The 113,542-nt window shown below is 57.5% G+C and carries 110 protein-coding genes and 2 tRNA genes (2 of these 112 only partly in view); 50 read left to right on the plus strand and 62 right to left on the minus strand.

The window, feature by feature from the left end; translation table 11 throughout:
- Together LARV_RS05005 and LARV_RS05010 are read right to left on the minus strand one after the other, a co-directional pair.
- Window positions 1-4,506, minus strand: partial view of a DEAD/DEAH box helicase gene (locus tag LARV_RS05005; protein WP_075072598.1) — the 5' portion only. The gene continues 681 nt to the left of window position 1, outside the view; the window shows 4,506 of its 5,187 coding nt (coding positions 1-4,506); its start codon is at window positions 4,504-4,506; the stop codon falls past the left edge of the window.
- Window positions 4,507-4,547: 41 nt separating this feature from the next.
- A complete protein-coding gene (locus LARV_RS05010; RefSeq protein ID WP_075072599.1) occupies window positions 4,548-4,754 on the minus strand; it encodes a helix-turn-helix domain-containing protein in 207 nt (68 codons plus the stop codon).
- A 199-nt stretch (window positions 4,755-4,953) separates the two neighbouring features.
- Between LARV_RS05010 and LARV_RS05015 the strand changes: the two genes are divergently transcribed.
- From LARV_RS05015 to LARV_RS05040, 8 genes are all read left to right on the plus strand, one after another.
- Entirely contained in the window at window positions 4,954-5,292 is a 339-nt protein-coding gene (locus tag LARV_RS05015) for a hypothetical protein (protein WP_075072600.1), read from the plus strand.
- A 110-nt stretch (window positions 5,293-5,402) separates the two neighbouring features.
- Window positions 5,403-5,756, plus strand: coding sequence for a hypothetical protein (locus tag LARV_RS20115; protein WP_152031706.1), 354 nt, complete (start codon window positions 5,403-5,405; stop codon window positions 5,754-5,756).
- Window positions 5,749-6,714 (plus strand): polyprenyl synthetase family protein, encoded by a 966-nt coding sequence (locus LARV_RS05020; protein WP_152031707.1) that lies wholly within the window; start codon window positions 5,749-5,751, stop codon window positions 6,712-6,714. Before LARV_RS20115 ends, LARV_RS05020 begins: the two co-directional genes overlap by 8 nt.
- Window positions 6,715-6,839: 125 nt before the next feature.
- Entirely contained in the window at window positions 6,840-9,062 is a 2,223-nt protein-coding gene (locus LARV_RS05025; RefSeq protein ID WP_152031708.1) for a sensor histidine kinase, read from the plus strand.
- Window positions 9,063-9,090: 28 nt separating this feature from the next.
- Window positions 9,091-9,723, plus strand: a complete 633-nt coding sequence (locus LARV_RS05030; protein WP_172797782.1) for a response regulator transcription factor — start codon at window positions 9,091-9,093, stop codon at window positions 9,721-9,723.
- 225 nt (window positions 9,724-9,948) lie between these two features.
- Window positions 9,949-10,380: a hypothetical protein gene (locus tag LARV_RS05035; RefSeq protein WP_152031710.1), complete on the plus strand. Its 432-nt coding sequence runs from the start codon at window positions 9,949-9,951 to the stop codon at window positions 10,378-10,380.
- Window positions 10,355-10,555 (plus strand): hypothetical protein, encoded by a 201-nt coding sequence (locus LARV_RS20120; RefSeq protein ID WP_152031711.1) that lies wholly within the window; start codon window positions 10,355-10,357, stop codon window positions 10,553-10,555. Before LARV_RS05035 ends, LARV_RS20120 begins: the two co-directional genes overlap by 26 nt.
- Window positions 10,556-10,605: 50 nt before the next feature.
- On the plus strand, window positions 10,606-12,399 hold the full coding sequence (locus LARV_RS05040; RefSeq protein ID WP_075072605.1) for a recombinase family protein: 1,794 nt from the start codon (window positions 10,606-10,608) through the stop codon (window positions 12,397-12,399).
- Window positions 12,400-12,405: 6 nt separating this feature from the next.
- On the opposite strand, the gene LARV_RS05045 is transcribed toward LARV_RS05040, so the two are convergent.
- Window positions 12,406-12,819, minus strand: a complete 414-nt coding sequence (locus LARV_RS05045) for a helix-turn-helix domain-containing protein (protein ID WP_075072606.1) — start codon at window positions 12,817-12,819, stop codon at window positions 12,406-12,408.
- 107 nt (window positions 12,820-12,926) lie between these two features.
- Between LARV_RS05045 and LARV_RS05050 the strand changes: the two genes are divergently transcribed.
- Window positions 12,927-14,504, plus strand: a complete 1,578-nt coding sequence (locus LARV_RS05050) for a recombinase family protein (RefSeq protein ID WP_075072607.1) — start codon at window positions 12,927-12,929, stop codon at window positions 14,502-14,504.
- Here LARV_RS05050 and LARV_RS05055 read toward each other — a convergent pair.
- Window positions 14,474-14,561 (minus strand) — tRNA-Ser (locus LARV_RS05055). The two genes, LARV_RS05050 and LARV_RS05055, sit on opposite strands and share 31 nt — an antisense overlap.
- A gap of 21 nt (window positions 14,562-14,582) precedes the next feature.
- Window positions 14,583-14,667 (minus strand) — tRNA-Ser (locus LARV_RS05060).
- Window positions 14,668-14,852: 185 nt separating this feature from the next.
- On the opposite strand from LARV_RS05060, the gene LARV_RS05065 reads away from it, so the two are divergent.
- The 3 genes from LARV_RS05065 to LARV_RS05075 all read left to right on the plus strand — a co-directional run bounded on the left by LARV_RS05065 (window position 14,853) and on the right by LARV_RS05075 (window position 16,645).
- Window positions 14,853-15,242, plus strand: a complete 390-nt coding sequence (locus tag LARV_RS05065) for a response regulator (protein WP_075072608.1) — start codon at window positions 14,853-14,855, stop codon at window positions 15,240-15,242.
- Between the two features lie 186 nt (window positions 15,243-15,428).
- Window positions 15,429-15,908, plus strand: a complete 480-nt coding sequence (locus LARV_RS05070) for an NUDIX hydrolase (RefSeq protein WP_075072609.1) — start codon at window positions 15,429-15,431, stop codon at window positions 15,906-15,908.
- Window positions 15,905-16,645: a M48 family metallopeptidase gene (locus LARV_RS05075; protein WP_083522330.1), complete on the plus strand. Its 741-nt coding sequence runs from the start codon at window positions 15,905-15,907 to the stop codon at window positions 16,643-16,645. Before LARV_RS05070 ends, LARV_RS05075 begins: the two co-directional genes overlap by 4 nt.
- Here the strand turns inward: LARV_RS05075 and LARV_RS20325 are convergent.
- From LARV_RS20325 to LARV_RS05090, 3 genes are read right to left on the minus strand one after another with little or no spacing between them, the layout of a single operon-like run.
- Window positions 16,627-17,247: a DUF3267 domain-containing protein gene (locus tag LARV_RS20325; RefSeq protein ID WP_172797783.1), complete on the minus strand. Its 621-nt coding sequence runs from the start codon at window positions 17,245-17,247 to the stop codon at window positions 16,627-16,629. The two genes, LARV_RS05075 and LARV_RS20325, sit on opposite strands and share 19 nt — an antisense overlap.
- A 38-nt stretch (window positions 17,248-17,285) precedes the next feature.
- Window positions 17,286-18,539, minus strand: a complete 1,254-nt coding sequence (locus tag LARV_RS05085; RefSeq protein ID WP_075072611.1) for a PP2C family protein-serine/threonine phosphatase — start codon at window positions 18,537-18,539, stop codon at window positions 17,286-17,288.
- A complete protein-coding gene (locus LARV_RS05090; RefSeq protein WP_075072612.1) occupies window positions 18,536-20,464 on the minus strand; it encodes an FHA domain-containing protein in 1,929 nt (642 codons plus the stop codon). The genes LARV_RS05085 and LARV_RS05090 overlap by 4 nt, the downstream gene beginning before the upstream one ends.
- A gap of 131 nt (window positions 20,465-20,595) precedes the next feature.
- Here LARV_RS05090 and LARV_RS05095 point away from each other — a divergent pair, with 131 nt between their 5' ends.
- The 4 genes from LARV_RS05095 (at window position 20,596) to LARV_RS05110 (ending at window position 23,364) form a co-directional block, all read left to right on the plus strand.
- Window positions 20,596-21,540 carry a CAP domain-containing protein gene (locus tag LARV_RS05095; RefSeq protein WP_075072613.1) on the plus strand — a complete coding sequence of 315 codons (945 nt, stop codon included), beginning with the start codon at window positions 20,596-20,598 and terminating at the stop codon, window positions 21,538-21,540.
- 210 nt (window positions 21,541-21,750) lie between these two features.
- Window positions 21,751-22,011, plus strand: a complete 261-nt coding sequence (locus LARV_RS05100) for a hypothetical protein (RefSeq protein ID WP_075072614.1) — start codon at window positions 21,751-21,753, stop codon at window positions 22,009-22,011.
- Window positions 22,012-22,167: 156 nt separating this feature from the next.
- The gene (locus tag LARV_RS05105) at window positions 22,168-22,629 is read left to right on the plus strand and encodes a GNAT family N-acetyltransferase (protein ID WP_075072615.1); all 462 of its coding nucleotides are present in this window, start codon (window positions 22,168-22,170) and stop codon (window positions 22,627-22,629) included.
- Window positions 22,630-22,722: 93 nt separating this feature from the next.
- A complete protein-coding gene (locus LARV_RS05110) occupies window positions 22,723-23,364 on the plus strand; it encodes a response regulator (protein WP_075072616.1) in 642 nt (213 codons plus the stop codon).
- Window positions 23,365-23,688: 324 nt separating this feature from the next.
- Here LARV_RS05110 and LARV_RS05120 read toward each other — a convergent pair whose 3' ends face one another.
- Window positions 23,689-25,317 carry a hypothetical protein gene (locus tag LARV_RS05120; protein ID WP_075072618.1) on the minus strand — a complete coding sequence of 543 codons (1,629 nt, stop codon included), beginning with the start codon at window positions 25,315-25,317 and terminating at the stop codon, window positions 23,689-23,691.
- An 826-nt stretch (window positions 25,318-26,143) separates the two neighbouring features.
- On the opposite strand from LARV_RS05120, the gene LARV_RS05125 reads away from it, so the two are divergent.
- On the plus strand, window positions 26,144-26,347 hold the full coding sequence (locus LARV_RS05125) for a hypothetical protein (RefSeq protein WP_075072619.1): 204 nt from the start codon (window positions 26,144-26,146) through the stop codon (window positions 26,345-26,347).
- 82 nt (window positions 26,348-26,429) lie between these two features.
- On the opposite strand, the gene LARV_RS05130 is transcribed toward LARV_RS05125, so the two are convergent.
- From LARV_RS05130 to LARV_RS05140, 3 genes are all read right to left on the minus strand, one after another.
- A complete protein-coding gene (locus LARV_RS05130; protein WP_075072620.1) occupies window positions 26,430-26,777 on the minus strand; it encodes a hypothetical protein in 348 nt (115 codons plus the stop codon).
- 300 nt (window positions 26,778-27,077) lie between these two features.
- A complete protein-coding gene (locus LARV_RS05135) occupies window positions 27,078-27,629 on the minus strand; it encodes a helix-turn-helix domain-containing protein (RefSeq protein WP_075072621.1) in 552 nt (183 codons plus the stop codon).
- Window positions 27,630-27,802: 173 nt separating this feature from the next.
- On the minus strand, window positions 27,803-28,663 hold the full coding sequence (locus LARV_RS05140; protein WP_075072622.1) for a head GIN domain-containing protein: 861 nt from the start codon (window positions 28,661-28,663) through the stop codon (window positions 27,803-27,805).
- A 172-nt stretch (window positions 28,664-28,835) separates the two neighbouring features.
- Between LARV_RS05140 and LARV_RS05145 the strand changes: the two genes are divergently transcribed.
- The 3 genes from LARV_RS05145 to LARV_RS05155 all read left to right on the plus strand — a co-directional run bounded on the left by LARV_RS05145 (window position 28,836) and on the right by LARV_RS05155 (window position 32,373).
- Window positions 28,836-30,143, plus strand: a complete 1,308-nt coding sequence (locus LARV_RS05145) for an adenylosuccinate synthase (RefSeq protein WP_075072623.1) — start codon at window positions 28,836-28,838, stop codon at window positions 30,141-30,143.
- The gene (locus LARV_RS05150) at window positions 30,140-30,964 is read left to right on the plus strand and encodes a hypothetical protein (protein WP_152031712.1); all 825 of its coding nucleotides are present in this window, start codon (window positions 30,140-30,142) and stop codon (window positions 30,962-30,964) included. The genes LARV_RS05145 and LARV_RS05150 overlap by 4 nt, the downstream gene beginning before the upstream one ends.
- A gap of 122 nt (window positions 30,965-31,086) precedes the next feature.
- On the plus strand, window positions 31,087-32,373 hold the full coding sequence (locus tag LARV_RS05155) for an ATP-binding protein (RefSeq protein WP_075075118.1): 1,287 nt from the start codon (window positions 31,087-31,089) through the stop codon (window positions 32,371-32,373).
- Between the two features lie 62 nt (window positions 32,374-32,435).
- Here the strand turns inward: LARV_RS05155 and LARV_RS05160 are convergent, their stop codons facing one another.
- The 4 genes from LARV_RS05160 to LARV_RS05180 all read right to left on the minus strand — a co-directional run bounded on the left by LARV_RS05160 (window position 32,436) and on the right by LARV_RS05180 (window position 37,136).
- Entirely contained in the window at window positions 32,436-32,894 is a 459-nt protein-coding gene (locus LARV_RS05160; RefSeq protein WP_075072625.1) for an HIT family protein, read from the minus strand.
- A gap of 18 nt (window positions 32,895-32,912) precedes the next feature.
- Window positions 32,913-33,182, minus strand: a complete 270-nt coding sequence (locus tag LARV_RS05165; protein WP_075072626.1) for a YbeD family protein — start codon at window positions 33,180-33,182, stop codon at window positions 32,913-32,915.
- Between the two features lie 27 nt (window positions 33,183-33,209).
- A complete protein-coding gene (locus tag LARV_RS05170) occupies window positions 33,210-34,493 on the minus strand; it encodes an NAD(P)/FAD-dependent oxidoreductase (protein ID WP_152031713.1) in 1,284 nt (427 codons plus the stop codon).
- 258 nt (window positions 34,494-34,751) lie between these two features.
- Window positions 34,752-37,136 carry an ATP-dependent helicase gene (locus LARV_RS05180; protein WP_075072628.1) on the minus strand — a complete coding sequence of 795 codons (2,385 nt, stop codon included), beginning with the start codon at window positions 37,134-37,136 and terminating at the stop codon, window positions 34,752-34,754.
- A 209-nt stretch (window positions 37,137-37,345) separates the two neighbouring features.
- Between LARV_RS05180 and LARV_RS05185 the strand changes: the two genes are divergently transcribed.
- Window positions 37,346-37,879: a hypothetical protein gene (locus LARV_RS05185; RefSeq protein WP_075072629.1), complete on the plus strand. Its 534-nt coding sequence runs from the start codon at window positions 37,346-37,348 to the stop codon at window positions 37,877-37,879.
- Between the two features lie 141 nt (window positions 37,880-38,020).
- Here LARV_RS05185 and LARV_RS05190 read toward each other — a convergent pair whose 3' ends face one another.
- The 5 genes from LARV_RS05190 to LARV_RS05210 form a co-directional block, all read right to left on the minus strand.
- Complete coding sequence (locus LARV_RS05190) at window positions 38,021-38,419, minus strand: hypothetical protein (RefSeq protein WP_075072630.1); 399 nt, start codon at window positions 38,417-38,419, stop codon at window positions 38,021-38,023.
- A 126-nt stretch (window positions 38,420-38,545) separates the two neighbouring features.
- On the minus strand, window positions 38,546-38,962 hold the full coding sequence (locus LARV_RS05195; protein ID WP_075072631.1) for a hypothetical protein: 417 nt from the start codon (window positions 38,960-38,962) through the stop codon (window positions 38,546-38,548).
- A gap of 51 nt (window positions 38,963-39,013) precedes the next feature.
- Window positions 39,014-39,412 (minus strand): hypothetical protein, encoded by a 399-nt coding sequence (locus LARV_RS05200; RefSeq protein WP_075072632.1) that lies wholly within the window; start codon window positions 39,410-39,412, stop codon window positions 39,014-39,016.
- A gap of 1 nt (window position 39,413) precedes the next feature.
- Window positions 39,414-40,424 carry a UDP-glucose 4-epimerase GalE gene (gene galE, locus LARV_RS05205; RefSeq protein WP_075072633.1) on the minus strand — a complete coding sequence of 337 codons (1,011 nt, stop codon included), beginning with the start codon at window positions 40,422-40,424 and terminating at the stop codon, window positions 39,414-39,416.
- Window positions 40,425-40,682: 258 nt separating this feature from the next.
- Entirely contained in the window at window positions 40,683-41,324 is a 642-nt protein-coding gene (locus LARV_RS05210; RefSeq protein WP_075072634.1) for a transaldolase family protein, read from the minus strand.
- Here LARV_RS05210 and LARV_RS05215 point away from each other — a divergent pair.
- Genes LARV_RS05215 through hutI form a run of 3 tightly spaced genes read left to right on the plus strand, consistent with a single transcriptional unit; the run spans window position 41,323 to window position 43,365 of the window.
- Window positions 41,323-41,829: a hypothetical protein gene (locus LARV_RS05215; protein WP_075072635.1), complete on the plus strand. Its 507-nt coding sequence runs from the start codon at window positions 41,323-41,325 to the stop codon at window positions 41,827-41,829. The genes LARV_RS05210 and LARV_RS05215 overlap by 2 nt on opposite strands.
- Window positions 41,793-42,059 (plus strand): hypothetical protein, encoded by a 267-nt coding sequence (locus tag LARV_RS05220; protein ID WP_152031714.1) that lies wholly within the window; start codon window positions 41,793-41,795, stop codon window positions 42,057-42,059. Before LARV_RS05215 ends, LARV_RS05220 begins: the two co-directional genes overlap by 37 nt.
- Window positions 42,060-42,108: 49 nt before the next feature.
- Entirely contained in the window at window positions 42,109-43,365 is a 1,257-nt protein-coding gene (gene hutI / locus LARV_RS05225) for an imidazolonepropionase (RefSeq protein WP_083522334.1), read from the plus strand.
- Window positions 43,366-43,399: 34 nt separating this feature from the next.
- On the opposite strand, the gene LARV_RS05230 is transcribed toward hutI, so the two are convergent.
- From LARV_RS05230 to LARV_RS05260, 6 genes are all read right to left on the minus strand, one after another.
- Window positions 43,400-44,023 (minus strand): hypothetical protein, encoded by a 624-nt coding sequence (locus tag LARV_RS05230; protein ID WP_075072638.1) that lies wholly within the window; start codon window positions 44,021-44,023, stop codon window positions 43,400-43,402.
- A gap of 42 nt (window positions 44,024-44,065) precedes the next feature.
- Window positions 44,066-44,788 carry an L-2-amino-thiazoline-4-carboxylic acid hydrolase gene (locus LARV_RS05235; protein WP_075072639.1) on the minus strand — a complete coding sequence of 241 codons (723 nt, stop codon included), beginning with the start codon at window positions 44,786-44,788 and terminating at the stop codon, window positions 44,066-44,068.
- Between the two features lie 5 nt (window positions 44,789-44,793).
- Window positions 44,794-45,474, minus strand: coding sequence for a methyltransferase family protein (locus tag LARV_RS05240; protein WP_075072640.1), 681 nt, complete (start codon window positions 45,472-45,474; stop codon window positions 44,794-44,796).
- Window positions 45,475-45,926: 452 nt separating this feature from the next.
- Window positions 45,927-46,748, minus strand: a complete 822-nt coding sequence (locus LARV_RS05250) for a polyphosphate kinase 2 family protein (RefSeq protein WP_075072642.1) — start codon at window positions 46,746-46,748, stop codon at window positions 45,927-45,929.
- Window positions 46,749-46,792: 44 nt separating this feature from the next.
- Complete coding sequence (locus tag LARV_RS05255) at window positions 46,793-47,509, minus strand: response regulator (protein WP_075072643.1); 717 nt, start codon at window positions 47,507-47,509, stop codon at window positions 46,793-46,795.
- 9 nt (window positions 47,510-47,518) lie between these two features.
- Window positions 47,519-50,125, minus strand: coding sequence for a sensor histidine kinase (locus LARV_RS05260; protein WP_075072644.1), 2,607 nt, complete (start codon window positions 50,123-50,125; stop codon window positions 47,519-47,521).
- 93 nt (window positions 50,126-50,218) lie between these two features.
- On the opposite strand from LARV_RS05260, the gene LARV_RS05265 reads away from it, so the two are divergent.
- Window positions 50,219-50,758 carry a DNA-3-methyladenine glycosylase I gene (locus LARV_RS05265; protein WP_407936367.1) on the plus strand — a complete coding sequence of 180 codons (540 nt, stop codon included), beginning with the start codon at window positions 50,219-50,221 and terminating at the stop codon, window positions 50,756-50,758.
- A 162-nt stretch (window positions 50,759-50,920) separates the two neighbouring features.
- Complete coding sequence (locus LARV_RS05270; RefSeq protein ID WP_075072645.1) at window positions 50,921-51,361, plus strand: GNAT family N-acetyltransferase; 441 nt, start codon at window positions 50,921-50,923, stop codon at window positions 51,359-51,361.
- A 161-nt stretch (window positions 51,362-51,522) separates the two neighbouring features.
- On the opposite strand, the gene LARV_RS05275 is transcribed toward LARV_RS05270, so the two are convergent.
- From LARV_RS05275 to LARV_RS05290, 4 genes are all read right to left on the minus strand, one after another.
- A complete protein-coding gene (locus LARV_RS05275; protein WP_075072646.1) occupies window positions 51,523-52,329 on the minus strand; it encodes an AAA family ATPase in 807 nt (268 codons plus the stop codon).
- Complete coding sequence (locus tag LARV_RS05280; protein ID WP_075072647.1) at window positions 52,326-52,808, minus strand: NUDIX hydrolase; 483 nt, start codon at window positions 52,806-52,808, stop codon at window positions 52,326-52,328. The genes LARV_RS05275 and LARV_RS05280 overlap by 4 nt, the downstream gene beginning before the upstream one ends.
- 20 nt (window positions 52,809-52,828) lie before the next feature.
- Window positions 52,829-53,518: a methyltransferase family protein gene (locus LARV_RS05285; RefSeq protein ID WP_172797785.1), complete on the minus strand. Its 690-nt coding sequence runs from the start codon at window positions 53,516-53,518 to the stop codon at window positions 52,829-52,831.
- Between the two features lie 108 nt (window positions 53,519-53,626).
- Window positions 53,627-54,391: an SDR family NAD(P)-dependent oxidoreductase gene (locus tag LARV_RS05290; protein WP_075072648.1), complete on the minus strand. Its 765-nt coding sequence runs from the start codon at window positions 54,389-54,391 to the stop codon at window positions 53,627-53,629.
- 215 nt (window positions 54,392-54,606) lie between these two features.
- On the opposite strand from LARV_RS05290, the gene LARV_RS05295 reads away from it, so the two are divergent.
- The 6 genes from LARV_RS05295 to LARV_RS05320 all read left to right on the plus strand — a co-directional run bounded on the left by LARV_RS05295 (window position 54,607) and on the right by LARV_RS05320 (window position 61,224).
- Window positions 54,607-55,380, plus strand: coding sequence for a hypothetical protein (locus LARV_RS05295; protein WP_075072649.1), 774 nt, complete (start codon window positions 54,607-54,609; stop codon window positions 55,378-55,380).
- Window positions 55,381-55,781: 401 nt separating this feature from the next.
- Window positions 55,782-57,305 carry an NB-ARC domain-containing protein gene (locus tag LARV_RS05300; protein WP_075072650.1) on the plus strand — a complete coding sequence of 508 codons (1,524 nt, stop codon included), beginning with the start codon at window positions 55,782-55,784 and terminating at the stop codon, window positions 57,303-57,305.
- Window positions 57,298-58,845: a tetratricopeptide repeat protein gene (locus tag LARV_RS05305; protein WP_075072651.1), complete on the plus strand. Its 1,548-nt coding sequence runs from the start codon at window positions 57,298-57,300 to the stop codon at window positions 58,843-58,845. The genes LARV_RS05300 and LARV_RS05305 overlap by 8 nt, the downstream gene beginning before the upstream one ends.
- Window positions 58,846-59,048: 203 nt before the next feature.
- Window positions 59,049-59,696 (plus strand): TetR/AcrR family transcriptional regulator, encoded by a 648-nt coding sequence (locus LARV_RS05310; protein WP_075072652.1) that lies wholly within the window; start codon window positions 59,049-59,051, stop codon window positions 59,694-59,696.
- 30 nt (window positions 59,697-59,726) lie between these two features.
- Entirely contained in the window at window positions 59,727-60,599 is an 873-nt protein-coding gene (locus tag LARV_RS05315) for a hypothetical protein (protein ID WP_075072653.1), read from the plus strand.
- On the plus strand, window positions 60,592-61,224 hold the full coding sequence (locus tag LARV_RS05320; RefSeq protein ID WP_083522336.1) for a flavodoxin domain-containing protein: 633 nt from the start codon (window positions 60,592-60,594) through the stop codon (window positions 61,222-61,224). The genes LARV_RS05315 and LARV_RS05320 overlap by 8 nt, the downstream gene beginning before the upstream one ends.
- 77 nt (window positions 61,225-61,301) lie before the next feature.
- Here LARV_RS05320 and ygiD read toward each other — a convergent pair whose 3' ends face one another.
- The 4 genes from ygiD to LARV_RS05340 all read right to left on the minus strand — a co-directional run bounded on the left by ygiD (window position 61,302) and on the right by LARV_RS05340 (window position 65,966).
- A complete protein-coding gene (gene ygiD / locus LARV_RS05325) occupies window positions 61,302-62,075 on the minus strand; it encodes a 4,5-DOPA-extradiol-dioxygenase (protein ID WP_075072654.1) in 774 nt (257 codons plus the stop codon).
- A 163-nt stretch (window positions 62,076-62,238) separates the two neighbouring features.
- Window positions 62,239-64,851, minus strand: a complete 2,613-nt coding sequence (locus LARV_RS05330; RefSeq protein ID WP_075072655.1) for a TolB-like translocation protein — start codon at window positions 64,849-64,851, stop codon at window positions 62,239-62,241.
- Window positions 64,844-65,359 carry an RNA polymerase sigma factor gene (locus LARV_RS05335; protein WP_075072656.1) on the minus strand — a complete coding sequence of 172 codons (516 nt, stop codon included), beginning with the start codon at window positions 65,357-65,359 and terminating at the stop codon, window positions 64,844-64,846. Before LARV_RS05335 ends, LARV_RS05330 begins: the two co-directional genes overlap by 8 nt.
- A gap of 136 nt (window positions 65,360-65,495) precedes the next feature.
- On the minus strand, window positions 65,496-65,966 hold the full coding sequence (locus tag LARV_RS05340) for a hypothetical protein (protein WP_075072657.1): 471 nt from the start codon (window positions 65,964-65,966) through the stop codon (window positions 65,496-65,498).
- A 454-nt stretch (window positions 65,967-66,420) separates the two neighbouring features.
- On the opposite strand from LARV_RS05340, the gene LARV_RS05345 reads away from it, so the two are divergent.
- Window positions 66,421-69,549, plus strand: coding sequence for a hypothetical protein (locus LARV_RS05345; protein WP_075072658.1), 3,129 nt, complete (start codon window positions 66,421-66,423; stop codon window positions 69,547-69,549).
- Window positions 69,550-69,637: 88 nt separating this feature from the next.
- Here LARV_RS05345 and LARV_RS05350 read toward each other — a convergent pair whose 3' ends face one another.
- On the minus strand, window positions 69,638-70,822 hold the full coding sequence (locus tag LARV_RS05350; protein ID WP_075072659.1) for a S1C family serine protease: 1,185 nt from the start codon (window positions 70,820-70,822) through the stop codon (window positions 69,638-69,640).
- Window positions 70,823-70,857: 35 nt separating this feature from the next.
- Entirely contained in the window at window positions 70,858-71,388 is a 531-nt protein-coding gene (locus LARV_RS05355; protein WP_075072660.1) for a response regulator transcription factor, read from the minus strand.
- A 215-nt stretch (window positions 71,389-71,603) separates the two neighbouring features.
- Here LARV_RS05355 and LARV_RS05360 point away from each other — a divergent pair, with 215 nt between their 5' ends.
- Genes LARV_RS05360 through LARV_RS05370 form a run of 3 tightly spaced genes read left to right on the plus strand, consistent with a single transcriptional unit; the run spans window position 71,604 to window position 73,412 of the window.
- Window positions 71,604-72,149 (plus strand): PadR family transcriptional regulator, encoded by a 546-nt coding sequence (locus LARV_RS05360; RefSeq protein ID WP_075072661.1) that lies wholly within the window; start codon window positions 71,604-71,606, stop codon window positions 72,147-72,149.
- Window positions 72,146-72,523, plus strand: a complete 378-nt coding sequence (locus LARV_RS05365; protein WP_075072662.1) for a DUF4180 domain-containing protein — start codon at window positions 72,146-72,148, stop codon at window positions 72,521-72,523. Before LARV_RS05360 ends, LARV_RS05365 begins: the two co-directional genes overlap by 4 nt.
- A 1-nt stretch (window position 72,524) precedes the next feature.
- Entirely contained in the window at window positions 72,525-73,412 is an 888-nt protein-coding gene (locus LARV_RS05370; protein WP_075072663.1) for an alpha/beta fold hydrolase, read from the plus strand.
- On the opposite strand, the gene pdxR is transcribed toward LARV_RS05370, so the two are convergent.
- The gene (gene pdxR, locus LARV_RS05375) at window positions 73,391-74,851 is read right to left on the minus strand and encodes a MocR-like pyridoxine biosynthesis transcription factor PdxR (protein ID WP_075072664.1); all 1,461 of its coding nucleotides are present in this window, start codon (window positions 74,849-74,851) and stop codon (window positions 73,391-73,393) included. The genes LARV_RS05370 and pdxR overlap by 22 nt on opposite strands.
- 175 nt (window positions 74,852-75,026) lie before the next feature.
- Here pdxR and LARV_RS05380 point away from each other — a divergent pair, with 175 nt between their 5' ends.
- The 5 genes from LARV_RS05380 (at window position 75,027) to LARV_RS05400 (ending at window position 80,891) form a co-directional block, all read left to right on the plus strand.
- Complete coding sequence (locus LARV_RS05380; RefSeq protein ID WP_075072665.1) at window positions 75,027-76,022, plus strand: DMT family transporter; 996 nt, start codon at window positions 75,027-75,029, stop codon at window positions 76,020-76,022.
- 101 nt (window positions 76,023-76,123) lie between these two features.
- Entirely contained in the window at window positions 76,124-76,858 is a 735-nt protein-coding gene (locus LARV_RS05385) for a hypothetical protein (protein ID WP_152031716.1), read from the plus strand.
- Window positions 76,859-77,036: 178 nt separating this feature from the next.
- Window positions 77,037-78,284 carry an MDR family MFS transporter gene (locus tag LARV_RS05390; RefSeq protein WP_075072667.1) on the plus strand — a complete coding sequence of 416 codons (1,248 nt, stop codon included), beginning with the start codon at window positions 77,037-77,039 and terminating at the stop codon, window positions 78,282-78,284.
- Window positions 78,285-78,380: 96 nt separating this feature from the next.
- Window positions 78,381-79,376 carry a lipoate--protein ligase gene (locus tag LARV_RS05395; RefSeq protein WP_075072668.1) on the plus strand — a complete coding sequence of 332 codons (996 nt, stop codon included), beginning with the start codon at window positions 78,381-78,383 and terminating at the stop codon, window positions 79,374-79,376.
- A gap of 654 nt (window positions 79,377-80,030) precedes the next feature.
- A complete protein-coding gene (locus LARV_RS05400) occupies window positions 80,031-80,891 on the plus strand; it encodes a type II CAAX endopeptidase family protein (RefSeq protein WP_075072669.1) in 861 nt (286 codons plus the stop codon).
- Between the two features lie 254 nt (window positions 80,892-81,145).
- Here the strand turns inward: LARV_RS05400 and LARV_RS05405 are convergent, their stop codons facing one another.
- The 8 genes from LARV_RS05405 to LARV_RS05440 all read right to left on the minus strand — a co-directional run bounded on the left by LARV_RS05405 (window position 81,146) and on the right by LARV_RS05440 (window position 88,192).
- Window positions 81,146-81,802 (minus strand): methionine ABC transporter permease, encoded by a 657-nt coding sequence (locus LARV_RS05405; RefSeq protein WP_075072670.1) that lies wholly within the window; start codon window positions 81,800-81,802, stop codon window positions 81,146-81,148.
- Entirely contained in the window at window positions 81,802-82,779 is a 978-nt protein-coding gene (locus LARV_RS05410; RefSeq protein WP_075072671.1) for a methionine ABC transporter ATP-binding protein, read from the minus strand. The genes LARV_RS05405 and LARV_RS05410 overlap by 1 nt, the downstream gene beginning before the upstream one ends.
- Before the next feature lie 230 nt (window positions 82,780-83,009).
- Window positions 83,010-83,942: a MetQ/NlpA family ABC transporter substrate-binding protein gene (locus LARV_RS05415; protein WP_083522340.1), complete on the minus strand. Its 933-nt coding sequence runs from the start codon at window positions 83,940-83,942 to the stop codon at window positions 83,010-83,012.
- Window positions 83,943-84,272: 330 nt separating this feature from the next.
- The gene (locus LARV_RS05420; RefSeq protein ID WP_083522341.1) at window positions 84,273-85,052 is read right to left on the minus strand and encodes a MerR family transcriptional regulator; all 780 of its coding nucleotides are present in this window, start codon (window positions 85,050-85,052) and stop codon (window positions 84,273-84,275) included.
- Between the two features lie 141 nt (window positions 85,053-85,193).
- Complete coding sequence (locus LARV_RS05425) at window positions 85,194-85,697, minus strand: DsrE/DsrF/DrsH-like family protein (protein WP_075072672.1); 504 nt, start codon at window positions 85,695-85,697, stop codon at window positions 85,194-85,196.
- Window positions 85,698-85,727: 30 nt separating this feature from the next.
- Window positions 85,728-86,036, minus strand: a complete 309-nt coding sequence (locus LARV_RS05430) for a TusE/DsrC/DsvC family sulfur relay protein (RefSeq protein WP_075072673.1) — start codon at window positions 86,034-86,036, stop codon at window positions 85,728-85,730.
- Window positions 86,037-86,072: 36 nt separating this feature from the next.
- Window positions 86,073-87,311, minus strand: coding sequence for a type III sulfide quinone reductase, selenoprotein subtype (gene sqr, locus LARV_RS05435; RefSeq protein ID WP_075072674.1), 1,239 nt, complete (start codon window positions 87,309-87,311; stop codon window positions 86,073-86,075).
- Window positions 87,312-87,481: 170 nt separating this feature from the next.
- Window positions 87,482-88,192 (minus strand): PocR ligand-binding domain-containing protein, encoded by a 711-nt coding sequence (locus LARV_RS05440; protein WP_075072675.1) that lies wholly within the window; start codon window positions 88,190-88,192, stop codon window positions 87,482-87,484.
- A gap of 394 nt (window positions 88,193-88,586) precedes the next feature.
- On the opposite strand from LARV_RS05440, the gene LARV_RS05445 reads away from it, so the two are divergent.
- From LARV_RS05445 to LARV_RS05460, 4 genes are all read left to right on the plus strand, one after another.
- Window positions 88,587-89,168 carry an RNA polymerase sigma factor gene (locus tag LARV_RS05445; protein WP_075072676.1) on the plus strand — a complete coding sequence of 194 codons (582 nt, stop codon included), beginning with the start codon at window positions 88,587-88,589 and terminating at the stop codon, window positions 89,166-89,168.
- A 151-nt stretch (window positions 89,169-89,319) separates the two neighbouring features.
- The gene (locus LARV_RS05450; protein ID WP_152031717.1) at window positions 89,320-90,600 is read left to right on the plus strand and encodes a hypothetical protein; all 1,281 of its coding nucleotides are present in this window, start codon (window positions 89,320-89,322) and stop codon (window positions 90,598-90,600) included.
- A 141-nt stretch (window positions 90,601-90,741) separates the two neighbouring features.
- Entirely contained in the window at window positions 90,742-91,371 is a 630-nt protein-coding gene (locus LARV_RS05455) for an RNA polymerase sigma factor (RefSeq protein ID WP_075072678.1), read from the plus strand.
- Entirely contained in the window at window positions 91,364-92,170 is an 807-nt protein-coding gene (locus LARV_RS05460; protein ID WP_152031718.1) for a hypothetical protein, read from the plus strand. Before LARV_RS05455 ends, LARV_RS05460 begins: the two co-directional genes overlap by 8 nt.
- Window positions 92,171-92,224: 54 nt before the next feature.
- On the opposite strand, the gene LARV_RS05465 is transcribed toward LARV_RS05460, so the two are convergent.
- The 4 genes from LARV_RS05465 to LARV_RS05480 all read right to left on the minus strand — a co-directional run bounded on the left by LARV_RS05465 (window position 92,225) and on the right by LARV_RS05480 (window position 98,833).
- A complete protein-coding gene (locus LARV_RS05465; protein WP_075072680.1) occupies window positions 92,225-93,403 on the minus strand; it encodes an amidohydrolase family protein in 1,179 nt (392 codons plus the stop codon).
- 236 nt (window positions 93,404-93,639) lie between these two features.
- Complete coding sequence (locus LARV_RS05470) at window positions 93,640-94,053, minus strand: hypothetical protein (RefSeq protein ID WP_075072681.1); 414 nt, start codon at window positions 94,051-94,053, stop codon at window positions 93,640-93,642.
- Between the two features lie 209 nt (window positions 94,054-94,262).
- Window positions 94,263-95,027, minus strand: coding sequence for a class I SAM-dependent methyltransferase (locus tag LARV_RS05475; RefSeq protein WP_075072682.1), 765 nt, complete (start codon window positions 95,025-95,027; stop codon window positions 94,263-94,265).
- A gap of 59 nt (window positions 95,028-95,086) precedes the next feature.
- Window positions 95,087-98,833 (minus strand): ExeM/NucH family extracellular endonuclease, encoded by a 3,747-nt coding sequence (locus LARV_RS05480; protein WP_075072683.1) that lies wholly within the window; start codon window positions 98,831-98,833, stop codon window positions 95,087-95,089.
- 315 nt (window positions 98,834-99,148) lie between these two features.
- Here LARV_RS05480 and LARV_RS05485 point away from each other — a divergent pair, with 315 nt between their 5' ends.
- On the plus strand, window positions 99,149-99,511 hold the full coding sequence (locus LARV_RS05485) for an RNA recognition motif domain-containing protein (protein WP_075072684.1): 363 nt from the start codon (window positions 99,149-99,151) through the stop codon (window positions 99,509-99,511).
- 34 nt (window positions 99,512-99,545) lie between these two features.
- Entirely contained in the window at window positions 99,546-99,755 is a 210-nt protein-coding gene (locus LARV_RS05490) for a cold-shock protein (RefSeq protein ID WP_075072685.1), read from the plus strand.
- Window positions 99,756-99,841: 86 nt separating this feature from the next.
- Here the strand turns inward: LARV_RS05490 and LARV_RS05495 are convergent, their stop codons facing one another.
- From LARV_RS05495 to LARV_RS05505, 3 genes are all read right to left on the minus strand, one after another.
- Window positions 99,842-100,540 (minus strand): lysophospholipid acyltransferase family protein, encoded by a 699-nt coding sequence (locus LARV_RS05495; protein ID WP_075072686.1) that lies wholly within the window; start codon window positions 100,538-100,540, stop codon window positions 99,842-99,844.
- 255 nt (window positions 100,541-100,795) lie between these two features.
- Window positions 100,796-101,449: a GDSL-type esterase/lipase family protein gene (locus LARV_RS05500; protein ID WP_075072687.1), complete on the minus strand. Its 654-nt coding sequence runs from the start codon at window positions 101,447-101,449 to the stop codon at window positions 100,796-100,798.
- A 167-nt stretch (window positions 101,450-101,616) separates the two neighbouring features.
- Window positions 101,617-103,203, minus strand: coding sequence for a histidine kinase N-terminal 7TM domain-containing diguanylate cyclase (locus LARV_RS05505; protein WP_075072688.1), 1,587 nt, complete (start codon window positions 103,201-103,203; stop codon window positions 101,617-101,619).
- A 264-nt stretch (window positions 103,204-103,467) separates the two neighbouring features.
- Between LARV_RS05505 and LARV_RS05510 the strand changes: the two genes are divergently transcribed.
- On the plus strand, window positions 103,468-103,836 hold the full coding sequence (locus tag LARV_RS05510; protein ID WP_075072689.1) for an ArsR/SmtB family transcription factor: 369 nt from the start codon (window positions 103,468-103,470) through the stop codon (window positions 103,834-103,836).
- 49 nt (window positions 103,837-103,885) lie between these two features.
- Entirely contained in the window at window positions 103,886-105,304 is a 1,419-nt protein-coding gene (gene arsM / locus LARV_RS05515; protein ID WP_075072690.1) for a class I SAM-dependent methyltransferase, read from the plus strand.
- 212 nt (window positions 105,305-105,516) lie between these two features.
- On the opposite strand, the gene LARV_RS05520 is transcribed toward arsM, so the two are convergent.
- The 9 genes from LARV_RS05520 to LARV_RS05560 form a co-directional block, all read right to left on the minus strand.
- Complete coding sequence (locus LARV_RS05520; protein ID WP_075072691.1) at window positions 105,517-106,845, minus strand: permease; 1,329 nt, start codon at window positions 106,843-106,845, stop codon at window positions 105,517-105,519.
- A 136-nt stretch (window positions 106,846-106,981) separates the two neighbouring features.
- Window positions 106,982-107,218: a thioredoxin family protein gene (locus tag LARV_RS05525; RefSeq protein WP_075072692.1), complete on the minus strand. Its 237-nt coding sequence runs from the start codon at window positions 107,216-107,218 to the stop codon at window positions 106,982-106,984.
- A gap of 22 nt (window positions 107,219-107,240) precedes the next feature.
- Window positions 107,241-108,332 carry an ACR3 family arsenite efflux transporter gene (gene arsB, locus LARV_RS05530; protein WP_075072693.1) on the minus strand — a complete coding sequence of 364 codons (1,092 nt, stop codon included), beginning with the start codon at window positions 108,330-108,332 and terminating at the stop codon, window positions 107,241-107,243.
- A gap of 25 nt (window positions 108,333-108,357) precedes the next feature.
- Window positions 108,358-109,605: a radical SAM protein gene (locus LARV_RS05535; protein ID WP_075072694.1), complete on the minus strand. Its 1,248-nt coding sequence runs from the start codon at window positions 109,603-109,605 to the stop codon at window positions 108,358-108,360.
- The gene (locus tag LARV_RS05540) at window positions 109,602-110,009 is read right to left on the minus strand and encodes an ArsR/SmtB family transcription factor (protein ID WP_083522345.1); all 408 of its coding nucleotides are present in this window, start codon (window positions 110,007-110,009) and stop codon (window positions 109,602-109,604) included. The genes LARV_RS05535 and LARV_RS05540 overlap by 4 nt, the downstream gene beginning before the upstream one ends.
- 285 nt (window positions 110,010-110,294) lie before the next feature.
- Window positions 110,295-110,654, minus strand: coding sequence for a hypothetical protein (locus tag LARV_RS05545; RefSeq protein WP_075072695.1), 360 nt, complete (start codon window positions 110,652-110,654; stop codon window positions 110,295-110,297).
- A 92-nt stretch (window positions 110,655-110,746) separates the two neighbouring features.
- Window positions 110,747-111,196 carry an arsenate reductase ArsC gene (locus LARV_RS05550; RefSeq protein WP_407936368.1) on the minus strand — a complete coding sequence of 150 codons (450 nt, stop codon included), beginning with the start codon at window positions 111,194-111,196 and terminating at the stop codon, window positions 110,747-110,749.
- Window positions 111,172-111,741: a class I SAM-dependent methyltransferase gene (locus LARV_RS05555; protein WP_075072697.1), complete on the minus strand. Its 570-nt coding sequence runs from the start codon at window positions 111,739-111,741 to the stop codon at window positions 111,172-111,174. The genes LARV_RS05550 and LARV_RS05555 overlap by 25 nt, the downstream gene beginning before the upstream one ends.
- A 116-nt stretch (window positions 111,742-111,857) precedes the next feature.
- Window positions 111,858-112,262, minus strand: coding sequence for a hypothetical protein (locus LARV_RS05560; protein ID WP_075072698.1), 405 nt, complete (start codon window positions 112,260-112,262; stop codon window positions 111,858-111,860).
- A 216-nt stretch (window positions 112,263-112,478) separates the two neighbouring features.
- On the opposite strand from LARV_RS05560, the gene LARV_RS05565 reads away from it, so the two are divergent.
- Window positions 112,479-113,542, plus strand: partial view of an aspartate kinase gene (locus LARV_RS05565; protein WP_075072699.1) — the 5' portion only. It continues 433 nt past the right edge of the window; the window shows 1,064 of its 1,497 coding nt (coding positions 1-1,064); it begins with the start codon at window positions 112,479-112,481; the stop codon falls past the right edge of the window.

Consider the following 113,542-nt stretch of genomic DNA (forward strand, 5'->3'; position numbering starts at 1 on the left):
CTCATTATCCTCAAGCTGATATTTGACTTGAATGGCTGATTTCAGCGCCGCCTGCAAGGAGGCCATCTGGGCCGGGGTCAGGTTCTGGGCCGGCTCGAACAACAGGCTGTTTTTGGTATCTTCCACAAAGGGGATCACGCGCTGGGTGCGCGGTGAGGTTGGGTCGTCCGGATCATCCTGGTTGTCATTTTCCTTGGCCCAGTAACCGCGCTCGACATCCAAAACGAACCCTGTTTCATTGGGATTGGCGCGCCGTTTCCACCCCATGTTGATACGCCACAAGGTGGCCGCTCCGGCATAAGTTAGACTGGCCATCAGCGTCCCATCCTGGGCTACGAGCCGGGCCGACTGCGCCGATAACTCACCCGTCTGGGTTTCCTGGAAACGTAGAGCGGTGCGTAGCTCAAAGCCCTGGCGCATACGTTCTTCTTCATCGGAACTGATCCGGTCGCGGCGCTTGGTAGACACATTTTGTAGTTTGAAGAGGAAAGGAAGTGGATTATCCAGCATCTTGTTGCAGCGTTCGCACAGGTCCGGGCCCATGCCTCCCACAATGGGATGGAAATAGCCACAATTCGGGCACTGCTTGGCCGAACTGGTGACCAATCCTTCTCCGCTATCCGCGACAGGCAGGTTGACTTTATTGATCACGTAGCGCGAGCCTTCGTGATATATAATCGAACGCGGCCCAAACTCCGATATGGCCAGGAAGCGCGAACGCGATAAGAATTCGTCTTTGTCGCCGTGCAGCCGCCGACCTGGAATGAAGGCTGAGATGGGCAGACGCGGGAAACTGTAACCGGGTAAAAAGCCTTCCGAGGCAAAATAACGGTAGGAGTAAAAGTCGGACTGGATCACGTTCTCACTGTCTGTCAATAGATCGATCTGGCTCTCTGCCTCCTGACGCAAGCGCCGAGCCTGGTCGCGATCTCGTGACGAACGCGAAACATCATCAATAACGCGCTGTTGGGTTTTCTGCTGGCCCTTGGCGGCGTGGTAAAGCGTGCGCCAGCGTTCGCAAGCACGGTTGAAATCCAGTGGGATATTGTTGATCACTCCCTCCAACCAGGTGTCGCTATACCAGTCAGCGTTTTGCAGTTCGCTTTCAATGGAGCTAAGTACCACTCTAGCCCGGATCAATGCCCGTTGGCGAGCGCTGGGCGAATCAAGGGCATCACGAACCGAGTCAAGCACTTCCAGGTTTGGTTCTTCACCGGATAGGTCGAGTAAGTCTTTCAAGGAGATCCCCAGGCTCAAGCCGGTTTCCGCCAGCCATATGGAGTGGACATGTGCTTTTAATAAATCTTGATTGGTCAAATCGATGCGCGGCGGCGTCACTGCACCAGCCACCATCAGGTTAGGGCGTTTGAAATAATACTGATCGTGCGGGCTGCCCATCGTGCAGTACGTAAAGACCAGCGCCGGTTGTCCACTGCGCCCTGCGCGCCCGCTGCGCTGTGCATAATTGGCTGGCGTCGGGGGAACATTGCGCATGTTCACGGCATTCAGTTCAGAGATGTCCACGCCCAATTCCATGGTTGGCGAACAGTAAAGAATGGGGAGTTTGCCCTCGCGGAAATCCTTCTCACGTTCTTCTCGCACTTCGCCTGGCACCTGAGCGGTGTGTTCATGCGCTTCCAGGCCATGCATGTCACTGGTTACTTGCTGATAGAAATCAATGAAATACCGGTTGGCATGTGTACCACCTTCGGGCTCGCGTGGCACACGGATAGGGTCGTGAAACGCGTGAGCTCCATTGCCAGCTTTCCAGACCATCACATCAGCCGGTATCTGGTATCCGTTTACTTCTCCTGTCTGGCTAGCCTCCGGGACAATTTGAACCAGGCCACCAACTCGCAAAGCTTCGAGTATTTGGCGAATAATTTCTTGTGTTTCATCAGTCTTTAGGTTGTTCGGGTATTCGGGGAAATTGTTCCGTCGTCGCAGATACTGACCGTAGCCGCCTCGCGCTGAAAGGAAGACATTTCCCAGATATTCATCCGCATTGTTATGTGTTTGCCTGGAACGGGGGAACAGCACCGCTGCATGATCCAATCTCTCGTTTTCATCTAATGCCCAGGGTGCTCTGAGCCGCTGGCTGCTCAACTGCTTAAGGGTTTCTTGGTGGGTTGGGTTCAGGTAATCCACTTTGATGGCTAACTCGCGGCGCATAAAGTCTAGCAGGGTCTTGCAAATTTGGAACCGTGTTTCGGGCGATGCCATCACCAGAGCGGGGTGCATATTCTGCCAGACATCTTCAGCCGTACAGACATCATCGAGTGAACGATAGGAGATCTCTAAAAGTCCAACCTGTTCAAGATTTGGAGAAGTGATTCGCCAGCCGCGCTTCAAATCACGGTATATTCGGTAGCCCAAAACTTCTCTTAGGGCGCGTTCGGTTTCGAATTTCTGAGCAAAGCGCACACCCGGATCAATGGCGTACAGGCTGAAATCCAAACCCAGCGCTTCGAACACGCGTTGAGGAAGCACTTCATGGGCAATACCGTTTGTTCCAGCCTGTTGAACAGCACGATAAATCGCCGAACGCAATAGGGCCACCTCGGTAAAATCGTTGAAATGGCCAGCCTGGAGTGAAGCATCCTGTCGGTTATCCGTGAAACTGAGCATCTTCCGGGCCTTCTCGACCAGGTCACGGTTTCGACGTAACTGGCGGATCAACGAGAGACTCAGGATGGTGGTATCCGTGCTCCGCCCGCCGGAACTAAGTTGGGTCAGCTTGGCGTATTCACTGCCCTGACGTGGATTGTAGGAAACGCCGCAGTGTAAACAAAATCGGAATTTGCCTGGCAGGAACTGCACAGTAGCACCGGCCATGCCCACTTGCCCGGCAGGATTGACGGTAAATTCTTCGGGGAGATTTCTTCGTTGGGTATAGCGGATACGCAAATCGCCGTTGTGTTCCTCCAGCCAATCCTCAGGCACACGATCAAGCACCCTTTCCGGCAGCCAGGGATCGTCATCGCTTAAGTAAAGATAACCAACCTCGCCATTTTCATCATCGGATCGGTTTTCAAACTCACGCGGGACGAATAAATCGACCGAGGCTTCGGGGTCATGGTATTTACGTACTACATAGTACGCTTGACCACATTCCCGGCAGAAAACCAATGGATATAATGTTTTGGAGCGATCTCTGGCAACATACCTCTGCCCGCTGATAGTTAGATGGCGGGTAACCTCAGCCTCTAGTGACGTATAGACCGTATCACCACGGCTGATGAATTGATGAAGGCGAAAGGCAAACACAGGAAATCCGGTTTCAGGGTTGCGAGTTTTATAGCCAGTCATCAACACATCGATCAGAGCAGCGAGACAGATATCCTCAGATAATCCAGTTTCCTGGCTCAACTGCCTCGCTGCGCCATCTGCACCTTGTAAACTTCGTGGTCTGGCGCGCCGGATAGTTCCTGTTTCGTCCGTCCTCAAACCAAGGGTAGTTTCGACCCAGGATGCCAGCGGATCACTGACCAATTCTGCATAATTGCTGGGAGATTGGCCGGTAAGTACTCTTTCTCGTAATGCGGTTTGAGAGATACCATCGCCGGGATCGAGTTGTTGCGTCGAGCGACGAAGCGTTTCACCAATAACATTTTCTGGCAAGACCGTGTCGCCAAAGAGTTTTCCAGCCACATCGGCAACATCTTGCTGCTGTTGGGAAATCCGGCCTGTGCTTGATATGGTAGCTGATGTACCAATGCACTGTAGATTCGTGGCATTGAGGGTTGTGCGAACCCGCCGAACGAGCATGGACACATCTGCGCCTTGCCGTCCGCGGTAGGTGTGTAGTTCATCCAAAACCAGGAAGCGCAGTCCCTGAGCAGCATTGACCAGCGTTCTCCGCTCTTCTGGCCGAGTCAGGATGAGTTCAAGCATGACATAGTTCGTCAGAAGAATATCTGGCGGGTTGGACATGATCCGACGTTTCTCATCGTCGTTTTCTTGTCCAGTATATCGTTCAAAGGTAACTGGGCCACGACCGTCCGGGAATCCCAGACTGAGAAACTTTTTCAACTCACCTAGCTGGCTGTTGGCCAGGGCATTCATCGGATAAACAATGATAGCTTGCACACCATGACCGCTGCCATGACGCAGGACATAATCAACAATTGGAACGATGTAAGCAAGGGATTTTCCCGAACCAGTGCCGGTGGTCAATACATAATTCTGTTCTGTGCGCGCGACCCGGATCGCTTCTTCCTGGTGCCGGTGAAACCGAAAGCGTTCACCAACCGGGTTGGCTTCGCTTTTGCGTCGAAATACAGCATTGCAGGTTGAATAGAGAACACCTTGAGCCACAAGTTCGTCCACCCAATGGCCAGGTTCAAAGGCTGGATTGATTTGAATCAAAGGATCGGGCCAGAGCAGGCCGCCATTAAGCTTTTCATCTATGTATGCACGTATACGGGGATCTCGTATGTTTATAAAGCTGTTGATATAAGAAGAATAATCCTTAACTAATTGCTCGCGCAGATCAAAAACGTTCATGATTTCCCCCTCAGTTGATTTGAGGATGTGTCACGTTAATGCTATTTATTTTCATCGGATTTCGTTCTAACCTGGACGCGTTCCTCAAGCCAACGGTCAATGGCTTCTTTACGAAAGCGCCAATGTCGACCGACCTTTTGGCAAGGTATTTTTCCTTCTTGAGCAAGTTTATAAAGTGATGAAAGAGGAATTCGCAAATAATTAGATGCTTCATCTATAGTCAAAACTTGAGGAAAGTCTTCAGCCATGTTTTACTCTCTGAAGAAGGGTGGGGAACTTAAAAATTATATATCAGATACTGCTTATTGTTATCAGAAAATGGGGCCATGCCTGAATTGTAGAATTCCAATTGTTTGTTTTAATCAATGTCCGTCTATCACAAGACGTTAATTGACCCGCATTAGTCATTCTTGAATGTCATAATTCGGTCTCACCAGGGACGATTTTATGACTAAAGAAAGAACGGAAGCTTTCATAAAGTGGTTGGATTATGAGCTCGCCAGGAATCACCTGACGGATCACCAACTGGCTAAATTGGCGGGGATGTCGCATTCTGTGTTCAGTAGAGCGCGGAAGGGTTTTCTGCCAAAATGGCAGGCATGCGCAAAGATAGCCAGCACATTGCATGTGAATCCAGTTGTGGTTTTTATGGCAGCCGGCTTAATTCCACCATCTCCTGACCTGGACACGGAATTTGAGCGGTTGAAATATATTTATGGCTTAACTTCAGCCGGCAACCGACACAAGATCGTGAAGGTAGCAGAGATTATTGTTGATGAGGACTAACTGTACTTGATATTGGCTCATTCTTTTAGTCCAGAAAACAACAAAATTCAGCCACAAAAATACCTCGGGTCCAGCATTCAGTTCGACCTCCTTTTCCTGAGGAGGTTTATTTGTTACATTATCAAATTTGCGCAATCGAAGATCCAATTGCGGGAATCCGCAAGAAAAAATGCGGAAAGAACTGGTTACAGGTTCGAATGGGTTTGGATAAAATCTGCGCGTTATTCAAATCCATATATCGAGGTGCTCCAATGTCCCTGGCAACAATTGCCTATCGTGTTTCTTCAGATCCTTCATTTGCTAGCTTGCTCCAACAATCCCCTGACGAAGTATTGCAATCCATTGGAATTGTCTTGACCGAAGAAGAACGAACTGCTCTGCAAAAAATTCTCGATATGCCCGGCATGATCAATGATTCACTCAACCACATTTTGAAAGCTGAACCTTGGGTCTACAGTGCGTAACGAGACCTTCTCATCGCAACTCTTGGATCGCCTGGCTTATGCGTTTGGCAAGATAGATATCGCAGTTGATTATCGGGAACGAATGTTTATCCTCGTATCAGAGAACTTATCGGCTCAATTTGATCATGCAGATGCCCGTTCGCCGTTTGTACTGCTTCCATCTCTTTGCTGCCAGGCATGTGGAGAACCTGCTGAACGAACCATCGGCGTTTCGTTAGCCTGGTTCCTTTTGCAGGTTTCTGCCAGCCTGTTGGATAAAGTCGAGGATCACGAATTGATGTCCATTCAATCTGCGCCGAGTGATGCAAGCATCATAACGAACCTGACTACCGGAATGATCCTGGTTGCTCAATGGATCTTGAACCATTTAGAACTGGATCGTGTGGATAGTGGGACTGCATGGGATATTCAACGTGCATTCCACGAAACGACCCTGTCAGTCTGTTCTGGCCAGCATCTCGATCTGTCGGCAAACTCGCCCGATTTGTCCACTTGCTGGCAGATTGCTGAAGCGAAATCAGGAGCAGCGTTTGCGCTGGCCTGTTACGCCGGCGCGCGATTAGCGACAAACCGCTCCGATGTGCTGGATGCCTTCTTTCAATTCGGCCGGGGGTTTGGAACGATTGTCCAAATTGACGATGATCTCGAAGATCTTGCAAATATCGGCGATCACTGTTCATCCTGGCGGATGAAGAAGACCCTGGTGAACGCATATTTGAAATTCGCAGAGAACTCTACTTCAGAGACAAGACAAAATGACCGGGTTATTACAACAAAACAATTTGCTACACATGAACCGATTAGCAGTGGCTCGGTCTTGTATCTTCAGCTCGAAAAGCTAAAGTACGCTACGCTGGCTGAGAACGCCTTGAAGCGGCTAAATCTGGCTGGTGAATTTCAGGATCGTTTGATTTCCATTATTCATCACGAATCGAGGTTAAGAAATTACGTAAATTGAAAGTCTTCAGAAACACAATTATCCACCTACTATCCTTACCGGTTGTTCTCCTCATTTTGTGGTCAGGCACAATTCTCACTTCGCGACTAAGCACAGGTATCTTTTGGGATTCTTCAAGTGGGATTGTGTATCAAGTTGACGTGGCCCGTGTCATATCGGAAAAAGTGCGCCAGGGGGATCGAATCATTTCGGGGAATGGTCTTTCCCCCGCGCAAGTTTACAATCTGGATGGAAAGGCTGTTGGGGATCGTATTCTTTTCGAGATCGAACGCGATGGGGATACCTTTCTCATGCCTATTGAGATTAGCCGGCCAAGCTTATGGCTAAGTATTGAACGGCTGATCCCTCTCGTCATTGCCTTCGGGTTTCTACTGGCGGGCAATTTAGCCTTTGCTTATTATCGCCATGGTCATCTTGCAACGTTGTTCCATCTACTTTGCTTAGGTGCTGCTATTTCAATGGCCAGCGGTGCCTTAGCGGCATTCGGACCAATCTGGACACGAGCGACTTTTCAAGTCGCATCCTTATGCACTATGGCGTTCTTCATTCACCTTCATCTGTACTTTCCCATGCCATTTCATCACCGCAAAGCCAGATTCGTAGGTTTTATTCTCATGGCTGCAACCTTGTTGGTTGCCACCTTCTTTGGCATTGGCAATTTGGCGCACCCTGACATTCTTAAACTGTCATTTTTTCGGTGGCTTCCGCTGGCACTGCTTTTTATGGACGTTCTTTTTATCATTATCGCTTTGGCAAGGGCGTATCGAAAACCAGACACAGCAGCCAGCCGATATCAAACCGGTGTAATCGTCTTTGCCGGGCTGATCGGATTTCTCCCGCCGCTATTATTCTCGTTGATCCCGCATCTTATTTCAGGCTATCCGTTAATTGCATATGGAACATCATTCTTTAGCCTACTGTTTATCCCTGCTGGTTATGGATATGCCATTCTACATTTTCGCCTCCTGGGGGTTGAGAAAACGGTTCACCGCGGTGCAACGAATGCATTGCTTGTGATCTTGTTAGGCGCAGTTTTCTCAATTTGGTACATCCTCTCCGCTCGACTCCTATCACCGGAGATTGCGCATTCGCCATTCTGGTTGTTGTGTACAGTAATCTTGCTCTCCATTTTGACGAATAAGGTGTATCAGGTGCTGGCAACATTCGTCCACCGCGTGCTTTATGGCGGTTGGTACGATTACCGCTCCGTTGTTGATACTGTCAGCCTATCTCTCAACTTGAAAGATATAGACGAGGAGACAATTGGCGGGACACTGTGCCAGGTAATTGGCAAATCGATGCACTTAGAGTCCGTCAGTTTATTGCTCCCCGATCAGAATATGTTTATGTATCTTAGTGGGCAAGATATTCAAACAAGCCAGATCAATCCTGATCTTTGGCCGGCATTGCTTGAATATTTGGAATCTATCGACATCCAAAAGCGGTTTATTGTTCCAATCAGGCATAACTTGAGAAACAGCCCGGGTTACCGTTCCTGCGATGGGGACCTGCGGGCAAAACACCTGATCCCTCTACACGGAAAGGGTGATCAGATGTTAGGGATGTTCTTATTGGGAGTAAAGCTCGATGGACAGGAATTAGGTAAAAGTGATGTTGAAATTCTGAAGGTCATTGTCCAGCAAAGCCAGATGACCCTGGAAAATACCCGGCTCCTACGCGAAAGCCAGAATCAAGTAAGCATGATCAGCCGGCTGCACATGCAAGTCATCCGGTCAAGGGAAGGGGAGCGCAAGCGCCTCGCCAGGGATTTACACGATCTGATCATCCAGATGCTGATTGCGATCAATCTCAGAATTCACAACATGACGCAGAACAGGGTAAACATTCAAGAAGAGGATATGGTTTCCAGGCAGGAGGAGATCCGCCAGGTCATCAAAGATTTGCGGCAAATCTGTACGGAGTTACGCCCCGCGAACTTGGAAATTTCCGGATTGGTTTCAGCAATTCAATCCAAGGCTGCGGAGATTGAACAGAAAGCAGGGTTTAGAATATCTTTCTTATTTGAAGGGAATGAAGATCAGGAAATATGTGAAGAGTCAAAATTATGTGTATATCGGTTTGTTCAAGAAAGCTTGCTCAATGTTCAAAAACATGCGCGAGCAGATATTGTCCAATTGTGGGTGCATATCACCTCAGAGACGGTCACAGTGAATGTTGTGGATGATGGAGTAGGTTTTATTGTGCCAACAAACTTGAACTTCCTGGCTGAAGATAAGCATTTTGGGTTGGTTGGGTTAAAGGAATTAGTTGAAGCGGCGAAAGGAACCATGCAAGTGATCTCAAAGCCGGGCGAGGGCTGTGCAGTATCCGCGCATATCCCTGTTTGATTCTATTGGTAAATTAATGGAGGTTACGTTGAAAACACGCATTCTCATCGCGGATGATCACCCTTTCATTCGCGCTGGAATTAGAAGTGAATTTGTTCGTCACGATGACTTTGAAGTAGTGGCCGAGGCTGAAACAACAAACAAGGTTTTGGAATATGTTGGTAAACTGCCGGTGGACGTGGTTTTGCTGGATATCAATATGCCCGGTGTGAAATCCATCGAAGTGGTCAAAACCATCAGGAAGAATTATCCTCAGGTAAAAACCATTATCCTTACTGTCCATTCGGACAAGGGCATGGTACTTTCTATGCTGAAGGCCGGAGCGGATGGGTATGCGTTGAAGGACGAAAACCCCAATAACGTCCTTGAAGCAGTTCGTGCGGTAATGAATGGCAAAAATTGGATAAGCCCGACGGTGGCATCGTACTTGATTGGGCAGATCGGCGGCAAGTCCGCTTCGATCAGCGACAATTTGCTTTCGGATAGAGAAAGTACAGTCGTGCGGCTAATATGTGATGGTATGACCACCCGTCAGATTGCCGAACAGATCAAAATGTCCGAAAGAACTGTCGAAACGCACATCACCAATATCTATGCCAAGTTAGGAGTGAATTCGCGCCAGAAAGTCGTTTGTTGGGCGAAGGAAAATGGCGTGGCTTAGCCAGTGACTGGCGATCCAAGGATCGAGGAGCCGTTCTGGTTGTGGAACGGCTCTTTTGTTTTCTGGCTCTATTTGCGGGAATCCGCAGCGATAATTGCGGATAGAGCGGAGAGACAGGAGAATCGAACCTCCGTATAATCCCCTCTCGTTGAACAGCACCAACGAAACGAGAGAGGGTTTTTTATTCTCACGGGCTGTTCACTATATCCTACGGTAGAGGGTAATATGCCATCACAACCGATTGCTTCAACTGATCCGGTATATAGCCTATCTCTCCCTGTCGCCCAGGCGATGCGGGAGCTGGCAGATCGCCTGTCTGCTCTTTGTAGCAAATCCGATCAAGAGCAGATTTATATGCTGAGTTCTGATTTAAAAAGAATAGGCTGGAACTCGCTGTTTGTCAGTTCCTCGATAGATAGCTCTCTCCAGTTCACCAGGCGTAAGAGAGGAGCCGCCGGGGAAGAAACCAGGAACGAGTTTTCGCGCCAGCTTGATAGCCTGCTGGTTGCAGCTAAATATCTCGCCCGCAGCGTTAAGAATTTGAAGGAAGTAGAGTTGGCAATGCCAGATCGTTCGAAAGATTATCAGGACGTGTATGCATGTCTGGCAGAAAAATTGGGGGAAATCGTCCGTGAGTGCCAACGATCCGAAAACTGAAGTGCCCATCGAGGCTTTGGACCCTGCTACGCAAGAGAAGATCCGCGAATTCTGTTATGAGCTGGCACTGGCTTTGCGGCGGATTACAGGGCGCGTGGTGGAAGATGCAGAGCTAGATCTGCCTGAGGATCTCGGAAGTAGTGAACAGGCGAAAAAAGATTCACAGGAGAAATGAAATCATTCTGAGATGCCGGTTTCCCCGGCATCTTTTTTCGAGGTGAGGTGATGGATATCTTTCCCAACAGCATTGATGATTTGAATAAAAAAATCCAGGGATTTGTACGCGATATTACCAGACCGGAAAGCGAGGAAAAGGCAGCCATCTACACGCGCGTCTCCCGAATTGATCCGCGGCATCATGGCTATTCGATGGACATCCAACCTGATCGGTCCGAAGAATACGCCCGCTCAAAGGGTTGGGATATTTACGAAATATATGCTGATCCAGCGAAAACCGGCAGGAATAGCCGGCGCCCATCATTGCAAAAGATGATTGGAGATATCCGCGCCGGTAGAGTGACTGTGGTAGTCGTTCATCGTCTTGATCGCCTTTACCGCAACCTGGAATCCTTACTCAAATTCATTCGGATGATCAAGGGGTATAAAGTGCGCCTGGTGTCCGTTACTGAGCAGATTGATACGGACAATTGGTGGGGACGTCTGGTGCTTTATGTTCTTGGTGCTTTAGCTGAAATGTATATTTGGCAGGCAAGTGCCCGGACACGCGAAGCCAAATTAGAGCGCGTGATGAATGGCCTATCTAATGCTTCATTCCGGTTTGGCTACTGTAATGGGTTATGCTCCACCTGCAAAGACCCAAATGGGAAAGATTATTGCCCGTTAAACGGTGGTATTGATCGAGTGGAAAGCCAGCGCGGACGGATACCCGTTCCGCATCCGATTGAGATGCACGCTGTTAGCCTGGCTGCGCACCTGTATGGCAAGGGTAAGAGCGATCTGGAGATAGCCAGCGATCTCAACAGCCACGTGTTTCGGTTACCAGGCGGTTCAGAGGTTACCTTCCGAACAAAGGGATTACCAGGCCAGACACTGCCCGGGCCATTTAGTCGGGATAACGTTCGTGATATCATCCGCAGCCCTTTCTATGTGGGATTGGTTGCCCATTATCCTACCCGGCCACTAAATATGGATGATGATGTGGAAAATCCTAAACGGAAAGGGCTCCAGCAACCGTTGAGAAATAAACGCCAACCGCAAATTCTACAGAAAGGCCAGCATCAGGCGATTTACCCTTATGAGTTGTGGGAACAGAATATGCAGCTGCGCCAATCCAAGGGAATCGCACCGGCAACAAAGAATCGCCCAAAACGAGATTATCTGTTGACTGGCGTGGGAAGGTGTTGGGTCTGCATGGAGCAGGCAGGTACTCAAGCCAGTTTACGCGGATCTACGGGGAATACAGGCACACAGTATTACCGGTGCGCGACGATCCATGATAAAGGCAAGAAGGGTGCACAACAAGATGTGTTTTTGGAAATTGGCGGTGAAACAGTACTTGCAAGTAGTCAATCCAATGCATGGAATAAGCTAATCGAAAGTCACTCATCGACACTGCGGGCAGATAAACTGGAAGCGCAAATCTACAATTCAGTCGGCAGCCTGGAAGTACCCTCAACGTGGCATGAGATGATCATGGCGTATTATCTGAGTGATCATGGCATGGCAGAATTTGAGCGCGAGAACTACAATCTGCGCCAGGAGTTGAAAAGGTTGCAGGATATGTACACCAGCGGATTTTTGACGCAAGCTCAATTCAAGGACCGGGCCACAGCCATCACCAGCGAGTTGCAGAAAATGCAGCCATCCGCCAATGCGGAGGTGCGAGAGATTATCCCATTCCTCAACGAATTTGCCTTAACATGGGGGAAGATGACTTCCAGAGAACAGCGGATTCTGCTGAAAGTTATGTATGAAGCGATTTATTTCGATGAACAGGGAACTGTGCGGCCGGTACTGGTAAATGCTCCCTTTGACAAACTATTAGGTGTTGCTGCATGATCCCAATCACTCAAAATGCTTTTGCAGCAGCGTAATCACTGCGGTGGCTAGCTGCTTTCGAACACCAGGATCGGGAACCCGGCTCAAAGCCAGTGCAACATCAACAGCTTCAGGGGGAAGACGGTCCGTTTCTAACCCACGAACATCAAACACCTTTAGAGTTGGCCATCCAGCCAACTCTAAAAATTCATTCGGGTTCACACCGTAATGATCTGCCAATAATATGCAATTCACCATCGCCGGACGCTGGCCAGATAAGATTCGACGAATCGCTTGATGATCCAGGCCGGCGCTCATCCCCGCCTCTCGATAGCTTTCATTATGCTTTTCCATTAACTCGTTGAGCCTGGCAATAAACGGTCCGAGATCAAAAGGCTTGTTTTTTGCTTCTCGTTGTGCTTGAGCGATCGGTTTATCCATGATTTTTCACCTGGGCATTCGCGGCGTATAAATATTGGTAGGTTGACGGTTCGTATCGAGATAAAACAGAACCGCACTCCAATCCTATTATAGCATTCGGAGGAGTCATGGAAAAACCAAGGTTAAAAGCAGTGGGTTATAACCGCGTATCCATGCGTGAGCAAATCGATGGGCACAGCCTGGATGCACAGGAGAAGAATATCCGCGATTATGCCGCTTCCCAGGGCTGGGATTTGATAGAGATTTATACCGATGCAGGCATCTCAGCCAAAAAAGATAGCCATCGGCCGCAATTGGAACGTCTGATGAGCGACGCGGAAGCCAAGAAGTTTGATGTGATTGTGGTTGACAAAATTGACCGGTTCTATCGCCATCTGGCAGGTCTGCTCACTGCTTTAGATCAACTCCGATCAATGGATATTTCCTTCGCTTCCGTTCAAGAGCGCCTGGATTTTACCTCGCCATGGGGGAAGCTGATGCTCACTGTTCTGGGCATCCTTGCGGAAATTTATCTTGATAACCTCCGCCAGGAAACACTAAAAGGGAAACACCAGAGAGCCAGAGAGGGGTTATGGAATGGGCTGCCACCTTATGGATATTGCAAGGGATTGTGTTCTACTTGCGAAGATCCGAATGGGAAAGGCTATTGCCCGGATTTTGGAAAACCGAATAAATCGGATGGTAAGCACCTGGTATTACATCCTGTGGATAGCGAAGTCGTCAAGCTTGTATTTAACTGGTATCTAAGTGGAAAGCATTCGGATGCCAGCATCGCAGAGAAATTGAATTCCTTCCAAATGACAATTCCTGATGGATTCGCCATTCAGGTACGGCAAAAAGGTCATCCTGGTGTATCGGTTGCCGGACCGTTTAAAAAGGATTTGATCCGTGATTTGCTCAACCGGGTCTTTTATACTGGAAAGCTTCCATACAAGGCCTCACGCGAGATTGGCGCACGAAAAACAAAACGTAGTGAGTTGGATGAAGTGACTTTGTATGAAGGGAAACATCCTGCCTTGATCAGCGAGGAGGATTTCCAAAAGGTGCAGGAGATGCGTGTTACATTGGGTAGTAATTGGCGAGCCGAAAGACCAACAGCTCAGCTTTATCCACTTACCGGCATTTTACGCTGCGGGTATTGTGGGAATGCCATGAGAGGCGTGTCCAGTTCTGGCCGCCGTTACTATCGGGATGCGTCGAGGATTGAGCGATCCACCAATTGTCAGCAGGACACTGTCAGGGCAGAAGGCGCGGAACGTCAAATTGCGGATATTCTGTTGGAGATGTTGAAAGATTGGACAGCTGATCAGGCTTTGGAGCGATCAAAGGCAGTAGTTACGGAAGCTGAAGCGCGCTACGACCGTGCGAAAGAGCTGTATCTTTTAGGCGAACTTGATCGCGACGAGTTCAGAAAAGAGTCGGATCGATATGAGCATATTCAAAGTACCTTGTCTTATTCCAATCCGAATGCTATAATGACATTGGTTAATTCAATCCGGCCTGCGCTGGAAGATTGGGACCGCACATTACCAATCGAAAAGAAAAAGCTGCTCCGGATGGCAATCCAGGCAGCTTATCTCCGAGGCAACGTAATCGTGGCCATTCAACTAACTGATTCGTTTATGCCCCTTGTTACGCAAAAAAGTTGTAGTAGCGGGGAGGGTGGGATTCGAACCCACGGCTGAGTCAACCCCAGCACTCACTTAGCAGGCGAGCCCAATCGTCCACTCTGGCACCTCCCCAATATTCGACTGTTCTTGCAGCGGAGGGAGAGGGATTCGAACCCCCGGTGGGTTGCCCCACACCTGTTTTCAAGACAGGCACCTTAAGCCGCTCGGTCATCCCTCCGGACGAGCATGGTCTCCCAACGCGCAACGATTTTATCATACATCCGTATCCCTTACAAGGAATTGAATTTTCCGGGGTTGGAGTGCTTCTTGCAATTGTCAGGCGATTGTAAGGATTCAACCGGATTGGATATTTGACGATTTGAATGCTTGCGGCGATAATCTATACTAGATTGCGAGCCAGAAATGTCCCAAGAAAAAATCCTCGTCATCGAAGATAATTCCGATAATCTTGAACTGGTGCGCTTCATTCTGAGCCAGGCTGGTTACACGGTGCTGACGGCTTCGGACGGCCTGACCGGCTTGAACCTGGCGCGCCAGGAATTGCCCGATATGCTGCTGCTGGATCTGACCATCCCGGAACTGGACGGCTGGCAGGTGGCAACCGAGATCAAAAACGACCCGGCCACGGCGAACATGTGCGTGGTGGCACTGACGGCGCACACCCTGCCGGGCGACCGCAAGCGCGCGCTCGACTCCGGTTGCGACGGATATATCTCGAAGCCGCTGGATTTGCCCAACTTCGTCAGCGAGGTTGCAGCGCTGCTCGAAAAAACTCATGCCCGCCGGAACTAACGGCGGGTTTTTTGTTAAGGGGATTCACCACAGAGACATTATGCCCGTCAGGGTACGGGGTACACGGAGAAGAAAGAAGAAGAGAAGAAAGAAGAAAAATAGAAGAGAAAAAAAGAGAGACATTTCGGGCAGTAATAAATTGGTACAATTCGCTCCATATTTACAAAAAAAACAGGAGATGCAAATTTGGTCACTCTTGGGGCTTTTGCAATTATCTTTACTGGTCAGGGCGAGGTATTGCTTTCGCATCGCGTCGATATGGACGCCTGGAACTTGCCGGGCGGTGGGGTCGAGAAGGGCGAACTGCCCAACGCAGCCGTGGTCCGGGAGGTGAAAGAAGAGACCGACCTGGATGTGGCGGTCGAACGCCTGGTGGGCGTTTATACGCATACCAACAAGGACGAATTGATCTTTACTTTCCTGTGCCGGATAGTGGACGGCCGGTTGCAGCTCTCGAACGAGGCCGACCGGCATGCCTATTTTGCACCGGAGCAAATACCGGTCAATACCATCCCGACTCAGGTCGAGCAGGTCAGGGACGCTCTGCTGCCGGGCGTTCAACCGATCTTCCGGCGCATCACCGCGCCATCGATCCGCGAGATCCTTGGGGTGGAGAAGGGACGCGGAGTTGGGACCAGAAATTCCGCTGAGAAGGAAGGCCGATGAAGGACTCGCCGATCCTTTTGGGGCCGGAGCAGTCTCCTCAGTCTTCTGACCGCATCACTCCGAACGCTTCGCCCATTCGCATCGATCGCCTGATCCGCTCGAAGCGGCGCACGCTCGCCCTGCAAATCGACGCCGGCGGGCGGTTGACCGTGCGCGCGCCGTTACGCCTGCCGCGCGCCGAAATCGAGCGTTTCGTGCAATCCCGCGCGGGTTGGATTCGCAGGCACCAGCAGCGTTCATTGGCCGCGCAACCGCCGGAGCACCATTACCAGGCCGGCGAGCGCTTTCTCTACCTGGGTGAAGAGTACCCGCTCGCAATCGTGGACGCCGTCCGGCCGGCGTTGGAACTCCGGGAAGGCCAGTTTCGGCTGTCGCGGGCGGCCCTTCCCCGGGCCGAACAGCTCTTCACGCGCTGGTATCGAAACCAGGCCCGTCAGGTGTTCGCGCACCGCGCCGATTTTCACGCCCGGCGGGTGGGTGAACATTTCGATCGGTTACGCGTCAGCTCGGCGCGCACGCGCTGGGGATCGTGCAGCAGCCGGCGCACGCTCAGCTTCACCTGGCGGCTGGTGATGGCGCCGCCCGCGGCCATCGATTATGTGATCATCCATGAACTGGCCCACCTGCAGGTGCACGCGCACTCCCACTCCTTCTGGGGATTGGTGGAGGCGTGGCTGCCCGAATGGAAAACCGCAGCCGACTGGCTCAAGGAAAACGGCTACCGGCTCGCGATTTGACCAGGGTCGGGCACATACAGGCAGGTCACGTCGCCGCTGTCTGAACAAAGCGCGTCCGTTGGGCAGCGCAGCAGCCACCAGGCCACCCACATATCTCCGACGGCGCCGGCGGCGTTGAGCGTGATGACCAGGAACAGCGCCGGGACCCAATTCACCGGCAGGATGACCAGCAGCAAAATGCCGATCAGGCTGATTCCAACCAACGGCGCCAGGCTGGTGATGAGATAGGACGTGCGCGGAATGTACCAATCCGGCGCGGCGGCGAAGGCATAGGTACCGCGAAAACCGAATCGAGGGCGGGCGCCTGTAAAATACCAGAAGCAAATCCCGTGAAAGGCTTCGTGAATCACCATCATCACGGCGGATAGACCCACCACAATCAAAATATCGACGATGAAATTGCTGGCGTTTTCGACGGTGAAGGTGAACGTGGTGGCCATATCCTGCGGCCGCAGCCATTGCAACAGCAGAAGCAGGATCACCGAGGTGAGGCCGAGCGCGGCCAGGCTGACGATGTTGAGCAGCAGCATGGGCGCATTTTCTTTGATGGAGAGTCGTTTGAACAGACGATATTGCTGGGGTAGTGTCTTTGTAGGTGACATCGAACCAACTTTTACGGATGGATTTTGGCGATAATTCTTCAGGGTTGGGTTGTGTTGGTAGGCCAGGGGGTTAGTGTGACCGCGCCGGGCCGGGCCGTGAGAGCGGTCGGCTGGGTAGGCCCTGCAACCGTTGGCGAAGCACCCGTGGGTGCGGTCGTCGTCGGCGAAACGGCGGAAGGTTGGAGGGTGGCGTTGATTCCGGGAACCGGTTGCGTGAAGGGCAGGGTGACAGCCGGCGCCGGGGTGCGGGGTGTGGGCGTAGGCAGGCGCCGTCCACCCAGGAATATGGAGCCAATTTGCAACACGATGACCAGCGCCGCCACCAGAACCAATCCGATGACCAACAGCAGCCATTTTCGCAGTCGCCGTAAGGCGCGATTGGCTCGCCGGGGCTCCGCCGGCCTTCCGCTTTCGGTCGCCAACGGACGGGTGGAACTGGATTGGGCCGCGCTGCGCGGTTCGGTCAACTGTTGGGGTTCGTAGTTTTCTGGAATTTGAATGGCGATGACGGTGATGTTGTCACTGGCGTTTCGGCTGCACGCCAGATCGATCAACGTCTGAACCGCGCGTTCGATGGGCAGTGTCCGCAGGGTGGAGTAGATGTCCGCAGCGGCCACCACATCGGTGAGACCGTCCGTGCATAACAGCAGCGTATCGCCAGACATCAACGGCAGTCCCTGATTGGCTTCTGCCTGGGTATCGGTTTCGCCGCCCAGTAAACGCATGCGCATGTCTACATCGGGTGGGGTGGGTGAGCCCAGAAAACGCCGGATGACGTGCGCGTTGGGATGATTGTGGACCTGTTCGGGCTTGAGAATGCCGCTTTCGAGCGCTTCCTGAACCCAGGTATGGTCGGTGGAGAGCTGTAAGATATTCTGGCCGCGCACCAGATAAATCCGCGAGTCGCCGACCGTGGCGGTATACAGGCGGCGGCCAATGATCCAGGTCACGGCGCAGGTGGCGCCCATGCCATACAGTTGCGGATCCTTTTTCGAATAGGTCAGAATACCCTGACTGGCGGCCTGAATGCTTTCACGCAGTGAAGCCAGCGGCAGGCTGCCGTCGCTGGCGGCCAGGTTTTCACTGATCTGGTTGACGGCAATCTCGGCCGCAACTTCGCCGGCGCGGTGGCCGCCGATGCCGTCGCTCAATACCGCCACCAGCGCCGGGGTGGCGTTCTCGACGCCCAGGTGGTAAGCCGAAATGGCGTAGCGGTCTTCATTTTTCTTGCCTGCCATGCCGGGATGAGTCAACGCCGACACAGGCAGATGGGATTGATCAACGCGTATCATGAGCGTTCCTCTTCGTAAGGCACCACCTGAGGCCGGGATTGCTGACCGGGATGGGTAAGTTCGAAGCGGAAGGCGGCCCGACCGATGTGGACCAGGTCGCCGTGCTCCAGGCGGGTGCCGCGCGCCGAAACCGGCGCAAAATTGACCCAGGTGCCGGCTATCGAACCGGCGTCAGCCAGGTAGAAACTGCCGTCGGGAGCCCGGTAGATGCGAGCGTGCAGCGGGTCGACGCTGGGTAGATCGATCACGATTATAGCCTGCTTGCTGTCGCTGCCCAGGGTGATTTCGCGCCGCGCCAGGGCGATCTGGCTGCCCGGGATGGGCGTGGCATGCAGCGCGGCTGTCAGGTCGTCGTTTTCGGGCAGGCGGTGCAGAATGGCCGGCGGGCCGGAAGAAGCGACTTTGTGCGCAGCGACCCTGGGCAGAGGTTCGTTGCGAATGGGCACAGGTTGGGTGAGCGGATCGCGTTCCAGGCGCCGTTTCTGCACCCGGTTGATGGACGGAGCTTGCCGGCGGCGGTGCAGGACGGTGACCAGTACCAGCAGAGCGACCGCGCAGGCGCCGGCGATTAGCCATTGATCACGGCTCAACCATTCGAAGAAGGACAGGTTGGGTTTGGGGGCGACGCTGATTTCCACCGGGAGCTGGATGCTCTTGCGGCTCAAACCGAGCTGATCGATGGCTTCAAGCTGTAAAACCACGGTACCGCTTTGTTGGAAAGCTGACAGCGGCAGGGTCAGGCGGTCGAAGGGCTCAGTCTGGTTTTCAGCCACCAGCTCACCGTTGGCGTACAGCCGGGTGGCCTGGAGCGTGCGCGGATGGCCGTCGCTAAATTCGATCAGGGCGCGGATGACCATGCTCGCGGGTACGATTTGCGCAGCCTGTTCGCGAGATGGGTGCGTCCAGCTCAATTCCATGGATTGCGGCGGAGCCAGGAAGATCGGATTGGGGGGTTGCACATCCAACACAAAGCTTTGCGGGGCGCTGATGAATTCGGCGCCGCCCAGTTCCAGCTTTACGGCCAGCTTTTGCGTGCCGCTTTCCGCGATCTGCGAGGTCCATTGGGCCTGGTAAACCTGGCGCAGCGGAGCGATGGACTGTTCGAGATCCGGCAGGGTCTCGCTGCCGCTGAAAATGATCAACTTCCCGCCGCTTTGTTCAGCCATGCTTTTCAGCGGCGCCACCAGCTCGGGCGAGCGGTCCGCCGCCGTGGCCGGCGCCAGCAACCAGACATCCACGCGCACGCCCAACTGGCCGGCGCGTTTGCTTAAGTTCTTGAGCGCGTCCAATGAACCGGCCTGGGGCAGCGGGGTGATGTACAACAAATAACGCTTCATCAACGCGGACGGATTGGGGTCTGTGGCCAGATCCAGCGCTTCGGACAGGCTCAGCAGCGACGATTGCTGTTTGGCCAGATCGGGCTGGAAGGATTCCAGCGTCTGTCCCCAATCGTCCGAGCCGCGCAGGCGGATGGTTTGCAGGCCGGTGTTGGACGCCAGGCTGAGGTCGTCGTTGGAGCCGGGCGGATTGGCCGCTGCCCAATCCAGCAGCGCGGTCTGGATGGCAGCGAAACGCGAGATCCCCTGGCTGCGGTTGGCAAAGGTGGGATTCAGGTTGTAGGCCAGGATCATCTGCACGCCCGGTTCCACCTGTTTCAGGTCGTCCAGCGCCAGGGAAACGTTGTTTTCGAGAATGCTGATCTGATCCATCGTCAGGCCATTGCGGAACTGGCCCTGCTCATCGAAGGATTCAAAATAGAGCGTCATCTGCGGGAAGGACTCGGCTTCCAGCGTGGTGATGCGCACTGAACCGGCGCTGTCTTGCGCCGCCACGGGCGCAGGCCAGATTAAGAGGACGGCGACGAGCAGAGAGACGCACAGCCGCCGCGCGGTCGATAGAAATCCGCGCTGCCGGGGAAAAGCCATGTTCAAATTGTACACGATTTGAGCGCGAGGACAACCAAAAAAGGAGAGGCGCGTTAGGCAGAGCCGCGGCCTTTTTGATCCTTAATGAATTCAGGGTTTCATTTTCTATAAAATTATCTATAATTTGATCTATGAAATCAATAATATTTCCTCGCTTCCTGCTGACTCTGGCTTTTGCGTTGGCTCTGTTTGCGCTCCCGGACGGCGTGGTGCGTGCAGCCGATCCATCCGCGCAGGATTTGATCTCCGCGGTGAATGGCCTGCGCTCCGGGAAGGGGCTGTCCGCCTACGCGATCGACGCCAGCCTGAGCGGTTATGCCCAGGCACAGGCCGATTACATGGCTTCGACCGGTACGCTTACCCACACCCGGCCGGACGGCTCGGTGCCGTGGGACAGCGGCCTCAAGGAAGACATCGCCTACGGACAGATGCTGACGCCGGACATCGCCATCAACCAGATCTGGACGGACGCTCTGCACTACGACCCAATGGTGCTGCCGGACGGCGTGGTTGGCGCCGGCGTTGCGCGGAATGGAGATTCGCTTTACTTCAGCCTGGTAATCCGGCCTTCCGGCGCGAATGTGGCGGCCACCCTGCCGGCGCAACCGCAGCCCAGGCAGGCGCTGGCAGCCGTTTTGGCGGCTACTCCGACCACCTCCATCACGGTCAACGCGGATGGCTCAATTTCCTACCTGGTGCGAAGCGGCGATACCTTGACCGGCATCGCGGCCCAATTTGGCGTCACGGTCATCGAACTCAAAGCCTGGAATCGAATCGGCGATGACAACATCGTCTTTTCGAACACCTGGCTGGTCATCCACCCGGCCAGCACAGCCACCCCCACACCAGAACCCAGCACAACTCCGGCACCCGAAACGCCGACGCCGATTGTCTCAATCACGGTCGAAGCCCCGACTCTTACACCCCAGCCCTCTGCAACACCGATCCCCACACCGGCGGGTTTCTTTGCCGGCGTACCGGGCTTTTTCTCGAAGAATGTGGGCGGTTTGATCGTTGGAGTGGCGCTGGGGTTGGTGTTGGGATTGTTCTTCGCGCAGTTCGGGAGAAGAAGATAAGAAAAGACTGCCACAGAAATCACAGAGTGAGGATTTGAAAAAAAAGAAGAAAAAAGAGCAAAGAAAAGGGGAGTTTCAAGAAATAAACCTCAAATTCCCCTCTTCTCCGCATACCCAATACCGTAGTCCCAATACCGGTCGACCTTTCACGCTTCACCCTTCACTTCTTTTACTGGTACAATTGTCCTATTCCACGAGTCGGAGGTTTGCATGAAGCAATTCTGGGTGGAAGGTTTGGTGCAGCCGCGTGGACGCGGAAAAAAGCCCGCCCCGGTCGAGGCGTTCAGCCGCGCCTACTGGGCCGAAACCGCCGCCGAAGCGCTGCGCAGCGCCGAAGCGGAGTTGAACGGCGGCGCCTGGGTGGAACAGCCGCGAGTCTCGCTGACTTCAGAAGCCGAGCGCATGCGTTCCATGGGCGCGCCCGAACTGCCGGGCATGCCCCCGCCCAGGAAAACCGGTAAGAAGAAGTAAACCGCCGCCGGATCGCCGGGGTGGGCGTCGCAGGCAGCGGCAAGACCCGCTGGGCTGCCAGGCAGGATTACCAGTAAACGAAAGTAATTCATCTTTCCAACCCGCGTGAAGCCGGTCGCTGACCGGAGGGGTTGAGGTTGCAAAACAGGAGCGAAAATGGAAACGGTCACGCTGCGTAAAATCACACGCGAAAACTGGGAAAGGATCATCGACCTGAAGGTTCGCGACGAGCAGAAGCGTTTCGTCGCCAGCAACCTGTATTCCCTGGCCGAGGCCAAAGTTTTCCCGGACTGCGTGCCGCTGGCGATTTACGCAGCCGAACAGCCGGTGGGTTTCTTGATGTACGCCTATGAAAACGACCGCCGCGAATGGTGGATCTTTCGCCTGATGATCGCGGAAGAAGAGCAAGGCAAAGGCTACGGACGGGCTGCCATGCGCCTGGGCATCGAGCGCATGCGCGCGAACCCCGACTGCGACCGGATTTTCATCAGTTTCGAGCCCGAAAACAGCGTCGCCGAGCAGCTTTATCGCAGCCTGGGATTTGTGCCCAACCATGAAATTCTCGGGGGTGAAGTGGTCTACCGGCTGGATCCACCGCAAAAATCCGAAACGGCCTAGCAACCCACTGGCAACCTACTTGCCAAGTCGGCTCCCTTCATGTACACTAAGAAAGTTGAATTTTGCGGTTTTAACACCTTAAGGAATCTCATCATGCTCGACGTAAAACCAATTCGGGTCCTGTTGGTGGACGACCACGCCGTTGTGCGCAGCGGTTTGAGTGCTTTTTTGACCATATACGATGATCTGGAACTGGCCGGCGAAGCCCGGGACGGCGCCGAAGCTGTGCGGCTGTGCCGCCAACTGCAGCCGGATGTGGTGCTGATGGATTTGGTCATGCCGGAAATGGATGGGGCCACAGCGACCCGCCAGATTCGCCAGTTTTGCCCGCATACCCAGGTGATCGTATTGACCAGCTTTCGCGAGGACGAGCTGGTGCAGGGCGCGCTGCAGGCTGGAGCAATTGGTTATCTGTTGAAGAATGTAGCCGCGGATGAACTGGCGCGGGCCATCCGCGCAGCCGCGGCGGGGCGACCCACCCTGGCGCCAGAGGCGGCGCAGGCTTTGATTCACGCCGCCACCCAGCCGCCGGCGCCGGGTTTCGACCTGACCGAGCGCGAGCGCGAGGTGTTGGGACTGATGTCGCGTGGGCTTAGCAATAACGAAATTGCCGATAAGCTGGTCATCAGCCGCTCGACGGTGAAATTTCACGTCTCGAGCATCCTTTCCAAACTGGGCGTCGCCAGCCGCACTGAGGCGGTGGCCATGGCTCTGCAGAACAAACTGGTGAAGTAAGTCATTTTATTTGAGCTTTTGAAAAGCGATTTGAAACCAGCCTGCCAGGGAATCATCCCTGGCGGATTGTTTTTTCTTCCAAAAACAATGGATCTTCGTTTGTATAATCTGACGAACACCGGCACTAACACCAGCATATTGCTCAAAATGAACACCTGGCCCGGCATGAAGTCGGTTAACGGGGTTCGCATGCAGGGTAACCTGCCGGTTCGGCCATCGGATCGAAGAGAAATCGCAATCCACTCGCTGGGCGTTTCAGGCCAATAAGCGGCCTCCCTGTTCTTCAGTCCAGCTACGGTTCCCTGATACCGGATATGGGCTCTCTTATGGCTTCGCAGTGTTCAGATCATATCGATAGATTGTCCCATCCGACGTAACCACAATGGGGATGGATTGGCTGAAAAATATATTGCGGCTGGCAATCCAATTCTCCGGCAGGCAATCGATGAACAAACGGGCCACGTCATCGTTGAACATTGCCAAGAGTAGGCCATCTCGATAACGACGGTCATCCGCTGTTTCACCGGACCCAAATGGGATCCCTTTCCTAGCCCTGATACTCTCGCAATTGAATTCAGGGAACCCATAGGGATATTTATTTGTGTGAAGCAGGATGACTGCATCCTGGTTGGAGATCAACCGGCTTTCACTGGGTAAATTCCGGATCACTTCAAGCAATTCGGAATGGACGTATTTCGCCTGCAAATAACCTTCTTCCATGTTATGACGGTTGGTCGCCCAATCGAAGGTGTTTTTTGCAGAGGCAGGCAGGTATCCGGCCACGAATGCCAGCAGAATTGCAAAAGTAAAAACCGATCTCCTGTTTCCAAAGCCATCGAATGATATCCCCAGCAAGATGGCCAGGATCAATAAGAAGCCGGGCAATAGTGGGAGCAGCGTCCTGCCATAGATGTCAGGCGGGATTGATGAGAAAACGGACGAAGCAAAAAGGATAAATGTGTAACTTATGACGAACAACAGCAGGACGAGCAGGACGACGAGACGAGAATCGTGTTTGACCCATAATGCCCGGTAGTGTTTGAAATTCAGGGCAATGAAAAAACCAAGAATGACGGAACAGATTACCAGGACGACTACCCTGCGTGGGCGGATGTCTGGAATGAGGTTTGCCGGGGGGATCCATTTCAAGATCGTGTCGTATATGCCATAAAGGAAAACAGCGCAACGGTGGATGAAGTCTTCCGGTATCACGAACGATCGGTTCACATCGGTGGAATAGGACCTGCTCTTGATGAAGAACCAGTAACTGAGGGGGATGGCGCCGATTGCGCCATAAAGAAATGAATAGAGCCACTTTTTTAGAGGGCGAATATGCATAAAGATCAAAATTGCAGCGCATCCCAAGAGGATACTCGATACGCCGATGAAGCGTGTAAAAGCGGCCAGTCCGGCAAGGATGGCCGAGAAGATCAACCAGGGCATTCCACCTTGCCTGGCAGCGATACCCTTAAGCAGTGTAACCAGGGAAGCCAGCATCAACAGCAGGTACAGCGGCTCAGACATGGCACCGGTGAAGGCGGTAAAGAAATCGAGGTTTAGAAACAAGCAAAGGGGAACCAGAAGGCTGGCCAACCAATTATGGGTCAATCTTCCGGCCCAAATACTACAACCAATCAGAATCACGGAGCATATAAGGACGTTTCCGACGATCACCCCTTCGATGAGTGAAAGGTTCAGGAGATCCAGCCCAGCCAGGCTCATTGAATAGAACGGCGGATTAAGACCCGCAAACGACAAGCGCCCTGAGGGATAATTGGTTACAAAGCCATTTCCTTCGGCGATATTGTGCGCAAGGTTGAAATACAAGGCCGTGTCGCTGTTCGCCCAGGGATCCATCTGCATGCAATAAATTAAAGAAAGGGTACTTAAAACGGCTAACAGGAGGTATATAAATACATTTCTATCAAGCTTGGATTTTTCAAAAAAATGCATTATTTTTCACCCTCGCAGTGAATATAACAATTCGAATCTGCTTGAAAAAAATTGTCGAAACTTATACCTTATCTACTATTATGACCTAAAGCAGCACATTGGGGTGTTGAGAAATGTCATTGTGGAAAATGTGTTTTGTCCTTCTTTTCCTTTCCAGTCATGCGCTTCCTAAACACGAAAGAAATTTAGGACGTGAGACCCGTGCCGGATTGTAAAAATAAGCGCTGGCGTTTCTTCGATCCGGCAGTTTGATATCTGAAAGCGATTATTCGACCTGAAAATTGTGCTCTTCACCAGTCAGCCAGATCAGGCAAGGATTCCTAAAACAGGCCAGAAACTTACTCTCGCAACTTCGAAAGTAGCCCTAAAAGCTGCTCAAGATCGGCGCTGTGCTTCGGATTGCTGAAACGCTCAAGCAACATGACCAAAAGATTTCGATCTGAGATTTATCCGATTTTCCAGGCACTTGAATGAGCATCTGGTCGACGCCACCCCAACGGAGCCCGGAGGGACTGATCGGTTTAGGCTCCTGCTTTTTCATTCTTGTGAGGGCTTCTTCTCGTCCATTTTCCCTGGTAGCCTCGCGTTTGGGTCTGACAGCCGATCTGTGAGGCTTCTCGCGATGCCCGGTCTTCGAAGTGCGCATTGCTTCCATGTGCTTGGGGCAGTCGATTGATCGAGCGTTGCTTTTATTCGATGGCCAGGGGCAAAACTAACCGGGCGGCGAGTTCGAAAACTCGCCCGTGGCGGATGGTGAAAGCGCTGCGCCTGTAATAGGATCATATTGCTGTGGCGCGGGCGTTTCACACCCGAAAGGAGATTTAAAATGGATTCGATTAGACAACCCGATTGGTTGCTTATGGCTAGTTCGGAAGATCATCGACGTGAACTGTTACGGATTGCCGAGGAGGAACGTCTGGCGCGGTTATGCCAGCCGGCGACCTTGTTCGACCGCATGGTCGCCTGGTTGAACGGGCACCAGCTCGAAGAGACTCCCCGCCCCGTCAAATCGATTGTTTCACGCCAATAACAATTGATCATATCCCCTGGCCCGCGCCGGTCCCTGTCCCGGTTGCGGGCCCTTTTTATTATTTTTCCCCGGCGTTCGGATCCTATCGATATAAATCCCCATCTGATGTGGTCACCACCGGCGTCGATCGACTGAAGAAGGTCAGCTCCCTGGCAGGCCAATCCTTTGGGAAGCAGAACGAGAACAGGAAATCGACATCCTCCTGAAAGAGCGCCAGAATTTTGCCTTCCCGATAACCCTGGTCATCCGCCGAGTCACCGGCGCCGAACGGGGTTTCCGATCTGGCTTTGAGCGCATCACAGGTAAATCCGGGGAATTCATACGGATATTTACCCGTATAGAGCAGGATGAGAGCCGCCTGGTTCGAGATCAGGCGACTCTCGCCCGGCAGCCGGGTAATTTCACGGATCAATTCCAAGAATCGCGTCACCCGGGAAGTTGATCCATTTGACCGGCAACCAGTACACCAGTGGCGCGCAGCCAATTGCGGCTCTTCCCCCTGGGGGCCATTGGTATGCGGTAATTCAGGGCAACGCCGGCGAGTACTTCCATCACTCAGAATGCAATTAATTCGACCAACCTTCGATTTTTCTTTGCTTTCATGTTCAGACCACATTCCTTCCACCGGAAGAGGGAAAGCTTCTTTCGGGCGATAGCGATGATCGTTCGTAGAGCCGGAGGATCCAGCCTTTGTCACCAACCCGGTGGATATTATGGAGACTGAAAGCAGTTATTCAGACCGCGGCTTGAGATTTTCCGGCAGGCCGGCCAGATCAGGCGCCGATAACGACTTGAGCACTTCCTGCAGCAGGTCGGGATCCTGCTCACCCAGGTTCGCCAGCAGCGCATTGAGCTGATCGGGTCCAACGCTGCGCTTTTGACCGGTGAATTGCTCAAGCAGCGTGGTCAACAGGCTGCCGCTCTGAGGCTTGTTCGATTTGCCGAGGATTTGCGTGAGGGCCTGGACGACGTCATCCAGACCAATGCCAGAAGATTGGCTCGCCTTGCGCTTCCGGGTTTCCTTCTTCTTTTTGGCAGGGCGTTTCTTTTCGTCTTTTTTCGTGGTCTCGCGATGGGGCCGGGAGGTCGTTTTGCGTGGCTTCCTGGATGGTTCGCGGTGGCCGGATTTATAGGCGCTGACCGCCTCGGCCGGGATGAGCCAGGCGCGGCTGGGCGATTGGAACGCGCCTTCCAGTTCCCCTTTTTGAATCAGGGAGCGTACGGCGGCGGGGCTGATATCAAGCTTTTCGGCGGCTTCTTTTACGCTCAGATAATCGGGCATGGAGAATCTCCTTGAGTTGGTTGAATTGTAGCTTTTTTTTGAAAGAAGGAGGCTGACATCCCGGAGAATGATAAAACAAAGGCGGGGAAATGGAAAAATTGGTAAACACAGATGAATGGGAAATAAAAATCACCTCCCCGTTTTCGGGGAGGTGATCTGCCATACGGCGGTAATTATCGGGTGCCCAGGTTCTCGATCGAACCCATGCCGGTAACATTCTGGGTGATTTTCGGCGAGCCGTAATACTCCAGCCTGCCGCTGCCGCTGATCGTGGCGTCCAGCCTGTCCACGACCGTTAACTTCACGTTGCCCATACCGGAAATGCTGACGGTGGCGTCCTTCACGGACAAGTCCGCGGCTTGGACATCACCTGAACCTTTGATCGCCAGCGCCAGTGAATTGGCCTGGCCGGAGAGTTCGATCGACCCCATCCCTTCCAGGGAGATGTTCGCATCCTCGAATTGAAGGCCGGTTACGGTCAGGTCGCCCGAGCCTTTCAACACCAGAGTCAGCGATTTTACCTGGCCGGTGACCTCGGCCGAGCCCATCCCATTTTGGGATAAGCTCAGGTCCTGCGCCTGAAGGTTCTTCAGCGTCAGGTCGCCCGAGCCGGAGAGGTCCATGTCCAGCGAATTCGTCGCCAACCCGTCGATATCGATGTCGCCCATGCCGGCCATTTCCAGCCGGGTGAGGTCCTTGACAACCAGGATGTAATGAATGCCCTGTTTCGATTGGATGGAAGCGTTGGGTTGAATGTCCAACACCAGTTGGCCACCGCTGACATTCGCCTGAAGGAGGGGAAGGATGTTATCTTCTGCTTCGATGGTCAACGATTCGGTATCGCCCTGGCGGATGCTCAGACTGCCGATGCTGTTCATCTTCACCACGTTGAATCCGCTGACCGGGATGTCCTGTGTGACGACATTTCCAGAGCCGATGATCGATCTGGGATTGTTGATATCGATCGAAACGCCGCAGGCCGATAGGATCAGCGCGGCTGTCAGGAGGACGATTAAGAAAATTGATTTCTTCATTACTGTAAACACTCCAGGAGGAATTGATCTTACCAATTGATATACGATCCAGATCGAAATTGGTTGCAAGGAACCACCGGAGGCTCAAAACGGGGCTTTCGGAATCCCAGGACTCGACTCAATGACGGTATAATGAGCACGCAGGATCGAAATTCTTATCGGGAGAAATCACATGCCCCTGGATATTGTCGTAGGCACGCAGTGGGGAGATGAAGGCAAAGGCCGTATCGTCGATTTACTGGCTGCAAAGGCCGATATCGTAGCCCGTTTCAACGGCGGTGATAACGCCGGACATACCGTGACGGTTTACACCGAAGGCGTCGGAAATCAGACCTTCAAATTACACCTGATCCCATCGGGGGTGGTGCACGCGCACACGTTGGGTGTGATGGGCAGCGGCATGGTGGTCAACCCGGCCACCTTTTTCGCCGAACAGGAAACGCTGCGCGCCGCGGGGGTGAAGATCGGCCCGGAGCGGCTGCAAATTTCGTTTGCCGCGCATTTGATCACCCCGGCGCACCGCGCGCTGGACCGGGCATTGGAACAGGCGCGCGGCAGCGGTCAGATCGGCACCACCGGGCGCGGAATCGGGCCGGCTTATACCGACCGGGCCGCCCGGCGCGGCCTGCGCCTGCAGGACGTGCTCGACCGGGCCGGTTTTCATGAGAAGATGCTGGCCCACATTGCCGCCTCCAACCAGCAGTTGATCCTGCTGCACGCCGAGCCGCTGGATCCGGAGACGGTGGCCAAAGAATACGATGAGTATGCCGTACGGCTGCAACCGTACGTTTCGGATACCGGTTTGCAGGTCTGGCAGGCGCTCAAACGCGGCGAGGCCGTGCTGGCCGAGGGCGCTCAGGGCACGCTGCTGGATATCGACGCCGGCACGTACCCTTACGTCACCAGCTCCAACCCGACCGCCGCCGGCGCGCTGCTGGGTCTGGGGCTCGGTGCTGCGCCCATCCGGCGCGTCATCGGCGTGACCAAAGCCTTCCAGACCCGGGTCGGTTCGGGGCCTTTCCCGACCGAGGTGCAGGGCGACGCCGCCATCCGGCTGCGCGGCACCGGCGCCAACCCGTGGGATGAATTCGGCACCACCACCGGCCGCCCGCGCCGCGTGGGTTGGCTGGATGGGGTGCTGCTGCGCTACGCCGTGCGCCTGAACGGCCTGACGGACATCATGATGACCAAGCTGGACGTGCTCAGCGGGCTGCCGACCATTCGCATCTGCACGGCCTACCGGGCCGGCGGGCGTGAATACGAACAGCTCCCGCTGGGACCGGCCGACCTATCGCCCTTCGAGCCCATCTATGAAGAGCTGCCCGGCTGGCAGGCTGACCTGCAAGCGGTGCGCCGCTGGGCCGACCTGCCCCGCGAAGCCCAGGCTTACGTCCGGCGCGTGGAACGAATCGCCGGCGCGCCGGTGTGCCAGGTTTCAGTGGGTCCCGAACGCGACCAGGTTGTGGACGTCGTGAAGTGAAGAAACACGCGTGGCGGATTGGGTTGTGCCTGGGGCTGCTGCTGACGCTCAGCGGCTGCGCCGAACTGCTGGGCACCGCTCAACCCCTGCCGACTGAGACTCCAACCGTCACCCCGCAACCCAGCGCCACCATCCAGTGGTTCCCCGACACACCCACACCGACGCCTGTGCCGCCGTTGGAACTGCTTCCGACGCCGGCCATGCGCCCCGGGGTGGGTGAGCTGCTGCTGGAGGATGATTTTTCGAGCGCCAGCGACTGGCCGACCCAGAAGACGGACAGCGGGACGGTGGGGCTGGGCGCCAACCAGTTGAGCATCGTCATCAGCCAACCCGGCGTGACGCTTTCAAGTTTGCGGAAAACGCCCGACTTCGGCGATTTTTATCTGGAAGTAACGGTCAACCCGTCGATGTGCAAGACGGACGACCGTTTTGGGGTGCTGCTGCGCGCGCAGAGCGAGGGTGACTATTACCGCCTGATCTCCGACTGCGCCGGCAACCTGCGCCTGGAACGCGTGTTGGGCGGCTCGGCCACCGTGGTCCAGAACTGGACCGCCACCATTCTGGTGCGCCCGCCGCTGTCGTTCAAACTGGGCGTGTGGGTTTACAAGAAAGAGATGCGCGTTTTCGTCGAGGATTCCTTTCAATTCTCGGCCTCCGACCCGATGCTGACCGGCGGGCGGGTGGGTTTCTACGCGCGCGCAGCCAACCAGGAATCGCTTTCGGTCAGCTTCGCGGATTTGAAAGTTTACGCGCTGGAGTCCGGCAATATTCCGCCCACGCCGACGATCACGCCCACGGTGACGAGAACGCCACGGAAGTAAGACAATCAGGATCTTACGGGGGCGTGAGGACTTTCGTTTCGGGAAATCATTTCATTCTGAATGAAATGTAATACCATAATCATTTCATTGACAATGAAATGATTATGCTGTATGATTTCATTATGAATAAAATGGTCTGGAAGGCGCGTTGGACGGGTGAGCAAATTCGGGCCATGCTGCTGGAGCAAATGGAGGCGTTCTGGCGGCGCGACACCGGTATCGAACGCGAGCGATTGGCAGATGTGGAACGCGCCGCGGCGCTCCCGCACGCGGTGATCGTCTCAGGTTTGCGACGGGTGGGTAAGTCGACCCTGCTGGCGCAAATGGCTCATCGATTGGGCCAAGAATCCTTCTATTACCTCAATTTCGAAGACGAGCGTTTACTCGGGTTTGCGGCGCAGGATGCCAACGACCTTTATCAAACGCTGGTGGAAATCTTTGGCGAGCGCAAGATCTTCTTTCTCGATGAGGTTCAGAATGTGGCGGATTGGGAACGTTTCGTGCGCCGCTTCATGGATCTGGGGTTTAAATTCTACATTACCGGCTCGAACGCTTCTTTGTTGAGCCGTGATCTGGGCACACGCCTGACGGGACGTTACGTACCGATCGAGTTGTTGCCTTTTTCTTTTCGCGAATTTCTGGTTTTTAAAAATATAAAGATACCCGATGGGCAACCTCTCACGACGACCGGGAGTGCATTACTGAATGCTTCGTTGAATGAATACCAGCGATCGGGGGGTATCCCGGAAGCGCTTAAGTATCCTGAATTATCCATTCTTCGCACGTTGTATGATGATGTGCTGTATCGCGACATTGCTGCCCGCTATCGGTTGGAAGGCGTACAAACCCTGCGCGAACTGGCCTATTTACTGATGAGCAACCCGGCCGGCCAGGTCAATTACAACAAGCTGAAGGCGCAGTTTCAATTGGGGAGCGTCAATACCATCCGCAGTTATATCGAATCCATGGAAAACAGTTGGCTATTGTTCTCCATACGGAGATTCGATTTTTCACTTAAACGTCAGCAAATCGCACCCAAAAAGGTCTATTGCATCGATACCGGCCTGGTCAACGCAGTCGGCTTCCGGTTTTCTCCCAACAGCGGAAAATTACTGGAAAACCTGGTTTTTCTAGCGCTGCGCCGGAGAACCAGGGATATATTCTATTACATCACCCCGGGTGGGTATGAAGTCGATTTTTATCTCCCTGAGACAGGCCAATTCATTCAGGTGGCCCAGGATTTATCCAGCCCGGTTACACGCGAGCGTGAAACCCGCGCCCTGGAGGATGCCGCAGGCGCAATGAAAATGGAACGCATGTTGATCCTATCGGATCGGAATGAAGATGAGTTCAGGATCGGGGATCTGCCTGTACAAGTGCGATCAACGGCGGAGTGGCTTCTCGAATAATTGGATCGGACCAAAATAAAAAAACACGAGGATCATCATCGTGTTTTTTTATACTTTACATTCTATTCTAGTGCGCTTCTCAGGTCTTCGCACAGGTCTTCGATCTCTTCGATCCCGCCGCGTGGCGCGCCCGGCCAATCGTCCACATTCAATCCCCAGAATTCGCGCGGCGTATCCGGGTAGCGCGGGATGATGAACATGTGCAGGTGGTCGATGCTGTGCCCCAGTACGAAGGTGTAGACATGCTCGGCGCGGCACACTTTCTTTAGCGCGCGCGCGATTCGCGCCGCGGCGCGCCCCATGGCTTCACCTTCGGCGTCGGACAGATCGATCCAGTTGGCGACGTGGCGCTTGGGTTCGAGCAGCAGCATGCCCAGATAGGCCGTATCCTTGCCGTCCGGGATGAAGGCGTGCCCGGCAAAGACCCATTCGTCTTCGTAAACCGCCCCACCCGGAGAATCGATTTCGCCGTTGTGTTTGCGGCAGATGAAACAAGTTTGCGGCTCGGTTATCTGGCCCATGGCTTCCTCCCGCGTTCTCTAAATCAAATACAGGACCCGTTCGTGGGCTTTCAACTCGGCATAAATGGCGTCGAGGTGCTCGCGGCTTTGGGCTGTGAAGGTAATGGTCACCGATAAATAACGCCCGCCGCTGCTCAGCCGCTTTTGCAAACTGCTGGCGTCCAGATCGGGTACGTGGCGGCGCATCATCTCGAGCAGGATGTCGGCAAAATCATCCGCGTAATGACCGATGGCTTTGATCGGGTACTGGCAGGGAAACTTCAACGGGGATTCATTTTCGTCTTCCAAATTCAGCTCTCCATCTTCCCTGTTATTTTACCTGAGAGCGGCCTTTTCGGGTTCAAATTCAGGCCCGCCGATCAGGCGGACGGCGCGGTCGTAAAACAGGTAGTCCCAGGCCCAGTTGAGCAGCACTGCCAGCCGGTTGCGAAAGCCGACGATTTTCATCAGGTGCACGAACAGCCAGGCCGCCCAGGCGATGAAGCCGCGCAGTTTGAGCGGCCCGATCTGGGCCACGGCCCGGTTGCGTCCGATGGTGGCCATGCTGCCCGGATCGCGATACCGGAAGGCGTGCAGGGGTTTCCCGGTCAGCAGGGCGCGCAGGTTGGCAGTCGCGGCGTCGGCCTGCTGGGTGGCGACCGGCGCGACCATGGGCAGCGCCTTCCCCGATCGGTCTTCCAGGTAGGCAGCGTCGCCGATGACGAACACCTCGGGATGATCGGGCAGCTGCAGGGTCGGGGCAACGGGCGCGCGTCCCTGGCGGGCCAAGGGTATGCCGAGCGTTTCCACCAGCGCAGCGGCGCGCACCCCGGCTGCCCAGATGAGCGTCCGGGTCGGGATGGCCTGGCCGTCCTGGAGAGTGATTTTCTGGCCGTCGAAGCTGGCCACGGCCGCACCGAAGCGCACATCCACGCCTTTTTCGCGCAGGGCGCGCACGGTCTCATCCGAGAGTTCGGCTGCCATGGCCGGCAGCAAACGGTCGGCAGCTTCGAGGAGCAGCACGCGGGCCTGGCTGACCTTCAGACGCGGGAAATCCTTGGACAGAACCAGGCGGATCAGCTCCGAGAGCGCCCCGGCACTTTCCACGCCGGTCGGGCCTCCGCCGGCCACCACGAAGGTGAGCATGGCCTGGCGCGCTGCATCGTCCGGCTCGAGCGCGGCCCTTTCGAACAGGCGCAGCACGTGATTGCGAATGGCCACGGCGTCGCCCAGTTCCTTCAGGTCGAAAGCGTTGCGCTCCAGGGAGTCCATGCCGAAGAAGTTGGTCCGCCCGCCGGCCGCCAATATGAGGTAATCGTAGCCCAACTCACCCTGATCGGTGACCAGTTTACAGTGTTCCAGGTCGACCCGGCGCACCTGAGCCAGTTGGAAGTCCAGGTTGCGCTGGCGGCGAAAGACGGCCCGCACCGGGTAGGCGATCTCTTCCGGCGCGACGCCGGCGGTGGCCACCTGGTAGAGCAGGGGTTGGAAGAGGTGATAGTTGTTGCGATCGACGAGCGTGACGTGAACAGGCGCATCCGCCAGATTGCGGGCGGCTTTCAAACCGCCGAATCCGGCTCCGATGATGACGACCTGCGGAATTTTGGTCTGGTTTTTCATGAACGTTCTCCTTCTTGACCTCGATGAGATTGTGATGTTTATCACATACTATTATACTCGTATTTGTAAGAATTACAATAAAGGGATAAGAGGATTTTCGGTATTCGTTGATTGGGTATGCGGGGAAGAAGTGAAGAGTGAAACGTGGACCGGAAAGAGAAAGACCTGCGTAAAAAATGAGGTGGAGCATTCAATCCACCTCGAAATTGCAAAGCGCGACCCGCTAATCGTTAAAAGCTAATGGCTAATGGCTAACAGCTAATTGCCAATCGCTTCCAATTTCGCCAGCGATGCAATCAGGCGCTTGATGCCAACGCTTTCGAAGGCCACGTCCAGGGTTTCTTCGCCGTCCAGGATGCGGCTGGAGAGCACCAGACCCTCGCCCCAGGAGGGATGGCGCACGCGCTGGCCGTCGTGGAACTTCTGCTCGGGCTCGGGTGCGGGTGGGGGCGGCGTGCTGCGGCCGCTCGCGGCGTGCACGGTGCGCGGCTGGCTCCAATCGTAGGAAGTCTTGCCCCAGCCGTTGGAGGAACGACTGCCGGAAGAACGACTGACGGAAGAACGACTTACATCGTTACTACTGGAATTAGAACGACTGACGTCGTTACTACGAGAATTGGAATAATGAGAGGAAGAACGCCGGCCGTAGGAGTAGTCATCCTCGCCGGTGTCGTCCCAGCTCTTCAGACGAGCCGGCCCGCCGACGACCTCGCCGCCGGAGCGGACGAGCAGGTCTTCGGGGATGTCGTCCAGAAATTGCGAGGCGACCTGGTATTCGGGATTGCCGTAGGTGCTGCGCAGCCCGGCGCGCACCAGGTAGAGGTGGTCCTTGGCGCGGGTGATGCCCACGTAGAACAGGCGGCGCTCCTCGGCCATCTCTTCGGGATCGTCGCGCGAACGCGAGTGCGGCAGGATGCCGTCGTCCAGCCCGACGATGAACACCTGCGGGAATTCCAGCCCCTTGGCGGCGTGCAGGGTGAGCAGGGTGGGCGAATTGACCTGCTCGGGCAGCGTATCCTGGTCGGAAACCAGGGCCAGGTTTTCGAGGAAATCGACCAGGCCCTTATTCTGGTATTCGAAGGCCAGGCGGCGCAGTTCTTCGACGTTGTCCCAGCGGTCCTTGCCTTCATCGGTGCCGTCGTCGATGTAGGGTTTGTAATCCGTTTCAGTGACGATCCGGTCGAACAGGGCCGGCAGGTCCAGCTCACCCTTGGCCTTCAACCAGCCGCTGAACAGCACGGCGAAGTCGAAGATCGGCCCGGCGCCGCGCCCGAGTTCCTTCCAGACCGGGGATTCATCCGCCTTTTCGGCCAGCTCGAGCAGCATGGCGCCCATGCTGTGCCCGGCCTTCTGGGCCGCGAACTGCAGCGCGTTGACCGTTTTTTCGCCAATGCTGCGCGGCGGCACGGCGATGATGCGCTGCAGGCTGATCTCGTCGTCCGGGTTGTGCACCAGGCGCAGGAAAGCGATCATGTCCTTGACCTCGCGCCGCCCGTAGAAACGCTGCGCGCCGACCAGGCGGTAGGCCAGCCCGGCGCGCAGGAAGGCCTCTTCCAGCAGGCGGGACTGGGCGTTGGTGCGGTACATCACGGCAAAATCGCCGCCCAGGGCGCCTTTGCGCAGCAGGCCCTGGATGGTGTCCACCACGTAGGCGGCTTCGGCGTGGTCGTCGACGGCCTCGTGCAGGCTGATCTTCTCGCCGCGCCCGCGGTCGGAAAACAGGCTCTTGGGGGTGCGGTTGGCGTTCTGGTCGATCACGCTGCGGGCCGCATCCAGCACGGTCTGGGTCGAGCGGTAGTTCTGCTCCAGCAGGATCTTCTCGCAGCCCGGGTTATCCTGCTCGAAGCGCAGCATGTTGCGGTAATCGGCGCCGCGCCAGCGGTAGATGGACTGGTCCTCATCGCCGACGACGAAGATGTTGTGGTGATACGAGCTGATCAGCTTGAGCAGCGAATACTGCACCATGTTGGTGTCCTGGAACTCGTCCACCAGCACGTATTCGAAGCGCCGGGCGTACTTCTCGGTGATTTCAGGATGCTCCTCGAAGAGCCTGACCACCCACAGCAGCAGGTCGTCGAAATCGACGGCGTTGTTTTGTTGAAGGAGTTCATTGTAGCGTTTGAAGGCCTTGACGACGATCTCGTCGCGGTAGGAGCGCACGGGCAGGTCATCCGGGGAGACCAGGTTGTTCTTGGCCTCGGAGATGCGCGCGTGGATGGCCGAGGGCTTGTTGATCTTGTCGTCGATGTTGTTTTCGCGCAGTGCGCGCTTGACCAGGTTCTGCTGGTCGTCGGCGTCGAAGATGACGAAGTTGGACTGGAAGGGCAGCAGGCCGGGGTTGTTGGCCTCGGTGCGCAAAATGCGCGCGCACATGGCGTGGAAGGTGCCCAGCCACAGCCCGCGGGCGCGCGCGCCGCCCAGGAGCTGGTCGAGACGCTCGCCCATTTCGCGGGCGGCCTTGTTGGTGAAGGTCACCGCCAGGATGTTGTAGGGGCGCACGCCCATGGATTGGATCAAATAAGCGATGCGCTGGGTGAGCACGCGGGTCTTGCCCGAACCCGGCCCGGCCAGGACGAGCGTCTGTCCGGGCGCGGCGGTCACCGCCTGGCGTTGTTGGGGATTGAGAAGGTTGAGGTAGTCCATTGCCCGAAAGTATACCATCCGAGGTGGGCGCGAACGAAAAAGTTAAGGAACTCTTTTCCGAAATCCTTTTTGGACCTCATGCGGACATTTCCCTTGCAGGAAGAAGATATTTTTAACATCCAGCCACTTTGATTCTCCAGAAATGCGCTATTATTCTATTGTTCGGTCATGAATTCAATTTCATCCAGCGTAAAACCCGGGGAATAAATATGGAAAACCAGCAGCCCGTCGAGAAAGCTACCAATCGTTTGTTCGGGTACTTATTGATCACCGTATTCTTCGTGGTGGTGTTGTTCGCCGGGCTGTTTGCCATCAAAGGCTATTTTGCTTCGCAGGAAGAGAAGAATTTTCGGAGCCGGGCCTCGGCTCTGGTTCTGGCGAGTGAAAGCCTGGGCACGCTAGCCGATCAGGGGGTCGATAACGCTGAATTCGCCAGCCTGCTGGGCGACGTGAAGGCGCAATACAGCGCGGCCGGCGACTGGCCCCTGAAATACACGGCCGCGAATTACGAATACGTCCAGGCCATTCAGGGCTGGTCGCTGGCGTCCGAGGTGTGGGACGCAAAGGTCGTACAGAATTCAGAATATGCGTTTCAGGATTCGGTCGACCTGGATGGATTATCGACTTATCTTGGCATTGGGACGAGCAAGCTCAAATTCTTCACCGCCAGCGATTTGATCCGGCAGTTGATGATTAATTCGAAAGAGCACGCGGAAAAGGGGAAGACGTTATTGGGGTATTGAGCGCCTGTTATTGGCAGAGTATTTACGGATATCGAAAAGAAGGTTATTCGGGTATCGACGAAGGGGAAGGCGTGAATATTGGAGTACGCCGGGCAGCGGCTGCGAGTCGTGAGCATTGGGGATGCGCTTAAATTTGCCCGTCTAGCGAAGTTCCCCCGCCTTTTGGCGCTTGAATAACATCCAAACGATGGCGGCGCCGATCAACGTCATCAGCAGGTTGAATTCCCGACCCTGTAAAAAATTAAAGGCCATGGTCAGCAGGATCGTGCCGATCAACAACCACAAGCCCAGCAATTTCCCTTTGATCAACACCAACGATATGGCCAGAACCAGGGGGCCGAAAAACAGATCGAAGGCCACGTCCTTCACCAGATCAGCGGCGAACCCTTCGGTAAACCCGCTGATCAGATCGATGATGCCGGACAGAACACCATAAAAACCTGCCACCATCAAAACCAGGATGAGAATCTGGAGTGGGCTGGATTTATCCATGAAAGGATTGGCCTTCCCGGGCATGTCGTTCGCCTTCAACGGTTTCATTGAATTCCTCCAGACCGACGCCATTCAAGGCTGGATCGCTTATAAAAAAGTGCAAAGGGGTTTGGCCTTTGCGCTTTTTCTCATCCTTCGAAGGCGACTCTGCGCCCTTCAGAATGCGCAATGCCTTTACTGGATCTCGCCCTGCTTTTTCAGCCGGAGCAACTGCCAGATGACCACGCCGCCGAACAGAACCATGATGTAATTGATGCCACGCTGCATGACCGCTTCATAAATCAGGCTGATCAGGACGGTCAGGACAAAGATCCACAGCCCCAGTGCATTCTTGCGGGCCAGCACGCGCGCCGTGACGAACAGCAGCGCGCCGAAGACGACGTTGAAAATCACGTCTTCCAGCAGCGCGTTGGCCACGATACCGAGCAGCCCGCCGACCAGGTTGAGAATGCCCGCCAGGATGGTGAACAATCCCATCACGGTCAGGATCAGGACGAGCGCCTGAAAGGCGTTGTACTTCTTCAACGGGGTCGCTGGTTCGGCTGGAGTCTGCGGCTTTTCCGGGTTTTCGTTGGGTTCGAGTTCACTCATACCATCATCCCGATGTTCTCTTGCGAATGAGATTCCATTTTGGCCGGCGAATTACCGGATCTCGCCCTGCCTCAGGAAGATGACCAGTTGCCAGATGACTGCGGCGCCAAACAGGATCAGGATCAAATCGAGGGAATGTTTGACGATCAGGGTGTAGGCGGTGCTGCCCAGGATGCTGGCGATCAGAATCCACATGCCTAGGGCTTTCCTTTTATAGAGAAGGAGCGCCGAAAGGATGATCAGTGTGCCCGTGGCAGCGTAGAAAATCACTTCCGGGAGAAGCGCATCCATTGACCCTTCGTTCAGCCCGCGCACCAGATTAAGGACGCCGGCCGCGATATCGGATAATCCGACGACGATCAGGACGATGGTGATCACCTTGAAGGGGCCGAATTTCTCAGCGCTGGTCTGCGGTTCGCCGGGCTTGCCGCCAGGTGTGGAATCGCTCATCTCAATACCCCAGCACTTCCTTGCGCTTATCGCCCCAGCGCAGCGCGTCGCGGATGCCGTCTTCGATGGTGAACCGGGTTTCCCAACCCAGCAGGCGCTTGGCGGTGTCGGCATTGGCATAGGCGCCGGCGACATCCCCCGGGCGGGGGGGCGCTTCGCGCTTGTGGATGGGTTTGCCCCACACCTTCTCGAAGGCGGTCACCATTTCACGCACGGTCACACCCTTACCGGTGCCCAGGTTGATCACCAGATAGTTGTCGGGCGGGTTGCCGGCGCGCTGGAAGACGCCGTCGAAATCGAGCACGGCCGCCAGGTGCGCCTGGGCCAGGTCCCACACGTGCAGGTAATCGCGCACACCGGTGCCGTCGCGGGTGGGGTAATCGGTGCCGGTGATCAGGAATTCGGGCAACTGGCCGAGGGCGGTCATCACCAGGCGCCCCAGCACCAGGGAGGGTTCCTTGAGCGGCAGGCCGGTGCGCAGTTGCGGGTCGGCGCCGATGGGGTTGAAGTAACGCAGGGCGATGCCCTGCATGCCGTAGGCGGCGCAGAAATCGTGCAGGATCATTTCCATCATGTACTTGGTGCGCGCGTACGGGCTGCCCGGCTTGAGCGGAGACTCTTCCGTGACCATGAAACCCGGCACCAGGTCGTAGAGCGAGGCGGAGGAGCTGAACACCACGCGCTTGCAGCCCAGGTCGCGCAGGCTGCGGAAGAGCACCAGCGACTTGGCGACGTTCTCGGTGTAATACTCGTAGGGCCGGGCGGTCGAATCGGGCACCACGATCAACGCCGCGCAGTGGATGGTAGCCGAAATGTCGGGGTGCTCGCTGAAAATGCGCTTCAGGAGGGCCTCATCGGCGATGTCGCCGCGGTAGAACACACGCCCGCGGGTAAATTCAGCTTTCCCGGTGACCAGCGAATCGAGGATGACCGGGGTATGACCGGCGTCTTCCAATGCCGATGCGATGGTGCTGCCAATGTAACCGGCGCCGCCGGTGATGAGAATTTTCATGGAAAGGGTCTCCTTGAGGGTAAGTATACCCGAGGGCTAAAAGAAAGTCACAGAGATCGCAGAGCTTTATGAGGACACATGCAAGCCACTAAATCAAATTTGACAACGGGTGATTAAGGGATAAGCGACTTCGTCTTTCTGTTCTCAAAAAATGATCTCCGTGGCGATCTTTTTATTTCGAAAGTAATCCATAAACCACCCTGGCAAGATTCACCAGAGATTGACCGCCCGAGGAATATCGTGCCGACGGGTTTGACATCAATCATGCAAGCCAATGCCCTCGGAATTGAATTCGGCGATGGCCTGCTGGCTGGCGGGATGTTCGCTGAGCGAGCGCAGCACTTCCAGCGGCATTGTCAGGTGGGTGAAACCCAGCCGGCGGGCATCCACCACTTCCTCCGGGTTTTTCAAAGAGGCGGCCAGCGGCAGGGTGTCGGTTCCCCGCAACACGTCGACGAAGGCGCGCATCATCCCGATGCCGTCCTCAAGGCGTCCCAGCGCGCGGTGGTAGTAGGCGATGGCGAATTTCGCGCCGCAGGCGGCGGCCACCATCGCCTGAGAGGCATCGTAGATGCCGGTGATGGCGACCGAATAGATGATGGAGAGGTGCGCGGCGGCCTCGAAGCCGGGTTCGTGGGCGGGGATCTTCAAAATCAGGCGCGCTCCCAGGATCTCGGCGGCCCGGGCGGCCTCCTCCTGCATGCCGGCCAGGTCGGGCGCGGTGAGCTGGTAGAAGATGGGGCCGTGCGGCAGGGTTTTCGCCAGCATCGCCAGCGCCTGCTCCGGCGGCAGTCCGCAGTTGGCCAGGATGCGCGGGTTGGTGGTGGCGCCGGTCACCCATCCCAGGCGGGCAGCCATCCGGGCGTCTTCGGGTGTGGCAGAATCGAGATAAAACGGCATGATTCACCCTCCGTGGAATAATCATATCCCGGGGATTGGGGATTGGGAAGGGAAAAAAGAGAAGAAAGCCAAGAGAAAGCCACAGAGGACACAGAGGTCACAGAGAAGAAACTGGATGAGAAAGAGAAGAAGAAAGTCAAGAGAAAGCCAAGAGAAAGCCATAGAGCACACAGAGGTCACAGAGAAGAAACTGGATGAGAAAGAGAGGAAGAAAGCGAAAGCCAAGAGAAAGCCACAGAGGACACAGAGATCGCAGAGAAGAAACTGGATGAGAAAGAAAAGAAGAAAACCAGGAGAGAGCCAAAAAGGATACAGAGATTGCAAAGAAGAGATCTCTCTTTCTTTCTCTGTGGACTCTGTGGCTTTCTTATGGCTTTCTTTCCCGTTTTGTCCAAATGGCGCCAGTCCAGTTATAATAATAAGGACCGCGTCATTCGGACGCGGGGTTGAACCAACGGAGGTGATTCAATGGCACACCGTACCACACCAGAAGAACGAGAATTGATCAAAGTCATCGCGCATATGCCATTCGACGAGGCCAAGCGCCAGGCCTGGAGCGGGCAGATCGAAGCCACCGGGCTGAACGAAGAGCTGGCCGAGGAGATCCATACGGCATTTAGCACGCATCATGAGGGCGAAGCCGACCCGGCTGCCCGCGCACGATTGCTGCCCGAGGTGGCGCGTCTCATCAATCGCTGGCGATTGACCCAGCAATCAAGCAAGTTTCGCAAATAATCCTTATTCCTCACCCCGAACCCAATCGGGGTGAGGCCTGTTAAAACCCATGCTCATTCACAATCTTTCGCAACTCCTGACCCTGGCCGGCGAACCGCAACGCGGCAGCGAACTCGGCCGTCTGAAAATCATTCCCAACGGCGCAGTGCTGGTGCGCGGCGAGACCTTCGAAGTGGTTGGCACGGCAGATGAACTGCTGGCGGCTTATCCCAACGAGCCGCGTTTCGACGCCGGCGGCGGCGCGGCCCTGCCGGGTTTCGTCGATCCACACACGCATCTGATCTGGGCCGGCGACCGCGCCGCCGAATTCGAGATGCGCCTGGAGGGTAAGACCTACCTCGAGATTCTGGCCGCCGGCGGCGGGATCCTTTCGACCGTGCGCGCCACGCGTGCGGCCAGCCTGGACGACCTCAAAGAGCAGACGCGAACTCGCATGCAGGCCATGTTCCGCTGCGGCACCACCACCGCCGAGGCCAAGACCGGTTACGGACTGGAATCGGCCAGTGAGCTGCTCCAGATGCAGGCCTTGCTGGAACTGGACGGCGAGGGTCCGCTGGAACTGGCGCCGACCTACCTGGGCGCGCACGCCATCGCCCCCGAATACAAGGATGACCCGGACGGCTACACGGATTTGTTGTGCCGTCAGATGCTGCCCGAACTGCGGTCCTGGTGGGACCGGCATGCCGCCGGGCGCCCGCTGCCGTTCGTGGATATCTTCTGCGAGACGGGCGCGTTCAGCCTGGAGCAGTCGCGGTGTGTCCTATCGGCGGCCCGAACGCTGGGTTTCCCGCTCAAGATTCACGCCGATGAGTTCGATAACCTGGGCGGGGCCAGCCTGGCAGCCGAGCTGGGCGCGGCTTCGGCCGATCACCTGGTGAAGACCTCGGCCATCGACATCACCGCGCTGGCCCACAGCAATACGGTGGCCGTGGCGCTGCCCTGCACGCCCTTTGGGCTGGCTCAGGCCCAGTACACCCCGGCCCGGCAGATCCTGGCGGCAGATGGGCTGCTGGCGTTGGCTTCGGATATCAATCCCGGCACGGCCTGGTGCGAAAGCATGCAGTTTGTCATCGCGCTGGCCTGCCGCTACCTCAAGCTGACCCCGGCGCAGGCGGTCGCGGCTGCAACCCTCAACGCCGCCGCGGCCATCGGGCGCAGCGACCGCATCGGTTCGATCGAAGCCGGCAAACAGGCCGACCTGATTGTGCTCTCGGTCGACGATTACCGCCACCTGGCGTATCGCTTCGGTGGGAATCTGGTGAAGCATGTGGTGAAGAAGGGCAAAGTCTTTACGAATGCTGAATGAGGCAGGTTGAATAGAAAAATCGTATCCCTTCTTTTTATTTCACCTCACGGGTAATCTTTTGCATTTTGCGCGGCGGAGCGAGGGTCTTGCTGGGGATGGGATGGATCTTGATTTTGTCCTCGGATACCAGCCCCAGGTATTCCTTCTTTACCTTGTTGGTGGTTGTGAATATATACTGCTCGAATTCGACCGGGAAGCGGAAATCTTTTAGATAAGTTTCGTTGGCCAGGTTGTGCTTGTGCTGCAGGGCGAACACTTCGGCATGGACGATGAAACGCATTACCGAATCGGGAATGTCGCTGCCTTCGAGCAGGTGGAAGTTTTTCTTTAGCAGGCGCACGATGCGAAAGTTGTTTGGCCGGATGACATTGTCGCGCACGTCCTGCCACAGCGCTTCGGGAACCGCGTTACTGTAGGTGTTGGTTTCGAGGTTGAACCGCAGTTTGAGCAGCGCCTTGTTCATGTGCAGCAGAATGGAAATGGGGCCGTATAGCTTGAAGAGCTGTTCTTCCAGGTATTCAGCGCGTTTCCGCGTGCGCAGTTCCTGTTCGATGAGCTGGGCGCTGTTGCGCCGGTTGAGGAAACTGGTGAAAAATACGGCCGCCAGGGTGAAGATTTGGGCAACGATCACCAGAATGATCTGCAATTGGTTATCCATATTCCACCTCGAACTGGGTAGATAACGTGTATTGAGTTCAATTTATTGGGTGTTGTATTGCTCGATGACCGGCCGCAAAGATTCCGGCACAGCCACGCGGGTCGGTCCGCCGCGTTTGAAACGAAAATCGCATTTGGGCGCGCCCTCAGCCAACGTCATCGTCCGCACCAATCCCCATCCCAGCGCCTTACTGTAAAGGATATCGGATGGGCAAATATAGGGCGCGAATTCAGATGCACCCTGGCGGGCCAGAAATTTGCACGAGCCACATTCCAGGTAATCCACGCCGTAATCAAAGGTCGCGCCGTCGCCCGGAATATAGTCGAACACGTAGCCATCCGGGTAACGCCGCTCATGCGATTCGACGGCTCGCTTGCGCAACCGGTTCAGGTAAAAAGGTGTAAAACTCATGAAGCCTAACCAGCGTGTCATGTAGGCCGGATAGGCTTTGAGATAGGCGCGACCGATTTCGAAAACCAGTTCGCCGGTCTGCGCCAGGCTCAGGTCGCGGGCAGTGACCGTGCGATAAACAGCCAGTAATTCAGCCGTGGAAATAAGGAAACGGGTGAAAGGTTCTTTTCCGCCCAGATCTGGGAGCTGCGGAATGAGGTCGGCATATTCGCGGCGGGCCTGAATTGCCAGGTTTTCTGACGCTTCCGCAGGAAAATAATGCGCCAGCACCGGCTGAATCAGTCGCGCGCCGCGATCGAATTCGCGAAGCAGGCGCGGCCTGCGTTCAAGGTAAATGTTGGAGGCCGGAGTCATCGTCTTTACCAGATTCCCGGAATCAACCGGGCCGTGTGAGCGGCATAAGCGCGAAATTGGTCCTGAAAATGGCCTTCCAGCATTTTATCCTCGGTGCGGATGCGGTAGACCAGTCCCGGCATCAGGAGTAAAGGGATGCTGATCAGACCATACAGGCTGGAATATCCCGAACACACACCGAGCGACATGAGAAAATAGCCCAGATAGGCCGGATGGCGCACGATACGGTAAGGGCCGGATTGGACCAGAATCTGTTCGCTGGTCACACTCAGGTGGCCGGAATAAGCCGCGCGCAGCGTGCGCCTGGCCCACGCGAACAGGGTGCAGCCCAAGATGACCAAGATACCACCCGTCCAGGCGAAAGCCGAACTGCGCGGTAAAACGGCGGGCAGGTACAGGTATTCAAGGGGCGGAATGAAGAAGGCTGCCATTGCCCCGGGCAGGTAGAGCCAGAATGAGCGGTCGCCTTTTTCTTCGCGGGTCATCACGCCGCCGGACCGGGGTTGCCAGATGGCTTTGCGCCGGATCCACAGGACGATGACGACGCCAATCGCAAAGACCGCGCCGGTGACAAACAGAAACCAGCCCAGCGGGTTATCCGGCAGCGTTTTCCAGCCCAGTCCGGCCAGCAAGACAGCCAACACGGGAACAAAGAAGGCCAGGAAAATTACAATGGTACGGTTCACGAACCACTCCTATGTTCAATATAGGCCGTTCGATAAAAAATTCAACCGTCGATGTGAAAAGAAAAACCGATAGCTGCGCCCAATTCGCGGTCGTTTCGTAAAATTCGATCGCAAAATGACCTTTGCCATACCTTCGTCCCGGGCACACCGTTGATCAAATGGATGCGCCGGGCGGAATATGTTTTGAATCCGCGGACGATTTTGGGCCGGCCGTGCCCTGGCGGATCGGTCAGAAACAAAATGCCAAAAATGACCCTGGGCCACACCGGTAACTAGATAACCGCAATCCTATCCTGGCAGTCGGATTGCCTTGCGCTCTATCTTCATTTCCCCGACCGAGGACTCAACATAATGACGCTTGCTATTCTATTGAAAGGGCAGAAATTGACAGGATATCCAGGGGGAAAATTTCTTCTTCCACATCCTCTTCATCCTCTACATCCCTGTTTTCTTCATTCCCCCGCGCGCAGGCGGGCCGCGTACGGCGCCAAATCCTCCTCCGGGGTGGGGTATTTCATATCGAAACCCTTCAACGTTTCAACAATCACGGACGAGATCAGGACATTTCTGAACCATTTTTTGTCCGCCGGGACAAGATACCAGGGGGCCCATTCGGTGCTGGTGCGGTTGAGCACATCCTCATAGGCCGCCATGTATTCCGGCCACAGCTTGCGTTCCTCCAGGTCGCCCGGGTTGAACTTCCAGTTCTTTTCGGGCGTCTCGATGCGTTCCAGCAGGCGTTCTTTTTGTTCGTCGCGGCTGATATGCAGGTAGAATTTCAACACCGTGGTGCCTTCCTCGACCAGCAGGCGTTCGAATTCATTGATCTGGTTGTAGCGCTTTTTCCATACGTTCTCCGGAACCAGGTTGTGCACGCGCACCGCCAGCACATCTTCATAGTGGCTGCGGTTGAAAATGACCATTTCACCTTTGCCAGGGGTCTGGGAATGCACGCGCCATAGATAATCGTGTGCCAGTTCGATGGGGGTGGGCACCTTGAAGCTGGCCACGCGCACGCCCTGCGGATTGACGCCTTCGAAAACCTTGCGGATGACGCCATCCTTGCCGCTGGTATCCATTCCCTGCAATACAACCAGCAGGCGGTGTTTGCTCTCGCAGTAGAGTTGCTCCTGCAAACTCTCCAGCTTTGCCGTCAGATCGGCCAGTTCAGTAACGGCCTTGTCGCTGCCCTTCCAGGCATGCGTATCGTCCGGTTCCCAATTTCGTAAATCGATCTTTTGTCTGGGTCGAACGAAATAAGGATCGAAATTCATTCCAACCTCCTGTGACAAGCTGGATCGAGAGATGAGACAGACAGCTAACCGGTCTTGAGCCGGTAACCGACTCCGGATTCGGTCAGGATGTAGCGTGGTTGCGCCGGGTCGCTTTCGATTTTATGGCGCAGGTTGCTGATATTCACGCGCAGCAGGTGGGCTTCGTCTTCATATCCCGTACCCCAAACGGCGCGCAGAAGTTGATTGTGCGTGACCACCTTGCCGGCATGCTGCACCATCAGTTTAAGTATTTCATATTCGGTGGGGGTCAATTCCACGCCTTTATTATCGACGGTCACCGTCCGGCGCAGCAGGTCGACGCGCAGCCCGGCCAATTGAAAGATCGGTTGAGCATCGCCGGACGGCTGCGCATGGCGCAGCGCGGTTCGAATGCGCGCAGTCAGTTCGCCGGTGCCAAAGGGCTTGGTCAGATAATCGTCCGCGCCGGCATCCAGCGCGGCGATTTTATCCTCTTCCCCCCCGCGCACGGAAAGAATGATGATGGGGGTCTGCGTCCACTCACGCAGCCGCCGGGTGACTTCCACGCCATCCAGGTCGGGCAATCCGAGATCCAGAATGATGACATCCGGATGCTGCGAGGCGGCGCTTTGCAGGCCCTCCTCGCCGCTGGCGGCTTCGTAAACCTGGTAGCCGTGCGCGGACAGGGCAACCCGCAGCATGCGTCGAATGGCGCGTTCGTCATCGATCAGTAGAATGTGCGCGCTGATTTCCTGAGCGGCAACAGGATTGTTTCCATCCATGGGGTTATTCTACATCATTCGTTCCCGGGGAACATCTGCCTGGGGCAGCGTAAATGCAAATTCTGCGCCGCCCTCCGGCCGGTTGCGGGCCGTAATTTGCCCGCCGTGAGCTTCGATGATTCCCTTGCAAATCGAAAGTCCCAAACCGGTGCCCTGCGGACCGCCTTTGGCCTGTACCCGGTAGAACTTATCAAAAATACGTTCCAGGTCCTCCGGCGGAATGCCCGGCCCGTGATCGGCCACGCAAATTTCAACCGCTTCCGGAAGCGCGCGGGCCGAAATTCCGATGGCACCGTTGCCTTCAGTATATTTGGCGGCGTTATCCAACAAATTGACCAGCACCTGTTCCAGGAGCAGGGCATCCGCGCTGACCGGCGGTAAACCGGCGGGAATGTGGGTTTCGATGGGAATGCCTTTCAAACGAGAATGCAGCCGGTCCAGGGCCGCACCGATGGCTTCTTCGACGTCGATTGCCGAGCGGCGCAAATGAAGCGCGCCGGCTTCCAGGCGGGTCATGTCCAACAGGTTGCCCACCAGGCGGTTGAGACGCTCAGCTTCGCTCCAGCCGTTATCGATCAACTCCAACCGCGTGGCGTGATCCATCAACGGCGCGTCCGGGGTGCTTTCTTCGGCCTCGTGCAGGCTGCTCAGGGCGCCGGTGATGACCGCCAGCGGGGTTCGCAAATCATGCGAAATGGAATTGAGCAGAGCGGTCTGTAATTTTTCCGTCTCCTGGGTCAGCCGCGTCTGGTTCACCTCTTCGGCCAGCAGAACGCGTTCGATGGCCAGGGCCGCCAGGCCGGAGTAGGCTTCGAGGAGCTGGCGCTGGTCGGGCGACAGAAAATGAGCCGAATCGGAGGGCCGCACCGCCAGAACGCCGACTGCGCCCTGCCCGGTCCTCAAAGGTTGAAACCGAATCGGAATCTGGGGCAGTGTGTTTGTCCCCCGCCCGGATGGTTGGCCGTGTTTGAAGGCCCATTCGGCGGCTTCGAGGGACACGTCGTCCTCCGCGAAACCCGGGCTGGAAGCGCGCACCGTCAATTTCCCATCGGTTGGCAGAAGAATGGCGGCCTGCCGTCCAAAAGGAATGCCCACCTGATCGAGAACGGTCTGCATCACGGCGGGCAGGTCGAGCTGAATGGTCAGGTCGCGGCTGAGCGCGTAAAGCGCGGAAGTCTGGGCTTCACGGCGCTGGCTGGACTCGACCTGGTCGCGCACGGTGCCGGCCAACCCTGAGACGACCGTACCCACCACAAATAGCGCCAAAAAGGTCAGTAGGTACTGTGTGTCTTCGACGCTCAGGCTGAAGCGGGGTTCGATCAGGAAGAAATCGAAACTCAATACGCCCAACAGAGCCGTCAGCAGGGCGGGACCCCGCCCCAGATAGATGGCCGCGGCCAGCACGCCCAGCAGGTAGAACATGGCCAGGTTGGTCGGCTCGAGGCGCAGGTGAATGGGATAACTGATGAGCGTAATGAGGGCCACCAACAGGATGGCCCAGAGATAGCGCAGCCAGTGGCCCTGCGGGCGCCAGGTTTCCGGCAGCCCGGGCTGCAGAGGTCCGCGTTCGTCACTGAGCACGTACACACCAATCGAGCCGCTGTGGCGGATGATCTCTTCGACCACCGATCCGTAGAGGAATTTTTGCCAGCGCGGGCGGGCCGGGCTGCCGATGATCAGCTTGGTAATGTTGTTCTGACGGGCATAGGTCAATATGGCCTCGGGCACATTCCGGCCGCTCACCCGTTCCACGCGCGCGCCAAGTTGCTCGGCCAGACGCAGTGTGGCGGCCAGCCGCTGGGCGTGGGTGGCAGAAAAACGAGCCCTTTCGGGCGTTTCGACATAAACCACCACCCAATCAGCCTTCAGGTCGCCGGCCAGACGGCGCCCGGCGCGCACCAGGCGTTCGGAGAGCGGATGTGAACTGACGCAAACCATGATGCGTTCGCCAGCCGCCCAGGGACCGGAGATGTCCTTGGAGCGCATATAGGCGCGCATCTGAGCTTCCACCCGGCCCGCGGCTCGGCGCAGAGCCAGTTCGCGCAGGGCAATCAGGTTGCCCAGGCGGAAGAATTTCTCGGCGCCGCTCAAGGATAGTTCGGGGGCGGCCACCCGGCCGGCGCGGAAGCGCTGCAAGAGTTCCTCGGGCGGCAGGTCCACCAATTCGATGACCGCGGCTTTGTCGATGACTTCATCCGGCACCGTCAGGGGTTCCCGATAGCCCGTGATGGCATACACGTCGTCGATCAGGCTTTCCAGGTGCTGCACATCCAGAGCTGCAAAAACATCCTGCCCGCTTTCCAGCAGCTCCTGCACATCCTGGTAACGGCGCGGGTGGCGCGCTCCCGCCGGATTTTCGGCATGGATATCATCCACCACGATCAGGTCGGGTTTGGCTGCCAGCAGGCCGGTCACATCCAGACCGCCGTCCGCGGCCAGAGGAATATTTTTCATTCGGGGCAGCATTTCGGCGTTCAACGGCTGCACGCCGCTGACCAGCACTCTTTCACCGACCTGGGCGCGCTGCTGGGCGGCCTCGAGCATGGCGTTGGTCTTGCCGACGCCAGGTGCATATCCCAGGAAGAGTTTCAATTTGCCGGGAACGGTTTCGATCATACCTCGATTATACGCCGGAGAATGCAGAGCCTTCCTCCAGGCCCCTTATTTCTTTTATAATCGAAGTATCTTTTGCGCCGGAGGAAGGCCTTGCTGCCCTATTGCGATTACTGCATCCAACATCCTGAGGATACCTTCAACTCCGAATATCACGCCACCCAGTACGGCTTTCCACTGCAAGCGGACAGCGCGCTGTTCGAACGCCTGATGTTCGAGATCAACCAGGCCGGGCTGTCGTGGATCACGATCTTGAAAAAAGCCGATAATTTCCGGCGGGCCTACGACGGCTTCGATATCGACCGGGTGGCCGGCTACGGTGAGGCTGACCGGGTTCGCCTGTTGAGCGATCCGGGCATCATCCGCAACCGGCTTAAGGTCAACGCGGCCATCGAGAACGCGCGCCGCATCCAGGCGCTGCGATCTGAATTTGGTTCGTTTGGCGGCTGGTTGGACGCGCACCACCCGCTGCCCAAAGCAGAATGGGTGAAGTTGTTTAAAAAGAATTTTGTTTTCACCGGCGGTGAGATCGTGGGCGAGTTTTTGATGAGCGTCGGCTATCTGCCCGGCGCGCACGATCCTTCCTGCCCGGTGTATGCCCGGATCGATGCCCTGAATCCGCCCTGGCGGCGCTAGCAGTCTCCCGGAATTTGAGCGCGGATCCGCCGTGCGCCCTTGTGTGATCAACGGCGTGGAATCGCGCCAGAAAGGCACTACTCGGGGCGTTTCTTTCTGAGTTACAATAACTCCGGGCGCCAGCCCGCTAGGCGAATACTCCAAACATTTGACAGGAAAATCATGGACGTATTTGAAATAACTCAGGTCACGGATGAAATTGAGGAGGCTTTCCATCGCCTCATCCCGCAGCTTTCTTCCTCCAACCCGCCGCCCACGCGCGCTGAACTGGAGGACATCGTTTCCTCCCGCGCCAGCATTCTGTTGGGCGCGCGCGATCCTGATAAAAACAACAAACTGGTCGGGTCGCTGACGCTGGCCGTTTTCCGCGTGCCGACCGGCGTACGCGCCTGGATCGAGGACGTGGTGGTGGATAACGAATCGCGCGGCAAGGGCATCGGTGAAGCGCTGACGCGCGCCGCGATCGAGCGTGCCAAACAGGAAGGCGCCGTGACCGTCGATCTGACCTCACGCCCCTCGCGCGAAGCCGCCAACCGCCTGTATGTGCGGGTCGGATTCGTCGCCCGGCACACCAATATTTACCGGTTCAATATCGGACGCTAAGTCGAAATTCTTGAATCCTGTGTCGTGAACCGTTCCCAAGAAGAACGGATCGGGTTCGGATACCTGAAACTTGTTTTTACGGGATGTCGGATGAGGTTCAACTGGCTTCATTCGACCTGTCATTTAAAGCGAACCATCCACCGCAAATTGCTAATTATTTCTCACAAATGCTCCAAAAACGCATCCGGATTATCCAGAAAGTCACGGGTGAGTTTGACGTGCTCCAGGTCGGTGTACGCGACCGGCCGGGGTGGAATGACGTCGAAGTTGTAGATCAGGGCTTCGGGGAAGGCCATCAGGATGGGCGAGTGGGTGGCGATGATGAACTGCGCCTCCTGGGTGACCATTTGCTTCAGGACGGCGATCAGCGCCAGTTGGCGGATGGGTGAAAGCGGCGCTTCGGGCTCGTCCAGCAGATAAAGTCCGCCGGGTACGAAGCGGGATTGGAACAGCGCCAGAAAACTTTCGCCGTGCGAGCGCGCCTCCAGGCCTTCGCCGTAGCGGCGCTCGATATCGTGGATTTCGTTGGCATAGGGCAGGCGCGCGAAAGCTGCAGCCGTCGTGGAGCGATCCTGATAATCCCGGTCGACCGAACGCAGATCTTCCTCCATTTCCAGACGGAGCATGGCCATTTTGCGGGCATACCCGAAGAAATCTTCGGCGCGCAGAAAGAAGCCCCGGTGGGTGCGCTTCTGCCACACCAGCCGCAATTGGTCGGCCAGGCGGCGCACAGCCGCCAGGGATGGATCCGTTTTGACGCTTTCACTGCCGACCGTAATGGAGCCGGCCGCGCAGGCCAGCGCTTCCAGGAGGGTGGACTTCCCCGAGCCGTTCTCGCCAACGAAGAAGGTCACCGGAGCGCTGAATACAAGCGTCTCCAGACTCTGGACGACCGGCAGGCTGAACGGAAAGCCTTTTTCTTCCAGGGCTTCCGGGCGGCGCAACGAAAATGAACGTAAGTGAATCATGGGTGGGCGTCCGCGGCATTTTGTTTAGGCAGCCACAGCGCCTGCAGGTCGCGCAGGATGGGCACAATCGGCGGACTGACCGCCTCCGGCAGCGACACCAGCGGAAAAAACTCCGGCGAAAGTGATTCGCCGTCCAGGTCGGTCGACACCGGTTTGAAATCGGTGCAGATGTAAGCAGCCGTGACATGGTAAGTCTCATCCCCGTTGGGATAACAGTAAAACAAGGCCGGCCCGGAATAGACGCCGAGCAGGCGCAATTCGCCGGCCGCGTATCCGGTTTCTTCGAGCGTTTCGCGGCGCGCGGTTTCTTCCAGCCTTTCACCGGGTTCCATCGTTCCGCCGGGGATGCCATACAGGCCGTTGTCCAGGCGCCTGTGCATCAGCAGTCGCCCGCAGGGGTCGATCAGCAACGCGCAGGCGCCCGGCAGAATCAACGGCCGGTGACCGACGAGCGCACGCAAATCCTGCAGGTAGCCCATGGTTTTCGCCCTGCTGACCTTCACCAGACCCCTGGAAACAGCCGCCAGCGTACTTTTTGGGTGTATTCGACGTAACCGGGCAGCTCATTTCGCAAGGTTTTTTCTTCATCGAAGGCGCGGACGGCCAGCACGGGCGCCATCGCCAGGGAGGGAACCAGCGTCCAGTAGGAAGCCAGCGCGAATGAAGTACCAATTAGAAAGATCAGTATGGCGAGATACATTGGATGGCGCACCCACGCATAGGGACCGCTGTCGATGACCTTCTGTCCGGCGCTCACTTCGATCACCCGCGAGGCAAAGCGGTTGGCCTGGATGACCCAAAAGTACAGCCCATAACCCGCGATCGCCAGCGCCAGGCCCAGCAGCGCCAGCCAGAACGGGACCTGCGACCATGCAAAGCGGCGGTCGAGCCCGGGCAGGACGAAAAGGAGGGTCAACACGATACCGGATACGCCGATGACCCACTTTTGGGTCTTGTCCCGTTCCCGGGTGTGCGTGCGCCGTTCGAGCAGATCCGGTTCGTTTCGCAACAACCAGACGAAGGTCGCCGTCATCAGCGCCGCCAGCATTGCCAGATATGCCCAGGCCTGCCAGTAGTCCAACCTGCCGGCGCAGCCAAAAAACAGCGCGGCGATGAGGGCCATCCCACCCAAAAAGCGGGCCAACGTCAGGAAGATCAATTTCCGCCAATCAGGCGAACGGTCGATCATCATCACCTCACCTGTGGAACCGCGTGCATCAATCGGGAACGATCCATATCAGCGTCGGAAAGGGTTCGGGCAAGAATCTGCCTTAACCCTCCCCGCGACTGTCGATGATTAGAACGACTGCTCGGTTGGGCGCACCATCACTTCGTTGATGGCCGAGCGCCAGTGGCGGGTGACGATGAAGACGATGATTTCCGCGATATCCTGCGGCTCAAGGGCCGTGATCCCCTGGAAGGGTTTCATGCTGGCGGCGCGGTTTTCCGCCTTCATGTGGCTGTCCAATTCGGTGCTGACCACGCCCGGTTCGACGACCGAGACGCGCACATGGCGCGCGGTGACTTCCTGGCGCAGCGATTCGGTCAGGGCAACGACGCCGAACTTGGTGGCGTTGTAAACGCCCGCGCTCAGACGGGCGCGCCGGCCGGCCACCGAACTGAGATTGACCACGTCGGTCACCTTGCGGGGCGAGTCTTCGGCGGCTTTCAACAGATAGGGCAGCGCGGCGTGGGTGACGTACAGCAGGCCTTTCAAATTCAGGTCGATCATGCGCTCCCATTCGGTGGTGTCCGCGTGGAGAATGTTGGCGTTCAACATCACCCCGGCGTTGTTGACCAGGATATCCAACCGGCCGAATTCGGCCAGCGTTCGATCGACCGCAGCCACGGCTTCATCCTGATGGGTGATATCGGTGGGTAGCGCCAGCGCCCGGCTGCCGGCTGCGTGGATCTCGACTGCCAGCGTCTCCAGGCGATCCTTGCGGCGCGCCAGCAGCGCCACCGCCGCGCCTTCGGCGGCCAATTGACGGGCAGTCTCTTCGCCGATGCCGCTGCTGGCGCCAGTTACCAATGCTACACTACCTTCCAATCGCTTCGCCATCCTACTGCCTCCTGAAATAATATCGATGCTTAAATTATATCCCCGGTATTAATTCTTGATTTTAATTTGAAATTCATGACATCCTCACAATTTCTAAATCAATTCTGAACCATTGTGCGCTATTCTTCAGCGTAGTCCAAAAAGGATCCATCCCGTACGTATGGAATCCGGCCCGGACTGAAGTAAGCAATCCCGTATTCCAAAGGAGAATATTCATGCGAATGAAACGTTGGATGCCACTTTTATTGGTTGTCGTTCTTGCGGCCGGAGGTTTTGCAGGTTTTAGCGTCATTGGCAAGGTCAGCGCTGCAAATTCCACTCCCACCGCGACCAGCGCGGTCACTGCCACCGCCACTTCCGCCTCTGCTTCCACGAAGACCCCGGCGGCTTCCCAAACGACCCAAACGCTTGGCCGCGGGCTGAAAGGCGACCGCGCCGTCTATACCCGTGAAGAACTGGCGACTGCGTTGGGCATCACCAGCGACGCGTTGGTGAAGGCTCAGACGCAGGCCGAAACTGCCGCGCTGGCCAAGGCCGTATCTGATGGATTGATCACCCAGGCGCAGGCGGATGAAATTACTGCCAACGGTTCGGCTTTTCCGCTGGGCGAACGGTGGGGCGCGTGGTTGAGCGCCAAAGGCATCGATTTCGATTCTTTCCTGGCGGATGCGCTGGGCATCAGCAAGGATGCCCTGACCGCGGCGCGCAGCAAGGCGCTCGATACGCATCTGTCGGCTCTGGTCGCGAGCGGCAGCCTCACCCAGGATCAGGCGGACCTGATCGAGGCTCGCCAGGCGCTGGCGGCCAGCGATAAGTTCACCGGCGCCATGCAAAGCGCCTTCGAATCAGCCGTGGCGCAGGCGGTGAAAGACGGCACCATCACCCAGGCGCAGGCGGATCTGTTGCTGGCGAAGGCTGCCGATACCAGCGGCTTCGGCCTGGGCTGGGGCGGCATGAATGGCATGGAAGGAGGTCGTCACGGACGTTAATCCCGGATGCCAGACATTTTGAGGTGTGATCTATAATGCAGCGTCCGGAAGGTCGATCCTTCCGGACGCTGTTTTTTTCGGCTGATTTTGGGTTAAAGACCGAGGGATGCATCCCTCTCAGGCCGCTTGACGATGGTACCATTTCAGGCGATTTGGCCCCATTTGTTTCTCGTCGAATGTATTTTTGATGGTAGAATAATCCCTGAACCCGACCGCTGAACTTTGTTTTAATAGTTCAGGCGCGGGTTCCCCTGAACTTTTGGCAAGTTCCCCGCGCCTGTTCGAAACGGTAAATACTCTACACTTTGGTTTTACCGGGTAGTCTGGTCTCTAATACAATACTACCCAATTCACTTCACATTTTCCATAACGAACGAACCATAAACGAACCTGAAACGAACATGGACCTGGCAAACATCACCCCTGAAGTTGTTGAGGATTGCCTGAAGGCGCTGCGCTGCGGGGAATCTGTGCCCGAAGAATTGCTCGCGATTCCCTGGGCGGCCGGCCATTCAAAAGTGGCGAACCGGGTCAAACTCGAAGATTGGTTTCACAATACCATCCAGCAGGTTTATCTGGCTGCCCGTCAGGTGGAAGACCTGCCGGCGATCCAACCCGCCAACCGGCGGGAGGCCCTTCAGCAGATCCAGATCGATTTCAATTCGCACAACAGCGATCTGGAAGCCTGGAGTGCGCTGTATTTTCGCTATGACTCGATCGTCGAATTTGGGGTGGAAGAGCTGGCTCGGGCTGCCAATGTGGTGCCGCAACAATTCCGGCGCCGGTTGAAGCAAAGCCTCTCCGTGCTGACTCAAAAATTGCAGCGGGCGGCTCTGGAAGCGCAGCAAAATGCCGCCGGCCGGTCGCAGAACCTTCCGTTGCCCGATTACACCCGCCTGATCGGCGCGAAGGATTACTTCGCGCAATTGACCTACCTGTTCAACGATCCAGCCGGACCGCGCATGGTCAGCCTGGAAGGTATGGGCGGCATCGGCAAGACCGCGTTGGCGCGCGGCTTTGCCGCTTTGCCGGAGGTCAACGCAAAATGGCAAAAAATCCTATGGGTCAGCGCGCGACAGGCATTCCTGACCGAAGACGGTACACTGCTGCCGAACGCGGACGCGGCCGGAACCCTGGAGGATATCAGCGTCCGCCTGGCGGAGCAGATGAATCTGACCGGACTGGCCAACAAACCCCTGGCTGAACGCCTGGAGGGGCTGAGCGCGGCCCTCGCACAGGAGCCGGCGTTGGTGATCGTCGACAATCTCGAAACGGCTGAGGAATTCAGCCAGTTGGTGCCCAACCTGGCCAAACTGGCCGGAGCGAGCCGTTTTCTGTTCACCTCGCGCCAAACCCTGCGGGAATTTCCCTACGTTTATACCTTGAACGTCCGGGAACTGGATAAGGCGCGCGCGTTGGACCTGCTGAGCAATGAGATTCGCCGGCGCGGCCAGCAGCGCGCTATCAGTGATATTTGTATCGATGAGCTTTACGACGTGATCGGCGGTTTGCCCCTGGCGCTGAAGATGGTGGCCATGCAAATTCACCTGCGCCCGTGCCATGAAGTGGCGGAAGATTTCAAGAAGGTCGCGCAGGATAACGACACCCTGTACCGGTATCTGTACTGGCAAACCTGGAATTCGCTGCACGATCCGGCGCGCCAACTTTTGCTGTCCTTCCTGCCGGCCGATGCCGAAGGCGAGGATATCGATTTCTTACGCCTGATGAGCGGCCAGCCGGATGAGGTCTTCTTCGAGGCATTGAAAGAGCTCGACCAGTTTTCCCTGTTGGAAATTAACGGCGGGGAGGAACGCCCCCTGTACCGGCTGCACCGGTTGACGGTTACCTTCCTGCAAACGGACATTCTTAAACTCTGGTCCACCGGGCAAGGCGACAAGCGCACTTCCGGTGAGCAGGATGCCTGATTCCACACCCGCTTTCTGGCAGGAAGAATATATTCGCCTGCTCGGCCAACGCCTGGACCGATCGCTGGATTATTTGCGGGCCACCCCGCCGGCCGAACAGCGAACGCACGCGCACAGTTTTCTGACGCTGTTGAGCGAGACCCATCGTTACCCGGAATTGACGGGCAAGGCGCTGGAATTCATCGCCGCGTTGCACCCGCTGCCGGTGCGCTGGGAACTGACCTATGCCTGGGGGGCCGAACTGCGTTTCGCGCTCGAACACACCCCGCGCGAAAACCTGGCCCGGCGGGCCGAATATCGCTGCGCGTTGGGCGACCTGCTCCTGTTCGACGGGCGGTTCGACGAGGCCATCGAACAGTGTAATATCGTAATGCAGGCAGCGCAGGTGCCAGTCGAACTCGAGGCCAAAGCGCTGCGCATCCTGTTTCTCTCCCTGCGTTATTCCGGAAGAGGAGACGAAACGGATGTGATCCTTGCGAGGGTTCGCGAGCGTTTCATGGGGGACCGCCCGGCCGCAGAAGTGCCGGCCGGGATGGTGGGCGCCTGGATGGAGTTCAATCTGTGCTGGCTGCAAAAACTGCGCGAAAAGGGTCAGGTCGATGAGGCGATCGCGCTGGCCGGGGAAATGATCGCTCTGGACCGGCGCTGCGGATCGGTGGACCTGATCCGGTCGGCGGATTTGCTGACCCAGCGTTCCACTTTGAACTGGCTGCGGCTGCATTACGCCGAAGCCATCGACGATCTGAACGATTGCATTGCCCTTTACCGGCAGGCAGGGGATTTTCTCAACGCCGAATCGCGCCTGAGCAACCTGGGACTGGTTTACTGGTCGATGGGTGAGTTGGACCCGGCCGAAGCCAACCTGAAAGCGGCTTTGGATCTGTACCGGAAGATCGGCATGGACCAGATGTATACCTACGTAAGCGGCAACCTGGGCCTGGTCTACCTGTTTCGAGGCGCGGTGGAAGATGCCGTGAAAACCATGCAGGAGCAGGTCCGGCTGGCGAAGAAATTGAACTACACCACTGAAATCAAGCGCGGCCAATGGAATCTGGCCATTGCGCGTTGTTTTCAGGGCGATTACAGTGAGATCATGGACGTCTATCAAGAGACGCTGGCGCATTATGAAAAACGCGGCAACCGGGATGCGCATTATTTCCATTGGATTTGGGTTGCCTTTTGGCGGGAAAAGAACGGTGACAAAGCCGCGGCAATCGAATTGATGCAGGATGTGATCCGCGTCAGCCGCGAGCAAAAGATGTCCAATCTCGAGCAGATCGCCCTGCGCTGCCTGGCCAGCCTGCTGCCGCTTGAAGAACGCGGGGATCTTTTGCAGCAAAGTCTGGACCTGGCCACAAGCACGAGTCGTAAATTCGAAGCCGCGGCCGCCTGGCTGATGATGGCCCAGGCTGCCCGGGATCCGGAACGCCGCCGGTTGGCCTGGGAGACCGGGGCACGCATGCTGCGCGAAATGGGCGCGGAACGCTGGTTGGAAGGCTATTCGCTGGATGACCCGCCATTCCTGCCGCCGTTTATTTGATTCGCCTCGGGGATAATTCTGTAAAGAAGCGCGTTCGATCGCATCTCGAACCGGTGGGGTCCGGGGAGCGAGCAATGAAGAAGAACGTGTCGCACGATCCGGCCGGTCGAATTCGATCCGGTTTTTTTTGATTTACCCCTTGACAGCCCAAATATAACGCTGTATAAATAGTGAACATTGTTCATAAAAGAAACGGCGTAAATATGACCCAGGAAATCCCTCCAAGTGAACGGCGCTACCAGCGCACCCGCCAGAGCATTCTCGAGACTGCGCAAGCCATCCTCGCCGAGCAGGGCATCGATGGGCTTTCGATGCGCGCCCTGGCCGAAAAGGTGGATTATTCGCCGGCGGCCCTGTACAAGTACTTTGCGAACAAGGATGAGATCATCGATGCGCTGCGCAAGCAGGGCCAGGAATTCTCCGCCAAAATCCAGCAGTCTCATCTGCGCCCGGGGATGTCCACGGCCGAAACCTTCAGCGCATTGTTCGCCTCCTACCTGGAGTTTGCACGCATCTACCCGGCCCACTATGAGTTGATCATGAATTCGACCGAGCACATGCCGGAGAGTCTCGACGCCTTCCTGGAGGATCCGGATTTCAAAGGGCTGATCGATTTTGTGACCGGGATGGTCCAGAGCGGTCAGGTTCGCCTGCCGCAGGATTTCCGGCCGCTTCACCTGGCGTTTCTGATGTGGTTCGTGGGTAACGGGGCCGCCATGCTGCAGAACAAGGTCATGCATAACTGCCAGGCCGATTTTTCACGGGTCAGCATGCAGGTGATCGATATGATCACGCGTTTGATCCTGCCGGAGGAAGAAACGGGTTCGAATGAGCTATCCACCGGGCATTAACGCCTGGTTTATCTCGAAAAGGGTTCGAAAATGAAACACACGGTAATTCTGATTCGTCTATCCATTTTGATTGCCCTGCTGGCACTGGTTGCTTCAGCGGCGGGCGTGTTCGGTCAGGGCAGCGGGCAGCCGCTGGATTTCACCAGCCTGCGCGGGGAAACCGTCCAGCTTTACGGTCACGGCCTGTACAAGTATGACTCGGTCAGCGGCGCGGCCCAGATGATGGGCCAGGATGTGGTCACCCTGGTTCTGGGCGTGCCTTTGTTGATCGCGGCCATTTTGCTTACCCGCAGGGGCTCGCTGCGCGGCCGTCTGCTGCTGACCGGCGCGCTGGGCTACTTCCTCTACACGTATGCGTCGATGGCCTTCCTGACGGCCTTCAATTCGCTGTTCCTGGTCTACGTGGCCCTGTTTTCCCTCAGTTTGTTCGCCTTCATCCTGGCGCTTTCCGGGTTGGATCCTGATTTTGTCACCCAACACATCGGAAAGGGTTTCCCACGCACGGGTATTATTGTGCTCCTGTTTGGGCTGGCCGCCTTCCTGAGCCTGGCCTGGTTGAAGCGCATTTGGACGGTGATGCAGGGCCCGGCCGGCGTGAACGGGCTGGAATCCTACACCACCCTGGTGATCCAGGCGCTCGACCTGGGCGTGATCGTGCCCACGGCTCTGCTTACGGCCGTCCTGCTGCTGAAGAAGCGCGCCTGGGGCTACGCCCTCTCGAGCGTGCTGCTGTTCAAGGCGACCCTGTTCGGTGCGGCGTTGATCGCCATGATCGTCAGCCAGATGCTGGCCGGGGTGCCCCTGGAACCGGTCATCAGCGCGTTGTTCGTCCTGATCATCCTGGCCGGAATCATTCTGACCTTCTTGATGCTGCGCAGCGTGCGCGAGGTGAGCCATGACTAAGATTTCACGGCGAACATTCCTGAAAATCAGCGGCGCGACCCTGGTCGCGGGCGGGTTGGTTGTCCTGGGGGCGACGCCCCCAGCCATTTCGTTGCCTGAAATGGACTACGGAGAGGATCAGAAAATGGGCAAGAATATTCTGGTAACTTATGCCACCAAAGCCGGGTCGACCGCCGAAGTGGCCAGCGTCATCGCCGAGACGCTCAGCAAATCCGGCGCCCGCGTGGACCTGCGACCGGTGAAAGACGTACCGAGCCTGGAGGGCTATCAGGCGGTGGTGATCGGCAGCGCGGTGCGCATCGGCCAGTGGCTGCCCGATGCGAAGGCGCTCATCCAACGCGAGCAGGCACAACTGGCCGGGATGCCGGTGGCGATTTTCTCGGTGCACATGGAGAACCTGGGGGAAGACGAGGCCAGCCGCCAGGCGCGCGTGGCTTACACCGCGCCGATCCATGCGCTGGTGACGCCGGCAGCCGAAGCCTTCTTTGCCGGCAAGATCGATCTGTCGAAACTCAGTTTTTTGGAACGCATGATGTCGAAGATGATGAAAAGCGTCGACGAAGACCGCCGCGATTGGGAGGCGATCCGCGCCTGGGCGGCGGGGCTGGCGCTGGACGAAAAGTAAGTCGTGAGGGGTGAAGGGTGAGTCGTGAAACGGAAGAACGGTTCACTCTTCACTCTTCACTCTTCACGCATCACTCCTCACCCAATCCTCACACACCGCATGGAAAGCGACCCGCCCCACAACTTTTCGTTGAAGAAGGCGATGGAGTCTTCGGGCCGTTTGAGGCCGAGAATGTAGAGCAGGGGCAGGTAGTGTTCGGCCGAGTTGATGGCCAGGGCCGCCGAATGCCCCAGTTTTTCATACTCGATGAGCGGCTGGTGCTGCCCGGCCAGCATCCAATCCCGGGCCTGGGCGTCGAACTCGACCGCCCAATCGAAGGCGGCATCCTCCCAGACCATCAGGCGCAGGTTGTGAACCAGGTTGCCGCTGCCAACGATCAGCACGCCTTCGTCGCGCAGAGCATCCAGCTGGCGGCCCAATCGATAATGAAAGGCGGCGTCCTGCGCGCGGTCCAGGCTGAGCTGCACGACCGGGATATCCGCCTGCGGGAACATGCGGCGCAACACCGACCAGGTCCCGTGGTCCAGCCCCCAGTCATGGCTCGGCTGAATGTTGGCGTCCGGGGCCAGCTTTGCCAGGCGTTCGGCCAGTTCAGGCTGGCCCGGGGCCGGGTACTGGACCTCATAGAGCGTGCGCGGAAAGCCGCCAAAGTCGTGAATGGTGCGCGGTTTTTCACCGGCGGTGGCGTAACATCCGCGCGTCTCCCAGTGCGCCGATATGCACAGGATGGCTGTGGGGCGGGGCAGATCGCGCGCGGCGGCCGCCCAACCCCGGCTGAATTCATTGTCTTCGATGGCGTTCATCGGGCTGCCGTGTCCGATGAATAAGGCCGGCATCCGGGTGGATTCCATGCAGCACCTCCGCTTGTAACGAATCCGATAAGTTGATTATAGCGTGCAAAACAGGGGCGCGGCGCGTTGAGGAACGCATTTTTTTTAGCCGCGCCCCTGTGGGGCGTCGAAACCAGCGCATGATTCTGGTTTCGGGATCGCTAAGAAAATAACAGGATGAGCCCTACTTTATCCATCCGGTCCAGAGAAGTGAACCGGCACCGGAGGGCAGGACCAGGCGTTTCGAGCCGCTTTCCACGTCGATGACCAGCAGGCCGCCCAGGTCGGCGATGTTCGCCGCGACCCTTTTCCCATCCGGCGAGACGGAGATCTCGACGGCATATTTGCCTGAAGCCGGCCATCCGAGCAGTGCGGCGGACTGGGCGGTTTGCAGGTCGAAGCTGCGCAGGCTGTAAACGCCGTCCGACAGGATCGGCGAACCGTCGACCAGCCAGCGATCGGCGGCCAGACGCGGGAACTGCATGTTCCAGGGCAACACGGGTACGACGACTTCATCGGTGCCGGGCTGCAGATCGCTGCGGCACAGGGAGTATTCGTTGATCGCGGTGGCGCCGGTGGAGCAGGCGAAGAACAGGGCCATACCGTCCGATGTCCAGGTGGCGGGCGATCGATCGTCGATCTGCGGCGATTGGGTCAGGTTTTGCAACTGCGTCGCGCCTGTCTCAGGGTCCAATGCGAGCAGGAAGATGTCGCTGGCGCCGGAAAGCTGGTCCTGGGCTGCGCCGCCCAGCGCCATGCGGTAATCGGACGGCGACCAGGTGATGGCGTACAGGTCCTGCGCGCCGGTGTCGGCGGTGAACGCGTCGCAGGCGGCGCTTTCACGGCAGGTCAGGTCGATGACGCGTACGTAGCGCTGGCCAGACGCGCCGGGCTGATCGCTGGCGGCCAGATAAGCCAGGAAGCGACCGTCAAAGGACCAGGCGAAATCATAGGCGTTGCGTTCGAACCCGCCAACCAGCAGGCGCGGGGCGCCTTCGGCAAAACGCAGGGTGTACAACTGGCGGTAGTGCAGGCTGGAAGTGGAGTCGCCGTCGCCGGTCAGATAGTCGATGCCCAGGCCGTCCGGGTGAGCGTAGGCGGCCAGGACCTGACCCGGCAGGGTGGCCACGGGTTCGGGTGCGAAATCCGACTCCGCGGAGGCGGCATAGAGCAGGGAATGATCGCCTTCCTGCGCCACGCTCAGCAGGTCGCCGGAATGCAACTGCCGGCCGGTGTACTGGAAGGCGTCCATCGGCAACGGTTGGCCGGTGGGCAGGGGCTCGAAGGCGCCGTCGGTGATGACCTGCGGCTCGGAGGTGGCTTCGAGGCCTTCGGCGGGCGCATCGAAGCTGAGCGTAAAGGGGCCGCGCGCCTTGAGCGCCGCGCTCGTCAGCGGGATGCGCAATTCACCGCTCACCAGCCCGTCCGGTTGGAGCAGTTCGACCTGAATCGAGATGCCATCCGGACCGCTGCCCGCACCGTAGCGGTCATTAATGCCTTCGGGCCTGCCGACTTCGAGCGCGTAGGGTCGCAGCACGGCGCTGTCGTCGAGCGGGTCGGAGGTGACTGTCAGGGTCAGCGAATTAACGCCGTCCCCGTTCAGCTCGGCATGCCCGAAGTGCAGCGGCTGCCCGGCCACGTCGATGGTCTGGTCGATCTCCCAGGCCTGACCGGTTTGCGGGTCCGGGCCCAGGTCGACGACGAGTTCATCGGCCAGCGGAATGGAGGCCAACACGGCCGGAATTTGCAGGTTAAGTTGACCGGTGAGGACCTGAGCGCCGGGGAAGGTCAATGTGGAGGTCAGATTCGATTCATCGCCCAGCAGGCGGATGTAGTCCGGGTCGATGGGGAAGGCGTTGCCGGACGCGTCGCTGAGGAGGATGCCGGCGGTTTCGCCGCTGTTTTCGAAGGGGGAAAGGCTGAAGGGCGAGCCGGGGATGAACTGCCCGGACGGCGTGGCTTCCACAAGCACCTGCAGCTCGTCCGGCGTGCGCGCGGCCGCCTGAACGCAGATGCGAATTTCGAGCACCTCGGCGCAATTGGATGGCGCGCCCGTCTCGGCGGCTCCCTCCGCGGGGGTGGGATATGGGACGCTGATGTTGGCGGGGGCCAGAGCCGATTCGCCCCCCGGCACCCAGGTCAGCGGGATGCGCCAGCCCTCGGGCAGGGCCAGGGTCACCGCGGTCACATCGGCCGGCAGGGGCGGGAAGAGCGCGACCACGCCGAGCGAACCGGGCTCATCGGGCGACCAGCCCCAGTTGAGCAGCTCGAAGCGCTGCCCGTCGGGGGTCTCGAGCCAGGCGCCGTCGATGGGGCGGGCCTGGTCGTTGAATTCGAGCCAGAGCTGGGTATCGCGGGCGGTGATCAGGCCGTTGGTCACGGTCAGGGAACGATCCTCGTGCACCTGCGTAACCGGGTTCGCGAGCACCCGCGCCTGATCGAGGTCGACAAAGCCGACCTGCGGCAAATAGGCGAAACCGAACAGGCGTCCCAACGAGGCCAGCACCGGCTGGCGGAAAATGACCAGCAATGCGAGGAGCGCCACGGCCAGGGCGGCCCAGGCCCAGCGCAGCGTGGGACGCGGTTGTGGACGGCGGGTGTGTTGAAGCCAGCGCTCCTTCAGGCCGCGGCGGGGACGAATTTCGGCGGAAAAATCGGCGCCGGCGATTCGCGCGGCCGGTTCGAGCGCCGCCCGAACGGAGGGGTCGAGCCCGGCCCGGCTGCCGTCGGGTGATGCTCCGCTCAGCAGGCGGTCGAGTTCGCGATTGAAGGCCAGGATGGAATCGTTTTCACTCATGAGATACCTCCGCGGCGCGGCTGGAAAGGCGTATGCGCAGGCGGTTCAAGGCGCGGTAAAGGATGACGCCGACGTTGCTTTCGCTCAGGCCGCTCAGTTCGGCGATCTGGCGGTTGGTAAAGCGCGAGGCAAATTTGAGCGCCAGCAGGTCGCGTTCGCGCTCGTCCAGTCCGGCCAGGGCAGCCAGCAGCGCCTGGCGCTCTTCCATTTCGATCAGGCTCAACTCCGGCGGTGTTCCAGGCGCGGCCAGATCCTCCGCCAGGTCGGCCGGACGGCTGGCGGGCGAAGCCCAGTGGTTGGCGGCCAGGTTGCGGGCGATGGTAAAGATCCAGGCGCCGAAGCTGCCCCGGCGCGGGTCGAAGCGCCTGCGATTCTGCAGGGCGCGTTCGAAGGCTGCCGAGGCCAGATCATTGGCCGTGTCGGCATCTGCGCCGCGCAGCCGAAAGTAGCGAAAGACCGCCGGGTAAAAACGTTCGAATTGGGCAGGAAGGTCGTCAGGGACGTTCATGGGTTCTACTCTATACTACAGGTAAGGCCCGAAAGTATTACAGGTCCTGACGGACGTGCGGATGAGTTCTGTGTTCAGCGGGAGTCTGTCGTTCGTTCTGGCCACCAGCCGGCCGGCCCGGGCGCGTAACAGGGAGTCAACCGCGGGGTTCCAGCGCGCTGCGCAGCTTTGCGATCACTCCCACGTGATAGGAGATGTGCGCCAGCAGCGCCAGCCAGGCATCGATCACAATTTTCGGCCAGGCCTGGCGGGCTTGCAAACGCTCCTGCACCTCAGCGTAGGTGCCGCGCAGCTCCAGGCGCAGGTTCCTCCAGGCGGTTTCGTTCAGGCTGCGAACCTTCCAACTGGCCGGATAATCGGCCTGCGGGGACTGGCCTTTCTCGTAAGCCAGGAACAGGTTGAGATCGTAAAGCAGGTGGGCGCAGTGCGCGGCGATGGTCTCGTCGCCGGGGCGCAGTTCGGCTGAGGCGGTGCGGGCGTCGATCGAATCGATGCAGCCGAGCAGTCCGGACGTACCGGTATCGAGAAAGGCGGCCCTGGAAGACACGCCGAAGGCCTCGGCCAACAGACTGCTGATGGATTGCTGGAAGTCGGAGGTTTGGATCATGGGCGTCTCCGTGAAAATGTCAGGCTGTGAAGATGATTATAGGGAATTCGAGGAATAGTGTCTATTGGCCGGATGGGGAGGAAAATCGAGCAGTCTGCGATTCAGGAAATGCCGTTAGGCGCATAAATCGGTCACCTGAAGACCTAGATTGCATCGGATTTTGATGAATAGGCTGGTTGATGGCAGTGCTAAAATAGGTAGAGCCAAAAACAGGATAAGTGAAGTAAATACTGTGGCTTAGAGATACGTTTTTCTGAAGCCCAATAATTAAAACGGTGGATGCTTGTTTACGGGTTGTGAATGAATGAAAGAAATTCAGCCTGGGGGCAACGGTTGTGGAGATTTTTTCATGCAAAGAAGTGGATATAACGTGCTCTAGGAATGGAGCGCGTTTGTTTTTCATTGATTGACTGGAATGCAAACGTTCCTGTTGTAACCCTATAAAGGATCAAAAATGGTAATAAAAAAGAATTGCCTTTTCAGTATTGGGGTCATTCTATCCTTTTTGTTTTCCGGTTCTTGGAATTATGCAATCGCACAGGCGCAAACTGAACAACGCGTTCGCCTGGTTTTGGCATTCCCGAATCCAATCACCCTCTCTGTTCCGGCAGGTTTGGATCAGGAGGAAACCGAGAGGTATGCCAGGGAATTCTACAACCAGCAGGTCCAGTCTCTATTGAAGGATCTCGAGCCGTATCTGTCGAACGGAAGTATTTCGAATGTTCAGCTTCTTCCTGCATTGAATAGCATCCGTGTAACGGTGAAAGACTCAGGCACTTTCAACCCTTTGAACGCGACGCCTTCCAATACCGAAGGCGAACCCATGAATGATTCTCCATTCAAAATAGTTGAATCTTTCTCCAGTATCCCCATTATGACCAGCACGGATGCGCAATCCCTGCCTGATTTTTTATCTGACTCGGTTCCATCTCAGGGCCGGGATGTGCTTTCTATTTTAAATTCGATAAACACTATTGCCAGGGTGGAACCCGATAACGCGACTCCTTCTCAATGCACCCATGCGGCGGCGGATAATTTCCGCGCTGAAGTTTCGGCTGTCTCCGCCTGGCGGCAGGCAGTCTCGCTGCGCCAACAAAATGGCGAAACGCCAACGGGCGGTTCCCAGCAGCCCAGCATTCACATCAATATGGGAAATGTTCCCTCGTATATCGAAGGAAATGTGGGCGGAAAAACAACGGTTCGTTTACATGTGCTGCGGGGTGGAACGGTCATTGGCAGAGATTCGCAAATCAGCGGCGACGATGGAAGCTATCTTTTCTGGCCATCATCCAATTCGTATGACTGTGCGCCCGGCGCGCAGTGGGCGTTGGAACTGGGTGATGTGGTGCAGATCAGCGCAAACGGATACACCGTTCAAACCGTGGTGGTAGATATGAAGGGTTATGCCTACGCAGAAGGCCAACGCGTGGAAGGCACCGCGCCTGTGGGACGCTCCGTGGTGGCACAGCTTTCCTGGTATGAGTCGCTAAATCTCTGTCAGGCCTTATCGACTCGCTCTGAGACGGTAGCTGTCAATGCGGATGGAACGTATAGCGCGCCGGTCTCCACCCAGTTCAATCGCAGCGTATCGGGTCTTGTCGAGGCGCTGGATGCGAATGGCAATGGCACCTATCGACCATTTCAAAAATACCAGTTGGTCGGCAATCGCTGGGGTGGGTATAGCGTAATCCTGCAGCCGAACACGGCCTTTACCATTCAACAGCGCCGGAACGGCGTGCTGCTTGCCACTCAAACCGGCGTAACCAATGACAGTGGTTATTATTACGATTATTTCGATGGGGGGCCCGGCGATGAGTTAACGCTCACGACCGGGACCATTACCATGAAACAGGTCATTATTATTGAACCAACGATCAACGTCGATGCTGTAAACAACACCATCAGCGGAACCACCACGCCTGGTGTGGCCATGCGCCTGGGCGGAACCGAAAGCTCCCTGGAACCGATCCATTGCCCGGATAACGAAAACACCTGCCTGACACAGGTAGCCGACTCGAACGGGAATTACAGCTTTCATTTGGCTCAATCCGTTAATGATCTGGCATTTGGGATTTCTTTTATGACCCGGGAAGGCGAAGGATGGAATATGTATGCATCCAGCGCCCCCACAACCCTAAAGCTCCTGGTCTTGGCAGACCCAGGCACCATTCAGGGACGCTGGTATGAGGGAACGACGCCCTTGACGGTCCGGTTGTTGGATGGAGATGGGGTCGAACAGAAGACGGTGACCGTTCAGCGCCCCGAGTCGACCAGCAGTTTCTTCGCCGCAGCCGGCATGAAGATCCCATATGGGTGGCAGGTCGAAGTGAGCGATGGGGTAAACACCCAAACGATGACGGTCGGTCTGGATACCGTCAATGTCGATAATATAACAGACCAAATTACCGGCGTTACCCTGCCAGGTCATATTAAAGCCACAAATGGCAAATTTTGCCTTGAGTCGGATGTGGCGTCACAGGGGCCTTTTTCATTGGGTGGCGTCGATATTCCGTCAACAGTCACATTTTATGTGACTCAGACTGACGCGGATGGCTTTCAAACCCAGCGATATGTTTCTCTGTACAAAAATAACCCTTTGTCGTTTTCCTATTACCCAGGGAAATGGATCGTCTCCGGACATTTCGACGCGCCTTATGGGACGGTCATTGCCTATTTAATGCGTGGAGAAACGACGCTGACCTTTCTATCGACGAATAACAGCAGTTCAAGCGCTCCGGGCGAATTTGAAATCCCATTGAGTCCGGCGAATTATGAATTTCAAGCCGGCGATTCGATCTTGTTATTGAAACCGGATGGCAGTTCATTCACCGTGCAACTGGCCTATGCGACGGTAAATGTTGACACCGCCGGAAAAAGGGTTTTTGGAAAGGCTCCAGCGAATAGCATCATACAGGCAGGCGTTGGTCGAGATTCTCCTGGAGGTACTTTTCGATTTATGCCTGATAGCGTTGTTGATGCAGACGGCAACTATGCTGTTCAAATCCAGGCCGACGATATCTGGCAGATGTACAACTGCAATCGCGTGGATATCGCCCCGCGTTGCGTTTTCCCATGGATGATCTATGAGTCTCCAGAAAGTTACCTGTATTCTTATTACGGCCAGCAACCCATGCCCGAAGCCGCTGATCGTTTTGAACCCGATGATACGAAGGATGTTGCCTCCAGCTATACAGAGCCTCAGCTTCATACCCTTCATTCACAAGATGATTTTGATTGGGTGCGGTTCGAGGTCCCTCAATCGGATGTAGACAAGCATACCATCTATCATATTTATACCTATGATTTGGGATGGGATATGGGTACCTATTTGGAATTGTGGGACGGAAATGGCAGCTATTTAACCGGGACTTATAGCATTAACCAGGATAATCAGGGAAGCGGCGCTGAACTGAGGGGGTATTTTTCCCAGGCCGGCACTTACATACTGAGAATCCATGGATTTATACCATACGATGATGGTTCTACAGTTTTCTGGGAATCCTATGGCGGCATGTGTGACTCGATCTATTCTCTGGGGATCGTTCGCGAAAAACAAGTCTTCCTGCCATTTATCGAACGTTAAGGTGCTGTGGTATCTTTTTTTACACGGGAATAAAAAAGGCTGCACCTGCATTCGAACGCAGGTGCAGCCGTGAAGGATAAGGCATCGATCAGTTCGAGGTTGCCTCCAGCGTTATCTGGACCGTCTTTTCCACTCCATTGCGCAGGATGGTCAACTGGACGGTCTGCCCGACCTGGGTGCTGTTGAACAGATAAGAGGTCAGTTCGTCGAAGGTTTTGACAGCCTGGCCGTCGATGGCAGTGATCACATCCCCACCGCTGACCGTCATTTGTCCGGACCGGGTGTACTGCTGCGTGGTGGCCACCAGACCGGCCTTGTCTGCCGGACTGTTGGGGGTGACGGTCACCACCAAAATACCCACCAGGTCTTCACTCAATCCGGCCTGCTGCGCCAGTGAAGGCGTCAGCGTGGCCCCGGAGATTCCCAGGCGCGGATGGGCATACGAGCCATCCGTGATCAGGGTAGGCACTACCTGTTCGACGATGTGGGACGGGATGACGAAACCGATGCCGGAGTTGGAGCCGCTGGTGGATTGAATGGCAGCGGTTACGCCAACGACCTGCCCCTGAACGTCTACCAGCACGCCGCCCGAGTTACCCGGGTTGATGGCGGCATCCGTCTGAATGATATCCGGGATGGTATAGCTGCCGGTGGTATAAGCGTTGGATTGATCAACGGTCAGCGAGCGCGACAGAGCGCTGATAATGCCCTGGGTCATGGTGCCGGAGAGGCCGTAGGGATTGCCGATGGCAATCACCAAATCGCCCACCTGCGCGGCTTGCGAATCGGCCAGGGTGACCGGGCGTAGCTCGGCCGCGCTGGCATCCACCTGAATCACGGCCAGGTCGCTCTCCGGATCGGCTCCGACCAGTTTCGCGTCCAGGGTGGCGCCGTCCGCAAAGGTGACGGTAATCGCGCTGGCGTTTTCAACGACGTGGTTATTGGTGACGATGTGCCCCTGGGTATCCCAGACGAAGCCGGAGCCTTCGCCGCTGGATGAACCATAACCGGTGTTTTCGGTCACTTGGATGTTGACAACGGAGGGATTGACGTTCTTGTAGATCTGTTCGAAGTCGGATTGCACCGTGGCCAGCAGCGCGCTATCAACGGAGACAACGGGGCTGTATTCGACCTGCTGCACCGTGCTGGACGAAGCAATGGGTGTGGTCGTGGTGGCGATTACGGGCAGAGTGGTGGCGGCAGTTTGCGCCGGCGCACAGGCGGCCAATAAGATCACCAATAAAATGCTGATGAAAGTCAATTTTTGTTTCATAAAGAAGTTCCTTTCTTCCCTGTTCGGTAAAACGATCAACGGATCCTGTTTTTGGGCGTCAGACATTTATGCAACCCGGATAAGGACCATTGAATGCGTGAGGTTCTTCGTTTCGGCAAGCTTGCTGAGGCGTTGGGAATGCCGGGTAAGACGGATCGCGGCTGAGTTTTGATCAGCGCAGGCTGCAACCGGCGCAGAATGCTGCGGATGCGCGCCGCCAGCTCGTGCGATTTGATGGGGCGTTGGACAACATCTTCCACTCCGGCCGCAAAGAGCGCCAGCACGTAGTCTTCGGCGTTTTGTTTGCTGACGGCGATGACCGGCCCCTGGCGCAGGCTGACCCATTTACGGCAAACGGCCACATCCTGCTCCAACTGTCCCAAAAGAAAAACCAGAATTGCAGCCGGTTTTCGATGGCCGTTTTGCTCGCCGTTTCTGAACTCATCTTCAGCCATCAAGCGCAGCCCGGCTGCGGCCAGGTCGGCGCGCAGTTGTTCCGCGCCCCACAGCTCGTCGCCGGGCAGCACCAGCATGATATCGATGGGTTGGATGGCTGTTTCGATCATAAGCGTCTCGATTCCGCACACGGAAACGATGCGTTTCTTTGTGTGTGCAGATCAGGATAGCAGCCAGATGTTCAAATCTTGTATAGAACGGATAAAAATCTGGTTAAAACAAATTCGTGATTGGCGATTCTGAGGAAATTGCAGGTTGCAATTTTACGTTATGTATGTTATAAATAACATATGTCAGTATAAACCTACGATCGAGGATTCACAAAATGACCATCCAATATGCCATTCTAGGCCTGCTGAGCTGGCAGTCCTTTGCCGGTTACGATTTGAAGAAAATCATCTCGGATTCAGAGCTGTTCTACTGGTCGGGTAGCAACAACCAGATTTATCGTACGCTGGTGCAGCTGCATGAAGACGGACTGGTGAGCCAGGAAGTGCAGGAACAGGAAAACTTGCCGGCGCGCAAGATTTACACCCTCACCGAAAAAGGCCGGGCGGAGCTGCACGAATGGCTGCTGACCACCCCGGAACTGCCCGAACGCCACAATGCCTTCCTGATCCAACTGGCCTGGGCGGATGCCTTATCGGCAGCCGATCTGGCAGCCCTGGTGGAACGTTATGCCGGGGAAGTCGAAACGCACCTGTTGCTGCTGCAAGAGAAGGTGCGCCGCTGGCTCTATCCCGCCCGATCCAACCGGGAGGATTTTCTCTGGCGGCAGATCAACGAGAATCTGATCGCGCATGACCGGCTGGAGCTGGAATGGGCGCAAAGCCTTCGCGCCGGCCTGGCCGAAATGGGAGAGCAGCCATGAACTATACGCTGATCAGCACGGGCAATCGCAGCTTTCTCGCATGCAGCCCGGATGGACCGGACAGCCGGGTGCAAAGCGAACGCGATGCGCTGGATCTGGTGGCGGCCTGCGGCGAAAACGGCACCGAAAACCTTTTACTGCCGGCCGGGTGCCTCAACGAAGACTTCTTTCGATTAAGCACGGGACTGGCCGGAGCGATCCTGCTCAAATTTAGCAATTACCACATCCGCTGCGCGCTGGTGCTTTCGTCTGAGCAGGCCCACCGCGGGCGTTTCGCCGAACTGGTGCTGGAGGCCAACCGGCGCAATCGTGAACTGCACTTTTTTACCAGGTCCGCGGAAGCGGAACGCTGGTTGATCGATGAGGGAGGTTGAAATGACGAAAACCCCGGTTATCTTTAAATCCGCTGCCGGCCGGGAAGCCATTTTGGCGATCTACCCGGAAATCCTGGCGCGCTGGCCGCAGCCGTTCGAGACGCTGCGCATCCCCAGTCGCCTGGGCAATACCTTCGTGGCCGCCTGCGGCGATCCGGCTGCGCGGCCGCTGATCCTGCTGCATGGTTCGAGTTCGAATGTGCTGATGTGGACCGGGGATGTACAGGAATACGCGCAGCACTTCCGCATTTATGCGCCGGATATTCCCGGCGAACCCGGCCAGAGCGAGCCGGTGCGGCCGCCATTGGCCGAATCAGCATATTCAGACTGGCTGCTCGATCTCTTCCAGGAATTGGGCATCCAGGACGCCTGCCTGGCGGGAATCTCGCTGGGCGGTTGGATGGCGCTCAAATTTGCCACGGCCCATCCTGAGCGCGTACAAGGTCTGGCGCTGATGTGCCCGGCGGGCATCTGTCCGCAGAAGATGTCCTTTTTGGTTAAAACGATCCTCTACAGTCTGGACGGGAAAAACGGGCGCGACTCGATCCTGCGCATGGTTTACAGCGGCGTGCCGATCCCGGACGAATTGATGGCCTACATACACCGGATCAGCGAGCAGTTTTCACCGCGCATGGAGGTGATCCCATTGTTCAGCGACGCTGAACTGGGCCGTCTGGATATGCCGGTGCTCCTGTACGCGGGTGAGAAGGATACCCTGCTGCCGTCGCAAAAGACAGCGGAACGCTTGGGGCGCCTGCTGCCGCACGCCGAAATTCACCTGCTGCCGGACGCCGGGCATGTGCTGGTGGGTCTGGCCGGGCCAATCGATGCATTTTTCCGGAAGAACCGGCAGCCGGCGATCACCGGTCAATCACTCCTGGACAGTTGATCCAGCGCCCGGGCAAGACGCTGGATACCTTCATCGATCTGCTCGGGCGGCAGCAAAGTGAAGTTCAGGCGTAGGGCCTCCGCGCCGGAACAGCCGTCGGCAAAAAAGGATCGGCCTGGGGCAAACGAAACCCCGGCTGACAGCGCCAACGGCAGCAGCCGCGCGCTGTCCATCCCCGGCGGCAAGCGCAGCCACAGGAACAATCCGCCCTGGGGCGCTGTCCAGCGCGTTTGTTCAGGCAGCCAGCGGCGGACCGCCTGCAGGGCAGCGTCGCGCCGCCGCCGATAGAGCAGGCAGGAACGCCGCAGGTGAGCCTGATAGCGCCCGATGGTGACGTAGTTCTCCAGCGCGCGCTGGATGAAGCTGGAGGTAGCCAGATCGGTGGTGCGCTTGAGCCGCGCCAACCGCTCGAGCGCCGGCCCGTCCGCGACCATAAAACCGACCCGCAGGCCGGGCATGAGCATTTTCGAAAAGGTGCTCACATAAATGACCTGCCCGCCGGGATCGAGTGATTTGAGCGTCGGCAGGGCGCGGCCTTCGTAGCGCAGATCGCCGACGAAGTCATCTTCAAGCACCGCGGCATTGTGGCGCCTGGACAATTCCAGCAGGGTGCGGCGGCGGGCTGCGCTCAGGCAGACCCCTGTCGGGTTGTGAAAGTTGGGAATGGTGTAGATCAGGCGCGGGTGATGCTGCTGCAGAGCGGTCTCCAGCGCGTCCATTTGCAAGCCGTTTTCGTCCAGTGGTACGCCGATCACCTTCAGCCCCAATCCGTGGAACAACTCCAACCCGCTGGCATAGGTGGGTGCTTCGACCAGGATGCAATCACCGGGTCGCAGCAGCGTTTGGCAGACCAGTGCAATGGCCTGCTGGGAGCCTGAAGTAATCAGCACGTTGTCGGGCGAGGTTTGCAGACCCTGGCTGGCCAGCACCTGGGCAATGGTGGCGCGCAGCGGCACGTAACCGCACGGATCGCCGTATTCCAGGGCTGCGTTCCCTTCGCGGCGCAGGATGTTTTGCAGTACTTTGCGGAACTCCTCGACCGGGAAGAGATCGGATGCCCCGCCGCCGGGAGAAAAATCGATGCAGCCGGGGGAAGCGGCCGGGACTCTCGGGCTCGCCTCAGCCGGCTGGAGAGCCAGTTCCTGCTGCCAGAGCGGCCAAAGCGCATCGATGGGCGCGGGTTGCCGGGCGGGCTGCGCCGGCATCGGCAGCACATATACGCCGCTGCCAGGGTGGGTGTAGACCAACCCATCCGCTTCCAGTTCGCCGTAGGCAGTCTCGATGGTGATGCGGTTGACTCCCAGGTCATGCGCCAGCGTCCGGCTGGCGGGCAGACGCGTCTGAGCGGTCAGACTGCCGGAAAGGATGGCCTGGCGAAAATACTGCTCGATTTGCCGGTAGAGCGGGATTTCGCTGTTTCGGTCGATTGGGATGCGCATACCGTGCTCCGTTGGAATGGCCTGGTAAATTATTTAGAATTATAGAACAATAACCCGGAAACAATAACCAAATCCTCAAGTGGTATGGTTATTATTCACAGTAATTGGCTCTAACAATCAAGCCAGTTTGGCATACAATCAAGACTTGATATCGACCCTGTGAGGATGAGAACCCATGCCGGATGGAAACCTGAACTCGACTCCAAGACTCGCCCGCGGATATGCGGTGGCTTTTGTCAGCGCCCTAATCCTGTCCACCACAGGCATCTTGATCGGCTACCTGACCCGTACCTATGGCCTGCCAGCGCTGGTGTTGGCCTTCTGGCGCGACCTGTTTGTAATGCTCAGCCTGCTGCCGGTGCTGGGAATTGTTCGCCCGGGCCTGCTGCGCGTCGAACGCCGCCACCTGGCCTTCCTGGCAGGTTATGGTCTGGCGCTTTCGCTGTTCAACGCGCTCTGGACGCTGTCGGTGGTCTTGAATGGCGCGGCGGTGGCGACTGTGTTGGTGTACTGTTCATCAGCGTTCACGGCGCTGCTGGGCTGGCGCTTGCTGCACGAGCGCCTGGATTGGGCGCGCGGACTGGCGGTGGCGGTCAGTCTGGGCGGCTGCGTGCTGGTGGCCGGGGCCTACGACCCGGCGGTTTGGCGCAGCAACCTGCCGGCCATCCTGACCGGCATTGTCTCCGGACTGTTGTACGCGATCTACTCCCTGATGGGACGGACGGCCTCCCAGCGGGGTTTGAATTCGTGGACCACGCTGCTGTATACCTTTGGTTTTGCGTCTGCATTTCTGTTGATCTATAACTTCTTACCCTTCAAACTGCCCGGCGCGGCCACAGTTCCGGCCGAAATGCTGTGGCTAGGAGACGCCTGGAAAGGCTGGGGCATGCTGCTGCTGCTGGCAGCCGGACCAACGCTGGTGGGTTTTGGCCTGTACAACGTCAGCCTGAGCTACCTGCCCTCCAGCCTGGCCAATCTGATCGTCACCCTCGAGCCGGCCTTTACCGTCGTGCTGGCCTATGGCTTGCTCGGCGAGCGCCTGACGACCGTACAATTGGGCGGCAGCCTGCTCATCCTGAGCGCGGTGGTGCTGCTGCGCATCTATGAGGGGCGTCTGGAATCCCGATCTCGCAGCGCCAGGACGGGTCTCAAAGAGGCCATCAGCCCCTGACCCACGAAATACTAGACCAGCCCGGTGGGTGATTTCTGATAAAATGAGAGGACTTTGCAGTCTTCTCATTCTTGCTAATTCCATCAAACTCTGTGACCTCTGTGGCTTCTTCTCCTTTTTCTCCTCGCCTGGATATCCGCCGTTTCTACGAAGGCTTCGCCGCGCCGGTAACGGAGCTCGACTGCGGCCAGAAATGCGCGCCATACAATGCCAGCGGCAAACCCTTCTGTTGCGATATCTGCCACGCTGTTCCGGTGGCTTTCCGGCAGGAGTGGGACTATCTGCGACCGCGCACCGACCTGTGGCACGCATGGCGCGGCGACGAGTGCGCCTGCGAGCCGGTCGACCCGCTAACCCTGCAAGAGCAGACTCCCGAGCACCTGACCCTGCTGGCTTGCCTGGGTCCGGAACACTGCCAGCGCGAATTTCGCGCATCGAGCTGCCGCGAGTTCCCATTTTTTCCTTATATCACCGCCGATGACCGCTTCATCGGGCTGGCTTACGAGTGGGAGTTCGAGGAGAAATGCTGGGTGATCTCCAATCTGGGATGCGTCACATCGGCTTATCGAGCCGAGTTTATCCGCACTTATGATGTGCTTTTTGAGAAGTGGCCGGACGAGTACGAGAGTTACTACGCCACCTCGGAAGAGATGCGCGCCTTTTTTGCTGAAAAACGCCGCCGCATTCCTATCCTGCACCGCAACGGCGGCTTCTACCTGCTCTCCCCTGGCAGCGAGCGCCTGACGCGCGTCGATCCGAGCGCTTACCGGCGTTTTGGGGTTTATAAAGAGGAATTCACCACGGAGACACGGAGGACACGGAGAAGAGAGATATAAAGAGAGAGGAGAAAAATGGGAAATTAGTTCGATTTTTGGCTATTATCTTACCCATTTTCAGGCTTGGCCCAGGTATTCTACCGTTTGCTCAAAGGTTTTTCTTCTCCATAATTCATTCTTCTCCGTGTTCTCCGTGTCTCCGTGGTGATCGATTCCTCGGTTCGATTTTGAGGTGATTATGATTAGCCGTTTCCAGAAGATCTATCACGAATTTCCGCGCAAGTTCTGGCTGGTGGTGCTGGTGGGTTTCGTCGATCGCGTGGGCGGGACGCTGTTGTTCCCCTTCCTGTCGCTCTATATCACCGGGCATTTCAATGTCGGGATGACGCAGGCCGGCCTGGTGCTGGGAATCTTTTCGATCTCCAGTCTGGCCGGCAATGTTGTCGGCGGCGCGTTGGCCGACCACTTTGGCCGGCGCAAGTTGATTTTATTTGGGTTGGTGTTCAGCGCGCTCAGCACGCTGTCGCTGGGGCTGGTGAATCAATTCAGCGTGCTCGTGCTGCTGGCGGTTGTCATCGGGCTGCTTTCGGACGTGGCTGGCCCGGCTCACCAGGCCATGATCGCTGATATCCTGCCGGAACATAAACGCCAGGAAGGTTTTGGTATCCTGCGCGTCGTCGCTAACCTGGCCTGGATCATCGGGCCCACCATCGGCGGTTTTATTGCGGATCGTAATTTCTTCCTACTGTTCGTGATCGACGTGGTCATCAGCCTGATCGTGGCGGTGATGTTCTATTTCCTCATCGCCGAGACCAAGCCCGAACCCAAAGCGGGCGAACCGCGCGAGAGCATGCTGGCCACCTTCAAGGGCTACGGCGCGGTGCTGCGGGATGGGGCCTACATGGCCTTCCTGCTGGCGGGCATCTTGATGGGGCTGGTCTACCAGCAGATGTATAACTCGCTATCAGTCTACCTGCGGGACGTGCATGGCATCCAACCCCAGGGATACGGCTTTCTGATGACAGCGAGCGCCATTACGGTGATCCTGTTCCAGTTTTGGGTCACGCGCAAGATCAAATCGAAGGCTCCTTTCTTGCTGATGGCATTTGGGACGCTGTTTTACATGCTCGGCTTTAGCATGTTTGGTTTTGTTACGGCTTACTGGCTTTTCGTGTCGGCAGTCGTGATCATTACCATGGGTGAGATGATTATCATGCCGTCCATGCAGGCCCTGGCCGCCAATTTCGCGCCGGCTGAGATGCGCGGGCGCTACATGGCGGTTTTCAGCCTGATGTGGACGCTGCCTGCCACCATTGGCCCTGGCGCGGCGGGCGTCATCCTGGATAACTACAACCCCAACCTGCTGTGGTATGTCGGCGGCGGGCTGTGCGCTGTTTCGGCGCTGGGTTTTTACTTTCTGCACCTCCGCCTGGGCAGCCAGGCGCGCTTCGCGCCCACAGTCGTCGAAGCCGGCGCGGATGATTGAGCCGAAATGGCCACCGCACAGCCGGCTGGAGGAACTTGACCGATCAAGTTATAATTCGCTTCACGAAAGACCTGAATTGTGCTGGAGGTCCGTGCCATGATCTTTGTCGATAATGAAGAAAATTACAAACCTTACGTCAATCTCGCCCTGGAGGAATATCTGCTGCGCAATTTCCCCGGCGAGGATGATATCCTGTTGTTTTACATCAACGAGCACGCCATCATCATTGGCAAGCACCAGAACACGCTGGAAGAGATCAATCAGGAGTACGTTCAGGCGCACGACATTCACATCACGCGCCGGCTGTCTGGCGGGGGCGCGGTCTACCACGACCTGGGTAACCTGAACTTCAGCTTCATCACTCAAAACAAACCCGAAAATGTGCAAAACTTCGTCAAATTCACCCAGCCCGTCGTGGAGGCCTTGAAAGAGATGGGCGTCCCGGCCGAATCCGGCGGGCGCAACGACATTCTGGTCGACGGGCGCAAGGTTTCCGGCAACGCGCAGTATATCTCGCGCACGCGCATGGTCAGCCACGGCACCCTGCTGTTGAACACCGATTTAAGCGTGCTGTCACATGCATTGAACCCCAAACCCACCAAGTTCGAAAGTAAGGGCATCAAATCGGTGCGCAGCCGGGTGGCCAACATCCGCGAATTTCTCAGCGCTGATATGGACATCCTGGATTTCCGGCAGCGCATTCTGCAGCATATTCTGCGCGCCGAGGACGGCATTCCGCAGTATCACCTGACCGCCGCGGACTGGGAGGCCGTCCACAAGCTTTCGGTCGAACGTTACCAGACCTGGGACTGGAATTACGGCCAGTCGCCCAAGTTCAATGTGCAGCGCGTGCAGCGTTTCAGCAGCGGCGAGATCGATGCGCGCATCGAGGTGGAAAAGGGTCTCATTCACAACATCCGCTTTTACGGCGATTTCTTCTCCGGGCGCGAACTGAACGAATTGGAAAGCGCCTTGATGGGTTTACGCTATCAGGAGGCCGAGGTCGGCGCTAAGATTGCCGGTCTGCCGATCGGGGAATATTTCTTTGGGGTGACCCCGGAGGAGTTACTGACATTCCTGTTTCATGCCTGAAGAACGTGGTTCGTGAAGCGAGACGCGTGAAGTGATTCTGAATTTGAAACAGTGAAGTAAAAAATCTCGAAGGATTTTACAATCTTCGAGATTTTTATATTTTCCCCTGCATTCCTGGGCAAATAAGAAAATTGTCCCGCCTTTTAAGTCTGATAACAGAAGGGGGTAAACACGTGCGGGGCTTAATTGTTTTCAAGAAAATCATTTTTGGGGTCCGGAATCAAATTTCAAATGCGGGCATATCTCTATTGCTCGAAAATACGGAGCCCCTATGAAGGACTCTATTTTGTGAAGTGAAATTCAAGAAACAGGTTTGCCTTGAATGATTCAACCCCGATCTGAAAGCGCGTGCAACTTTTCCTGTGCGGTCGCGTATAGATTACTGCGATGATCAACGTTTTATTCGCTTTGGCAGGCATGCTGAGACTGTTCGTAGGGTCTTGAATCACCTCCCGGTCGGGTCTCAAGGTATTCACTTCACGCCCTGGAAACGCATCAGGCGGGACAAGGAAATCCCGATTGGATCGTCGTATCGGCTACCGATACGCCCAAAACGGTCAAGACTCCTGAATCTCGAGGGTATCTGTTTTTCCCCCACGCAAATCGGGAGAAATAGATCAAAGTCATTATTCAATCATGAAAAGGGAAATTGCTATGAATTCAAGTGCCAATATCCAATCTTCTCTATCGGGAAGAGCGCCTAGAAACGAAACAAAAATACTTGCTTTATTTTTGGTCCTTACTTTCGGCCTAACTTGGGGTCTTGCTACGCTCTTCCTCCTGTTCCCAGACCAAATCAACGCCGTCTTTGGTGAAGTCAGCTTCAGCCACCCGCTGATCCTTCTCGCGATCTACGCCCCCGGCATTGCCGGTGTGTTTACGATCTGGCGATATTTTGGACTGAAGGGGCTGGGCAGCTTCTTTCACCGTCTGACGTTGTGGCGCGCGCCTCGTCTGTGGTGGCTGTTCCTCGTCCTGGGGATTCCCGCCGTGGTTTTTGCCGGTGCTGCGATCAAGGGTACCATCCGTGACCCATTCCCATTCTCACCCTGGTATCAAGTGCTGCCAGCGCTCGCACTCGCCTTGTTCCTCGGCCCCCTCGAAGAGTTTGGCTGGCGGGGGTTAGCTCTACCCTTCCTGCAGCGAAAATTCTCTCCCTTCTGGGCTGGCTTGATCCTGGGTGGAATTTGGGCCTTCTGGCACATCCCTGCATTTCTGATCAGCGGGATGCCACAGACCACCTGGTCAGCAGGGCCTTACTTCCTGGGTATCATTGCCATTTCGGTTATCTTGACTCCGCTGTTCAATTCTTCACGCGGCAGCCTGCTGATTGCCATCCTGTACCACTTCCAAATGATGAACCCCATCTGGCCTGATGCCCAACCCTGGGACAACCTTTTGTGGATCGCGGCTGCTGTACTCATCGTCTGGCTGAATCGGCGAACGATGTTCAAACGAGGGCTTGGGGTAACGGACGTGTTGATGCCAAATGATCCTGGCCGACTTTCAGCGTAAAGAGAGCATCCGTTCTTGTTCGATTGGCCGCGCCGCCTGGAACGCTTTCAAAAATACCGCCCCTCAAGAATGTTTTTGAGGGGCGGATTGTTACTGGCTCTTCCGGTTTCCGGTTGGCGTGCTAGACAGGGTCAGTAATATCGCCACTTTATCGGATTGCTGTAATCAGTGGTCTGCTCTCCCATTTATTTTTCTTCTCCATGTCCACCAACACTCCACCGGGTGGCCTGTCTCAATGCTGATCCTTCTTTCTTTTACCGGTGGGATAAACGGCTGGCCAGGCGGTTGCCCAGCGCCTGAATGCCCTGCACCAGCACGATCAGGAGCACGACGGTCACGATCATGACCGTGGTCTCGAAGCGTTGGTAACCGTAGCGGATGGCCAGGTCGCCCAGGCCGCCGCCGCCGATGGCTCCGGCCATGGCCGAGTAACCGATCAGGCTGATGATGGTCAGCGCCACACCCAAAACCAGCGAAGGCAAGGCCTCGGGAATGAGCACCTTGAGGATGATTTGCCAGGGCGAGCAGCCCATGGCCTGGGCCGCCTCCACCAGGCCGCGGTCCACTTCGCGCAGCGCGCTTTCAGCCACGCGCGCAAAGAAGGGAATGGCAGCCAGCGAGAGCGGTACGATGGCTGCGGTTGCGCCGATGGAAGTGCCTACCAGCAGGCGGGTAAGGGGGATGACCACGACCAGTAAGATAATAAAGGGCAGCGAACGGGCTGCATTGATCATCGCGCCCAGAACCAAATTCAACGGTGTATTGGGAGTGAGCCCCTGGCGGTCGGTTGTGACCATCAGCACGCCCAGCGGCAGCCCCAGCGCCACGGTGAAAAGTGTGGCCACGCCCACCATGTAAAGCGTGTCCAGCGTGCCCGTCCAGAGATTGGGAAGCCAGATCGACCAGTCCATCAGTTCATCTCCACGTTCAAACCCAGACTCCGCAAGTAGACCAGGGCAGCGTCCACCTGGGCGCCGGCGAGTTTCACCTGCAGCCGGCCGATGCGCTGGCCGCCAATCGTCTGGATGCTGCCGCCCAGAATGTTGACATCCACATCGAACTTGCGCACCAGGCTGGCCAGCACCGGCTGACCGGCGGCATCGCCCACAAAGGTGATGGTGACGTTCCTGCCGCCATTTGCGTCCAGGGGCGCTTCGATGGGCGGAAAGATGGCCTGCGAAAGCAGCGTGCCGGGACGCGCCACCAGATTCACCACGGAACCCTGCTCGATGATCTTTCCGTCGGAAATGACGGCCACCTGATCACAAATCTGGCGCACCACATTCATCTCGTGCGTGATGAGCAGGATGGTCAGGCCCAGGCGGCGGTTGAGATCGCGCAGCAGTTCGAGGATGGCGCTGGTGTTCTGCGGGTCAAGCGCCGAGGTGGCTTCATCGCACAGCAGCACGTCGGGTTGGGTGGCCAGCGCGCGGGCGATGCCGACGCGCTGCTTCTGTCCGCCGGAAAGCTGCGCGGAGTAGGCGTTCGCCTTGTCGCTCAGCCCGACCAGGGCCAGCAGTTCGCGCACGCGTTCGGCTCGTTGGACCGGATCGACGCCGGTGATTTCCAAGGGAAAGGCCACGTTGCCGGCCACCGTGCGCGAGCTGAGCAGGTTGAAATGCTGAAAGATCATGCCGATGCGCTGGCGGGCCAGGCGCAGTTCGGCCGGCGTGAGCGCGGTGAGTTCCTGCCCGTTGACGCGGATGCTGCCCAAAGTGGGCCGTTCCAGCAGGTTGACGCAGCGAATCAGCGTGCTCTTGCCGGCGCCGCTGGGCCCCACCACACCGAAGATTTCGCCTTTGGCCACATGCAGCGTCACGCCCTGCAGGGCTTCCACCGCCTGCTCGCCGCTGGTATAAGTCTTATAGACGTCTTGAATATCGATCATGGAAGAACTTTCTAGCCACAGAGATCACAGAGGACTCAGAGTAGGAAGAGAGGAAGAGGGTCAAAGAGCGCAGGACGTCGGGTGGAGGGGCAATCATCGATGTTTCCGGGCATTATGCTCTCATGGAAGGTTTTTCACAGCCCCTCCACCCGACCTACATAGAATCTCTATTCTCTCTCCACTAAATTTCTTCTCCGTGTCCTCCGTGTCTCCGTGGTTGATTCCTCTTATTAAAACGCGGGGATGACCGCGCCCTCGTATTTGTCTTCGATGAACTTCTTGACCTCGGGCGAGGTCAGCAGTTGGGCCAGTTTCAGGATACCCGGATCGCTCTCGTGCCCCTTGAGAACCGTGAGAACGTTGGCGTACGGATTATCCTGGCCGCTTTCCAGCGCCAGCGCCTGGCTGGCGGGCTTGAGGCCGGCTTCGATGGCGAAGTTCCCGTTGATCACCGCGATGCTGACATCGTCCAATGCGCGCACCAGTTGGGCCGCTTCCAGTTCCTTGATGTCCAGGTGCTTGGGATTCTCAACGATATCCTGCACGGTGGCCGCGTAGCCCACGCCGTCCTTCAACTTGAGCAGGCCGTTGGCCTCCAGCAGCTTCAGCGCGCGCCCGCCGTTGGTGGCGTCATTGGGGATGGCCACCACGGCCCCATCCGGAAGATCGCTCAGAGACTGGATCTTGTTCGAATAGATGCCCAGGGGTTCGATGTGCACGGCGACCACGGCGACCAGGTCGAGGTTATGCTGCTTGCCGAAATCCTCCATGTAGGGCACATGCTGGAAGAAGTTGGCGTCGATGGTCCCATCGGCCAGCGCCAGGTTGGGCTGAACGTAATCGGTGAACTCGACCAGTTTCAAATCCAGGCCGGCTTTGGCGGCCAGATTTTCCTGGACGAACTTGAGGATGTCGCCGTGCGGGACGGGGGAGACGCCGATGGTCAGGTGAATGGGCGCGCTGGTCGGTGAAACAGTCCCATCGTTGGCGGTCGGGGCAGCCGTTGCGGTATTGGTTTCGGCTGCGGCGGGAGCCGTCGTTGCAGTCGGCGCAGCAGACGGGCTGCAGGCGGTCAGCAGGAGCGCTGAAAGCGTAAGGACCAGGATGAAGATCGAAAGGGTCCGTAAAGGACGCTGTGTGGACGATTGGTTCGAGGATTTCATTTTTCTCTCCAGTAAAAGGTTACTCTGTCGGTAAAAGGGGATAATAAAACGCCGCCAGGATGCTGGCGGCGCTGCGGTCTATGGAAACGCAAGTCGTGTGTTCGGCCCACCAGGCATCCTCGAAATTCAGGAAGAAGCGATGGGCTCGTTTGTTACCGGTCAGACACGCTCACACAGGGCCGGCGACGAAACCCATCGCCTGCGCATCAACCATGCATGCATGTTCGTGTAAGCGGAAGTCTGGACAATCAACATGGCCCCGATAATACCTGCCTTTCGGGGACGTGTCAAGGGATCAAAAGTCGCAAATCTCCAAATTGCAAGGCCGGCTCAACCGGCTTGGACGGCAAGAGCATGCGCGCAGTAATATTCCATGGCGGCGCGCAGGTATTCGGCCAGGCCGGGGCGGATCTTTTCGTAGAAGGCGCGGAACTCGGGATGGTCGGTGTAGAGCTGGGCCAACCCGCCGTAGACTTCAGCCGGAGCCGGGTAGAATTTCTCGATCCAGGCATGATGGCGCGCCACCAGCGTCTGGACTTCGGCATCGCCGGGATCGCGATCCATTAACTCGGAGATGGCCAGGGTCACAGCGCCCATCTCGCCCTTTACGCTCTCCCATTTCTCCGCGCCCCAACCGCGAATGCGATCTTCGCTGGATTTGACGGTCTCTTCGCCGTAGGCCTGGGCGGCTTCGCGGCGGTAGCGCTTGGCCTGTTCGGGGGCAAAGCCTTTATATAGTTCTTCGTCTTTCATGATTTCGGTTCCCTTCGTGGACTGTGCCAGGGTTTTATCGATGGTTTCAATCAGGCGCTCCAGACGGGCGGCCTTCTCCCGCAGCTTTTCGCGGTGATCGCGCAGCGCGCGGACCGGGTCGAAATCCGGCCGGTCGAGCAGGGCCTGGATTTCAGCCAGCGGCACATCCAGTTCGCGGTAGAAAAGGATCTGCTGCAGGCGCAGAAGGTCGACATGCCGGTAGATGCGGTAACCGGCGGGAGAGCGCTGCTCGGGTTTCAACAGGCCGATCTGGTCGTAGTGATGCAGCGTCCGGACGCTGATGCCGGCCAGGTTGGCGAGCTGTCGGATGGTATAGGTATCTGCGCGCATTTTCATGATGGGGTTAGTTTACACGATAACGTTACGTCAGAGTCAAGGGAAGAAGAGAATGCGGAAAAGGAAAAACCCCTGAAGACGGGGCAGTGTCTTCAGGGGCCAAAGTGTCATTTCAGATCCGGCGGAGCCGATAACGGCGCTCTAAATGAAGATAATCTGTGCGCCTTCGGTCATATCCATGAAGTCGCCGGCGGTGACGATATCCTCGACGCCGTCCACGAAATCTTCCTTCTTCAAGTCGAACATATCCACCGACATCTTGCAGGCATACAGGTGCGCGCCGGCATCGACCAGCATCTGCAGGTATTCGTCCACCGGCGGGACGTTGATTTTGGCCATTTTCTTCTTCATGAACCAGGAGGTGAAGGCGGTCATGCCCGGGATGATGCTCAGCAGGTTCGGAATGCCGAGCGTTCCGGTGGGCAGGCCCATCATGCGCATCTTCATGCTGGTTTTCGAGATTGGGGACATTTCCAGGTGTTTCTGGCGGTCCTTGGTGATGATATCCATGCCCCAGAAGGTGAAGAAGATGGTCACATCGATGCCGTTGCCAAGCGCGGCCCAGCCCATCACCAGCGCCGGGTAGGCCATGTCCAGATCACCCTTGGAACAAATAAACGCGACCTTGCGATTTTCAGTTTCCATAGATTGATGCTCCAATTCGGATATAAAGGATTAGACACAGCCTTCGGGTTTGCCCAGGCCGGCGATCTTGGCGACCTTCTTGGCCGGGCCCTTGGGGAAGAGCGCGAACAGGTCCTTGGTGGAAATGCCCGTGCCGTTGGTGATCTGGCGCAGGGTGGGCGATTTGCCGGTCGCCAGACCGGTCTGGCGGCAGAAATCGATGATCTTCCAATGTTCGGGTGTCAGCGTGTCGATGCCTTCCTGTTTGGCCAGGACTTCGGCGATTTCACGCGTCCACTGATTGGGGTCGGTCATATAGCCTTCGGCGTTGAACTTGATAGCAGCAAGTAATTCAGACATGGTTACTACCTCCTTGATGGTTATAAAAAGGTCTGATTAAGCGAGTGAGCGGTCTTTACCGGCAATCGAGAATTTGCTCGGCAGGGGGACGTCGATCCCCTTCATCATCAGGTCCCAGTACATGTAATAGAAGCCCAACTTCCCGAGGTGGTTCAAACCCGATTCGCGCAGCAGGGTCATGGGGCCCACCCCTGGCACGGGGTATTTGCCCGGCAGCGGTTGGACGTCGTAGCTGAAGTCGATCAGGAAGGCTTTGCTGAAGCCGGTTTCGACGAAGCAAATGGCGTGGCCATCGAATTCGGCGTGCAGGGGCTTGCCCTGGATGGCCGCCAGCAGGTTTTCGACCACGGTCTCCATCTGGAAGTGGATGACCGACCCGGCTTTGGAGGCGGGGATGTTGGCTGCGTCGCCCATGGCAAAGATGTTTTCGAAGCGGTCGGACTGCAGGGTGTGCTTGTTGGTGGGCACGTAATTCAGGTCGTCGCCCAGGCCTGAGCGCTGGATCATCTTGGCGCCCATGTTGACCGGCACGGTCACCAGCAGATCGTAGGGGATCTCGCGTTCGTCGTACGAGCGGATGAGGTTGGCGCCGGAATCGACTTCCATGATATTGAATTCCGGTTCGACGTGGATGCCCTTCTTGGTCAGCATGTCGCCCAGCGCGGCCGCGGCCACCGGTTTGGTGAAGGCGCCCGGCAGCGGGGTGGCGTAAACCAGCTCGGTTTTGTTGCGAATGCCGCGCTGCTTGAGATACCAATCCGCCAGGAAGATGAATTCCAGCGGCGCAACCGGGCATTTGATGGGCATTTCGCTGATGTGCATCACCAGACGCCCGCCGTTGAAGTTCTTGAGCGCTTTGGAGAGCGCCACCGCGCCGTCGTAGGTGTAGAAATCGAAGATGTTCTGGCGCCAGCCGCCGCCCAGCAGGCCTTCGGTCTGTTCGGGGGCGATATCGGTGCCGGTGGCGATGACCAGGAAGTCGTAGTTAATGACGCGCCCGCCGGCCAGGGTCACACGGTTTTCCTGGGGTTGGATCTGTTCGACGTCCGCCAGGACGAATTCGACATTGCGCGGCAGGTAGTTCTTCTTGGGGCGCACCACCGCTTCGGGCTTGTAAATGCCGAATGGGATAAACAGGAACCCGGGTTGGTAGTAATGCTGCTGGTCCTTGTCGACCACGATCACTTTCCAATCTCGCGAGTCGAGTTTGTTGACCATCTTGCGGGCGATCATCGTACCGGCGGTGCCGGCGCCCAAAATCAGGAGTGTTTTCATATCCTCACCTCAGTTAAAGACCTTTTCATGAGTTCTGATGAACCATGAAACGTACGAAAGCCACGAAAGAAGAGCATCCTGTTTCTCGGATATCTATTCATAAAGGCAATCTTCATTTCAAATCATCTTGTTTTCGTGTGTTTCGTGTCATTCGTGGTCACCCATCTTTCTCAACTCTCCAGTTGGGAAATTTCGGCGATGTTCTTCAAACGTTGCATCAGGCCGGAGCGCTCGTTGAGGATGGCCTGGATGGCGGCGCTGGCCTGCTGCGGCCAGGCGCGCATGTGGGCTTTATTGGCTGAAGCGGGCAGCTCAGCCGCCGCTTCGCGGAGTTCGGCCAGACGGATATCGTTGTCCGCCGCCAGGGTCACCGGGTCGGCGCCGGGAGCGGGCTGGAAAGGCCCGGCCAGGAACCAGCCGATGCGTTCGCTGTTGTCGAGGATGGGCGCGCGGCTGTATTGCAGACCGGCGTGGCAGGTGAGCATTTCGCCTTCACCGGCCACGCTGAACTGCTGCCAGGATTGGCCGCAGGCGGTCCGTCCCTGGGGTGTGGATTGGACCAGCGCGCAGAAGCTGCACGGCGTGCTGGGTTCGGTCAGCGGCTTGCCCTGGTTGTCGATCACCAGCGCGCCGACCTGGCCGATGGCCGAGAAGAGGGATTGGATGGTCTGCACGCAGTGGGTGGGGAAGGCGCGCACCGGCGTGTCGGCAGTTGGGCCGGGGGCGCCACTCAACAGGCGCTCGACCTCGCTGGAGGGGAAGCGCCACTGCTGCCCGATCTTGACGCCCTTGAGGCGCCCGTCGTTGAGCATTCGGTAGACCGTGATGCGGTCGACCTTGAGAAGATCCTGAACCTGGCGGGTGGTGAGTAAGTTAGTCATAGTTGTTATAAGTTGATATAACGTTTTATACGTTGATATAATAACGGCGCACAGGAAAAATGACAATAGTGACAAATGTCACATATTGGAGGAAAGAAGCCTTGATAAAAAATCGGTATTCGGTATTCATGAAGAGTGAAGAGTGATGAGGAATGATGGGGAATGCTCGAAAGCAGAGATCGATTTGTTGATCGGCGATCTTGTTGGCCTCGACCGTGCCCAGTTCGTCCCCCTTCCCCGCAGGCTTTTTAAAATAGTTCGGATCTTCATCGTTATAATGAAACGTAAATAAATTCTTTTCCGTTTCTTTACCTGTTTTCTGTCAGATTTTTCTTTTTTTTGCGTTTACTCCATTGAAAACCAGCCTCGTTTTGAAAGCATGGAGGAACATGTATTGAAAGATGCCAGCTTTTTTCAAGGCTTGACGCAATGGATGCACGGTAAGGAGCAAGAATCCCCCCTGCTCAATCCCGAAGCGTTCAGCGACCTGTACGAGCGCGATTACCTTTCGGTCTACCGCTATCTCTACGGGTTGCATGGGGGACCGGCGGAAGATATCGAAGACCTGACCGCCGAGACTTTCATGCGCGCCTGGAAGGCGCGCCGAACTTTCCGGGGCGAACCGGACGGCTCCGTCACCGGCTGGCTGCTGCGCATCGCGCGCCGCCTGGTGATCGACGGCTACCGCCGCGGGCGGGCACGCATCCAGACAGCCGAAGACCCGCCGGACGACCTGCCGCAGTTAGGAACGCCGCCGGAAAACCTGGTGTTGATGGGCGAACAAACCGCCACACTCTGGAAGTTGTTGCGCTGTTTACCCGGCAAACAACGGGAAATGTTGGCGCTGCGTTACCTGCTCGACTGGCGCATCGGCCAGATCGGGGAATACCTGGGAATGCCGGAAAACACGGTTTCGGTCGGCATTCACCGCGCCCTGGCGCGATTGCAGCAGGAATGGCCGGATGGCAAGGAGTAAGCTGATGTCTGATCTGCCGATCAAGAAAATCAAAATCGAAGAAATCGAAGAGCTGCTTCGTTCGATCCGTCCCCAGCCGGGTGAACGATATCACCAGTGCATGAGGCGGGCCCCATGGGCGTCAAACACCGGGGAGTATCGAAGCGCCTGGATGAAAAAACAGCGATTCGCCTTCGTTGCAGCCGTTATGCTGCTGTCCGTCATCCTGCTGGCGACCCCGGCCGGGAAGGTGCTGGCGGACGCGTTGATGCAGTTCTTCACCCGCGCACAGGGCAATACCCTGCCTGTGCCCACCGACCAGATCGCCCCGCCCGCGCCGACCCGCACCCCGGCGCCCACCCACGCGCTGGCGCTGCACCCGGCGGGTGAGATCGTTACGCCAACGCCGACGATTACGCCGACGCTCCATTCACAGGCCGGCGTCATGCAGGATATGACGCTGTTGGAAGCCGAGGCCGCAATCGGGTTCGACCTGTACGAACCGCTGGAGCTGCCGCGCGACTACCGCCTGATCCGTATTCAGTACGATTCGCAGCAACAGGCCGTGACCTTGCTGTACGCCTCTCCCAAAGCCGCGACCGGCGAGTTCTTTTCGATCACCCAGGGGAAGCATCTGCCTCCATTCGAGGTGGGCGCCGACGCAGCGGTCGAAACGATTTCGATAGGCGCTACCAGCGCCGAGTTTGTCCGGGGAATGTGGTTTACCCCGGCCGGATCCGACCAGGCTTACTGGGAAGATCGTTCTGAAATCTACACGCTCCGCTGGCAAATGGAAGATGTCACCATCGATATTCAATTCGTGTTGAACGAGTCCTTCTCCCCGGCTTATCTCGAGCGCGACGAAATGCTGGCGGTGGCGCGTAGTCTGAGACAGTGCAAAACCGGCGAAGCGTGCCCGGTGAAAAACGCCGCCACACCCACCCCCGGGATGGGTTGGGAGCAGGCCTTTACTGACGTCGCCGGGTTGGAAACAGCCACCGGCTACGATGTACTGGAGCCCGCCGTGTTGCCCGAGGGCCTGTCCTTCAGTCACGCGCGCTTCGAACCATCCTCGCGCAGCGTCATGCTCTTCTACGGCAGTTTCGGCGCCGATCTGATCCGTTCCAACGGCCCGGTGCTGATCGTCTACCAGCGCCCGCTGACCGGGGAAGTAACCCCAAACGCTGCGGCGTCCGATACCGGCTACCCGGCGGAAGCCATTCAAATCGTCGAGGTCAATGGCTACCCTGGCACGATCTATCGTGGAAGCCTTTCCACCGGTTTGTATGTGGAGGGCCAGCCGACTTCCACGCCGGCCTGGACGGACGAATATGGCGAGATCAGCCTGGACTGGACGACAGAAGACTGGATGTTCTCCCTGCGGTTTTCCGGTTCGAGCGGCGCCCGGCTGACGCAGGAAGATCTGATTGCGATCGCCGAAAGCCTGCGCTGATTTTCGCTTGGATTTCGATCCTGGGGGGCGCGAGATCTCTCGCGCCCCTTTTGCCTATCTTTTTCCGATCTCAAAGGATAATAAATATAGAGGATCCTCTCATTGAGAAATTCAGAATACCTTTCCTGAGGCATTCAAGCCATGGCTCATACTGACCCACCGGCTCCGGATGGTCCGGAACTGGCCTTTGACCTACCCGCTATCGCTCGTCTGAAGCAAGGGAATATCGATGGATTGGAAGCGCTCGTCCAGCGCTATCAAGTCGAAGCGGTCCACGCCGCCCTACTGATCGTGCGCGATCCGGCGTTGGCCCAGGACATCGCCCAGGAGGCGTTCCTTCAGGCCTACCGGAAGATCGACCAGTTCAATGAACGGCGGCCGTTCCGGCCCTGGTTGATGCGGATCGTGATCAACGCCGCGCTCAAGGCCGCCCGGCGCCGGCAACGCTTCTCGGCGTTGGAAGAGTCCGGGGACGGGCGCCGGGCAGCCGAATGGCTGATCGATCCGGCGCTCGGCCCGGAGTCGCTGGCTGAGACGGCCGAAACGCGCGAGAGGATCTGGCAGGCGCTGGGGCGCCTGGCGCCCTCGCAGCGCGCGGCAGTGGTGCTGCGTTACTTCCTGGATGAAACCGAAAGCGAAATGGTGCGCGATTTGAACCGGCCGCTCACGACCGTCAAATGGTGGCTGTACAGCGCCCGGCAGCGGTTGCGGACCCTGCTGCAGCCGAAGGATGGGGAAAAGACCGAACAACAAGAGGTCGACCATGAATGAAAGTCAAATCCGATCCATTCTCAGGGATCTTTCCGAGCATAAGGCGCCCGGCGCAGCGATCGACCTGTGGCCGGCCCTCCAATCCCGACTTCAGACGGGTGAATTCGCAGAAACGAGAGGAACTCGAATGAACACTCGTCGAAAATTCAGCCTGCGGCTGGCAGCCGCGATCGCACTGGTTGTGCTTCTGTTCGCAGCATTTTTCGCCCTCACACCGCAGGGGCGGGCGCTGGCGCAGGAAGCGCTGCAGTTCTTTACCCGCGCGGAAAGCGACCAGTTACCCCTCCAGGATTGGCAATTGACGCCGGCGCCCACTCCTGGCACATCAACCCCTGACCCGGCCTCTATCCTCGACGCAACCGCGAGTGTCCAGGAAGTGGAGCAAATTGCGGGTTTCGATGTGCTGGTGCCGTCCTGGATTCCGGATTCACTTCAGTTCGTCGGCGCAACACTCGAGGAAGACAAGTCCATTGTGCGCATCTTCTACCAGTACGTTGAAACGAATACGAATGGCCTGGCGCTTCGCCAGCAACCCATCCCGGTGTCAGAAGACTGTGAACTGTGCGAGATGGTCGGCGCCAGCGCGGAGGTGCAGACAGTTTCGATCCTGGGCAACGCTGGGGAATACGTCGAGGGGGTCTGGAAGCTGACCGACCAGGGACCCATCTGGGAATCGGACCCTTACATGAAAACATTGCGCTGGCAGGCCAATGGCATGGCGTTCGAGCTGGGTTTCATGGGGCCGCCCGACGGGCTCAGCCTGGAAGATTTGATCGAAATCGCGGAGAGCCTGCAATAGCGCCCGCCGCGGGAGAAAAATCAGGCGCAGCTTCGGCTGCGCCTTTTTTTAGTTTCACTCTCCGCGGATGACGACGCCGTTGTGCATCACCAGCCGGACGTTTTGCAGCGCAGTGAGGTCTTCGCTCGGGTCGCCGCTCACGGCCAGCAGGTCGGCGATTTTCCCGGCTTCGATGGTGCCCAATTGATTCTCCAACCCGCAGGCGACGGCGCCGTTGCGCGTGGCTGAGACGATCACCTGCATCGGCGACAGGCCGGCCTCCTGCATGCGCTGCAGCTCGGTGACCGGCAGCCCCAGGTCGAACGCACCCGGGTAGCCGCCGTAATCGGTGCCCAGCGCCACCTGCCCGCCGGCTGCGACGAAGCGGCGTGTGTTTTCGATGGCGCTGGGCAGTGTGCCCTGACCGACCCTGTCCCACAGTTCGAGGGTGGGGATCCACATCACGCCCTGTTCGACCGCCTGCGCGATGACGGCGTCGTCCAGTGGGTCCATCGGCATGTGAGCAATCTCATCCACGCCGGCGTCCAGGCAGGTTTGGGCGTACTTTGCCCAGGTGATGTGGGCGCTGGTGCGCACGCCGCGTTGGTGCCCGGCCTCCACGATGGCCTGCGCCTGATCCAGCGGCAGCAGTGGCCAACGGGTGCTGGGCGGGCGGTAATCCTCGAAGGCGATCTTCACCAGGTCGGCGCCCAGGTCGAGCGCTGCGTTGACCTTTTCGACCGCGTCCTGCGTCGAGGATACCGTCAGTTCGCCGTAACCCTGCGGCGGCGAAATAATCGGCGTCGAGGCCACCAGGCGGGCCAACTCCGGCCGGGCGTTGATCGCGGCCTTATGCGCGTAGTTGGCTTCCATGCTGGCCGTGCTGCCGCTGTTGCCCATGTCACGCACGGTGGTCACGCCGGCCTGCGCCCAGGCGGCCAGCTTTTCTTCGTCGAAGCCGGTATGCACGTGCGCGTTGATCAGCCCTGGCAGCAGCGTTGCGCCCTGCAGGTCGATCACGGTCGCTCCGGCGGGGATATTCACATGATCTGCCGGCCCGGCCGCCAGGATGCGGTCAGCGCTCACCAACACCACGGCATCTTCCAGGGGCGCCGCGCCCGTGCCATCGATCAGCCTGGCATGGATCAGCGCTGTCACCGGTTCGGCCGGGGCGGACGGTTGTGGCGCGCAGGAGGAAAACAGGATGGACAGGATGCAGAGGATAAGAAGAAAAAGGGTTGTTTTATGTCTCATCGGTTTGGCATTCGAGAAGATGTTTTCAGGTTGATATCGTGAAAATGAAATCCAATTTGATTATAGAGACAGATCATGGCAGGATTTACTCGAAAGGTGGCCAGTCTTTTACAACCGGTCTGGTAAACGCCCGCATCCATTCACCGAGCCTTTCGCCTGGATCAACGAAAATTGCCCCGCAAAAATCCGGGGCAATTTGAATTGAAATCTGAATTGTTTGGATCGTCATCCAGGGACTATTTCGTCAATCCGGCCTCCCGCAGGCGGTTGTAAAAGGATATTTCATCCGCCGGACTCATATTGGCGAGGTTGTAATTGCGGACGACAGCCTGCAGCGGCGCCAACGCCTGTGCGATGAGCGCGGTGTCGCCGGATTTAGCGGGCGTACGGACGGGCTTTTTCGGCTGGGGGCGGTTCACGTGGTAACCGATATTCTCGAGCGTTTGCTCGACCGCCCGCGAAGGCCAGATGCCGGCCCGACTCATCTCCTTCCGGAGGGTTCTGGCGTCCGCTGCCGTCAGGTTGAACGGGTCGTATTTGAACAGAATCTCGGCCAGTTTTAATCGCTCATCTTGCGTGAGGGCCGGAACGGTAAATTGAGGCTGAATTCGCGATGCTGAAGGCTGATTACCCGATATTGAACTGAACATAAGGAAGACCTTTTTGTCTGCAGGGATGGTTAATATCGAACAAGACACATCTTAATCCCGGGTGATTAAGAAGTTGTTAATTTTTAGTATAATTTGCATTAACAGGTGAATAAAGGATCGGGTTCTCTTCGAACCCATGTCCGGACTTAACGATCGAAATTATTTCTGAAATCACACACAGGACCCGTTCGGTTCTGTGTGTGTCAATTTCAGGTCAACTTGACGGCCCTGGTGGCCATGAACTGCGGCATGAATTTGTTAATCGGGTCGTCCGGAAAGACATCCTCATACAGGTCCACCAGCGCCAGGCCGGCGGCCATCTGCCCGGCCAGAAAATCGGTGAAAGTGTGGCTGAATTCGAGCGGATCGTCCGGGCCCAACCGCGCGGCGCGTTCCTGAGGCGTAAGGCTGCCCAGGTCGGAATAGGGCAGCGCGAAGCGCAGGAACCAGAGGCCGTCTTTTTCATCGAGACAGTAGGTGTGCGGCTGATTGAAGCCCATCAACAGCGCGCCGCCCGCTCGCAGCACGCGGGCGCACTCGCGCCACACCGGCAGCACGTCCTCGACGAAACAGGTGGAGACCGGGTTGATGATCAAATCGAACGAACCGTCGGCGAAGGCGGACAGGTCGGCCATGTCGCCCTGCACCGTGCGCAGGATCAGGCCGTCGCGCTCGGCCACCAGGCGGTCCTGAGCCAACTGGCGCGGGGAGTTATCGAAGACGGTCACATTGGCGCCGGCCGCGGCCAGGATGGGTCCCTGCTGCCCGCCGCCGGAGGCCAGGCACAGCACGTCGTGGCCGGTCAGGGGTGAAGGGAACCACCCGGCGGGCACGGGCTTGGTGGGCGTGAGAACGATTTGCCAGTTCCCCCGGCGGGCGGCCTGAACCTGCTCGCTGGTTACGGGGATGGTCCACATATTCTGTTTTTCGACCTGTTTATCCCAGGCCGAGCGGTTGTATGAGACGGTATCCATGCGATGATTATATCAAGCGCGGACAAGTTTCCCTGCCCGCGCTTGAACGGAAACGGTGGTTACTTGTGCACAATCACACTGCCGCCGCCGATGGCCTGCTGCGAGCCGTTGTCATAGACGATTTGCTCGCCGCCGCTGCCATCCAGCGTCCAGATCTTGATGCGGAAGGTGTCCGGGGCGCTATCCTCGGCGCTGATCATAAAGAAGTATTCCCCTTCGCTGTCGATCGTTCCGACGCCCTTGAACTGGGCTTTGCTGCCGGCCACCACCAGCCAATCATAGCTGCTGCTCTTGAAGTTCAACCCGGCTGCGTGGAACTGGAACTCGGTGTTGCCTTCCGGCACGGTCGCGCCCTTCTTGTATCTGGAGACGAAACCGAAGGTGGCCTTGCCGCTCAGACCGGGATCCGCCAGATAGGCGCCGGCCGGCGAATCGATCCATCCGCCGCCGGAGACGAAGCCGCCGTTCGGATCGTAGATGACCACGTATTCGAAGAAGCTCTCGGCCGACCCGCCGTCCTTGTCCGTGACGGTCAGGCCGACCCGGTAGACGCCGGGCGTGGTGTAGGTGTGGCTGTCAGCCACGGAACCGCTGCCGTCGGTTTCGGTCACCGTTCCCGCGGCGGTCGTCCCGTCGCCCCAATCCCATACCGCAGTATGCGTATCCAGCACGCCGGGATCCGTGAAGTCGGCGCTGGCATCCACCGGCTGGTTGACCTGGACCGGATCGAGCGGCGCGCTGATCTCGCCGAGGGTGGGCGCCACGTTCAAGACTTGCACGCTGGCGCTCGATATCGCGTAAGCCCCGTCCGACTCGGTTACCCGCACGGCCACCGGGTAATCGAAGGTTCCGTCCACCGCCTGGAAGGTCACATTCTGGCCGGGCGTCTCGAACACACCGTCGTTATCCAGGTCCCAGGCGAAGCTGACCGTCCCGCCGTTGGGGTCCGCCCCCGTGGCGCTCAGCGCGACACTCTGGCCTTCATCGCCTGTGTACGGACCACCGGCATCCGCGGTGGGCGTCGTCAGTGTCAAATCGATCAGTACCGGATCGTGGTCGCCAATGCGGAATTCATCCGGCGCATACAGCGAGACGATCTGCCCGGGGGACTTGAAGTTGGTGTTGTAATCCAGCACCGAGGGCTCGTCGGCGTCGATGTGCCATTCGGCTACCCCACTGATTTGTCCGGCCAAACTGGTATTGGCCAGGGCGTGATCGAGGTAACCCCACTGGCCGTCGAAGACGTATGAGTAGGCGTCCGGGCCGATGAACTGGTAAATCAGGTTGGTGTAGCCGGCGTTCTGCAAGGCGACGATCGGGTCTTCCATGGCATACGAGTTCAGGTCGCCGATGATGAGGGCATCCGTATCGCCCGTGCCGGTCGGATCGCCCGCCAGCCAGGCCGCCTGCAGGTTGGCGGCGTTGGTGCGCACGCTGTTGCAGTTGCCCTGCCCGTCGCCCAGATCGGGCGCGTCGCAGGCGCTGCCCTTGCTTTTTAGATGATTGACGCTGACCACAAAGCGCGCCCCGGTGCCGACCTCTTCGAAGGCCTGGGCCAGCGCCGGGCGGTTGCGGTCGGCCGAATCGCCGCCGGTGACAAACGCCGGCGTGTTCAGGGCGGCCGTAACGCCGACCGGCGTGACGCGCTCGGGTTTGTAGAGCAGCCCGACCTTGATGGCGTCCACGCCCAACGCGTTGATCTGGCCGGTGAGCGTGTCCACGTCGATGAAGGCATAGACGTCCGGACCGGCGACGGTGTTGAGCTTGTTCACTAAATCCTGGATGGCGCTATCCGAACCGTAGCCGTCATTTTCCATCTCGATGACGCCGATCACGTCGGCCTGCGTGCCGAGGATGGCGGCCACCGTCTTCGGCCACTGGCGGTCGAATTCGACCAGATCATCCGCGCCGCGGCAGTCGGTCGGCCCGCCGCCCACACCCAGCGTACATGCTCCGACGCCGAAGGTATTGAAATAGTTGAGCAGGTTCATGCCCACCACGCGCAACCGCCCAGTGAGGGCTGGCGCGCCGGCGGGGCGTTCGTTGGCCGGCTGGAAGTCGATGTACCCGTCCAGGGCGTTCAATGGGCGGACGCGGTAGGCGTTGGGGCTGGCGGAGTTGCCGCCCCAGGTGTAGGTCATCACGCCCACAATGCCCGTGGCCGTATCACCGCCGCGCAGCGTGTTGGAGGCCGAAAGCGGCATTCCACCCCGCCCGAAAAGGATCGGATCGGGATTCTGATTCTGGGTCGAATCATCGATCAGAATCTGGTTCAGATTGTTGGCGGTTTGCAGGGCCAACGCCGGCGCGCCCGGAGAAACGACGTTGGTGGGCTGCTGCAGGCGCGCGCCCGAGGAGAGCAGCACCTCGCCGAAGCGCCCCAACTGGTAATGCTCGGTGACAAACAACGTCTGCTGCAGGCGCACCAGCATGCCCTCGGCACTTTCAGCCGCAGTGGCCGAGGCGAAGGGCAGGGTCACATCCAGCGGCGCAACCGAGCCAACTCCGCAGTTGACGATCGAGGTTACACTGCCGATTTCCGTCTGGTCCTGGTATTCCTCGGCGGTGCCGGTCACGCGCACCACATCGCCCAGGGAAACACTGTCGTTGTTGCCGTTGAACACGAAAATGCCGTCCGAGGTCAGCAAATTACCGTCGCCGGCGGCATCCTGCAGGTAGAAGCCGCGCAGCGCCGGGCTGGGACCTTCGAAATCGCCCACCACCACGCCCTGGGTGGTGACCGTCCCGGGAATGGGGGTGGTCAGGCCACTGCCCTGGATGGTATAGATGGGTGTGTAGCCCAGCAGACAGGTGCTGCCGGTCGAGAAACCGATGCTGAACGAGACGGTCATCGTATCCGGCGGATCGTTGCTGTCCTGATCGCTGACCAGATCCTTGTTCACCGTCAACGTGCAGGCTTCTCCGGCCACAAAGTCAGCGCCGGGATCCAGCGTAAATGTGACCGGACCGCCGCTGACGCTCGCGGTATGACTGCCGCTCAGGGTGCAGGTCAGGTTGAACCAGGCGCCGCTGACGTTGACCGCCTCGCTGAAGTTGATGGTTACGTTGCTGTCGTAGGGCACGAAGGCCGCGCCGTCCGCCGGGACGGTGCTGACGACCTGCGGAGCCGCGTCCGGCGGAAGCGTGTTGCGCGGGTTGGGCGCGCCTGAAATGAAGTCCGCCGAGTTGTTATCCGTGTCCTGCGCGCCGTCCAGCTTGCGCAGAACGGCGGTTGAGTTGGTGGTTGCCGGCGCCGGGCCGGAACCTTCATAGAAGTTCGCCCCGTCCCAGCCCACGAGGTCGACAAGGGTCGCCAGCGCCGCGGCCGAACAGGGCGTAGTGCTGCCGTTGCATCCCAGCGGGGTGGTGGTGTTGACCAGGGCGACTTTTCCGCCCGTTCCGCTCATGTTGATGGGTGTAGAGTCGGTTATGTTGGGCGTCGGGAGCGGTAATTGGATATTGCTGCCGGCGGCTTCTTGAATCAAGAAGTAGTGGCCGGGATCCAGCGTTCCCGAGAGGGGGGTGAGTAAACCTGTATTTGCGCCAAAATTGCCCGTTCCTGTGGCGCTGGTGTATTGAATGGACCAGCCTGCCAGGGATACGGATGAAGATCCACGGTTGTACAATTCGACAAAATCATTGGTGTAGATTCCGCCGCTGTTTCCGCCGCCGCCGTAAACCTGGCTGATGACAATATTCGCCGGGGCAGCCTGCGCCGCGTGCGGTTGGAACGGATATCCTGTAAACGCAAACGCGGCGGCCAGCACCGCAATCAGGACGATTCGCAGACCTGGTCTGTTTATCATACTCCCTCCTCGTCGGTTTCAGTCTTCGAATGGAAATCGATCCGGTGAGGTTGCAATGTCCGATTGGGCACCGGTTATTGGGTGATCAATAAGGATATTTTAAATAGGAATAGTTTCATTCTAGCGAAAGTAGAAATCTCAGTCAAGACAGGAGGATCAAAAATGGATAATTCCTATTTGATTCTAATAAAATTCGTGTTATACTGAATATTGTTCAACGAAGGTTTGTCAGCGTTTGCCGCCAGCCCTGTTCGGGGAAGCGGCAATTTTTTTCTCTGGCTGAAACGCCAGAAGTGTTCAAAGGAACAAAGGACAATGGAAGTTAAACTGTACGTCGGCAATCTGGCCTTCTCCACCACGGAAGAAGAAATCAAGGCATTGTTCGCTCAGGCTGGCACGGTGGTCGATGCCGCCCTCATCAAGGACCGCGACACCGGCAGCTCGAAGGGCTTTGCCTTCGTTACCATGAGCAGCCAGCAAGAGGCCGAAAACGCCATCAAGATGTTCAACGGTTATTCCCTGGCCAACCGCGAGCTCAAGGTCAATCCCGCTCGCCCCAAGGAAGAAACTGGTTTCGGCAATCGCGGTGGTGGTTACGGCAATCGCGGTGGCGGCTATGGCAATCGCGGTGGTGGTGATCGTGACCGGCGCGGTGGCTCTGGCGGCCGCCGGTTCTAAATTGGATCGTCAATAAATCAAGGAGTTTCTAGAAATGGCTGAACGCATCATTGGTACGGTGAAGTGGTTCAATAACGAAAAGGGTTACGGTTTCATTGCCCAGGAAAATGGCCCAGACGTTTTTGTCCACCACACCGCCATTCAAAGTGAAGGCTTCCGCACGCTGAAGGAAGGCCAAAAGGTCGAGTTCTCGATCGAACAGGGTCCCAAGGGCCCGCAGGCAACCAACGTCATCGCAATGTAGCGATCAACTCTCAAACGCTGAAATCAAAAACCTCTCCGGAAACGGAGAGGTTTTTTTGTTCAGTGAGGTTCGAAATTCAAGCGATCTTACGCGGCTGTAATCGTGCCGGGCAGAGCGCCGGGAGCCTGGTTCATGCGTTCCTGGCTCTCGTGCGACAGCTCGATGATATGGTGCATCACCGAGTCGGCCACAATGCGCACGTACTGGCGGTCTTCCACATCGCCCCGATAGTACAGCGGTTCGCCAAATGTGACATTGTAAGGCCCGCGCAGGTACCAGCGCCCGTATTCCACCTGGCCACGCACGGTGGAACGGATGGTGTGGATCTTGTCCCAATTGAGGTGAATGCCTACCGGGATGACGGGGGCTCCGCTGGCCAATGCCAGGCGGGCTACACCCGTGCGTGCCGGATAGAATCCGCCGCTTTCCGGGCTGAGCGCGCCTTCGGGAAAGATGATGATGGTCTGTCCGGCAGCCAGGTGTTCCAACGCAGCATCGATGGCCGCCTGGCCGCTGCCGACCTTGACCGGGATATGCCCCGAACGGCGCAGGTACGCACCCAGGATGGGGACCTGAAACAGCAGGTCATTGATCATGATAAAAGATTGTGTGCGAACCATGCTTGCGACGAAGAAGGGGTCGGTGGTGGTGGGATGGTTGGCCGCAATAATCTTGGCGCCCTGAGGAAATTGAGCGTGCTTCTGCACGTCGGTCTTCAGCATGGTACCGGTATAGGAAAGGACTACCGGCCAGGATGCGTAGTAAATCAGTTTGTCCGATAACATAAGTTTCCTGTACGTCTGGATTGTCTTCTGGAATGAATCAGTGATGTCAATAAGGTAAGAATAACGGATTGAGGCAATAAGCACATCGGCTTCAGGACATATTGTCAGTCATGGAATGGCATGAATCAGAGCGGTGCAAGAATATGACCATTTGGATGACCCTGCACTTAACAAAACCCCTTGGCACGCAAAGGGGTTCGATTTCAATCTGCATTTGTAACCCTTAAAGCGCTTCCCAATGAATGCACCCGTCGCTTACAGGCCGCGTAAATACGGTTTGAGGATCTCAGCCCAGATGGCATAGCCGGCCGAGAGCAGGTGCAGCGAGTCGTTGGTCAGCTCGGGACGCAGTTGGCCTTCGGGTGTGGCGAAGTGCGGGAAAAGATCGATGTAGACATAGCCATAGCGCATCGCCAGATCCTTCAGACCTTCATTCAGCTTCCGGATGCGGACGGCCTTGCTTTTTTCACGCGGCAGGATGGATTGGACGAAGACGCTGGTTTCGGGCGTTTCGGTTTTCAAACGGCGCAGGATGGCTTCGTAGGTTTCGAGGATCTGCTCATCGTGGCGGCGTTCGAACCAGGGCAAATCATTGGTGCCAATCAGAATGAAGACGGCTTTCGGATGCCCGCTGACGATATTGTCCATCCGCGACAATACATTGGTCGTCAGATTGGCGTTGATGCCGCGGTTTTTTACAGGCAGGCCGGGAAAGAGCTCGTCCCAACGGCAGCCGTCGGTGATGCTGTCGCCCAGGAAGACGATGTCGCCGGGCTTGACCGGGTAGCGGTTAAAAAAGCTTACTTTTTGAGCATGGTGCGCGTGAGCCACCCGTTCCACGGCCAGACGGGTGACGGCCATCAGCAATAGGCTGGCGATGACAATGATGGCCAGACCATTAATCCACATGATTTCTTCCTGACCGGCTGTGCCGTTTTACCACCCGGATTGAGGCGTTCGGGCAACCGGCTATCCCTTTCTAGTCCCGATTATACCTGACAAGACGGTATTCTTTATCGCTTTATTCATTTCAGGGATTCCCACACCGGCTTGAGGTGGACTATCCATTCGCTGGCTTAACGCTGAGACTGCAGGGCGACGTCGTAGATACGCACGCGGTTGCGGCCCAGGTCTTTGGCCTGGAATAATCCCTTGTCGGCCAGGGCGATGGCGGGCTCGAGTGTTTTGGAATATTTTGTCGAACACTCGGACACGCCGATGCTGATGGTAATCGAAAAGGCTCCGTAATCCTCGGTTTCGATGGGCTTTTCGGCCACCCGGGCGCAGAGCCGTTCGGCCAGCAGGCGGGCGTTATCAAGACTGGTATCCGGCAGCATCACAATGAATTCGTCACCGCCGATGCGCCCGATCACATCGGTGCTGCGCAGCAACATGCGCAGGCGTTGAGCAAAGGCATGCAGGACCTGGTCTCCACCGATGTGCCCGAGCGTATCATTAACCGTCTTGAAGAAATCGATGTCGATCATCAGGATCGAGAAGTACACCGGTTTGGAGCGCGACTGCGCCAGTTCATCATGGGCCAATTCGATGAAGTGCCGGCGGTTGAACACCCCGGTTAGCGCATCTTCCATGGCCAGTTTGCGCGCGGCCTCCAGCAATTTCTTGTGCTCGGTGACAGCGTGCAGCGAAATCAGATAGCCGATGACCTCTGAACGGTTTGGGTCGTACAGGCGGCGAATCTGCAGGTCGTAATAGACCTTTTCGCCAGCCTGCGTAAATACGATCTCGTTTTCGAGCAGGTCGCTCTGCGGCCTGGCGTCGAACTGGCGAATGTAATTGCTCAGGAGGGGGAATGGGACTCCGATCCGGGGGGCGGGTTGAGCCGCATCGACGAAGATACGGTTCGCAGCCGGGTTGAGATCGGCCACCCGCATTGCCGAATCCAGGGTCAGCATCCCGTCGCTCATATTGTCGATCAAAATCGAGCGGCCTAACATCGGCAGCTCGAGCAGTTGAAAACGGTAAATGCTGATCGCGAACAGGATTCCGCTGAAGGCGTACGCCAGCGGCGAGTAATCTTTGTAAAAACCGGGGATCAGGCGCAGAACGTAGATCAGGTTGATGACCAACGGCAGCAGGGCGCCCGCCAGAGTCAGGCGGGTGCGCATGGGCAATGTCCGCTGGCTGGAGAGGGAATTCCAGATGATCAACACCGCGCCGGCCAGGATCAGGAAATAGGAGTGGAACCAGAAGACCCAGAACCAGCTCCCGTAAGCGACCACGCGGAAATACAGATAGCCGTGATTGACCGGGAGGAAGAAGATATCCTTCCAGATGAGGTGGTGATACGAATTGGTGAATACCAGCCCAATCGTGAGGGCGGGGATGATCCACAACAGGCGAAAATACGGCGATTTCAGTACTTTTTCGCGATTGGAGAAGGCCAGAGCAAAGGCCATCCAGTTGACCGTGAGCAAGCTGATACACAGGTAGCAGACCTGCGCAAAAAAGAGTTTTCCATCCGGCGCGGTCGTCACCAGTTCAAGGTCATTGATGAACAGGTACGCAACGGCGGATGTGAGGCAGGCGGCCAGGGCGCGGGCTGTCTCAGAGCTTCGATGCCTCCAACAGTAAAACGCCACCACGGAAGCGGTGGCAATGGCAAAGGGCGACAATAGGATGAAGAAGGTATATTGATCCATGATGCGCCGCGTGACGGGCCGGAAAAATCGGAAGGCTACTTTTCCCCGATCCCAAACCTCGCAAAGGGATGGCGATCATCCAACAGGGGAATGCTTCCTATTATTCGATGATTATAAGTTGAGATGATGGCAAATGGCAATCGATAATGGGTTAATGTTTTGAACGCTTACAGAAGTGGATCTACCCTCCGATCCCGGGCGGCGTTCGTTTACCCTTGACAGATGGATGATTTATCGTAAAATTACGATATAAGGAATGAAGAGATGGCAAAAGAAAATTCCACCTTGCGGCCGCTCACCCAGGATGAACAACGCATGGCCAACATGCTGAAGGCGTTGGGCAACCCGGTGCGCCTTTTCATGGTTCAGACGCTGGCGGAACACAAAATGTGCATCACCGGTGAACTGGTCGAATTTACCACGCTGGCTCAATCCACCGTCAGCCAGCATCTCAAGGTGCTGCGCGAGGCCGGTCTGGTGGTGGGGGAACTGGAAGGGCCGGCGACGTGTTACTGCCTGAATGAAGACGGTATTCGCTGGCTCAAGGAAGCCATCGACGGGTGGCTGCCCGGTTGCTGTGAAAAGACGACCCCTGCAGCGGCCTGCAATGCGGGCTGCCCGGGCGGTGAATAATTCTCAATCGGATCGATATTTCTCAGTTGGATGGGAAGGGAAAATCTTCATGGGTATGACAAAGGATTCGGAAAAGTATTTCAACCAGGTAGCTGGTAAATGGGATGAACTTCGCAGCGGGTATTTCGGCCTGGAGGTCCGCGACGCCGCCATTGCGCACGCGTATTTGCGGCCCGAAATGGTCGTCGCCGACGTCGGCGCGGGGACGGGCTTCCTCAGCGCCGGATTGGCGTCGCGAGTGGCCAAAGTGTACGCGCTGGACGCCTCGCAGGCCATGCTGGACGTGGCGCAGCGCAATCTGGCCGACTTCGATAATGTGGTCTTCCAGCAGGCGGAGGGGCTTTCGCTGCCGCTGCCGGACGCCAGCCTGGACGCGGTCTTTGCCAACATGTATCTGCACCACTGCGCCGATCCGTTGGCCGCCATTCGCGAGATGGTCCGGTTGCTCAAACCGGGCGGGCGGCTGGTCATCACAGACCTGGACAAGCACACGAATTCCTGGATGAAGGCTGAAATGGCCGATGTGTGGCTGGGTTTCGAGCGCGACAGGGTGCGCGCCTGGCTGCGTGAAAGCGGCCTGGTGAACGTGCTGGTCGACTGCACCGGCCAGTCCTGCTGCGCCGCGTCGGAGGCGGATTCGCAGAACAGCCGGGCCGACATCAGCGTGTTCGTGGCGGCGGGTACCCGGCGGGTCAGCATGCGCGATGACGTCGAGCAAGCCTATTCGGCGGCCGCCAGCGGCGGCTGCGGCTGCGGCGGAGGATCGAGCTGCTGCGGCGTGGAGACCGACCTTCAAGATGTGAGCATCCTGCCGGATTACACTGAGGCCGACCTCGAAGGCATGCCGTTGGAAGCCAAGGAAATCTCGCTGGGGTGCGGCAATCCGCTGGCACTGGCGGCGTTGAAACCCGGCGAGGTGGTGCTGGATATCGGCAGTGGGGGCGGGTTGGATTCTTTCCTGGCGGCCCAGCGAGTGGCGCCCGACGGACGGGTGATCGGTGTGGACATGACGCCGGCCATGCTCGAACGCGCCCGTGCCGCGGCCCAGCGCGCCGGCATTGCCAACGTCGAATTCCGCGAGGGGCAGGCTGAAGCGCTGCCGGTGGGCGGCGGGATGGTCGATGTGGTCATTTCGAACTGCGTGATCAACCTGGTCGAGGACAAAGGCCAGGCCTTCCGCGAGGCCTTCCGGGTGCTCAAAACCGGCGGCCGGTTGGAGATCAGCGACGTGGTCACAAGCGCGGCGCTGCCGCAAAACCTGCGCGAGAACCCCGGCGAATGGTCGGCCTGCGTCAGCGGCGCGCTGCCCGAGAAGGAATATCTCGATCTGGTACGCGAGGCGGGTTTTGTGGACGTAACAGCCCGGCGCAGCGCCGATAACGGCGTGGTGGACGGGACGCAAATCTACAGTCTCAAGGTGTCGGCGCGCAAACCGGCGGGTGGCTGCGGCGGTTCGGGGTGCTGTTAAGAGGATTCACCACGGAGACACGGAGTACACGGAGAAGAAGAAAAGAGAGAAAGAAAAGACAGTAAATACAAAGAACCTGGCACAATATAAGGAGCTGTTTGTAAATGTAAATAAAAAAGATGCGGGAATGAACTATCATTCCCGCATCTTTTATCTAGCTAGTTATTTCTTCTCCGTGTCTCCGTGGTGATTAATCTTCCAGCCTATATCGATTAAGCTGCCACAAAAGCTCCGAAGATCCAGCCGGCGACGGTCGCCAGCACGGCCACCAGGCCGACGTACAGACCGGTTTTCTTGCGGCCCATGATCTTGTTCAAAACGAGGATGGATTGCAGCGAGAGCTCGGGGTCGGCCAGCAGGTAAGCCAGCAGCGGGCCGCGCGCCATGCCCAGGTCGAGGAACATTTTGGCCACCGGCACTTCGACCAGGGTGGGGAAATACATGAACACGCCGAAGATCACGCCGGCGAAGTTGGCCAGCAGGGTGTTACGGCCGGCCAGCGATTGCACCCATTGGGATGGGATGATATTCTTGGCAGCGCCGGCCAGAAACACGCCGACGATGAGCAGTGGGAAAATCTGCTTGACGAATTTCCAGGTTTCCCAGATCCAGCCGGTCAGATCGTCGCGGTCGAGGCGGGTCGCGCCCAGCCAGCCGATGGCGGCCAGCAGGAGAATTTCGGCCATGAAACGCCCGTTCAGTCCCAGGGCCAGGCTTCCGGCTTTCTCCACCGGCGCGGCGATGAGGATGGTGAGCCCGATGGCAATCAGGGCGGCCAATGTCCAGCCGTCGAAGCGGTCGTAGATTTTTTCGAAGCCCTTCCAGGCCAGCAGGCCGATCAGGATCATCATCAAAATCAGGGCGGCACCCTGCAGCGACAGCCCGGCCGAGGCCAGGCTGCTCACCAGCCCGCTGTCGGCGGCGAACGGCAGGTTCAGGTCGGCAAAGGGTTTCGTCAACAGGTCGACCTGCAGGGTGCCGGCCACCAGCACCAGCGCCAGCAACGCCAGCAAACCCCACACCACCGGGCGCACCCGGGCGGTCTGATCGAAGACGCCGCTGTCTTCCATTTCCTGGGCGCGCCGGGCTTCTTCGCGGCGATAGACCCAGGCCATGATCAGGCCGATGAGGATGCCAAAGCCGATCGAGAGAATCAGGCGGGCCAGGGCGACGTCGAAGCCGATGGCTGCGCCGGTGTAGGTGATCGCCAGGATATTGATGGCCGGGCCGACGAACAGGAAGGTGACCGCCGGGCCAAGACCGGCGCCGCGCTTCCAGATGCCGGCAAAAAGCGGCAGGATGGTGCAGGAGCACACCGCCAGGATGAAACCGCCGAAGGCGGCCGCCGGGTAGCTGATCCATTTCGAGGCCCGTGGGCCTAGGTAGCGGGTGACGGCTTCCTTGGGCAGCAGGGCGCTGAGGAAGCCGGCGATGACGAAGGCCGGCACCAGGCACAGCAGCACGTGCGCGGCCATATAATCCAGCAGGCTCAACCAGCCGGCGCGAAGTAATTCCAGTAGTACAGGTAAAATATGGGTCATCGGATGAATGCCACAGAGATCACAGAGGACACAGAGAGGGAAAAAAGAACACAGAGATTCAGGATGGAAGAAGAACGCGCATTCGTTTACTTCTTCTCTCTTCTTAAAATCTCTGTGGTCTCTGTGTCCTCTGGGGTTATCTCTTCAGCCAGCCCGCAATTTCGGACTTGGGCGGGATGCGGCCGGATGAAAGGACCTTCTCATCCACCACCAGCGCCGGGGTGGAGAGAATCGGGTATTTCATGATCTCGGTGTGATCGGTGACGGCGATGAACTCGGCATCCAGTTTCAAATCCGCGACGACCTCGCGGGTCAGGGCTTCAAGACGGTGGCAGTTGGCGCAGCCGCCGCCCAGAATCTTAATGGTTAACATTTTTCCTCTTTTATCTCGAAAGTTATTTTGTTCCCGTGGCCTGAGCCGGGGATGCAAGCGGTTTGGCGAACAGTCTGCGCTGCAGGGCGAAGGCCACATTGACCAGGCCGATCATCACCGGCACTTCGACCAGCGGGCCGATGACGGCGGTGAAAGCCTGCCCGGAGGAGATGCCGAAGACGGCCACGGCCACGGCGATGGCCAGCTCGAAGTTGTTGCTGGCAGCGGTGAACGAGAGCGTGGTGGTCTTGCGCGCATCGGCGCCGACGACCTTGCCCATGACGAAGCTGACCAGGAACATGATGACGAAGTAGAACAGCAGCGGGATGGCGATGCGCACCACGTCGCCGGGGATGGTCAGGATGAGCTTGCCCTTGAGGCTGAACATGACCAGGATGGTGAAGAGCAGCGCAACCAGCGTGATGGGGCTGATCTTGGGGATGAATTTGTTGTAATACCAGTCTTTACCCTTGGCCTTCACCAGGATCAGACGGGTGAGAAACCCGGCCAGGAAGGGAATGCCCAGGTAGATGAACACCGTCTTGGCCAGTTCGCCGATCCGAATATCGACCTGGCTGCCGCGCGGCAGGCCGAACCAGGTGGGCAGCACGGTGATGAATACATAGGCGTAGACGCTGTAGAAGAGCACCTGGAAGATCGAGTTGAAGGCTACCAGGCCGGCGGCGTATTCGGTATCGCCCTTGGCCAGTTCATTCCAGACGATGACCATGGCGATGCAGCGCGCCAGGCCGATCATGATCAGGCCTTCCATGTAGGCCGGTTTGTCGCGCAGGAAGAGGATCGCCAGGGCGAACATCAAAATGGGCCCCAGGATCCAGTTCTGGACCAGCGACAGTGCCAGCACCTTCCAGTTGCGGAAGACGTCGCCCAGTTCGTCGTAATGCACCTTGGCCAGCGGCGGGTACATCATCAGGATCAGGCCGATGGCAATGGGAATGTTGGTGGTGCCGACCTGGAACCGGTTGATGAAATTTTCCACGCCGGGCAGCAGCGCGCCCAGACCGACGCCGACGGCCATCGCCAGGAAGATCCAGAGCGTCAGGAGGCGATCGGTGGTGGAAAGACGTTGAGACAGTGGTTTTTCAGCGGTCATGGTGGTTCTCCTCACAATAATGGAATTACGGACATTGAATAATACCCTGCGCCCACAGACACCCTCCGCAGGCGGGCAGAGAATTTCCAAAGCAATCTTCGACGTTTTGATACGAATTTTCGCAGGTGTTGCAGGTGACGCAGGGTGAAAAGTCGAAGTCGAGCAGGCGTTCGCGCAGCGCGCGGTAGGTGGGGTCGAGCCACAGGTCTGGCAAATCCCGCTCGTTCAGATTCCCAACCGTATAGGCGTGCGAACGGCGCAGGTGATCGTCCAGGTAGCTGTCATGGCCGTGCAGCAGCGGCAGGCACGGGCTGACGGCGCCGTCCCAACGGATCGAAAGGCTGCCTTTGGCGATGAAAGGGCAGGTCTTCATGCGTTTACCCGGGGTCAGGCCGTCCAGGTTCAGGGTGCAACCGGTGCGCTGGGCTTCGGCCAGCGCCGCGCCGACTGCGGGGCTGAAATCGATGCGCGGGAAATCGACCGCCGGTCGGGCGCCGGATTCGGGCGGTTCGTACTGGCTGCGCTCGTAAAGCTCCTCGGCGCGCAGTTCGGCCGTGTGCGCCAGTACATTGCTGACCGAAAAGCGCCGGGCGCCCAGCGACAGGCCCAGGCGCAGCACGGCCGGCATGTCGGCGATGTTGCGGCGCATGGCCACGAAGGCGATGCCCAACTGCGGGCGATCGCTGCCGATCCGGTCGCGCAGCTTCCGCAGGCGATTCAGGTTGTCGAGCACATGCGGCAGTTCTTCGGCCAGGCGTACGTCCGAGTAACTCTCGGGCGTGGCGCCGTCCAGCGAAACCCACAGCGTATCGACGCCGGCGTCGATGAGGGCCGCGGACCGGGCTTCATCCAGCAGGACGCCGTTGCTGATGAGTTCAACCGGCGCGCCCAGTTCGCGCACCTGGCGGATCATCTCGATCAGACGCGGGTGGGCCAGCGGCTCGCCGTAGCCGCCGAAGAAGACCAGCGGCCGGGGCGAAAAATGCTTCAGCCCGTCCAGCACGCGCTGGAAAATGTCCGGCTGCATCCAGCCCGGCGTCTCGTCCCACACATTGCGCATGCAGGTGGCGCAGTCCAGGTTGCACAGGTCGGTCGGTTCGATGTAGACGCGGGCCAGCCGGTCCGTGGAACGCAGCAGGCGCACGTCGCCGCCCTCGATGAGGTACGCGGCCCGCCCGCCGGGCTGCAGTCCCAGTTCGGCCATCAGATCGGGCGGCAGATTCAGGTTGCCCCGGGCGTCCACCTCCAGCCAGCCATCCGGGCGCGGTGTCATGCGCAGTCCTCGTCCACGCCGGAGCAGGAAGTGTTCGGATCGCAGGCAGCGTTGCAGTGCGGGCATGGGCAGGGTGCAAGAGGCTGGCAAGGCGGCTGCAGCGCGGCCGGGTCGAGCCCGCTCAGTCGGGCGGCCAGATGGAAAAACTCGAGCAGGTCAGGGCGCTCCAGGTGATAGTAGATGTTGCGGCCTTCGCGGCTGGCGCTGACCAGCCCGGCGTCGCGCAACAGCATGAGGTGCTGGGAGATGGCCGCCTGGCGCAGGCCGAGGTAGGCTTCCAGGTGGCAGACGCAGGCCTCTTCGCGGGCCAGCAGGAGCAGGATCTGGATGCGCGCCGGTTGGCCGAGCGTGCGGAAGAGGGCGGATATGGATTCTTCGGTGGGAGTGGGGGATGATATATTCATAAAATTGAATATATTTTACGCGGAATTGCGATTCGCGCAAGGGGAGAAAAGAATGCCACAGAGTTCACAGAGGAAGAGTGAGGAAGAATAGAATTGCCGGATACGGCAAAGGAGAGATCGTAGCGGGAATGACCGAAAATAATCGAATTCAGCACCCGGCGCGGAAAATGAAAAGCCTTGTGCCATAAGGGAGGGTTTTCACAGGAATAATCCCGTGTGAGAGGCCAACCAACCTCTATCCGGAAAATGTCCTTTTTATTTTCTTTGCCCTAGACAGTCGACGAGTTACCCGAAACGGTCCACCAAAATTCCGGCAGCCAATAAAAAGCCAGCCATCAGTCCAAAGAATATCAGCATCGAATAGACCTGCAGGGTATCCGCCATCCAGCGCTGGTTGCGTTGGTGCAGGTTCGGATCTCCGGCGCTTTGCGAATACACCGTCTTGAAATCCGAGCGCATCCGGTAACCGCCCATCAGGTCGAGCAGACCAATGAAAATGAGAATGCCACTCGCGAGGAAAAGACCGTTGCTGTATAGAACTGCATTTCGCGCGCCGGCCAGATAGATCACCAGCGATAACCCCACGCCGATGAGCGCGGCCATTCCGAACGCTTTCACGAGCAGTCTGAGAATGTGTTTCGCCATTGTTTTCTCCTAAAAAATAACCCGGGCACCTTGCGGGTGCAATCCAGCCCGGAAAAGGAGGAGGTTGAAGCGAAGAAAATTAGCGGATAACCCTAGATTGTTGTTTTCAGATATTCCAGCAGCCGAAGGCGCATGACATCACGCACCTGGCGGAAGACAGCCAGCACTTCAGCCGGGCTGCCCTCGACCCTGGCCGGATCGGGGAAGCCGATGTGCATGCGCTGCCCTTTGCCCAGCCAGACCGGACAGTTCGGCTCGGCGTCGCCGCAAACGGTGATGACCTGGTCGAAGGACTGCCCGCGGAAGATCTCTACGGATTTGGATTCGCCGTGGTGCTGAATGCCGATCTCGGCCAGCGCCTGCAGCGCCAGCGGATGGACGAAGCCGGTCGGCGCGCTGCCGGCGCTGAAGGCGGTCCAGCGGTCGCCGGCGAAGTGGTTGACGATGGCTTCAGCCATCTGAGAGCGGCAGGAGTTGCCGGTGCACAGGAAAAGGACGCGTTTTGGAGGTATGGGATCTATCCTTTTTCCACCAGCAGCCAGAGGGTATCGTCCTCACGGCGCAGGGTCAGACGGGCGGCGGGCACGCTGCGAAACAGGGCTTTGATGCGCGCGCTGCTGAGGAAGTGGCTGCGCATGAGCAGCAGCTTTTCACCCAACGCCAGCAGTTTGACGCCAAAGTGGTCCACGTCCGGCTCCTCGATAACCAGACGACCGCCCGGGCGCAGCACGCGAAACAGCTCGTTTACGGTCTGCTGCGGATCGCGCACGTGATGCAGCGCATCCACCATGAGCACGCGGTCGAAGCTCGCGTCCGGGAAGGGCAGGCGTTCGACGGCGGCCCGGGTGGGTTTCAGGCCGCCCTTGTGTTCGGCCTGGCGCAGCATGCCCTGCGACATATCGGCCACGGTCAGGCGCGCGCCTTCCTTCGCCAGCATCTGGGCTACGCGGCCGGTGCCGCCGCCCGCGTCCAACACGCGCGCGCCTTGGAAGATCGCCAGCAGTTCGGTCAACGGCCCGGGCAGGGGTGGCGGAGTGATTTGCTCGTAGAACGGAGCGGCAAAATCAAAGTGGTCGAATCGGGGCATGGGACACTCTCTTAAAGGAGATAATAACCTCAGAGCCACAGAGATCACAGAGAAAGAAGAGTAGAAAAAGAAAAAAAGAAGAGCAAAAAACGGAAGAAGGTAAAAAGGACTGAATTCTAGATTCTCTTTTTCTCCTTCCCGCCCATCTTCTCCGTGTCCTCCGTGCCTCCGTGGTGAATCTCTTCAAACTGCCGGCGCGTGGCCAACAGCGCCGCCAGCAGCGCGACGAAGGTCAGCAAAACGATGGCGTCCACCCAGCCGAACTGATCGGCCAGCGTTGCCAGGATGTTGCCCAAGACCAGCAGGATGGACAGCGAGTAAAAGAAATTCGAACGCCGCGGGATGAGCCAGCCGGCCAGACCGAGCAGAAGCGCATCCACGAGCATCAGCGCGGCCACGACCGGCGGCGTGCCGTAGAAGAAGGTGAGCAGCCCGAATACGGCCATGGCGGCCGCCAGCAGAAAGAAGAGCGTTTGCGCCAGGCGAACGAGCCTGGATTGATTTTCGAAAATGGGAACCATGATTCAGTATAGCGCGGCGAGGAACAGCTTGCAACTAAAACTGGCCAGCCTGCAAGGCGATTGGCCTTGCGAATTTCCTCGATTGTGCATGAATGAAGTTATAATTTGCCCTATTAATTTCGGTCCGAACCTTCCCCCATGAAAACAACGCATCCTTTTATCGACGCGAGCGGAGCAAACCGGTCCTCGCGGCCTTCAACCTTAGGAGTAGAACGTATGGCAGCCATCCCCGACCCCCTTTCCCGACATACATTGGTTATGAAATTCGGCGGCACCTCCGTCGGGACTCCGGCGGCCATGACTCAGGTGGTTCGGATCGTGCGCAGCGAAAAACCGCGCTGGCAAAACCTGGTTGTGGTCACATCGGCGCTGAGCGGGGTGACCGACCTGCTGCTCAGGATGGTGCGGGACGTGGCCGTATCCGAGGAGACCTTTCGAGCGGACGGCGCCGAGCTGCTGCAGCGTCACGCGGCGATCGCGGATGCGTTGATCCCGGATGCGGATCGGCGGCGGGCGGTGATGGGCGAGATCGGTGAACTGGCCGGGCGCGTCGTCAACCTGTGCCAGGCGGTGGCGGTGCTGGGCGAAGCCACGCCGCGCGTGATGGACGCGGTGGCTTCGACGGGCGAGCGCATGTGCGTGCGCCTGCTGGCAGCGGCCCTGAATTCGGAGGGCGTCGCCGCCGAAGCGGTGGAAGCCACCCAATTGATTCGCACGGATGATCATTACACCGACGCGCATCCTGACCTGGAGACCTCCTACGGGATGACGCGCCAGGGGCTGGCGCCGCTGCTGGCGCATGGCAGCGTGCCGGTGGTCACCGGGTTTATCGCGTCCACCGCGCAGGGCAACGTGACCACGCTGGGACGCGGCGGCAGCGATTATTCGGCGGCCCTGATCGGCGCAGCGCTGCCCGCCGATGACGTCTGGATCTACACCGACGTGGACGGGGTGATGACCGCGGACCCGCGCCTGGTGGCCGACGCCTTTACCGTGCCGGTGTGTTCGTACCGCGAGGTCTCCGAACTGGCCTTTTACGGCGCCAAGGTGCTGCATCCCAAGACCATCCGCCCGGTCATCGAAGCAGGCATCGGCCTGCGGGTATGCAACACCTTCAACCCGGACCATCCGGGCACGCGCCTGGTGGCTGAACTGGAGCAGCAGCGCGGCGTGATCAAGGCCATCACCACCGTGCGCGATCTGCGCCTGGTGACCGTGGAGGGGCGCGGCATGCTGGGCGTGCCGGGCGTGGCGGCTCGCGCCTTCGAAACCATTGCCCG

This window comes from Longilinea arvoryzae (genome assembly GCF_001050235.1).
Taxonomy (GTDB): domain Bacteria; phylum Chloroflexota; class Anaerolineae; order Anaerolineales; family Anaerolineaceae; genus Longilinea; species Longilinea arvoryzae.

What these genes read in the sequence shown, in the direction of transcription:
- pdxR (WP_075072664.1), bottom strand. Translation starts at nt 74,851, where the DNA reads ATGCGCATCCCAATCGACCGAAACAGCGAAATCCCGCTCTACCGGCAA.
- LARV_RS05470 (WP_075072681.1), bottom strand. Translation starts at nt 94,053, where the DNA reads ATGTTCAGTTCAATATCGGGTAATCAGCCTTCAGCATCGCGAATTCAG.
- LARV_RS05300 (WP_075072650.1), top strand. Translation starts at nt 55,782, where the DNA reads ATGGACCTGGCAAACATCACCCCTGAAGTTGTTGAGGATTGCCTGAAG.
- LARV_RS05540 (WP_083522345.1), bottom strand. Translation starts at nt 110,009, where the DNA reads ATGAATATATCATCCCCCACTCCCACCGAAGAATCCATATCCGCCCTC.
- LARV_RS05485 (WP_075072684.1), top strand. Translation starts at nt 99,149, where the DNA reads ATGGAAGTTAAACTGTACGTCGGCAATCTGGCCTTCTCCACCACGGAA.
- LARV_RS05480 (WP_075072683.1), bottom strand. Translation starts at nt 98,833, where the DNA reads ATGATAAACAGACCAGGTCTGCGAATCGTCCTGATTGCGGTGCTGGCC.
- LARV_RS05365 (WP_075072662.1), top strand. Translation starts at nt 72,146, where the DNA reads ATGAACTATACGCTGATCAGCACGGGCAATCGCAGCTTTCTCGCATGC.
- LARV_RS05395 (WP_075072668.1), top strand. Translation starts at nt 78,381, where the DNA reads ATGATCTTTGTCGATAATGAAGAAAATTACAAACCTTACGTCAATCTC.
- LARV_RS05475 (WP_075072682.1), bottom strand. Translation starts at nt 95,027, where the DNA reads ATGGATACCGTCTCATACAACCGCTCGGCCTGGGATAAACAGGTCGAA.
- LARV_RS05295 (WP_075072649.1), top strand. Translation starts at nt 54,607, where the DNA reads ATGCGAATGAAACGTTGGATGCCACTTTTATTGGTTGTCGTTCTTGCG.
- LARV_RS05135 (WP_075072621.1), bottom strand. Translation starts at nt 27,629, where the DNA reads ATGCCCGATTATCTGAGCGTAAAAGAAGCCGCCGAAAAGCTTGATATC.
- arsB (WP_075072693.1), bottom strand. Translation starts at nt 108,332, where the DNA reads ATGACCGCTGAAAAACCACTGTCTCAACGTCTTTCCACCACCGATCGC.
- LARV_RS05290 (WP_075072648.1), bottom strand. Translation starts at nt 54,391, where the DNA reads ATGGCGAAGCGATTGGAAGGTAGTGTAGCATTGGTAACTGGCGCCAGC.
- LARV_RS05090 (WP_075072612.1), bottom strand. Translation starts at nt 20,464, where the DNA reads ATGGCTTTTCCCCGGCAGCGCGGATTTCTATCGACCGCGCGGCGGCTG.
- LARV_RS05250 (WP_075072642.1), bottom strand. Translation starts at nt 46,748, where the DNA reads ATGAATTTCGATCCTTATTTCGTTCGACCCAGACAAAAGATCGATTTA.
- LARV_RS05235 (WP_075072639.1), bottom strand. Translation starts at nt 44,788, where the DNA reads ATGACTCCGGCCTCCAACATTTACCTTGAACGCAGGCCGCGCCTGCTT.
- LARV_RS05220 (WP_152031714.1), top strand. Translation starts at nt 41,793, where the DNA reads ATGGCACACCGTACCACACCAGAAGAACGAGAATTGATCAAAGTCATC.
- arsM (WP_075072690.1), top strand. Translation starts at nt 103,886, where the DNA reads ATGGGTATGACAAAGGATTCGGAAAAGTATTTCAACCAGGTAGCTGGT.
- LARV_RS05110 (WP_075072616.1), top strand. Translation starts at nt 22,723, where the DNA reads ATGCTCGACGTAAAACCAATTCGGGTCCTGTTGGTGGACGACCACGCC.
- LARV_RS05350 (WP_075072659.1), bottom strand. Translation starts at nt 70,822, where the DNA reads ATGAAACAAAAATTGACTTTCATCAGCATTTTATTGGTGATCTTATTG.
- LARV_RS05340 (WP_075072657.1), bottom strand. Translation starts at nt 65,966, where the DNA reads ATGATCCAAACCTCCGACTTCCAGCAATCCATCAGCAGTCTGTTGGCC.
- LARV_RS05440 (WP_075072675.1), bottom strand. Translation starts at nt 88,192, where the DNA reads ATGACTAACTTACTCACCACCCGCCAGGTTCAGGATCTTCTCAAGGTC.
- LARV_RS05460 (WP_152031718.1), top strand. Translation starts at nt 91,364, where the DNA reads ATGAATGAAAGTCAAATCCGATCCATTCTCAGGGATCTTTCCGAGCAT.
- LARV_RS05170 (WP_152031713.1), bottom strand. Translation starts at nt 34,493, where the DNA reads ATGAAAAACCAGACCAAAATTCCGCAGGTCGTCATCATCGGAGCCGGA.
- LARV_RS05050 (WP_075072607.1), top strand. Translation starts at nt 12,927, where the DNA reads ATGGAAAAACCAAGGTTAAAAGCAGTGGGTTATAACCGCGTATCCATG.
- LARV_RS05500 (WP_075072687.1), bottom strand. Translation starts at nt 101,449, where the DNA reads ATGTGGATTAATGGTCTGGCCATCATTGTCATCGCCAGCCTATTGCTG.
- LARV_RS05280 (WP_075072647.1), bottom strand. Translation starts at nt 52,808, where the DNA reads ATGGGCTACCTGCAGGATTTGCGTGCGCTCGTCGGTCACCGGCCGTTG.
- LARV_RS05185 (WP_075072629.1), top strand. Translation starts at nt 37,346, where the DNA reads ATGGAAAACCAGCAGCCCGTCGAGAAAGCTACCAATCGTTTGTTCGGG.
- LARV_RS05320 (WP_083522336.1), top strand. Translation starts at nt 60,592, where the DNA reads ATGACTAAGATTTCACGGCGAACATTCCTGAAAATCAGCGGCGCGACC.
- LARV_RS05450 (WP_152031717.1), top strand. Translation starts at nt 89,320, where the DNA reads ATGAAAAAACAGCGATTCGCCTTCGTTGCAGCCGTTATGCTGCTGTCC.
- ygiD (WP_075072654.1), bottom strand. Translation starts at nt 62,075, where the DNA reads ATGGAATCCACCCGGATGCCGGCCTTATTCATCGGACACGGCAGCCCG.
- LARV_RS05310 (WP_075072652.1), top strand. Translation starts at nt 59,049, where the DNA reads ATGACCCAGGAAATCCCTCCAAGTGAACGGCGCTACCAGCGCACCCGC.
- LARV_RS05160 (WP_075072625.1), bottom strand. Translation starts at nt 32,894, where the DNA reads ATGGGCCAGATAACCGAGCCGCAAACTTGTTTCATCTGCCGCAAACAC.
- LARV_RS05285 (WP_172797785.1), bottom strand. Translation starts at nt 53,518, where the DNA reads ATGATCGACCGTTCGCCTGATTGGCGGAAATTGATCTTCCTGACGTTG.
- LARV_RS05305 (WP_075072651.1), top strand. Translation starts at nt 57,298, where the DNA reads ATGCCTGATTCCACACCCGCTTTCTGGCAGGAAGAATATATTCGCCTG.
- LARV_RS05015 (WP_075072600.1), top strand. Translation starts at nt 4,954, where the DNA reads ATGACTAAAGAAAGAACGGAAGCTTTCATAAAGTGGTTGGATTATGAG.
- LARV_RS05180 (WP_075072628.1), bottom strand. Translation starts at nt 37,136, where the DNA reads ATGGACTACCTCAACCTTCTCAATCCCCAACAACGCCAGGCGGTGACC.
- sqr (WP_075072674.1), bottom strand. Translation starts at nt 87,311, where the DNA reads ATGAAAACACTCCTGATTTTGGGCGCCGGCACCGCCGGTACGATGATC.
- LARV_RS05095 (WP_075072613.1), top strand. Translation starts at nt 20,596, where the DNA reads ATGAAATCAATAATATTTCCTCGCTTCCTGCTGACTCTGGCTTTTGCG.
- LARV_RS05410 (WP_075072671.1), bottom strand. Translation starts at nt 82,779, where the DNA reads ATGATCGATATTCAAGACGTCTATAAGACTTATACCAGCGGCGAGCAG.
- LARV_RS05215 (WP_075072635.1), top strand. Translation starts at nt 41,323, where the DNA reads ATGATTCACCCTCCGTGGAATAATCATATCCCGGGGATTGGGGATTGG.
- LARV_RS05275 (WP_075072646.1), bottom strand. Translation starts at nt 52,329, where the DNA reads ATGATTCACTTACGTTCATTTTCGTTGCGCCGCCCGGAAGCCCTGGAA.
- LARV_RS05405 (WP_075072670.1), bottom strand. Translation starts at nt 81,802, where the DNA reads ATGGACTGGTCGATCTGGCTTCCCAATCTCTGGACGGGCACGCTGGAC.
- LARV_RS05490 (WP_075072685.1), top strand. Translation starts at nt 99,546, where the DNA reads ATGGCTGAACGCATCATTGGTACGGTGAAGTGGTTCAATAACGAAAAG.
- LARV_RS05380 (WP_075072665.1), top strand. Translation starts at nt 75,027, where the DNA reads ATGCCGGATGGAAACCTGAACTCGACTCCAAGACTCGCCCGCGGATAT.
- LARV_RS05425 (WP_075072672.1), bottom strand. Translation starts at nt 85,697, where the DNA reads ATGGAAACTGAAAATCGCAAGGTCGCGTTTATTTGTTCCAAGGGTGAT.
- LARV_RS05085 (WP_075072611.1), bottom strand. Translation starts at nt 18,539, where the DNA reads ATGATACGCGTTGATCAATCCCATCTGCCTGTGTCGGCGTTGACTCAT.
- LARV_RS05210 (WP_075072634.1), bottom strand. Translation starts at nt 41,324, where the DNA reads ATGCCGTTTTATCTCGATTCTGCCACACCCGAAGACGCCCGGATGGCT.
- LARV_RS05495 (WP_075072686.1), bottom strand. Translation starts at nt 100,540, where the DNA reads ATGTTATCGGACAAACTGATTTACTACGCATCCTGGCCGGTAGTCCTT.
- LARV_RS05345 (WP_075072658.1), top strand. Translation starts at nt 66,421, where the DNA reads ATGGTAATAAAAAAGAATTGCCTTTTCAGTATTGGGGTCATTCTATCC.
- LARV_RS05370 (WP_075072663.1), top strand. Translation starts at nt 72,525, where the DNA reads ATGACGAAAACCCCGGTTATCTTTAAATCCGCTGCCGGCCGGGAAGCC.
- LARV_RS05255 (WP_075072643.1), bottom strand. Translation starts at nt 47,509, where the DNA reads ATGGATGGAAACAATCCTGTTGCCGCTCAGGAAATCAGCGCGCACATT.
- LARV_RS05230 (WP_075072638.1), bottom strand. Translation starts at nt 44,023, where the DNA reads ATGGATAACCAATTGCAGATCATTCTGGTGATCGTTGCCCAAATCTTC.
- LARV_RS05555 (WP_075072697.1), bottom strand. Translation starts at nt 111,741, where the DNA reads ATGCCCCGATTCGACCACTTTGATTTTGCCGCTCCGTTCTACGAGCAA.
- LARV_RS05200 (WP_075072632.1), bottom strand. Translation starts at nt 39,412, where the DNA reads ATGAGCGATTCCACACCTGGCGGCAAGCCCGGCGAACCGCAGACCAGC.
- LARV_RS05360 (WP_075072661.1), top strand. Translation starts at nt 71,604, where the DNA reads ATGACCATCCAATATGCCATTCTAGGCCTGCTGAGCTGGCAGTCCTTT.
- LARV_RS05120 (WP_075072618.1), bottom strand. Translation starts at nt 25,317, where the DNA reads ATGCATTTTTTTGAAAAATCCAAGCTTGATAGAAATGTATTTATATAC.
- LARV_RS05125 (WP_075072619.1), top strand. Translation starts at nt 26,144, where the DNA reads ATGGATTCGATTAGACAACCCGATTGGTTGCTTATGGCTAGTTCGGAA.
- LARV_RS05430 (WP_075072673.1), bottom strand. Translation starts at nt 86,036, where the DNA reads ATGTCTGAATTACTTGCTGCTATCAAGTTCAACGCCGAAGGCTATATG.
- LARV_RS05560 (WP_075072698.1), bottom strand. Translation starts at nt 112,262, where the DNA reads ATGGTTCCCATTTTCGAAAATCAATCCAGGCTCGTTCGCCTGGCGCAA.
- LARV_RS05415 (WP_083522340.1), bottom strand. Translation starts at nt 83,942, where the DNA reads ATGAAATCCTCGAACCAATCGTCCACACAGCGTCCTTTACGGACCCTT.
- LARV_RS05520 (WP_075072691.1), bottom strand. Translation starts at nt 106,845, where the DNA reads ATGACCCATATTTTACCTGTACTACTGGAATTACTTCGCGCCGGCTGG.
- LARV_RS05105 (WP_075072615.1), top strand. Translation starts at nt 22,168, where the DNA reads ATGGAAACGGTCACGCTGCGTAAAATCACACGCGAAAACTGGGAAAGG.
- LARV_RS05260 (WP_075072644.1), bottom strand. Translation starts at nt 50,125, where the DNA reads ATGATCGAAACCGTTCCCGGCAAATTGAAACTCTTCCTGGGATATGCA.
- LARV_RS05355 (WP_075072660.1), bottom strand. Translation starts at nt 71,388, where the DNA reads ATGATCGAAACAGCCATCCAACCCATCGATATCATGCTGGTGCTGCCC.
- LARV_RS20325 (WP_172797783.1), bottom strand. Translation starts at nt 17,247, where the DNA reads ATGTCACCTACAAAGACACTACCCCAGCAATATCGTCTGTTCAAACGA.
- LARV_RS05190 (WP_075072630.1), bottom strand. Translation starts at nt 38,419, where the DNA reads ATGAAACCGTTGAAGGCGAACGACATGCCCGGGAAGGCCAATCCTTTC.
- LARV_RS05525 (WP_075072692.1), bottom strand. Translation starts at nt 107,218, where the DNA reads ATGTTAACCATTAAGATTCTGGGCGGCGGCTGCGCCAACTGCCACCGT.
- LARV_RS05330 (WP_075072655.1), bottom strand. Translation starts at nt 64,851, where the DNA reads ATGAGTGAAAACGATTCCATCCTGGCCTTCAATCGCGAACTCGACCGC.
- LARV_RS05065 (WP_075072608.1), top strand. Translation starts at nt 14,853, where the DNA reads ATGTCCCAAGAAAAAATCCTCGTCATCGAAGATAATTCCGATAATCTT.
- LARV_RS05510 (WP_075072689.1), top strand. Translation starts at nt 103,468, where the DNA reads ATGGCAAAAGAAAATTCCACCTTGCGGCCGCTCACCCAGGATGAACAA.
- LARV_RS05040 (WP_075072605.1), top strand. Translation starts at nt 10,606, where the DNA reads ATGGATATCTTTCCCAACAGCATTGATGATTTGAATAAAAAAATCCAG.
- hutI (WP_083522334.1), top strand. Translation starts at nt 42,109, where the DNA reads ATGCTCATTCACAATCTTTCGCAACTCCTGACCCTGGCCGGCGAACCG.
- LARV_RS05010 (WP_075072599.1), bottom strand. Translation starts at nt 4,754, where the DNA reads ATGGCTGAAGACTTTCCTCAAGTTTTGACTATAGATGAAGCATCTAAT.
- LARV_RS05335 (WP_075072656.1), bottom strand. Translation starts at nt 65,359, where the DNA reads ATGAACGTCCCTGACGACCTTCCTGCCCAATTCGAACGTTTTTACCCG.
- LARV_RS05270 (WP_075072645.1), top strand. Translation starts at nt 50,921, where the DNA reads ATGGACGTATTTGAAATAACTCAGGTCACGGATGAAATTGAGGAGGCT.
- galE (WP_075072633.1), bottom strand. Translation starts at nt 40,424, where the DNA reads ATGAAAATTCTCATCACCGGCGGCGCCGGTTACATTGGCAGCACCATC.
- LARV_RS05400 (WP_075072669.1), top strand. Translation starts at nt 80,031, where the DNA reads ATGAATTCAAGTGCCAATATCCAATCTTCTCTATCGGGAAGAGCGCCT.
- LARV_RS05315 (WP_075072653.1), top strand. Translation starts at nt 59,727, where the DNA reads ATGAAACACACGGTAATTCTGATTCGTCTATCCATTTTGATTGCCCTG.
- LARV_RS05155 (WP_075075118.1), top strand. Translation starts at nt 31,087, where the DNA reads ATGAATAAAATGGTCTGGAAGGCGCGTTGGACGGGTGAGCAAATTCGG.
- LARV_RS05505 (WP_075072688.1), bottom strand. Translation starts at nt 103,203, where the DNA reads ATGGATCAATATACCTTCTTCATCCTATTGTCGCCCTTTGCCATTGCC.
- LARV_RS05465 (WP_075072680.1), bottom strand. Translation starts at nt 93,403, where the DNA reads ATGAGACATAAAACAACCCTTTTTCTTCTTATCCTCTGCATCCTGTCC.
- LARV_RS05390 (WP_075072667.1), top strand. Translation starts at nt 77,037, where the DNA reads ATGATTAGCCGTTTCCAGAAGATCTATCACGAATTTCCGCGCAAGTTC.
- LARV_RS05075 (WP_083522330.1), top strand. Translation starts at nt 15,905, where the DNA reads ATGAAGGACTCGCCGATCCTTTTGGGGCCGGAGCAGTCTCCTCAGTCT.
- LARV_RS05420 (WP_083522341.1), bottom strand. Translation starts at nt 85,052, where the DNA reads ATGAAAATGCGCGCAGATACCTATACCATCCGACAGCTCGCCAACCTG.
- LARV_RS05545 (WP_075072695.1), bottom strand. Translation starts at nt 110,654, where the DNA reads ATGGCGAAACACATTCTCAGACTGCTCGTGAAAGCGTTCGGAATGGCC.
- LARV_RS05045 (WP_075072606.1), bottom strand. Translation starts at nt 12,819, where the DNA reads ATGGATAAACCGATCGCTCAAGCACAACGAGAAGCAAAAAACAAGCCT.
- LARV_RS05140 (WP_075072622.1), bottom strand. Translation starts at nt 28,663, where the DNA reads ATGAAGAAATCAATTTTCTTAATCGTCCTCCTGACAGCCGCGCTGATC.
- LARV_RS05100 (WP_075072614.1), top strand. Translation starts at nt 21,751, where the DNA reads ATGAAGCAATTCTGGGTGGAAGGTTTGGTGCAGCCGCGTGGACGCGGA.
- LARV_RS05145 (WP_075072623.1), top strand. Translation starts at nt 28,836, where the DNA reads ATGCCCCTGGATATTGTCGTAGGCACGCAGTGGGGAGATGAAGGCAAA.
- LARV_RS05195 (WP_075072631.1), bottom strand. Translation starts at nt 38,962, where the DNA reads ATGAGTGAACTCGAACCCAACGAAAACCCGGAAAAGCCGCAGACTCCA.
- LARV_RS05455 (WP_075072678.1), top strand. Translation starts at nt 90,742, where the DNA reads ATGGCTCATACTGACCCACCGGCTCCGGATGGTCCGGAACTGGCCTTT.
- LARV_RS05535 (WP_075072694.1), bottom strand. Translation starts at nt 109,605, where the DNA reads ATGACACCGCGCCCGGATGGCTGGCTGGAGGTGGACGCCCGGGGCAAC.
- LARV_RS05035 (WP_152031710.1), top strand. Translation starts at nt 9,949, where the DNA reads ATGCCATCACAACCGATTGCTTCAACTGATCCGGTATATAGCCTATCT.